This is a genomic window from Limnohabitans rimovensis (SeqCode), from assembly GCF_965234775.1.
Lineage (GTDB): Bacteria > Pseudomonadota > Gammaproteobacteria > Burkholderiales > Burkholderiaceae_C > Limnohabitans > Limnohabitans rimovensis.
The window spans coordinates 1-111,051 of the sequence record NZ_OZ248570.1 but is presented as its reverse complement, the minus strand read 5'-3'; the positions used below and the strand labels follow the sequence as shown (position 1 = coordinate 111,051).

At 58.5% G+C, this 111,051-nt stretch carries 116 protein-coding genes and 1 tRNA gene (1 of these 117 only partly in view); 81 read left to right on the top strand and 36 right to left on the bottom strand.

Features of this window, described 5'->3' with window-relative positions; all coding sequences use genetic code 11:
- From AC8GFZ_RS15455 to AC8GFZ_RS15440, 4 genes are all read left to right on the top strand, one after another.
- A protein-coding gene (locus AC8GFZ_RS15455) for an LLM class flavin-dependent oxidoreductase (RefSeq protein WP_506645805.1) crosses the window boundary here: on the top strand, positions 1-511 show its 3' end. Its footprint begins 656 nt before the window's first position; the window shows 511 of its 1,167 coding nt (coding positions 657-1,167); its start codon lies beyond the left edge, outside the window; its stop codon occupies positions 509-511.
- Positions 512-592: 81 nt separating this feature from the next.
- Positions 593-1,513 (top strand): DMT family transporter, encoded by a 921-nt coding sequence (locus tag AC8GFZ_RS15450; RefSeq protein ID WP_506645804.1) that lies wholly within the window; start codon positions 593-595, stop codon positions 1,511-1,513.
- On the top strand, positions 1,513-2,307 hold the full coding sequence (locus tag AC8GFZ_RS15445; protein ID WP_506645803.1) for an SDR family oxidoreductase: 795 nt from the start codon (positions 1,513-1,515) through the stop codon (positions 2,305-2,307). Before AC8GFZ_RS15450 ends, AC8GFZ_RS15445 begins: the two co-directional genes overlap by 1 nt.
- A gap of 20 nt (positions 2,308-2,327) precedes the next feature.
- Positions 2,328-2,846: a DUF1993 domain-containing protein gene (locus AC8GFZ_RS15440; protein ID WP_506645802.1), complete on the top strand. Its 519-nt coding sequence runs from the start codon at positions 2,328-2,330 to the stop codon at positions 2,844-2,846.
- A 46-nt stretch (positions 2,847-2,892) separates the two neighbouring features.
- Here the strand turns inward: AC8GFZ_RS15440 and AC8GFZ_RS15435 are convergent, their stop codons facing one another.
- Positions 2,893-3,831: a DMT family transporter gene (locus tag AC8GFZ_RS15435; protein WP_506645801.1), complete on the bottom strand. Its 939-nt coding sequence runs from the start codon at positions 3,829-3,831 to the stop codon at positions 2,893-2,895.
- Positions 3,832-3,957: 126 nt separating this feature from the next.
- Here AC8GFZ_RS15435 and AC8GFZ_RS15430 point away from each other — a divergent pair, with 126 nt between their 5' ends.
- Positions 3,958-4,941: a quinone oxidoreductase family protein gene (locus tag AC8GFZ_RS15430; protein WP_506645800.1), complete on the top strand. Its 984-nt coding sequence runs from the start codon at positions 3,958-3,960 to the stop codon at positions 4,939-4,941.
- Positions 4,941-5,858 (top strand): hypothetical protein, encoded by a 918-nt coding sequence (locus tag AC8GFZ_RS15425; protein ID WP_506645799.1) that lies wholly within the window; start codon positions 4,941-4,943, stop codon positions 5,856-5,858. Before AC8GFZ_RS15430 ends, AC8GFZ_RS15425 begins: the two co-directional genes overlap by 1 nt.
- A gap of 86 nt (positions 5,859-5,944) precedes the next feature.
- On the opposite strand, the gene dinB is transcribed toward AC8GFZ_RS15425, so the two are convergent.
- Positions 5,945-7,198, bottom strand: coding sequence for a DNA polymerase IV (gene dinB / locus AC8GFZ_RS15420; RefSeq protein ID WP_506645871.1), 1,254 nt, complete (start codon positions 7,196-7,198; stop codon positions 5,945-5,947).
- Positions 7,199-7,595: 397 nt separating this feature from the next.
- On the opposite strand from dinB, the gene AC8GFZ_RS15415 reads away from it, so the two are divergent.
- The 3 genes from AC8GFZ_RS15415 (at position 7,596) to AC8GFZ_RS15405 (ending at position 9,717) form a co-directional block, all read left to right on the top strand.
- On the top strand, positions 7,596-8,051 hold the full coding sequence (locus tag AC8GFZ_RS15415) for a GNAT family N-acetyltransferase (RefSeq protein WP_506645798.1): 456 nt from the start codon (positions 7,596-7,598) through the stop codon (positions 8,049-8,051).
- A 52-nt stretch (positions 8,052-8,103) separates the two neighbouring features.
- Positions 8,104-9,369 (top strand): glycerate kinase type-2 family protein, encoded by a 1,266-nt coding sequence (locus AC8GFZ_RS15410; RefSeq protein WP_506645797.1) that lies wholly within the window; start codon positions 8,104-8,106, stop codon positions 9,367-9,369.
- A 144-nt stretch (positions 9,370-9,513) separates the two neighbouring features.
- Complete coding sequence (locus AC8GFZ_RS15405; protein ID WP_506645870.1) at positions 9,514-9,717, top strand: 4-oxalocrotonate tautomerase; 204 nt, start codon at positions 9,514-9,516, stop codon at positions 9,715-9,717.
- A 71-nt stretch (positions 9,718-9,788) separates the two neighbouring features.
- Here AC8GFZ_RS15405 and AC8GFZ_RS15400 read toward each other — a convergent pair whose 3' ends face one another.
- The 5 genes from AC8GFZ_RS15400 to AC8GFZ_RS15380 form a co-directional block, all read right to left on the bottom strand.
- A complete protein-coding gene (locus AC8GFZ_RS15400) occupies positions 9,789-10,940 on the bottom strand; it encodes an alpha-hydroxy acid oxidase (protein ID WP_506645796.1) in 1,152 nt (383 codons plus the stop codon).
- A 19-nt stretch (positions 10,941-10,959) separates the two neighbouring features.
- The gene (locus AC8GFZ_RS15395) at positions 10,960-12,636 is read right to left on the bottom strand and encodes an AMP-binding protein (RefSeq protein ID WP_506645795.1); all 1,677 of its coding nucleotides are present in this window, start codon (positions 12,634-12,636) and stop codon (positions 10,960-10,962) included.
- Between the two features lie 159 nt (positions 12,637-12,795).
- The gene (gene argH, locus AC8GFZ_RS15390; RefSeq protein WP_506645794.1) at positions 12,796-14,247 is read right to left on the bottom strand and encodes an argininosuccinate lyase; all 1,452 of its coding nucleotides are present in this window, start codon (positions 14,245-14,247) and stop codon (positions 12,796-12,798) included.
- A gap of 9 nt (positions 14,248-14,256) precedes the next feature.
- A complete protein-coding gene (locus AC8GFZ_RS15385) occupies positions 14,257-14,670 on the bottom strand; it encodes a putative toxin-antitoxin system toxin component, PIN family (protein ID WP_506645793.1) in 414 nt (137 codons plus the stop codon).
- Positions 14,657-14,908, bottom strand: a complete 252-nt coding sequence (locus AC8GFZ_RS15380; protein WP_506645792.1) for a type II toxin-antitoxin system Phd/YefM family antitoxin — start codon at positions 14,906-14,908, stop codon at positions 14,657-14,659. The genes AC8GFZ_RS15385 and AC8GFZ_RS15380 overlap by 14 nt, the downstream gene beginning before the upstream one ends.
- 351 nt (positions 14,909-15,259) lie before the next feature.
- Here AC8GFZ_RS15380 and AC8GFZ_RS15375 point away from each other — a divergent pair, with 351 nt between their 5' ends.
- From AC8GFZ_RS15375 to AC8GFZ_RS15355, 5 genes are all read left to right on the top strand, one after another.
- On the top strand, positions 15,260-15,775 hold the full coding sequence (locus AC8GFZ_RS15375; protein WP_506645791.1) for a superoxide dismutase family protein: 516 nt from the start codon (positions 15,260-15,262) through the stop codon (positions 15,773-15,775).
- 149 nt (positions 15,776-15,924) lie between these two features.
- The gene (gene hemC, locus AC8GFZ_RS15370; protein WP_506645790.1) at positions 15,925-16,833 is read left to right on the top strand and encodes a hydroxymethylbilane synthase; all 909 of its coding nucleotides are present in this window, start codon (positions 15,925-15,927) and stop codon (positions 16,831-16,833) included.
- Positions 16,834-16,874: 41 nt separating this feature from the next.
- Positions 16,875-17,672, top strand: coding sequence for a uroporphyrinogen-III synthase (locus tag AC8GFZ_RS15365; protein WP_506645789.1), 798 nt, complete (start codon positions 16,875-16,877; stop codon positions 17,670-17,672).
- Between the two features lie 58 nt (positions 17,673-17,730).
- Positions 17,731-18,795: a uroporphyrinogen-III C-methyltransferase gene (locus tag AC8GFZ_RS15360; protein ID WP_506645788.1), complete on the top strand. Its 1,065-nt coding sequence runs from the start codon at positions 17,731-17,733 to the stop codon at positions 18,793-18,795.
- 1 nt (position 18,796) lies between these two features.
- Positions 18,797-20,110: a heme biosynthesis protein HemY gene (locus AC8GFZ_RS15355; RefSeq protein ID WP_506645787.1), complete on the top strand. Its 1,314-nt coding sequence runs from the start codon at positions 18,797-18,799 to the stop codon at positions 20,108-20,110.
- A gap of 46 nt (positions 20,111-20,156) precedes the next feature.
- On the opposite strand, the gene AC8GFZ_RS15350 is transcribed toward AC8GFZ_RS15355, so the two are convergent.
- Positions 20,157-22,952 (bottom strand): Rne/Rng family ribonuclease, encoded by a 2,796-nt coding sequence (locus AC8GFZ_RS15350; RefSeq protein ID WP_506645786.1) that lies wholly within the window; start codon positions 22,950-22,952, stop codon positions 20,157-20,159.
- Between the two features lie 519 nt (positions 22,953-23,471).
- Between AC8GFZ_RS15350 and AC8GFZ_RS15345 the strand changes: the two genes are divergently transcribed.
- The 4 genes from AC8GFZ_RS15345 to AC8GFZ_RS15330 are packed head-to-tail and all read left to right on the top strand — an operon-like array spanning position 23,472 to position 26,467.
- A complete protein-coding gene (locus tag AC8GFZ_RS15345; RefSeq protein WP_506645785.1) occupies positions 23,472-24,476 on the top strand; it encodes an RluA family pseudouridine synthase in 1,005 nt (334 codons plus the stop codon).
- Complete coding sequence (locus tag AC8GFZ_RS15340; protein ID WP_506645784.1) at positions 24,448-25,116, top strand: HAD family hydrolase; 669 nt, start codon at positions 24,448-24,450, stop codon at positions 25,114-25,116. Before AC8GFZ_RS15345 ends, AC8GFZ_RS15340 begins: the two co-directional genes overlap by 29 nt.
- The gene (locus AC8GFZ_RS15335; protein WP_506645783.1) at positions 25,109-25,474 is read left to right on the top strand and encodes a Rieske (2Fe-2S) protein; all 366 of its coding nucleotides are present in this window, start codon (positions 25,109-25,111) and stop codon (positions 25,472-25,474) included. Before AC8GFZ_RS15340 ends, AC8GFZ_RS15335 begins: the two co-directional genes overlap by 8 nt.
- A gap of 6 nt (positions 25,475-25,480) precedes the next feature.
- A complete protein-coding gene (locus tag AC8GFZ_RS15330) occupies positions 25,481-26,467 on the top strand; it encodes a S49 family peptidase (RefSeq protein WP_506645782.1) in 987 nt (328 codons plus the stop codon).
- A gap of 5 nt (positions 26,468-26,472) precedes the next feature.
- On the opposite strand, the gene AC8GFZ_RS15325 is transcribed toward AC8GFZ_RS15330, so the two are convergent.
- Together AC8GFZ_RS15325 and AC8GFZ_RS15320 are read right to left on the bottom strand one after the other, a co-directional pair.
- A complete protein-coding gene (locus AC8GFZ_RS15325) occupies positions 26,473-27,234 on the bottom strand; it encodes an SAM-dependent methyltransferase (RefSeq protein ID WP_506645781.1) in 762 nt (253 codons plus the stop codon).
- Positions 27,231-27,845, bottom strand: a complete 615-nt coding sequence (locus tag AC8GFZ_RS15320; RefSeq protein ID WP_506645780.1) for a Maf family protein — start codon at positions 27,843-27,845, stop codon at positions 27,231-27,233. The genes AC8GFZ_RS15325 and AC8GFZ_RS15320 overlap by 4 nt, the downstream gene beginning before the upstream one ends.
- Positions 27,846-27,870: 25 nt before the next feature.
- Here AC8GFZ_RS15320 and AC8GFZ_RS15315 point away from each other — a divergent pair, with 25 nt between their 5' ends.
- From AC8GFZ_RS15315 to nagZ, 18 genes are all read left to right on the top strand, one after another.
- The gene (locus AC8GFZ_RS15315; protein WP_506645779.1) at positions 27,871-28,410 is read left to right on the top strand and encodes a YceD family protein; all 540 of its coding nucleotides are present in this window, start codon (positions 27,871-27,873) and stop codon (positions 28,408-28,410) included.
- 122 nt (positions 28,411-28,532) lie between these two features.
- Positions 28,533-28,715, top strand: a complete 183-nt coding sequence (gene rpmF / locus AC8GFZ_RS15310) for a 50S ribosomal protein L32 (protein WP_506645778.1) — start codon at positions 28,533-28,535, stop codon at positions 28,713-28,715.
- A gap of 99 nt (positions 28,716-28,814) precedes the next feature.
- Complete coding sequence (gene plsX, locus AC8GFZ_RS15305) at positions 28,815-29,849, top strand: phosphate acyltransferase PlsX (protein WP_506645777.1); 1,035 nt, start codon at positions 28,815-28,817, stop codon at positions 29,847-29,849.
- Between the two features lie 9 nt (positions 29,850-29,858).
- Complete coding sequence (locus AC8GFZ_RS15300; protein WP_506645776.1) at positions 29,859-30,860, top strand: beta-ketoacyl-ACP synthase III; 1,002 nt, start codon at positions 29,859-29,861, stop codon at positions 30,858-30,860.
- 1 nt (position 30,861) lies between these two features.
- Positions 30,862-31,812, top strand: a complete 951-nt coding sequence (gene fabD, locus AC8GFZ_RS15295) for an ACP S-malonyltransferase (protein WP_506645775.1) — start codon at positions 30,862-30,864, stop codon at positions 31,810-31,812.
- 5 nt (positions 31,813-31,817) lie between these two features.
- Complete coding sequence (gene fabG, locus AC8GFZ_RS15290) at positions 31,818-32,567, top strand: 3-oxoacyl-ACP reductase FabG (RefSeq protein ID WP_506645774.1); 750 nt, start codon at positions 31,818-31,820, stop codon at positions 32,565-32,567.
- A gap of 81 nt (positions 32,568-32,648) precedes the next feature.
- On the top strand, positions 32,649-32,888 hold the full coding sequence (gene acpP, locus AC8GFZ_RS15285) for an acyl carrier protein (protein WP_506645773.1): 240 nt from the start codon (positions 32,649-32,651) through the stop codon (positions 32,886-32,888).
- Between the two features lie 18 nt (positions 32,889-32,906).
- Positions 32,907-34,151 carry a beta-ketoacyl-ACP synthase II gene (gene fabF / locus AC8GFZ_RS15280; RefSeq protein ID WP_506645772.1) on the top strand — a complete coding sequence of 415 codons (1,245 nt, stop codon included), beginning with the start codon at positions 32,907-32,909 and terminating at the stop codon, positions 34,149-34,151.
- Between the two features lie 15 nt (positions 34,152-34,166).
- Positions 34,167-34,631: a hypothetical protein gene (locus AC8GFZ_RS15275; RefSeq protein ID WP_506645771.1), complete on the top strand. Its 465-nt coding sequence runs from the start codon at positions 34,167-34,169 to the stop codon at positions 34,629-34,631.
- Positions 34,628-36,094 carry a DegQ family serine endoprotease gene (locus AC8GFZ_RS15270; RefSeq protein ID WP_506645770.1) on the top strand — a complete coding sequence of 489 codons (1,467 nt, stop codon included), beginning with the start codon at positions 34,628-34,630 and terminating at the stop codon, positions 36,092-36,094. Before AC8GFZ_RS15275 ends, AC8GFZ_RS15270 begins: the two co-directional genes overlap by 4 nt.
- A gap of 477 nt (positions 36,095-36,571) precedes the next feature.
- Positions 36,572-38,383, top strand: a complete 1,812-nt coding sequence (lepA, locus tag AC8GFZ_RS15265) for a translation elongation factor 4 (protein ID WP_506645769.1) — start codon at positions 36,572-36,574, stop codon at positions 38,381-38,383.
- Positions 38,383-39,378, top strand: a complete 996-nt coding sequence (gene lepB / locus AC8GFZ_RS15260) for a signal peptidase I (protein WP_506645768.1) — start codon at positions 38,383-38,385, stop codon at positions 39,376-39,378. The genes lepA and lepB overlap by 1 nt, the downstream gene beginning before the upstream one ends.
- A 2-nt stretch (positions 39,379-39,380) precedes the next feature.
- Positions 39,381-40,082, top strand: a complete 702-nt coding sequence (gene rnc / locus AC8GFZ_RS15255; protein WP_506645767.1) for a ribonuclease III — start codon at positions 39,381-39,383, stop codon at positions 40,080-40,082.
- Positions 40,079-41,092 carry a GTPase Era gene (era, locus tag AC8GFZ_RS15250; protein ID WP_506645766.1) on the top strand — a complete coding sequence of 338 codons (1,014 nt, stop codon included), beginning with the start codon at positions 40,079-40,081 and terminating at the stop codon, positions 41,090-41,092. Before rnc ends, era begins: the two co-directional genes overlap by 4 nt.
- Positions 41,079-41,855, top strand: coding sequence for a DNA repair protein RecO (recO, locus tag AC8GFZ_RS15245; protein WP_506645765.1), 777 nt, complete (start codon positions 41,079-41,081; stop codon positions 41,853-41,855). Before era ends, recO begins: the two co-directional genes overlap by 14 nt.
- 11 nt (positions 41,856-41,866) lie before the next feature.
- Positions 41,867-42,598 carry a pyridoxine 5'-phosphate synthase gene (locus tag AC8GFZ_RS15240; protein ID WP_506645764.1) on the top strand — a complete coding sequence of 244 codons (732 nt, stop codon included), beginning with the start codon at positions 41,867-41,869 and terminating at the stop codon, positions 42,596-42,598.
- Between the two features lie 11 nt (positions 42,599-42,609).
- The gene (acpS, locus tag AC8GFZ_RS15235) at positions 42,610-43,008 is read left to right on the top strand and encodes a holo-ACP synthase (protein ID WP_506645763.1); all 399 of its coding nucleotides are present in this window, start codon (positions 42,610-42,612) and stop codon (positions 43,006-43,008) included.
- Positions 43,009-43,011: 3 nt separating this feature from the next.
- Positions 43,012-44,115, top strand: coding sequence for a beta-N-acetylhexosaminidase (gene nagZ, locus AC8GFZ_RS15230; protein ID WP_506645762.1), 1,104 nt, complete (start codon positions 43,012-43,014; stop codon positions 44,113-44,115).
- A gap of 60 nt (positions 44,116-44,175) precedes the next feature.
- On the opposite strand, the gene AC8GFZ_RS15225 is transcribed toward nagZ, so the two are convergent.
- Complete coding sequence (locus AC8GFZ_RS15225; RefSeq protein WP_506645761.1) at positions 44,176-45,378, bottom strand: thiolase family protein; 1,203 nt, start codon at positions 45,376-45,378, stop codon at positions 44,176-44,178.
- Positions 45,379-45,551: 173 nt separating this feature from the next.
- On the opposite strand from AC8GFZ_RS15225, the gene AC8GFZ_RS15220 reads away from it, so the two are divergent.
- The 13 genes from AC8GFZ_RS15220 (at position 45,552) to AC8GFZ_RS15160 (ending at position 60,189) form a co-directional block, all read left to right on the top strand.
- Entirely contained in the window at positions 45,552-46,811 is a 1,260-nt protein-coding gene (locus AC8GFZ_RS15220) for a thiolase family protein (protein WP_506645760.1), read from the top strand.
- Positions 46,808-48,028: a cytochrome P450 gene (locus tag AC8GFZ_RS15215; protein WP_506645759.1), complete on the top strand. Its 1,221-nt coding sequence runs from the start codon at positions 46,808-46,810 to the stop codon at positions 48,026-48,028. The genes AC8GFZ_RS15220 and AC8GFZ_RS15215 overlap by 4 nt, the downstream gene beginning before the upstream one ends.
- A 42-nt stretch (positions 48,029-48,070) precedes the next feature.
- On the top strand, positions 48,071-49,063 hold the full coding sequence (locus AC8GFZ_RS15210) for a tripartite tricarboxylate transporter substrate binding protein (protein WP_506645758.1): 993 nt from the start codon (positions 48,071-48,073) through the stop codon (positions 49,061-49,063).
- Positions 49,064-49,078: 15 nt separating this feature from the next.
- The gene (locus AC8GFZ_RS15205; RefSeq protein WP_506645757.1) at positions 49,079-50,674 is read left to right on the top strand and encodes an AMP-binding protein; all 1,596 of its coding nucleotides are present in this window, start codon (positions 49,079-49,081) and stop codon (positions 50,672-50,674) included.
- 104 nt (positions 50,675-50,778) lie between these two features.
- A complete protein-coding gene (locus tag AC8GFZ_RS15200; RefSeq protein ID WP_506645756.1) occupies positions 50,779-51,582 on the top strand; it encodes an ABC transporter ATP-binding protein in 804 nt (267 codons plus the stop codon).
- The gene (locus AC8GFZ_RS15195; protein WP_506645755.1) at positions 51,582-52,460 is read left to right on the top strand and encodes a branched-chain amino acid ABC transporter permease; all 879 of its coding nucleotides are present in this window, start codon (positions 51,582-51,584) and stop codon (positions 52,458-52,460) included. Before AC8GFZ_RS15200 ends, AC8GFZ_RS15195 begins: the two co-directional genes overlap by 1 nt.
- A gap of 5 nt (positions 52,461-52,465) precedes the next feature.
- Positions 52,466-53,506, top strand: a complete 1,041-nt coding sequence (locus AC8GFZ_RS15190) for a branched-chain amino acid ABC transporter permease (RefSeq protein WP_506645754.1) — start codon at positions 52,466-52,468, stop codon at positions 53,504-53,506.
- 11 nt (positions 53,507-53,517) lie between these two features.
- Positions 53,518-54,723 carry an ABC transporter substrate-binding protein gene (locus AC8GFZ_RS15185; protein WP_506645753.1) on the top strand — a complete coding sequence of 402 codons (1,206 nt, stop codon included), beginning with the start codon at positions 53,518-53,520 and terminating at the stop codon, positions 54,721-54,723.
- A 5-nt stretch (positions 54,724-54,728) separates the two neighbouring features.
- Positions 54,729-55,553, top strand: a complete 825-nt coding sequence (locus AC8GFZ_RS15180; protein ID WP_506645752.1) for an ABC transporter ATP-binding protein — start codon at positions 54,729-54,731, stop codon at positions 55,551-55,553.
- Positions 55,550-57,376, top strand: coding sequence for an AMP-dependent synthetase/ligase (locus tag AC8GFZ_RS15175; RefSeq protein ID WP_506645751.1), 1,827 nt, complete (start codon positions 55,550-55,552; stop codon positions 57,374-57,376). Before AC8GFZ_RS15180 ends, AC8GFZ_RS15175 begins: the two co-directional genes overlap by 4 nt.
- A 26-nt stretch (positions 57,377-57,402) precedes the next feature.
- Positions 57,403-58,311, top strand: coding sequence for an SDR family NAD(P)-dependent oxidoreductase (locus tag AC8GFZ_RS15170; protein WP_506645750.1), 909 nt, complete (start codon positions 57,403-57,405; stop codon positions 58,309-58,311).
- Complete coding sequence (locus tag AC8GFZ_RS15165) at positions 58,308-58,973, top strand: TetR/AcrR family transcriptional regulator (RefSeq protein ID WP_506645749.1); 666 nt, start codon at positions 58,308-58,310, stop codon at positions 58,971-58,973. The genes AC8GFZ_RS15170 and AC8GFZ_RS15165 overlap by 4 nt, the downstream gene beginning before the upstream one ends.
- Positions 58,974-59,004: 31 nt before the next feature.
- The gene (locus AC8GFZ_RS15160) at positions 59,005-60,189 is read left to right on the top strand and encodes an acyl-CoA dehydrogenase family protein (protein ID WP_506645748.1); all 1,185 of its coding nucleotides are present in this window, start codon (positions 59,005-59,007) and stop codon (positions 60,187-60,189) included.
- A 22-nt stretch (positions 60,190-60,211) separates the two neighbouring features.
- Here AC8GFZ_RS15160 and lysS read toward each other — a convergent pair whose 3' ends face one another.
- Complete coding sequence (gene lysS, locus AC8GFZ_RS15155; protein ID WP_506645747.1) at positions 60,212-61,744, bottom strand: lysine--tRNA ligase; 1,533 nt, start codon at positions 61,742-61,744, stop codon at positions 60,212-60,214.
- A gap of 168 nt (positions 61,745-61,912) precedes the next feature.
- Here lysS and AC8GFZ_RS15150 point away from each other — a divergent pair, with 168 nt between their 5' ends.
- Positions 61,913-62,161, top strand: a complete 249-nt coding sequence (locus AC8GFZ_RS15150) for a DUF3297 family protein (RefSeq protein WP_506645746.1) — start codon at positions 61,913-61,915, stop codon at positions 62,159-62,161.
- A gap of 12 nt (positions 62,162-62,173) precedes the next feature.
- On the opposite strand, the gene AC8GFZ_RS15145 is transcribed toward AC8GFZ_RS15150, so the two are convergent.
- The 8 genes from AC8GFZ_RS15145 to asd all read right to left on the bottom strand — a co-directional run bounded on the left by AC8GFZ_RS15145 (position 62,174) and on the right by asd (position 70,266).
- Positions 62,174-62,800 carry a glutathione S-transferase family protein gene (locus AC8GFZ_RS15145; RefSeq protein ID WP_506645745.1) on the bottom strand — a complete coding sequence of 209 codons (627 nt, stop codon included), beginning with the start codon at positions 62,798-62,800 and terminating at the stop codon, positions 62,174-62,176.
- Positions 62,801-62,861: 61 nt separating this feature from the next.
- Positions 62,862-63,734, bottom strand: coding sequence for an acetyl-CoA carboxylase, carboxyltransferase subunit beta (gene accD, locus AC8GFZ_RS15140; protein ID WP_506645744.1), 873 nt, complete (start codon positions 63,732-63,734; stop codon positions 62,862-62,864).
- A gap of 68 nt (positions 63,735-63,802) precedes the next feature.
- Positions 63,803-64,615: a tryptophan synthase subunit alpha gene (gene trpA, locus AC8GFZ_RS15135; protein WP_506645743.1), complete on the bottom strand. Its 813-nt coding sequence runs from the start codon at positions 64,613-64,615 to the stop codon at positions 63,803-63,805.
- Positions 64,612-65,895 carry a tryptophan synthase subunit beta gene (gene trpB / locus AC8GFZ_RS15130; RefSeq protein WP_506645742.1) on the bottom strand — a complete coding sequence of 428 codons (1,284 nt, stop codon included), beginning with the start codon at positions 65,893-65,895 and terminating at the stop codon, positions 64,612-64,614. Before trpB ends, trpA begins: the two co-directional genes overlap by 4 nt.
- 51 nt (positions 65,896-65,946) lie before the next feature.
- Positions 65,947-66,639 (bottom strand): phosphoribosylanthranilate isomerase, encoded by a 693-nt coding sequence (locus AC8GFZ_RS15125; protein WP_506645741.1) that lies wholly within the window; start codon positions 66,637-66,639, stop codon positions 65,947-65,949.
- Positions 66,636-67,436 carry a tRNA pseudouridine(38-40) synthase TruA gene (gene truA, locus AC8GFZ_RS15120; RefSeq protein WP_506645740.1) on the bottom strand — a complete coding sequence of 267 codons (801 nt, stop codon included), beginning with the start codon at positions 67,434-67,436 and terminating at the stop codon, positions 66,636-66,638. The genes AC8GFZ_RS15125 and truA overlap by 4 nt, the downstream gene beginning before the upstream one ends.
- Positions 67,437-67,441: 5 nt before the next feature.
- A complete protein-coding gene (locus tag AC8GFZ_RS15115) occupies positions 67,442-69,061 on the bottom strand; it encodes a type IV pilus assembly protein FimV (protein ID WP_506645739.1) in 1,620 nt (539 codons plus the stop codon).
- A gap of 47 nt (positions 69,062-69,108) precedes the next feature.
- A complete protein-coding gene (asd, locus tag AC8GFZ_RS15110; RefSeq protein ID WP_506645869.1) occupies positions 69,109-70,266 on the bottom strand; it encodes an aspartate-semialdehyde dehydrogenase in 1,158 nt (385 codons plus the stop codon).
- A 376-nt stretch (positions 70,267-70,642) separates the two neighbouring features.
- Here asd and AC8GFZ_RS15105 point away from each other — a divergent pair, with 376 nt between their 5' ends.
- A complete protein-coding gene (locus AC8GFZ_RS15105; protein ID WP_506645738.1) occupies positions 70,643-71,023 on the top strand; it encodes a hypothetical protein in 381 nt (126 codons plus the stop codon).
- Positions 71,024-71,099: 76 nt separating this feature from the next.
- On the opposite strand, the gene AC8GFZ_RS15100 is transcribed toward AC8GFZ_RS15105, so the two are convergent.
- Positions 71,100-72,392, bottom strand: coding sequence for an MmgE/PrpD family protein (locus tag AC8GFZ_RS15100; RefSeq protein WP_506645737.1), 1,293 nt, complete (start codon positions 72,390-72,392; stop codon positions 71,100-71,102).
- A gap of 93 nt (positions 72,393-72,485) precedes the next feature.
- On the opposite strand from AC8GFZ_RS15100, the gene AC8GFZ_RS15095 reads away from it, so the two are divergent.
- Both AC8GFZ_RS15095 and AC8GFZ_RS15090 read left to right on the top strand, forming a co-directional pair.
- Positions 72,486-73,520: a Bug family tripartite tricarboxylate transporter substrate binding protein gene (locus tag AC8GFZ_RS15095; RefSeq protein ID WP_506645736.1), complete on the top strand. Its 1,035-nt coding sequence runs from the start codon at positions 72,486-72,488 to the stop codon at positions 73,518-73,520.
- 21 nt (positions 73,521-73,541) lie between these two features.
- Positions 73,542-74,330, top strand: coding sequence for a DODA-type extradiol aromatic ring-opening family dioxygenase (locus tag AC8GFZ_RS15090; RefSeq protein ID WP_506645735.1), 789 nt, complete (start codon positions 73,542-73,544; stop codon positions 74,328-74,330).
- 27 nt (positions 74,331-74,357) lie between these two features.
- Here AC8GFZ_RS15090 and leuB read toward each other — a convergent pair whose 3' ends face one another.
- From leuB to AC8GFZ_RS15070, 4 genes are all read right to left on the bottom strand, one after another.
- Complete coding sequence (gene leuB, locus AC8GFZ_RS15085; protein WP_506645734.1) at positions 74,358-75,428, bottom strand: 3-isopropylmalate dehydrogenase; 1,071 nt, start codon at positions 75,426-75,428, stop codon at positions 74,358-74,360.
- Entirely contained in the window at positions 75,425-76,084 is a 660-nt protein-coding gene (gene leuD, locus AC8GFZ_RS15080; protein ID WP_506645733.1) for a 3-isopropylmalate dehydratase small subunit, read from the bottom strand. The genes leuB and leuD overlap by 4 nt, the downstream gene beginning before the upstream one ends.
- 11 nt (positions 76,085-76,095) lie before the next feature.
- Positions 76,096-77,517: a 3-isopropylmalate dehydratase large subunit gene (leuC, locus tag AC8GFZ_RS15075; RefSeq protein ID WP_506645732.1), complete on the bottom strand. Its 1,422-nt coding sequence runs from the start codon at positions 77,515-77,517 to the stop codon at positions 76,096-76,098.
- 82 nt (positions 77,518-77,599) lie between these two features.
- Positions 77,600-77,989, bottom strand: a complete 390-nt coding sequence (locus AC8GFZ_RS15070; RefSeq protein ID WP_506645731.1) for a hypothetical protein — start codon at positions 77,987-77,989, stop codon at positions 77,600-77,602.
- A gap of 209 nt (positions 77,990-78,198) precedes the next feature.
- On the opposite strand from AC8GFZ_RS15070, the gene AC8GFZ_RS15065 reads away from it, so the two are divergent.
- From AC8GFZ_RS15065 to AC8GFZ_RS15005, 13 genes are all read left to right on the top strand, one after another.
- Positions 78,199-78,552, top strand: coding sequence for a Rieske (2Fe-2S) protein (locus tag AC8GFZ_RS15065; RefSeq protein WP_506645730.1), 354 nt, complete (start codon positions 78,199-78,201; stop codon positions 78,550-78,552).
- A complete protein-coding gene (locus tag AC8GFZ_RS15060) occupies positions 78,549-79,340 on the top strand; it encodes an ABC transporter ATP-binding protein (protein ID WP_506645729.1) in 792 nt (263 codons plus the stop codon). The genes AC8GFZ_RS15065 and AC8GFZ_RS15060 overlap by 4 nt, the downstream gene beginning before the upstream one ends.
- Positions 79,341-79,402: 62 nt before the next feature.
- Positions 79,403-80,392 carry an ABC transporter substrate-binding protein gene (locus tag AC8GFZ_RS15055; RefSeq protein WP_506645868.1) on the top strand — a complete coding sequence of 330 codons (990 nt, stop codon included), beginning with the start codon at positions 79,403-79,405 and terminating at the stop codon, positions 80,390-80,392.
- Positions 80,393-80,395: 3 nt separating this feature from the next.
- The gene (locus AC8GFZ_RS15050) at positions 80,396-81,172 is read left to right on the top strand and encodes an ABC transporter permease (RefSeq protein ID WP_506645728.1); all 777 of its coding nucleotides are present in this window, start codon (positions 80,396-80,398) and stop codon (positions 81,170-81,172) included.
- Positions 81,169-81,930, top strand: a complete 762-nt coding sequence (locus AC8GFZ_RS15045; RefSeq protein WP_506645727.1) for an SDR family oxidoreductase — start codon at positions 81,169-81,171, stop codon at positions 81,928-81,930. Before AC8GFZ_RS15050 ends, AC8GFZ_RS15045 begins: the two co-directional genes overlap by 4 nt.
- Positions 81,931-82,050: 120 nt before the next feature.
- Entirely contained in the window at positions 82,051-82,563 is a 513-nt protein-coding gene (locus tag AC8GFZ_RS15040) for a cupin domain-containing protein (protein WP_506645867.1), read from the top strand.
- Positions 82,564-82,575: 12 nt separating this feature from the next.
- Positions 82,576-83,409, top strand: a complete 834-nt coding sequence (locus tag AC8GFZ_RS15035) for an alpha/beta fold hydrolase (protein ID WP_506645726.1) — start codon at positions 82,576-82,578, stop codon at positions 83,407-83,409.
- A complete protein-coding gene (locus AC8GFZ_RS15030) occupies positions 83,406-84,251 on the top strand; it encodes an IclR family transcriptional regulator (RefSeq protein ID WP_506645725.1) in 846 nt (281 codons plus the stop codon). The genes AC8GFZ_RS15035 and AC8GFZ_RS15030 overlap by 4 nt, the downstream gene beginning before the upstream one ends.
- Positions 84,252-84,256: 5 nt before the next feature.
- Positions 84,257-85,945, top strand: coding sequence for a thiamine pyrophosphate-binding protein (locus tag AC8GFZ_RS15025; RefSeq protein ID WP_506645724.1), 1,689 nt, complete (start codon positions 84,257-84,259; stop codon positions 85,943-85,945).
- Positions 85,942-86,739 carry an aspartate dehydrogenase gene (locus tag AC8GFZ_RS15020; protein WP_506645723.1) on the top strand — a complete coding sequence of 266 codons (798 nt, stop codon included), beginning with the start codon at positions 85,942-85,944 and terminating at the stop codon, positions 86,737-86,739. The genes AC8GFZ_RS15025 and AC8GFZ_RS15020 overlap by 4 nt, the downstream gene beginning before the upstream one ends.
- A gap of 30 nt (positions 86,740-86,769) precedes the next feature.
- Entirely contained in the window at positions 86,770-87,762 is a 993-nt protein-coding gene (locus AC8GFZ_RS15015) for a VOC family protein (protein WP_506645722.1), read from the top strand.
- The gene (locus AC8GFZ_RS15010; RefSeq protein WP_506645721.1) at positions 87,759-87,989 is read left to right on the top strand and encodes a recombinase-like helix-turn-helix domain-containing protein; all 231 of its coding nucleotides are present in this window, start codon (positions 87,759-87,761) and stop codon (positions 87,987-87,989) included. The genes AC8GFZ_RS15015 and AC8GFZ_RS15010 overlap by 4 nt, the downstream gene beginning before the upstream one ends.
- Positions 87,986-89,041, top strand: coding sequence for a Rieske 2Fe-2S domain-containing protein (locus AC8GFZ_RS15005; RefSeq protein ID WP_506645720.1), 1,056 nt, complete (start codon positions 87,986-87,988; stop codon positions 89,039-89,041). Before AC8GFZ_RS15010 ends, AC8GFZ_RS15005 begins: the two co-directional genes overlap by 4 nt.
- A gap of 7 nt (positions 89,042-89,048) precedes the next feature.
- On the opposite strand, the gene AC8GFZ_RS15000 is transcribed toward AC8GFZ_RS15005, so the two are convergent.
- A complete protein-coding gene (locus tag AC8GFZ_RS15000; protein WP_506645719.1) occupies positions 89,049-89,765 on the bottom strand; it encodes a queuosine precursor transporter in 717 nt (238 codons plus the stop codon).
- Positions 89,766-89,969: 204 nt separating this feature from the next.
- Between AC8GFZ_RS15000 and AC8GFZ_RS14995 the strand changes: the two genes are divergently transcribed.
- Complete coding sequence (locus tag AC8GFZ_RS14995) at positions 89,970-90,389, top strand: SET domain-containing protein-lysine N-methyltransferase (protein ID WP_506645718.1); 420 nt, start codon at positions 89,970-89,972, stop codon at positions 90,387-90,389.
- 77 nt (positions 90,390-90,466) lie between these two features.
- On the opposite strand, the gene AC8GFZ_RS14990 is transcribed toward AC8GFZ_RS14995, so the two are convergent.
- A complete protein-coding gene (locus tag AC8GFZ_RS14990; RefSeq protein ID WP_506645717.1) occupies positions 90,467-91,351 on the bottom strand; it encodes a hypothetical protein in 885 nt (294 codons plus the stop codon).
- A complete protein-coding gene (locus tag AC8GFZ_RS14985; RefSeq protein ID WP_506645716.1) occupies positions 91,348-91,635 on the bottom strand; it encodes a hypothetical protein in 288 nt (95 codons plus the stop codon). The genes AC8GFZ_RS14990 and AC8GFZ_RS14985 overlap by 4 nt, the downstream gene beginning before the upstream one ends.
- Positions 91,636-92,194: 559 nt before the next feature.
- On the opposite strand from AC8GFZ_RS14985, the gene AC8GFZ_RS14980 reads away from it, so the two are divergent.
- A complete protein-coding gene (locus AC8GFZ_RS14980) occupies positions 92,195-93,487 on the top strand; it encodes an aromatic ring-hydroxylating oxygenase subunit alpha (protein WP_506645715.1) in 1,293 nt (430 codons plus the stop codon).
- Positions 93,484-93,957: an aromatic-ring-hydroxylating dioxygenase subunit beta gene (locus AC8GFZ_RS14975; RefSeq protein WP_506645714.1), complete on the top strand. Its 474-nt coding sequence runs from the start codon at positions 93,484-93,486 to the stop codon at positions 93,955-93,957. Before AC8GFZ_RS14980 ends, AC8GFZ_RS14975 begins: the two co-directional genes overlap by 4 nt.
- 19 nt (positions 93,958-93,976) lie before the next feature.
- On the opposite strand, the gene AC8GFZ_RS14970 is transcribed toward AC8GFZ_RS14975, so the two are convergent.
- Positions 93,977-94,459: a hypothetical protein gene (locus AC8GFZ_RS14970; protein WP_506645713.1), complete on the bottom strand. Its 483-nt coding sequence runs from the start codon at positions 94,457-94,459 to the stop codon at positions 93,977-93,979.
- On the opposite strand from AC8GFZ_RS14970, the gene AC8GFZ_RS14965 reads away from it, so the two are divergent.
- From AC8GFZ_RS14965 to AC8GFZ_RS14935, 7 genes are all read left to right on the top strand, one after another.
- A complete protein-coding gene (locus AC8GFZ_RS14965) occupies positions 94,380-94,622 on the top strand; it encodes a hypothetical protein (protein ID WP_506645872.1) in 243 nt (80 codons plus the stop codon). The genes AC8GFZ_RS14970 and AC8GFZ_RS14965 overlap by 80 nt on opposite strands.
- Positions 94,567-96,723, top strand: a complete 2,157-nt coding sequence (locus AC8GFZ_RS14960) for a sensor histidine kinase (RefSeq protein ID WP_506645866.1) — start codon at positions 94,567-94,569, stop codon at positions 96,721-96,723. The genes AC8GFZ_RS14965 and AC8GFZ_RS14960 overlap by 56 nt, the downstream gene beginning before the upstream one ends.
- Positions 96,720-97,436 carry a response regulator transcription factor gene (locus tag AC8GFZ_RS14955; RefSeq protein ID WP_506645712.1) on the top strand — a complete coding sequence of 239 codons (717 nt, stop codon included), beginning with the start codon at positions 96,720-96,722 and terminating at the stop codon, positions 97,434-97,436. The genes AC8GFZ_RS14960 and AC8GFZ_RS14955 overlap by 4 nt, the downstream gene beginning before the upstream one ends.
- Before the next feature lie 192 nt (positions 97,437-97,628).
- The gene (locus AC8GFZ_RS14950) at positions 97,629-98,816 is read left to right on the top strand and encodes an alpha/beta fold hydrolase (protein WP_506645711.1); all 1,188 of its coding nucleotides are present in this window, start codon (positions 97,629-97,631) and stop codon (positions 98,814-98,816) included.
- A gap of 91 nt (positions 98,817-98,907) precedes the next feature.
- Positions 98,908-99,852, top strand: coding sequence for a Bug family tripartite tricarboxylate transporter substrate binding protein (locus AC8GFZ_RS14945; protein WP_506645865.1), 945 nt, complete (start codon positions 98,908-98,910; stop codon positions 99,850-99,852).
- A gap of 41 nt (positions 99,853-99,893) precedes the next feature.
- Complete coding sequence (locus AC8GFZ_RS14940; protein WP_506645710.1) at positions 99,894-100,925, top strand: NAD(P)H-binding protein; 1,032 nt, start codon at positions 99,894-99,896, stop codon at positions 100,923-100,925.
- A 126-nt stretch (positions 100,926-101,051) separates the two neighbouring features.
- Positions 101,052-101,915 carry a cupredoxin domain-containing protein gene (locus AC8GFZ_RS14935; protein ID WP_506645709.1) on the top strand — a complete coding sequence of 288 codons (864 nt, stop codon included), beginning with the start codon at positions 101,052-101,054 and terminating at the stop codon, positions 101,913-101,915.
- Positions 101,916-101,954: 39 nt separating this feature from the next.
- Here the strand turns inward: AC8GFZ_RS14935 and AC8GFZ_RS14930 are convergent, their stop codons facing one another.
- The 4 genes from AC8GFZ_RS14930 to AC8GFZ_RS14915 form a co-directional block, all read right to left on the bottom strand.
- Positions 101,955-102,428, bottom strand: coding sequence for a hypothetical protein (locus AC8GFZ_RS14930; RefSeq protein WP_506645708.1), 474 nt, complete (start codon positions 102,426-102,428; stop codon positions 101,955-101,957).
- Entirely contained in the window at positions 102,425-103,555 is a 1,131-nt protein-coding gene (locus AC8GFZ_RS14925; protein ID WP_506645707.1) for an ADP-ribosylglycohydrolase family protein, read from the bottom strand. The genes AC8GFZ_RS14930 and AC8GFZ_RS14925 overlap by 4 nt, the downstream gene beginning before the upstream one ends.
- Positions 103,555-104,139, bottom strand: a complete 585-nt coding sequence (locus AC8GFZ_RS14920) for a restriction endonuclease (RefSeq protein ID WP_506645706.1) — start codon at positions 104,137-104,139, stop codon at positions 103,555-103,557. The genes AC8GFZ_RS14925 and AC8GFZ_RS14920 overlap by 1 nt, the downstream gene beginning before the upstream one ends.
- Before the next feature lie 116 nt (positions 104,140-104,255).
- Positions 104,256-104,831 carry a hypothetical protein gene (locus AC8GFZ_RS14915; RefSeq protein ID WP_506645705.1) on the bottom strand — a complete coding sequence of 192 codons (576 nt, stop codon included), beginning with the start codon at positions 104,829-104,831 and terminating at the stop codon, positions 104,256-104,258.
- Between the two features lie 377 nt (positions 104,832-105,208).
- On the opposite strand from AC8GFZ_RS14915, the gene AC8GFZ_RS14910 reads away from it, so the two are divergent.
- From AC8GFZ_RS14910 to AC8GFZ_RS14900, 3 genes are all read left to right on the top strand, one after another.
- Positions 105,209-106,672 carry a multicopper oxidase domain-containing protein gene (locus AC8GFZ_RS14910; protein ID WP_506645704.1) on the top strand — a complete coding sequence of 488 codons (1,464 nt, stop codon included), beginning with the start codon at positions 105,209-105,211 and terminating at the stop codon, positions 106,670-106,672.
- A gap of 2 nt (positions 106,673-106,674) precedes the next feature.
- Entirely contained in the window at positions 106,675-107,058 is a 384-nt protein-coding gene (locus AC8GFZ_RS14905) for a hypothetical protein (RefSeq protein ID WP_506645703.1), read from the top strand.
- Positions 107,059-107,240: 182 nt separating this feature from the next.
- Positions 107,241-107,489, top strand: a complete 249-nt coding sequence (locus AC8GFZ_RS14900; protein WP_506645702.1) for a hypothetical protein — start codon at positions 107,241-107,243, stop codon at positions 107,487-107,489.
- Positions 107,490-107,518: 29 nt separating this feature from the next.
- Here AC8GFZ_RS14900 and AC8GFZ_RS14895 read toward each other — a convergent pair whose 3' ends face one another.
- Both AC8GFZ_RS14895 and AC8GFZ_RS14890 read right to left on the bottom strand, forming a co-directional pair.
- Complete coding sequence (locus AC8GFZ_RS14895) at positions 107,519-108,214, bottom strand: DUF3047 domain-containing protein (protein WP_506645701.1); 696 nt, start codon at positions 108,212-108,214, stop codon at positions 107,519-107,521.
- Between the two features lie 209 nt (positions 108,215-108,423).
- Positions 108,424-108,500, bottom strand: a tRNA-Met gene (locus AC8GFZ_RS14890).
- Positions 108,501-108,738: 238 nt separating this feature from the next.
- On the opposite strand from AC8GFZ_RS14890, the gene AC8GFZ_RS14885 reads away from it, so the two are divergent.
- On the top strand, positions 108,739-109,236 hold the full coding sequence (locus tag AC8GFZ_RS14885) for a M23 family metallopeptidase (protein ID WP_506645700.1): 498 nt from the start codon (positions 108,739-108,741) through the stop codon (positions 109,234-109,236).
- A 240-nt stretch (positions 109,237-109,476) separates the two neighbouring features.
- Positions 109,477-109,845, top strand: a complete 369-nt coding sequence (locus AC8GFZ_RS14880) for a hypothetical protein (protein ID WP_506645699.1) — start codon at positions 109,477-109,479, stop codon at positions 109,843-109,845.
- Between the two features lie 180 nt (positions 109,846-110,025).
- Here the strand turns inward: AC8GFZ_RS14880 and AC8GFZ_RS14875 are convergent, their stop codons facing one another.
- Complete coding sequence (locus AC8GFZ_RS14875; RefSeq protein ID WP_506645698.1) at positions 110,026-110,955, bottom strand: hypothetical protein; 930 nt, start codon at positions 110,953-110,955, stop codon at positions 110,026-110,028.
- Positions 110,956-111,051 lie beyond the last annotated feature (96 nt).

Below are 111,051 nucleotides of genomic sequence, written 5' to 3'. Positions count from 1 at the left end.
TTTTTCTGCCCGCGAAGCGGTGGTGCGCAACCTCACCGCTTACCGTGATCAGTGCAGCCAATACGGCTACGAGGCCGACCCAGGCCAACTGGGCTGGGCCGCGCCGGTGTATGTGGCTGAGACCGAAGAGCAAGCGCAAAACGAAGCGCGTGTGGCGGTAGAGGCCTTGTTCAATGACTTTTTGACGTTGCCGCCCGAGATGCTGTTGCCACCCGGGTACACCTCGGCACAGTCTTTGAAGAAAATCATTGCCACCAAAAAAGCCATTGGCCGCGGTGGTTTTGGCCCGGGCAACGCGCCGCGTCAAACCCTGGAGCGCTTGATGGAGTTGGGCACGGCGCTGGTGGGCACGCCCAAAACGGTGTTGGCCCAAATTGAAAAGGTCCGCGAGCAAACCCAACTCGGAAACTTTGTTGCCATGCTGCAATTTGGCACCTTGAACAACGAGTTGACGCGGCGCAACCAAGCCCTGTTTGCTTCAGAAGTGATGCCCCATTTGCAAGCCCTGTGACGTGCGGGGATTGATGGCGCGGGGCGTGTGAAGCGACGCGGTTCAGCGCCGGTGCTGATTCACTTAGGATAGGCGCCTTTCATGAGCAGTCCGGCGCCCTCCCTCAACCCCTCTTTGGCCAGCGGCTTGTTGCTGGCGTTGATTGGCGCCATTGCCTTCAGCGGCAAGGCCATCATTGTCAAACTGGCTTATCGCCATGGGGTGGATGCGGTCACTCTGATCATGTACCGCATGGTGCTGGCGCTGCCGTTTTTCATCTTGTTGGTGTGGTGGTCCTCGCGCCAAGACCATGCCCGGGCCAACCCCATCACCCGCCGCGACGCCGGCTCTATCTTTGTGCTGGGTTTCATCGGTTATTACTTTTCCAGCTATCTCGATTTTTTGGGGCTGCAGTACATCAGCGCCAGCTTGGAGCGGCTGATTTTGTACCTCAACCCCACCATCGTTTTGTTGCTGGGTTGGGTGTTGTACCGACGGCGCATCAGCCGTTGGCGCGCTTTGGCCATGGCCATCAGCTACAGCGGCGTGGTGTTGGTGTTTGGCCATGAGCTCAGTTTGGGTGGACAAGATGCGATCTTGGGCAGCACCTTGGTGTTTGTCAGTGCCGTCACCTATGCGATTTACCTGGTCATGAGCGGCCAATTGGTGCAGCGCATTGGGGCCATGCGCTTGGTCGGCTTGGCTTCGAGCGTGGCCAGCGTGTGTTGCGCCCTGCAATTTTTATGGATGCGCCCCATGTCGGCCCTGTGGGTGCCCACCGAAGTTTTTTGGCTGTCCCTGGTCAATGCCACTTTGTGCACTGTGGTGCCTTTGGTCTTGATCATGATGGCCATTGAGCGCATTGGCGCGGCCTTGACGTCGCAAGCTGGCATGATTGGGCCCATGGCCACGATTGCCCTGGGCGTGTGGTTGTTGGATGAGCCGTTCAATGCCTGGACCGGCATGGGCACTTTGTTGGTGCTGGGCGGTGTGTATATGGTGAGCAAACTAGGAGATCGATGATGGATTTAGGAATCAAAGGCAAATGGGCTTTGGTGGGTGGCGCCAGCAAAGGCCTGGGTTTTGGTTGTGCGCAGGCCCTGGCCCAAGAGGGTGTGAACGTGGTCATGGTGGCGCGCGGCGCTGATGCCTTGCAAGAGGCCGCCAAGGCTTTGCGCAGCCACGGCACACAAATCTTGGTGGTGGCGCAAGACATCACCACCGAAGCCGGTCGCGAAGCGATTTGGGGCGTCGCCGGCGGGCCGGGCAAAAACTTTGACATCGTGGTCACCAACGCGGGTGGCCCACCACCGGGTGACTTTCGCGATTGGGACCGCGACGCGTGGATCAAGGCGGTGGACGCCAACATGCTCACCCCCATCGAGCTGATCCGCGCCACCGTGGACGGCATGGCTGCGCGTGGTTTTGGCCGGGTGGTCAACATCACCTCCAGCGCGGTCAAGTCACCCATCGACATCTTGGGCCTGTCCAATGGCGCCCGCAGTGGCTTGACCGGCTTTGTGGCGGGCACTTCGCGCAGCAGCCAGTTGGCCGGGCGCAATGTGACCATCAACAACTTGCTGCCCGGTGCGTTTGACACCGACCGCTTGCGCAGCAACCAAAAAACCATCGCCACCAAAGCCGGCAAGTCGGTCGAAGAGGTGAGCGAGGCGCGGCGCAAAACCATTCCGGCACAGCGCTTTGGCACGTCCCAAGAGTTTGGCGAAACCTGTGCCTTTTTGTGCAGCCAGCAAGCCAGTTACATCACCGGTCAAAATATTTTGATCGACGGTGGTGCCTACCCCGGCGCGTTTTGATTTTGATTCAGGAGAACCCCATGACCATTTCTTTGTCCCAAGCCTGCTTGCCCGTGTGCTCGGCCATGCTGGGCCATTTGAGCCATTTGCTCGACAAAGCCCGCGCCGATGCGCAGTCCCGGGGCTTTGATGTCAACGTGCACATCACCGAGCGCTTCGCGCCCGACATGCTGCCGTTCAAAAACCAAATTTTCATCGCTTGCGATGTGGTGAAAAACGGCGTCGCCCGCGTGGCTGGCATGGAAGCGCCCAAGTACGACGACAGCGAATCCACCATCGAAGAGTTGCAAGCGCGCATCCACAAAACCCTGGCCTGGTTGGCCACCGTGCCGGCCAGCGCCATCGATGGGCGTGAAGAACAGTCCTTCACCTTTCCGGTGGGCAAAACCGGCAGCCACACCATGCGTGGACAAGACTACGTGACCATGTGGATATTGCCCAATATGTACTTCCACATCACCACCGCCTACAACCTGCTGCGCTTGAATGGCGCGCCCGTGGGCAAGCGTGATTACTTGATGGGAGCCAACCAGCCTTGACGGGAACCGGGGGCCTCACAGCCCCCAGCACTCATGGGTGATTGGCTCAGGCCGTTTCTGTTTTGGGTTTTTGCGGTTGGGACGACACCACAATCCCGCCCACGATCAAGACAAAGGCCACCAGGTGGTACCACTGTGGCCACTCGCCCAGCACCAGGCTGGAGAGCAAGGCGGCAAACACCGGGGTGAGGTTGCCGAAAAATCCGGCGATGTTGGGGCCTACTCTTTGCACACCCAAGCCCCAGCAACGATAGGCCAGCACCGCCGGGCCAATGCCGATGTACAGCAAGGCGGCCACCACCGGCCAACTCCAATGGATATGGGCATCGGTCAGCGTCCATTCGGCGGCGCTGAACAAGCTCGACCAGACCAAACCCATCACCACCTGGGCCATCAAAAAGTTGGCCCAGTGGTTGCGAATTTCCGGCGGATCGCGGTCGGGCAAGCTGATTTGCCAGCTGTACCAAGCCCAGGCGGCGGTGGCGATCAGCACAAACACATCGCCCTCGACAAACTGCACCTGCGCCAGAAGTTGCCAATCACCCCGGCACATCACCAGCATCACGCCGATGATGGACATCACCGCACCGATCAGCTGATCGCGCCGCACCCGCTGGCCGTAAAACAAGGTGCCCATGGCCAGCATGAACACCGGCGTGCTCGACGCCACCAGGGTCACATTGATCGGGGTGGTGGTGCGCAGGGCCAGGTATTGAAAGGTGTTGTAACAAGCCACGCCCAGCAAGCCCAAGAACAAATAGCGCCGCCAGTGGGTCCACAGCGGGCTGTCCGGGTGCAGCATGCGGTGCGCCAGCGGCAGCAACAGCACCAGCGCCACCAGCCAGCGCAGCAGGTTGAGTGTCACCGGCGGGACTTCGTGATGGATCATGCGCCCAATCACCGAATTGGCTGACCACAGCAGGGGCGGCATGGTCAACAACAGGGCGGTGCCCAAGGTCAGGCGGGGTGAAGCGGGAGCGGTCATATCAATGGCACTCTAACCCATTGGTCGTTGAGTGGCTTGGAAGACCGATAATGCATGGGCGCTGCGAGTCCCACTGGCGGAGACAGGCAGCCCAAACATCACAACCACAAACATTGGAGCCCAAACATGACCAGAGCTGTCCGCATTGACCAAAACGGTGGTCCCGAAGTCCTCAAAATCGTTGATGTCACCGTGGGTGACCCTGGCCCGGGTGAAATCCGCATCCGCCACAAAGCGGTCGGCCTGAATTTCATCGACGTGTACCAACGCACCGGTCTGTACCCCTTGCCCATGCCCTTGAACCTGGGCATGGAAGCTTCTGGCGTGGTCGAGGCTGTGGGCCCTGGCGTCACCCACCTCCAAGTCGGGGACCGCGCGGCCTATGCCAGCCAGCCCCCGGGCAGCTATTGCGAAGTGCGGGTGATACCGGCCAAAGTGGTGTGCAAATTGCCCGATGCGATCGACTTTGACACCGGCGCGGCCATGATGCTCAAAGGCATGACCGCCCAGTTTTTGCTCAAGCGCACCCTGCCCCAAGGTGGTTTGCAGGCCGGTGACTTTGTGCTGTTCCATGCCGCCGCCGGTGGCGTGGGCCTGATCGCTTGCCAATGGGCCAAAGCCTTGGGCTATCAACTGATTGGCACAGCGGGCAGCGATGCCAAGTGCGCGCTGGCCAAGGCCAACGGTGCCGCCCATGTCATCAACTACGCCACGGAAGACTTTGCCGCCCGCGTGAAAGACATCACCGGTGGCAAAGGCGTCAAAGTGGTTTATGACTCGGTGGGCAAAGACACCTGGGAGAAATCGCTCGATTGCTTGTCCCCCTTTGGTTTGATGGCCAGCTTTGGCAATGCCTCTGGCCCCGTGCCACCCTTTGCCCCGGGCATCTTGGGCAACAAGGGCTCGCTGTTTGTGACCCGCCAAACCTTGTTCACCCACATCGCCACCCATGAAGGGGCGATGGCCATGTCCAAAGACCTGTTTGACATCGTCACCAGTGGCAAGGTCAAGATCAATATCGAACAGCGTTATCCCCTGGAGCAGGTGCAACAAGCCCACCGCGATTTGGAAGCGCGCAAAACCACCGGTTGCACGATTCTGACCCTGTGATGCGCGCCACCACCATGCTGCCCAAAACACCTTGGGCAGCCGCCTGGTGCGCGCTGTTTGTCTTGGCTGGTGGGGTTCAAGGCCCCGCCAGGGCCCAAGCAGTCGACACTGTTTTACTGGCCCAGGCCAGCCCGGCGACGGCTGCACCTCAACCACGCCAACCCGCCAGCCCCTTGCAGGCTGCGGCGTCGGCCAGCCGCAAGTGGTCGGTGTACTGGGGCTGGAACCGCTCCACTTACTCCAACAGCGACATCCACTTTTGGGGTGCCGACCATGACTTCACGCTCAGCAGCGTGAAGGCCAATGACATGCAAGCCGATGTCACCACCGAAAATATTTTCGGAACCTTTCTCAGCCCGGCCAACATGACCTTGCCACAAACCAATTTGCGCGTGGCCTACCAGGTCTCGCCAGATACCGCTTGGGCGATCAACCTTGATCACATGAAATACGTGGTCACGCCGGACCAAACAGTGGCTTTTTCTGGGCGCATCAACAATGACCCGCAAACCGGTGCCTCCCGCACGCTGTCGACCAATTACCTGAACTTTGAGCACACCGATGGCCTGAATGTGGTGACTGTGGAATACGAAAAACAATATCCCGTGACCCAATGGAAGGCGCCTTTTGCCTCGCGTTGGGTGGCTTTGGTGGGGGCAGGCATTGTCTATCCCAAGACCAATGTCACCTTGAACATGGTGGGTCGATCGCGCAACGACCAGTTTCACCTCGCCGGCTACAGCGCCGGTGGTGGGGTGGGCTGGGAGGCCGACTTTTTGGACAGCTGGTTTTTTCGCAGCATGTTCAAAATGGGCTACGTGACCTTGCCCGATGTGCTGACCAGCTCGCAAGGCGATAAGGCCTCGCACAACTTCACCTACAACGAATGGTTGATTGCGTTGGGCAAGCGGTTTTGAGTGGGCCATGGCTGTGCCTTGCCATCATTTTTTTCAGGTGAGGGCCGCAGCGCAGGCAAAGCTGCGCGGTTCATTCCCACAGGTCTTTAGATGGCCAATGGGGGTTCAGGTTCGGCTGTGACATCAGGCTGAGCAAACAAATCGGCCTGATCTATGTCGCTGGTGGCGGGTGATGAAACCTCGCTTGCAGCCAAGCCCTGTGCCTGCTCTTGGCGCAGCAATGAACCAACCCGCACACCCAGCAAACGCAACCTTTGTTTCAACGCCACCCGCTTGAGGCACAAACCGGCCTGGCGGCGGATTTCTTGGGCGTCGGCCGTGTGGTGGCCCAAGGTGACGTCGCGGGTCACGCTTTTGAAGTTGTCGTAGCGCAGCTTGATGCCAATGGTTTTGCCCACATAGCCTTTGCGCTGCAAGTCGGCCGCCACTTGCTCACACAAGCGGGTGAAGATGGCACCGAGTTCTGTGCGGTCGTGGGTGGCGTGCAAGTCGCGCTCAAAGGTTGTTTCGCGGCTCATGGACACCGGCTCGCTTTCGGTTTGCACCGGCCGCTCGTCTTGGCCGCGTGCGGCGGCATACAGCCAAGCGCCATAAACCTTGCCAAAGTGGCTTTGCAACCAGGGCAGATCATGCGTGGCCAATTCGCCAATGGTGCGAATGCCCTGGGCGAGCAGCTTGGCCTCGGCTTTGGGGCCAATGCCATTGATCTTGCGACACGGCAGGGGCCAGATGTGGGTGGCCAAATCTGACGGGTGCAAGATGGAAATGCCATTGGGCTTGTTCAACTCGCTGGCCATTTTGGCCAACAACTTGTTGGGTGCCACGCCGATCGAGCAGGTCAAACCCGTGGCTTGAAAAATGCTTTTTTGGATCAACCGCGCCAACGCCCGACCGCCATCGCGCTGGCCGCCCGGCACATCGGTGAAGTCGATGTATACCTCGTCCACGCCCCGGTCTTCCATCAGCGGCGCCATCTCGGTGATGATGGATTTGAACTGCCGCGAGTAATGCCGGTATTGCTCAAAATCCACCGGCAACAAAATCGCGTCCGGACACAGCTTGGCGGCTTTCATCACCCCCATGGCCGAGCCCAAGCCAAATTGGCGCGCTGCATAGGTGGCGGTGGTGATGACGCCGCGCCCCACATAGCCGCTGATGCGCGGAAAAAAATCAACGGGAATGTCGGCCAGGTCTTGTGCCGTCCAATCGCGCTCGGGCCGCTCGGTGCGCAGCCGCTCGATTAAGAGGTCTTCGCGCCGACGCCCCCCACCAATGACCACCGGCAGGCCTTTGAGCTGGGGGTAGCGCAGCAACTCCACCGACGCGTAAAACGCGTCCATGTCCAAATGCGCAATGCGCCGGGGCAGGGACTCTGGGGACAGGCTCACCCCAAGAGGATAGCCCAGTGGGGCATTTGACCAGGCTTCTGGAGCGCAGGTCTGATGAGAGCTCATCATCAAGCTTGACACCGCCTTGGCTCAAGAGATCCGGCGAGCCGCCGATCTATGAAAGTACAAGACAGGTGATTATTTTTAGATCACCCCCGACACCAGCCCGAGTCTTGAGGGCGCTCCACTTGTGGGGCCGGGGGTGATCGCCTTCTTTTGACCCACATCAGCGGGATGTGCATCGCTGGACGGTTAATACTAAGATATGCACATCATTCATCCTGTGTGACCGGCGACAGATGACCAAAACAGAGGTCATGGCTGTTACTCAATGTGTCACTGAGCCCATATGAACCGCATTCAAATTCGCCGCGCCCATATCGATGATCTGGGTTTGATCACGCCACTGTTTGATTTGTATCGACAGTTTTATGAACAAGCTTCAGACTTGGCCTCAGCGACCCGTTTTTTGCAACAACGCCTTCAGCACAATGAATCGGTGATTTTTCTGGCCTTCGATGGCGCAGATGCGGTCGGTTTTACCCAGCTTTACCCGGGGTTTTCTTCGGTGTCCATGGCCCGCACTTTTTTGTTGAATGATCTGTATGTGGTCGGCAGCCATCGGCGCCATGGGGTGGGGTCTTTGTTGCTGGAGGCTGCGGTGGCACATGCCAAAGCAGAGCAGGCTGTTCGCATTTCATTGACCACCAATGTGGCCAATGCCACGGCCCAGTCGGTTTATGAAGCGCAAGGTTGGGCGCGTGAAAAAGCTTTCTTCACCTACAACTTCCCTCTGACCGACTGAAACGACATTGACCCACCGCTATCATCAAGCCCCTTTTCAATTGGAGCGCCCAATGAGCGATGCGGTGGTGGACTTGTTGCGCCAGGCCTTTGACGCGGCCGTGGCCTCGGCCCAGCCGCAGGTGTGCGTGCCGCCCTTCATCCCGGTCAAACCCAAAGGCCGTTTGATCGTGGTGGGTGCAGGCAAGGCCAGCGCGGCAATGGCGCGTGCGGTGGAGTTGCATGCGCCTTGTCCCGTGAGTGGACTGGTCGTCACCCGCTATGGGCATGCGGTGGATTGCGAACACATCGAGATCGTGCAAGCCGCCCATCCCGTGCCCGACGAAGCCGGGATGCAGGCCGCCAAACGCATGTTGCAGATGGTGCAAGGTTTGAGCGCCGATGATGTGGTTTTGTGCTTGATCTCGGGCGGCGGCTCGGCCTTGTTGCCGCTGCCCATGCCAGGCATCAGCTTGGCCGACAAACAAGCCATTGCCCGCGCCTTGCTGCGCTGTGGCGCCAACATTGGCGAGATCAACACCGTGCGCCGCCATTTGTCGGCCATCAAAGGTGGGCGCTTGGCAGCGGCCTGTGCCCCCGCGCAAGTGGTGAGCTTGTTGATATCGGATGTGCCCGGTGACAAACCCATTGACATCGCCTCGGGCCCCACGGTGGGTGACCCCAGCACCTGTGCCGATGCCTTGGCGATTGTTCAGCGCTATGGCATTGACATGCCACCCGCAGCCTTGGCGTGCTTGCAGTCGGGGCAAGGTGAGTCGGTCAAGCCCGATGACCCACGCTTGCAACGCAACACAGTCCACATCGTGTCGTCGCCGCAAATGGCACTGGAAGCGGCCGCGCGGTTGATGGAGCAAGCCGGCCTGCGCGCGCACATCCTGAGCGATGCCATCGAGGGCGAGGCCCGCGATGTGGGCCAAGTGATGGCCGCCATCGCGGTGCAAGTGGCCGAACGCGGCCAAGCTTTTCAAGCCCCCTGTGTGTTGCTCAGCGGTGGCGAGACCACGGTCACCGTCACCGGCGATGGGCGCGGCGGGCGCAATGTGGAGTTTTTGTTGTCCTTTGGCGTGGCCACGCAAGGCCACCCGCGCATCCATGCCTTGGCCGCTGACACCGATGGGGTGGATGGGCAAGAAGAAATCGCTGGTGCGTTCTGGACCCCCCAGACCATGGCGCGTGCCCACGCACTGGGCTTGAACCCCATGGCCGAGTTGGACCGCAATAATGGACACGGTTTTTTTGAGGCGCTGGGGCAGCAAGTGGGCGACGGCCCGACCCGCACCAATGTCAACGACTTTCGCGCCATCTACATCGCTGAATGACATGCACACAGACCCCGTGACAGAAGTCACTTTGCGCTGCGACTTGGCGGCGGCCTATCCATTGGCTGCACGCCGGGGTTGGGACGACACGGTGTGGACCCACATGTCGGTGGCCTTGGCGCAACCTATTTTTTCAACAGGAGAATTTCCATGCCCACCATCCGTGTCGAATTGTTTGAAGGCCGCACGCCCGAGCAAAAGCGCAACTTGGTTGCCGCTTTGACCGATGCAGCGGTCAAAACCCTGGGAGGTTCACCGGAGAGCGTGGACGTGTTGTTGTTTGACATCAAGCCGTCAGACTGGTCCACTGGCGGCGTGCTCTGGAGCGAGAAAAAACCCAGCAGTTGAAACCCCCGCCAGCACCGCGCGGCTGGCGATGGCGGCGAATGGCAGAGCTCCCCGAGTCTGGGCTTGGCGCTTCAGGTGGGGTAGGTGCCAGGCAACAAAATATCGCGGTTGACGTTTTCGATGTTGGTGTGGCCGCAAAAGGCCATGGTCACATCCAACTCTTTGTGGATGATTTGCAAGGCCTTGGTCACCCCGGCTTCGCCCATGGCGCCCAGGCCGTAGACCATGGCACGGCCAATCATGGTGCCGCGCGCGCCCAAGGCCCAGGCTTTCAGCACGTCTTGGCCGCTGCGAATGCCGCCGTCCATCCACACTTCGATGTCAGAGCCCACCGCGGCCACGATGCCGGGCAGGGCACGGATGCTGCTGGGCGCGCCGTCGAGTTGGCGTCCGCCGTGGTTGCTCACCACAATGGCATCGGCCCCACTTTGCACCGCCAAGCGCGCGTCTTCAGCGTCCATGATGCCTTTGAGGATGAGCTTGCCACCCCATTGTTTTTTCACCCATTCGATGTCGGGCCAGCTCAAGCGCGGGTCGAATTGCTCGTTGGTCCAAGCGGCCAGTGAACTCATGTCGCTGACGTTTTTGACGTGGCCAATCAGGTTGCCAAAGCTGCGCCGCGACGTGCCCGCCATGCCCATGCACCAGCGTGGCTTGGTGAGCAGGTTGAGGATGTTGCGCAAGGTGGGCCTGGGCGGAGCGCTCAAGCCATTTTTGATGTCTTTGTGGCGCTGGCCAATGACTTGCAAGTCCAGGGTGAGCACCAAGGCGCTGCACTGCGCCACTTTGCAGCGCTCGATCATGCGCGCCATGGCATCGCGGTCGCGCATCATGTAGAGCTGGAACCAAAACGGTGCTTGGGTGTGCTGGGCAATGTCTTCGATGGAGCAAATGCTCATGGTCGATAAGGTGAAAGGAATGCCAAACTTTTTGGCGGCCTGCGCGGCATGGATTTCACCATCGGCATGTTGCATGCCGGTCAGGCCCACCGGGGCGATGCTCACCGGCATGTGGGTGGGCACACCGACCATGGTGGTGGCGGTGCTGCGGTTTTCCATGTTGACCGCCACGCGCTGGCGCAGCTGGATGGCGTGGAAGTCGTTTTCATTGGCGCGGTAAGTGCCCTCGGTCCAGCTGCCGGAGTCGGCATAGTCGTAGAACATGCGCGGCACGCGTTTCTCAGCCAAAACACGCAGGTCTTCGATGTTGGTGATCACTGGCATGGGTACTCCTGTTGCGGGCTCAAGCCCAGATCACATCTTGGTTTTGGGCATACCAAGCATCGACTTGGGTCTTGACCATGTCCTCGATGCGGTTGCGTTTGATTTTCATGGTCGGGGTGAGGCAGCCGTTCTCGATGCCCCAGGGGGCATTGGCAATCACAATGCATTGCAACTGCTCATAGTTGGCCACTTGTTGGTTGATTTGTTTGAGCAACATCCCCAACTCGGCACTGACTTGCTCGCGCGAGCCGGTTTGCTGCAATTCGAGGCGCAGCTGTTCGGCCAACACCACCAGGGCATAGGGCTGTGACTGGGCGCTGCCCGACACCATGGACAACTCGATCATCGGGTGGGCATTGAGGCGGTTTTCAATGGGTGCGGGGGCCACATATTTGCCTTTGGAGGTTTTGAACAACTCCTTGACCCGCCCGGTGATTTTGAGTTGCCCATCGGAGCGGCGCTCGCCCAGGTCACCGGTGCGAAAGTAGCCATCGGCGGTGAAAGATTCAGCGTCCAGATCGGGCCGTTTGTAGTAGCCGACCATTTGGCCGGGTGACTTGATGAGGATTTCGCCTTCAGGGCTGAGCCTGACTTCGACCCCAGGGTAGGGGATGCCCACATAGCCCGGCTCATTGAACTGCTCGGTGCCGGTGTGCGAATAGGCAAAGTCCTCGGTCATGGCATAGCCTTCGACCAGGCGCAAGCCCAGTTGACGGTACCAGCGCACCAATTCGGCGGGCAAGGGGGCTGATCCGCTGCCGGCCAAGGTGGCTTGGTCCAGGCCCAATCCAGCCAGCACCTTGCGGCGCACGATGTTGCCCAGGATGGGAATGCCCAATAAAAAGCCCAGCTTCTTGGGCGGCATCTTGGCGTAAACGCCTTGCTGGAACTTGAGCCACAAGCGCGGCACCGAAATGAAGATGGTGGGCCGGGCCCGCTGCAAGTCCATCACAAAAGTGTCGAGCGCTTCGGCAAAAAACACCTGGATCTGACCGCTGTACAAAGCCACGCTTTCGACAAATGCGCGCTCGAACACATGGGCCAGGGGCAAGTAAGACAGCATGCGGTGTGCTTTGCCCGCACCCTGGTCTTTTTCGAGGAAATCAAAGATGCCTTGGGCCACATCAGCAATGCGGCCAAAGTTGTGCATCACCCCTTTGGGTTGACCGGTGGAACCAGAGGTGTACATCAGCATGGCCAAATCGTTGGCCGAACGATGGGGTTCGCCGGTCATGGGGCTGGTTTTTGCCACGATGTCGTCCCAGCGCTGGAAAGGTGTAGCGGGCGCCAATGGCATGGCAATGCATGGCACCCCTTCAGGCACACCAGGGGCTTGATCGGGCCAAGTGTCGAGTTTGCCGACAAACAACAGACTGGACTCGCTGTGCTCGAGCACAAACCGAATGGTGTCGGCGTTTTCAGTGGGGAAAATGGCCACCGTGGTGTAACCGGCCATCCAAATGGCCAGCTCGGCCATGAAAAAGTGGGCACAGTTTTTCGACAAGATGCCCACTTTGGCCCCAGGCGGCAAGCCCTGACTTTGCAAATGCGTGGCCATGCGCCGCGCTTGGTCCATGGTTTGCGCCCAGGTGTAGGTGGCCACCTGCCCCCCACCGGTGGGTTGGGTCAAAAAAACCTGCTGGGCCAGGTTTTTTTCATGGCGATAAACGTGATCGAGCAAAGTGGATTTGGACATGGTGTTCGAAGTTCAAAGGGGTGAGGAGATGCCAGCGTTGTGTGGCCAATTCACCTGGCACACAGGTGGGCAAACAATCCGATTCATTCTAAAACCAAGGCATTCAATCCAGTCCCAGGGTTGCCCCTGATGGCCGCTGCCCCAGGAGCCCGCTTGGATTCAAGCCAAACGCTGTTGATGCCGCGCAATTTGCGCCTGCACTTGCGCGGGTGCCGTGCCGCCCACGGTGTTGCGGGCGTTCAAAGAGCCGTGCAAGCTCAACACCTCGTAAACATCTTTCTCGATGGAGGCGTGAAAGCCTTGCAGCACATTCAGCGGTAGCTCAGACAGGTCGCAGTTGTGGCTGGTAGCGGCCTTGACCGCATGGGCCACGGTTTCGTGGGCATCGCGAAAGGGCAGGCCTTTTTTCACCAAATAGTCGGCGAGGTCGGTGGCGGTGGCGTGACCTTTTTTGGCGGCGGCTTCCATGTGGGCGGCGTTGACGCTCAGGCCGCCTTCTTTGGTGCCTGAAGCGTTGGTTTGACCGCCAATCATCTCGGCAAAGATGCGCAAGGTGTCTTTCAAGGTGTCCACCGTGTCAAACAGCGGCTCTTTGTCTTCTTGGTTGTCTTTGTTGTAGGCCAGTGGCTGGCCTTTCATCAAGGTGATCAAACCCATCAAATGGCCGACCACACGACCGGTTTTGCCCCGCGCCAACTCGGGCACATCGGGGTTTTTCTTCTGCGGCATGATGGAAGAACCCGTGGTGAAGCGGTCGGCCAGTTGAATGAACGCAAAGTTTTGGCTCATCCAAATGATGAGTTCTTCCGACAAGCGGCTGATGTGCACCATGCACAGCGTGGCGGCGGCGGTGAACTCGATGGCGAAGTCGCGGTCGCTCACCGCGTCCAAGCTGTTTTGGCACAACTGCGCCTCGCCTTGGGCGTTGACCATGCCCAGGCTGGTGGCGACACGGGCACGGTCCAAGGGGTAAGTGGTGCCGGCCAGGGCCGCCGAACCGAGGGGCAGGCGATTGACGCGGTTTCGAATTTCACCCATGCGCTCTTCGTCGCGGGAGAGCATTTCCACATAAGCCAACAAATGGTGCGCGAAGCTGATGGGTTGCGCCACTTGCAAATGGGTGAAGCCGGGCATCACGGTCTGTGTGTGCTGCGCGGCGACGTCCACCAAGGCGCGTTGCAGGTTGTTGAGCAGTTCGCGGATGGCGTCAATCTCATCGCGCAACCACAGGCGCACATCGGTGGCCACCTGGTCGTTGCGGCTGCGGCCAGTGTGCAGCCGCTTGCCGGCGTCGCCCACCAGTTGGGTGAGCCGCGCTTCGATGTTGAGATGCACGTCCTCCAGCTCCAGCTTCCACTCAAACTGGCCGCTTTCAATGTCTGTCGTGATTTGCTGGAGGCCGCGTTGGATGTCGGCCAGGTCTTGCGCGTTGATGATGCCTTGCGCTTGCAGCATCTCGGCATGGGCCAAGCTGCCTTGGATGTCCGCTCGCCACAGGCGCTGGTCGAAAAACACGCTGGCGGTATAGCGCTGCACCAACTCGCTCATGGGTTCGGAGAACAAGGCGGACCAAGCCTGAGATTTGCGGTCTAGCGAGTTGGAAGAAGTCATGCGGGCATTTTAGGTGTGGGACGTTAAGGCCAGGGCGGGTGTCAACACCTGAAAGCCCTGGGGCATGGGTGCTTCCAACAAGTCTTTGTCGCCGCTCACCAAAAAAGTCAATCCTGCTTTGACGGCGGTGGCAATGAACACATCGTCACTCGGGTCACGGCTGTAGGGCAACACCTTGTCGGGTTCGACCCATCGGGCACTGGCGCTGAAGTCGTGCAACAAGCCCTCGCGCATGTCCAATGAAAGGTAAACATCGAACTTGGGCCGATAGATGCGACTGCGCAACTCTTCAAAGGTGGCGGTTGAAAAAACCAAGCACCCGTTGTTCAGGATGTGCCGAACCAAGGCGTGGGGCGCGCCTTTGCTGGATAGGGCCGCGCTGATCAGGACATTGGTGTCGAGCACCCAATCAGTCACGTTCACTCAGTAATTCATCCAGCTTGTTCTCGGTGAGGCCAGCGGCTTCGGCCAATTGGGCTGACTGCGTTAAGCGGTGCTGCAAACGATCGGCATAAAAAAGGCGCATGGCTTCATAGTCTTTGGCAGACACCATGACACCCACCACGCGGTCGTGCCTCATCACTTGTACCGGCTCACGTTGAGCGGTGTCCAAGAATTGGCCGAATTGGGTTTTGGCTTGGTTGGCGGTGAAGCTTTGCATGGGTTTAGTTTAGCGCGAATCGAACGAATTGCGCGAAATTGAAGCTGGTCCTCAGATGATTTCATTGAAATAAATGAATTGAAATTCATTTTATGAGGGGCATCGAGGATGGCTGTATGTCCTCGCGGTAAACCCCGAACACAGACACCTTGACAGTGCCTTGGTCAAACCTACAGAACAAATATTGCCAAACCCGTCGCAATGACGTTGGCGATTGCGTTGTATTTGGATAGAGCCATCGGTGAGCCAAGAATGCAGCATTCCATGATGTGAAGACTTATTTGTAAAAAAACGTTACAGTGACTTTCCTCGTGCCCAAATGCATCAACTTCTTCACCCGGGAGATTGAATATGTACAAAACATGGACTTGTTTGGCGGTTTCTGGACTGGTGGCGTGCGCTGCCCCCACGCCGGGGCCTGTGGCCGTGGCCCGATTGATGCCGACCCTGGGCAACACCACCACGGGTGAGGTGCGCTTCACCACCTTGGGCGCCAAGGTGTTGGTCGAGGCCCGTGTCAGCGGCTTGAAGCCCGGTGCCGAGCATGGGTTTCATGTGCACGAAAAGGGCGACTGCAGCAGTGGTGACGGTATGAGCACGGGCGGGCATTTCAACCCTTTGGGCCATGCCCATGGCGCGCACGGGCATGGGGTTCACCATGCGGGCGATTTGCCGTCGCTGGTCGCGGATGCCCAAGGCCATGCCAGTTTGCGTTTTGAGTCCGCCACCATCTCGGTGGGCACCGGAGCGACGGATGTGGTGGGGCGGGGTCTGATCGTGCACCGCGACCCAGATGATTTCAAAACCCAACCCACCGGCAATGCCGGTCCGCGTTGGGCCTGCGCTGTCATCCAACGATCCCCTTGAGGCTTTTGCTGACCGATGGGTTTGCGTGTGCCCCAGACCCCTGGGGTCAGTCCGCAGTCACTGTCGCCTGTTGCATGTCCATGGCGAAGCCCCAAAGTGGGCCGTGCTAGCATCTATTCGATACAAGCACCGAACCCAAAGGGAACGTTTTGAGCGCACTTGAATTGACCATCGCCACCCGTGAAAGCCGATTGGCCATGTGGCAAGCCGAACATGTCCAAGCCTTGCTCCAGCAACTGGGGCACAGCGTCAAGCTGTTGGGCATGACCACCCAGGGAGACCAAATTTTGGACCGCTCACTCAGCAAAGTGGGTGGCAAGGGTTTGTTTGTCAAAGAGTTGGAGGTCGCTTTGGAAGAGGGGCGCGCTGACTTGGCTGTGCATTCGCTCAAAGACGTGCCCATGGACATGCCCGAAGGCTTTGCCCTGGCCTGCGTGATGGAGCGCGAGGACCCGCGCGATGCTTGGGTCTCGACGCAGTTTGCCCGCTTGGAAGACTTGCCCGCCGGCGCGGTGGTGGGCACTTCGAGTTTGCGCCGCACCGTGTTGTTGCGTGCGCTGCGCCCCGATTTGCGCATTGAGCCACTGCGGGGCAATTTGGACACCCGCTTGCGCAAGCTCGATGAAGGCCAATATGCCGGCATAGTGTTGGCCGCCTCTGGCCTCAAGCGATTGGGCTTGCAAGCACGCATTCGGCACATCTTTGAGACCGAGCAAATGCTGCCCGCTGCAGGGCAGGGGGCCTTGGGCATTGAAACCCGCTCGAACCGCAGCGATGTGCAACAGGCCTTGGCCTCTTTGTCGCACCACACCTCTTGGCTGGCGGTGGCCGCTGAGCGTGCAGTCAGCCGTGCCATGGGCGGCAGTTGCTCCATGCCTTTGGCGGCGCACGCTACGGTGCAAGGTGAACAGTTGCATTTGCGTGCGGCCTGGGGGGACCCAGAGGGTGACGCCCATTTGGTCACGGCCCAGGTGTTTGGCGTCGTGGGCTCTTTGGAGCAAGCCGAGGCCTTGGGGCTGGAAGTGGCCCAGGCTCTGCGCGCTGGTGGTGCTCGGTGACGGCGCACACACCGCAGCGACGCCCCACTTGAAAGCGGTTGTTGAAACTGGTCTTGACCCGACCTGAGGCCGAGGCCCCGGCCTGGTTTCAAGTCTTGGTTGAGGCGGGGCATCAAGTGCAATGCCTGCCTTTGTTGGCCTTTGGCCCAGCACCGAATCCCCAAGCCCTGGACGATGCGTGGCAGGCGGCCCACAGCTATCACGCGGCCATGTTTGTCAGCAGCCAAGCGGTGCGTTCTTTCTTTGCTGCGAGACCGAAGCACTTGGTTTGGCCCTCGCGCTGTTGGGCCACGGGGCCGGGAACCCGCGCGGCCTTGCTCCAAGCGGGTGTGCAGCCCAGACAGATCGACATGCCGGATGCGAATGCGGTGCAACTGGATTCCGAGGCTTTGTGGGCAGTGGTTTCCCACCAGGTCAAGGCCCCATATTCAGGGCCCAACTTGTCGGTTTTGCTGGTGCGCGGCAGCGACGCACTGGCGACCCATGACGCAGCGGGACATGGCCGCGATTGGCTGGCCCAGCAACTGCAATCTGCCGGCGCACAGGTGGCGTTTGTGGTGGCCTATCAGCGCCGGGCACCCCTCTGGTCTGACAGCGACAGAGACCACGCCGCACAAGCGGCCAGCGATGGTGCGGTGTGGTTGTTCAGCAGCTCTCAGGCTTTGCAGCAATTGCAGCGATTGATGCCCGATCAACACTGGTCCCAAGCGCGGGCTTTGGCCACGCATCCACGCATTGCCGCTGCTTTGAGCATCCAAGGTTGGGGGCAGGTGGCCACATGCAAAGGCGATTTGGTGTCTGTGCGCGAAGCCCTGGCAAAGCACGCCGATTGGCGTTGAGCTGTGCGTCTGCCCAGCGGGGACAGGGCGTGTGTGCAAAGGTCAATAGAATCTCCTCATGAATTCTGAGCCAGCGACTGCTGTACCCCAAGCTGATCCCATGCCTGCCACTGCGCCTGTGTTGGAACCTGTGGCCAGGGTCTCTAAGGCATGGCTGTGGGTCTTGATCGGGGTCTGTTTGTGCGCCTTGGCCATGTCTGCCCTGTTGTGGTGGAAACTGCAAGATATCCAAGAAACTTTGGCGCGGCAAAGTGCCGACAGCGGCTCGGTGTCGGTGGAAGCGCGGGCCAGTGCCAAACAAGCCCAGGAGTTGTCGCGCGACACCGCAGCCCGCTTGGCCTTGAATGAAACCCGTTGGAGTGAAGTGGCGCTGCAGCGCAGCCAGCTCGAAGAGTTGATGCAGAGCCTGTCGCGTTCGCGCGATGAAAATTTGGTGGTTGATATTGAGTCAGCCTTGCGCCTGGCCTTGCAACAAGCCCAACTCACCGGCAGTGTGCAGCCCTTGGTGGGCGCGCTCAAGTCGGCTCAGCAGCGTTTGTCGCGTGTGGCGCAACCGCGCTTGTCACCGGTGTTGCGCGCCTTGACCCGTGATCTGGAACGGGTTCAATCGATTTCTGTCACAGATACCCCTGCCTTGTTGATGAAGTTCGACGAGTTGGTGCGCATGGTGGACGAATTGCCCTTGGCCAATGCGGTGGGCGTGGCCAAGGCGGCACCTGCGCCAGCACCCGCCAGCACTTGGGCGCGTGCCATCAGCGCCAGTTGGTGGGAGCAGTGGCTCAAGGAAGTGGGCACCCAGGTGGCTGATTTGGTTCGCATCAGCCGCATCGACCAACCCGAAGCCACGTTGCTGTCACCCGACCAAGGTTTTTTTGTGCGCGAAAACCTCAAGCTGCGCTTGCTCAATGCGCGCTTGGGTTTGCTGGCCCGCCAGTTTGAAGCCTCGCGCAACGATGTGCTGTCTGTGCGGCGCGATGTGCAGCGGTATTTTGAAGCCAGTGGGCGCAAATCCCAAGCGGCTTTGGCCATGTTGCAAGAGGTCGAGACCCAGCTCAAGCAAGTCGAGTTGCCCCGCTTGGACGACAGCTTGACCGCCTTGGCCACCGCATCGGCGGGGCGTTGAGATGAAGACCGCCATTGGCTTGGTGGCCTTGTTGGCGGTGGCCGTGGGCTCGGCTTTGGTGGTGGGCAGCAACCAAGCGAGTGTGACCTTTTTTTGGTCACCGTACCGCATGGATGTTTCGCTCAATTTGTTTTTATTGGTGTCGGCGCTGGTCTTTGTGGTCTTGCATTTGGCTTGGCGTGCCGTGGGCGGTTTGTTTGAATTGCCCCGGGAGGCCCGCCGCTGGCGCATGCGCCAACAAGAACGCGCCATGCACGGCTCATTGCTGATGGCCCAAACCCAATTGATGGCGGGGCGCTATATCCGCGCGCGCACCCTGGCCCTGGCGGCCATTGAACATGAACGGATATTGGGTCGTTTGCAAAGCGCAGAAGACCCCGGCCCTGCCCATGCCACAGAGGTTCGCCATGTGGCCCATTTGTTGGTGGCCGAATGCGCCCATGCCTTGCAAGACCGGACGGTGCGCGATCAGCATGCCCAATTGGCCTTGCAGGTGGCCGCCCACCTGCCCAAGGGCGCGGCCAGTGTCGCAGCGGCCCAAGACGCGGTGCATTTGAATGCGGCCCGGTGGTCTTTGGTGGACCGCGAGCCGACCAACGCCATGCTGTGGCTGGCCAAGTTGCCTTTGGGCAGTGTGCGTCGCACGGTGGCCTTGCGCTTGAAGCTCAAGGCGGCACGCTTGTCCCAAGACCACCGTTCTGCCTTGGAGACCGCGCGGTTGTTGGCCAAACACGGTGCTTTTGCGGCCGAGCCCGCACGCAGTTTGGTGCGCGGTTTGTTGCAGTCGGTGTTGAGCGATTGCCATGACCAAGGGCAGTTGGTCAAGGTCTGGCAAGGCTTGGATGCCAGCGAGCAAACCATGCCCGAGGTGGCGGTGCACGCCGCTCAGCGTTTATTGGCGGTGCAAGGTGAGCCCAGCTTGGCATTGGTGTGGGTGCAGCCCGTGTGGCGCGATTGGGTGCAAAGTGCCCAGCCTTGGTCGGTGGTGTTGAGCGCGGCCTTGGTCGAAGTGATCGAGCAGGCCTTGCAAAGACAAGCGCCCAGCGCTCAGTGGCTGACCTGGGTTGAGCAAGCGCGCCTGTCTATGCCGCGCCACCGTGAGTTGCAATACCTGGCGGGCATGGTTTGCATGCAACATGCTTTGTGGGGCAAAGCCCACCAGATGCTGGCCCCGTTGGCGGCCCAATTGGTGTCGCCCGACTTGCAGCGCAAGGCATATTCAGCCTTGGCTGCGCTGGCCGAACAGCGCGGCGATTCTGCTGTGGCGCTGACCATGTGGAAGCACAGCGCTCAGGTGGGCCAACAGCCACCGTGACTGCAGCGCAATAAAAAAAGGCACCCCGAAGGGTGCCTTTTTTGCATCAGGCTTGACCTGATGGCGGGTCGAAGGGCATGCTCATTTGGCGCAAGTCCTTGCGTGTCTCCACCAAGATCAACGGACCTTCGTCGAACACCACGGTGGGTGGGCGTTCACGAGGCACATGGATGGGGCGTGGTTCTGCGGCAATGGCTGCTTGCACTTGGGCCACGCGTTCTGCATTGGAATTCACCCACTCCAAACCGCTTTGGTGTGCCAAGGCATTCAGGTCTTGCAAGGGCAAGTCATAGCTGCCAATTTTGGGCATGGCTTGGCGCGATGCCGCAGGGCTTGGTGTTGCGCTCGAGGGGGCGGTTGGATGCACCATCGTGGGTGATGGGTTGACCGCGTCATCCGTTGGCCGGTCGTTGCGCTCGCGGCGCTCACGGCCGTAGCGGTCGCGTGAGCGGCGATCGCGGCGATCATCGCCTTGGGGCGATGGGTTCTGTGCGTCGTTGTCACCGACATGAGAGCCCATGGCCGTGGACTCACCTTGTAAGGCGCTGCCGTGCGGGGCCAACCGTGAGGGTTCATGGATCGCGCCCGCATCCTGCGCTTGCACGCTGGGGTTGTTGTCACCGTTGTCGTTGCCCTCGTTGGAGCGCGGACGGCGCTCACCGCGTTCGCGTCGGCCTTCGCCGCGTTCGCGCCGGCCATCGCGCTCACCGCGCGCTGGGCGTTCGGTTGCGGCAGGTGCGGGCTCCACAGCGCCATTCGTGGCCGCTGTGTTTTGCGCGGTGGTGTCCAAGGCGTTGGCTGTGTTGTCGCGCTCTGGGCGGGCGGGACGATCGCCACGCGGGCCACGGCGCTCGCCGCGTTCGTTGCTGCGCTCGCCAGGACGGGCCTCACGGGGAGGGCGCTCGGCACGGGCGGGGCGGTCGCCACGCTCTTCACGCTCACCGCGTTCTCCACGGTCCGCTCGATCACCGCCGCGATCGTTGCGGTCACCGCGGCGTCCGCCACGGCGACCATCGCCGCTTCGACCTTCGCGGATTGGTTCTTTCTTGTCGCCGGCGCTGCCAGGGGTGGATGCCGGTTGGCCAGTGGCAGGGGCCGCCGGTGTGCCGCCGCCAAACAGGCCTTTGATCCAACCAAAAAAGCCTTTTTCTGCGGGGGCTTGCGCGGCAGGCACCGGGGGCGGCTTGACCGCTGCGCTGGGTGGTGGGGCCACAGGCTTGGGCGCTGCCACGGGGGCGGGCGCATCGGGCAGCACGCCTTTGATGACGGGCGTTTGTTTGTTGGTGGGCTCTTGCGAGCGGCGGGTGACAGCGGTGGGATCTTCGATGTCCTCGGCCATTTTGTAGCTGGCCTGGATGTTGTCCAAACGCGGATCGTCGTGCTTCAAGCGCTCGAGCCGGTAGTTGGGGGTTTCCAGGGTTTTATTGGGCACCAGCAACACATTCAAGCGTTGTTTGATTTCGATTTTGGCGATCTCGGTGCGCTTTTCGTTCAACAAGAAAGAGGCCACTTCCACCGGCACTTGGGCGTGCACGGCGGCGGTGTTGTCCTTGAGGGACTCTTCTTGGATGATGCGCAAAATTTGCAGCGCCGAGCTTTCGGTGTCGCGCACATGGCCAGAGCCACCGCAACGCGGACAGGGGATGGAAGCGCCTTCGCTCAAAGCGGGGCGCAAGCGCTGGCGGCTCATTTCCATCAGGCCAAATTTGCTGATGGTGCCAAACTGCACGCGGGCACGGTCTTGGCGCAGGGCGTCGCGCAAGCGGTTTTCCACTTCGCGTCGGTTGCGCGACTCTTCCATGTCGATGAAGTCGATGACGATCAGGCCGCCCAAGTCGCGCAAGCGCATTTGGCGCGCCACTTCGTCGGCCGCTTCCAAGTTGGTGCGGGTGGCGGTTTCTTCGATGTCGCCACCTTTGATGGCGCGTGCCGAGTTGACGTCCACCGACACCAAGGCTTCGGTGTGGTCAATCACGATCGCGCCGCCCGAGGGCAGGTTGACGGTGCGGGCGTAGGCCGACTCGATTTGGTGCTCAATCTGAAAGCGGCTGAACAAGGGGGCGTCATCGCGGTAGCGCTTCACGCGGGCCGCGTATTCGGGCATGACGTGGCTGATGAACTGTTGGGCTTGTTCGTAAATGTCATCGGTGTCGATCAAGATGTCGCCGATGTCGTTGTTGAAGTAATCGCGGATGGCGCGAATCACCAAGCTGGACTCTTGGTAAATCAAGAATGCGCCTTTGCCGCCTTGGGCTGCGCCGTCAATGGCGGTCCACAACTTGAGCAGGTAATTCAAGTCCCATTGCAGCTCGGCCGCCGCGCGGCCAATGCCGGCAGTCCGGGCGATGATGGACATGCCGTTGGGGTATTGGAGTTGGTCCAGCGCTTCTTTGAGTTCGGCGCGGTCGTCACCCTCGATGCGCCGGCTCACACCGCCGCCGCGTGGGTTGTTGGGCATCAGCACCACATAGCGTCCGGCCAGGCTGACAAAGGTGGTCAAGGCCGCACCTTTGTTGCCGCGCTCTTCCTTCTCGACCTGGACCAGCATGGTCTGGCCTTCTTTGATCACGTCTTGGATGCGCGCCTGGCTGGGGGCCACACCCGGTGCAAAGTACTGTTTAGAGATTTCTTTGAAGGGCAAAAAGCCGTGGCGGTCTTCACCGTAATCGACGAAGCAGGCCTCTAGCGAGGGCTCAACCCGGGTCACCACCGCGGCATAAATATTGCCTTTGCGCTGTTCGCGCCCTTCGATTTCAATTTCGTAGTCCAGCAGCTTTTGGCCGTCTACGATGGCCAACCGGCGCTCTTCGGCTTGGGTGGCGTTGATCAACATGCGTTTCATGGCGTTCTCAATTCATTCAAAACATCACAGGCCCAAAGGGGCCAACGATGCCGAAGCCAACGCCTGAAAACGAAAGGAATGGCCGCTCTGTGCCCAGCTGACGGTGTTAACCGCCGGGTGGACTGTGAGAGGGCTCGGGGATGGGGGCGGGTTGCGCAGACCACAGCTTGCTAAGGCCGTTGGTTGGCAACCGATCACGCAAGGCTGTGGGGGCGGCGGTCGCGAACAAGCCCTGCATCAAGGATTGGAGTCCTTGGTTGCAGGCCTGCATCAGCGCCAACATCATCACCATCACCATTGCAAGATTTCTCGCTGTTATCCGAAGAAGCGGCCAATGCCGCTTCAGCTGGGGTATTCCGTTAGGGTTTTCAGTTCGTCGGCTTTACTTCGGGGTGCCTGTGCCATCCAGTTTCCATGGTTACTGGGTCTGTGGCAGGGGCCCCTTGGGGCATCGACCTCACCGCGGCTCTCGGACATGCTCTAATCTCACTGAAATCAAGCACTTGGAACAAACCGCTGGTGAACAACATTATAGGCACAGCCGACGCATCGGTATCGCCACAGGTCCAAACCCTGCGGGTCGATGAGGAATCGGCGGGTCAAAGGCTGGACAACTTTTTGATCCGCCACCTCAAAGGTGTGCCCAAAACCCACGTCTATCGCATCATCCGCTCGGGTGAAGTGCGGGTCAACAAAGGGCGCGCTGCGCCGGACACCCGCTTGGCCGCCGAAGACATGGTGCGCTTGCCCCCGGTCCGGGTATCCGCTCGGGTCTTGGAAAAAGCCCTGGCCACCGTGCCCGAGCGTGATTTTGACGTGATGCTCGAGGATGCCCACCTCATCGCGGTCAACAAACCCGCTGGCTTGGCGGTGCACGGCGGCAGTGGGGTGAGCTTTGGCGTGATTGAGCAAATTCGCCAGTCCATGCCCCATGCCAGTGAATTTGAGTTGGTTCACCGACTGGACCGGGAGACATCTGGCATTTTGTTGGTGGCCAAAAAGCGCAGTGCCTTGAAGCACTTGCAAACCCAATTTCGCGAACGCTCGACCGACAAAACCTATTTGGCCTTGGTGCGTGGGATTTGGCCGCAACGGCAAAAGGTGATTGACCTGCCTTTGCAAAAGTTTTTGCTGACCAACGGGGACGGCAGCGAAGGTGAACGCCGGGTGCGAGTCGTCGCGCCCAATGACCCGCAGGGTATGCGTGCCATCACCTTGGTCAGAGTGGCCCGCTTGTTGGGGGATTACACCTTGTTGGAGGTGACCATCAAAACGGGGCGCACCCACCAAATTCGCGTGCATTTGGCCAGCTTGGGCCACCCGATCTTGGGCGACGACAAGTACGGTGATTACGATTTGAACAAGGCCTTGCAAAAAACGGGGCTGCGGCGCATGTTTTTGCATGCCTGGAAGTTACAGTTCAGGCACCCGGCCAGCGGGGAACTGGTGGCCCTGAATGCGCCCTTGCCCCCCGAACTCCAAAGTTTCATTGACCATGTCGCTCCCCCGACCCCGCCAGTATGACCTGATCGCCTTTGACTGGGATGGCACCCTGTACGACTCGACGGCCTTGATCGTGCGCTGCATTCAAGAGGCGGTGCGCGATGTGGGCGGCACAGTGCCCGACGCGCAGGCGGCCGCTTACGTCATTGGCATGGCTTTGATGCCCGCCCTGGCCAAAGCCGCGCCGGATGTGCCGGTAGAAAAATACCCTTTGCTCAATGAAAGGTACCGCCACCATTACCTGGCCCGCCACGATGAATTGAGTTTGTTCGAGGGCGTGGTCCCGATGCTGCACAGTTTGCGTGAGCGTCACCACTGGGTGACTGTGGCCACCGGCAAAAGCCGCCAAGGCCTCAACCAGGCCTTGCAGGCGGTGGAAATCAAGGGCTTGTTTGATGGCTCGCGCACGGCCGACGAAACCGCCGGCAAGCCTGACCCCCTGATGCTGCACGAGTTGATGCGCGAATTTGGCGTGGCCCCTGAGCGCACCTTGATGATTGGCGACACCACCCATGACTTGGCCATGGCCCAGCATGCGGGTTGTGCCAGCCTGGGCGTGAGCTATGGCGCCCACGACCCCTCTGGGTTTGCCCATCACCAGCCATTGGCGGTGCTGCATTCGGTGGCTGAACTCCACGACTGGTTGATGCAGCATGCGTGAGTGGGTTGCCTTGTGCCAAAGCCGAGATGTGGCCGACGGCCAGTTGGCTGTGCCCTTTGATGTGGTTTACAACGGCCAATCGTGTCGGGCCTTTGCGGTTCGCTTTGAAGGGCAGGTGCAGGCCTACCTCAACCGCTGCAGCCATGTCGCGATGGAAATGGACTTTCAACCCAATCGCTTCTATGACGCCTCAGGGAAATGGTTGGTCTGTGCCACCCATGGGGCCACTTATTCACCCGCCACAGGGGAATGTTCTGGCGGGCCATGCCGAGGCAACTTGGTGAAAATTGCCACCCTGGAAAAGGACGGCGTGGTTCACTGGCATACTGAACACAATTTACAGCCTTTGATCTTTTGAGACCCCATGACTGACCTTCCCCAAGACAACCCCGCTCCCACCCAACCGCCGGCGACTGCGACCAACACCGTTTGGGAGCGTGCGGTGATGGAAAGCGTTGCCCTGGGCTACTTGAAAGAGCAGCGACGCGCCCGGCAGTGGCGCAATGCGTTGCGTTTGGCCTGGTTGGTTTTTTTGGTGGTGCTGTCTTGGGTGGTTTTGCACCGCGGTGCCAGCAGCACCAGCACCTCCACAGCGCACACAGCGGTGATCGAAATCAAAGGCGAGATCGATGCCGATGGCCTGGCCGGCTCCAGCGCCGTGGTCACCTCTTTGCGCTCGGCCTTTGAGGACGAGGGCTCGCAGGCGGTGGTGTTGTTGATCAACTCCCCCGGGGGCAGTCCGGTGCAGGCGGGCATCATCAATGATGAGATTTTGCGCTTGAAGAAAAAACACAACAAACCCGTTTATGCGGTGGTGGAAGAGTCATGTGCATCGGCGGCTTATTACATTGCGGTGGCGGCCGATCAAATTTATGTCGACAAGGCCAGCATCGTGGGCAGCATTGGCGTGCTGATGGATGGCTTTGGCTTCACCGGCTTGATGGACAAGCTGGGCATTGAGCGGCGCTTGATGACGGCGGGTGAAAACAAAGGCTTTTTAGACCCCTTCAGTGCCCAGACCAAAACCCAACGCGCCCATGCGCAAGCGATGCTGGACCAAATCCATCAGCAGTTCATTGGGGTGGTGCGCAAAGGCCGAGGCGATCGCCTGAAAGAGACCCCAGAACTATTCAGCGGTTTGTTTTGGAACGGTCAGCGGGCGGTTGAGTTGGGTTTGGCCGATGGCTTGGGCAGCTTGGACTATGTGGCCCGAGACATCGTCAAAGCCGAAGACTTGGTGGATTACACCCAACGCGATAACGTGGCCGAGCGCTTGGTCAAGCGTTTTGGCGCATCGGTGGGTGAGGGCATGGGGCGGGTGATGCGCTCGAGCTTGCCCAGCGTGCGCTAAGTCTTTCAAACCCCGATCGCAAAAACCGTCGGCACGTCTTTGGGTGGGGCACGGTTTTTTTGACGCCATGTCTGCACGGCATGGCATTCAACAGCGGCATTGGACAAGGTCAAGCCACTGGCCATGCAAACCCGCGTTTGAGCCTTCAGGTGGGTCATCAGGGCTTGCCAAATGGCGGGGTTGCGATAAGGCGTTTCAATGAAGATTTGGCTTTGACCGCTGCTGAGGGCGGTGTTTTCCAGTTGGCGCAAGCGCGCCTGGCGCTCACTGGCGTCTTGGGGCAAATAGCCGACAAAAGCGAAATTCTGACCATTGAGCCCACTCGCAGCCAAGGCCAGCAGCAAGGACACAGGGCCCACCAGGGGCACCACCGCCACCCCCAGATCATGCGCGGCACGCACCAGCGAACTGCCCGGGTCGGCAATGGCGGGCATCCCGGCTTCACTGAGCAAACCCATGTCGTGACCGGCCAGCGCTGGTGCGAGCAGGCTGCGCGCGTCAAACTCGCCACGGTGATCGCCCTTTTTATGCACCGCATGGGGCAGCTCTTGGATGTCAAGTTGCTGCAGGGGGTGGGTCAGAGGCACCAGTGCGTCAATGCGTTTGAGATAGGCGCGGGCGCTTTTGGAGTTTTCGCACACCCAATGGCCCAGTTGGGCGGCGGCCACCAGGGTGCCTTGGGGCAAAACGTCTTGCAAAGGGGTGGTGGATGCACAGCCAAAATCCAGCGGCGCGGGCACCAGCAGCAAGCGGCCTTTGGTGCTCATGCGGGCACCCGAATGCCCAGCTCGCGCAGCAATGCGCAGGTGCGCATCAAGGGCAGGCCAATCAAACTGGTGGGGTCATCGCTGTCAATGCGCTCTAGCAAGGCGATGCCCAAGCCCTCGCTTTTGGCGCTACCGGCGCAGTCGTAAGCCGGCTCGGCGCGCAAATAAGCACCGATATCGGTTTCGGTGAGGGTGCGAAACTGCACCTGTACGCTGGCCAAGGCGGCTTTGGCAAATTGACGATCCAAACAGACCACGGCCACCGCCGTTTGGAACACCACCGCCTGCCCGCTTTGCCGGCGCAATTGGGCCACGGCATTGGCGTGGTTGCCGGGTTTGCCCAAGGGTTCGCCATGCAGGTCGGCCACTTGGTCGGAGCCAATCACCACGGTGCCAGGGTGTTGAGCGGCCACCGCCTGGGCTTTGGCCATGGCCAGGCGCATGGCCAGATCGGCCGGGCGTTCGCCGGGTTGGGGGGTTTCGTCCACGCCCGGTGCACACACCTCAAATGCCAGGCCCAAACGCTGCAACAGCTCGCGCCGATAGGTCGAGGTGGACGCCAAGATCAATGGCAAGGGGTGGTCTGGGTCGGTGGCGAAGAAAGGGTGCATGCACCGATTCTCTTACACTGGATATATGTCCCACCCCCAGCGCATCCAATCTCTAGACATCTGGGCCCTGGCCCGATCGGGTGGGCTGATCGAGGGCGAGCAAGAGGTGGCTGAGCTGGCGCGCTTGCAATCGGCGTGCGCCGGCCAGGTCCCACAACCGGTGCGCTGGCGTTTACAGGGCTTGCTCAAGCCGGGCGCCGATGGCCACGATCAGCCTTGGATGGTTTTGCAAATCGATGCCGAACTGCCGCTTACTTGTGTGCGTTGTTTGCAACCCGTCCACCACGTTTTTCGCATCGAACGGGCGTTTCGCTTTGTGGCCGATGAAGCCACGGCCATGGCTGAGGACGAGGACAGTGAAGAGGATTTGTTGCCACTGAGCCCCCCCTTGGACGGCTTGAGCCTCATCGAGGACGAGCTGCTGATGGACATGCCTATCTTGCCCAAACACGACAATTGCCAAAGTGAGTATTTGCAAACAAGTGATGTGGGTGAGCCCGAAGAGAAGGCCAAACCTTTTGCTGCCATGGCCCAGTGGCGCAAGCCTTCCCCCCAGGGTGATTGACCGGGCTGTCAGGGGCCAATGGATCAGTTACAATGCCCGATTGATTTGATCGCGCCAACCAGGGTCTTGTGCTTGCACGGTCCGCGTCGCGAAGTTCACCAACCCGATATCAGGAGCCGATCATGGCTGTCCAGCAAAACAAAAAGTCACCTTCCAAGCGCGGCATGCACCGTTCGCACAATGCCCTGAACGTTCCGGGTTTGGCGGTTGAACCCACCACCGGTGAAACCCACTTGCGCCACCACATCAGCCCCAACGGTTTCTACCGTGGACGCCAGGTGATCAAGGCCAAGACAGAAGCCTGATCTTTCTCAGCCACCAAAGCCCGTTGTTCGCCTCAAAGCGCACGGGCTTTTGTATTTGACCCCCCCTTGTTTTGATGGCCCCCAGCCTGCCTTGATGCCATGATCACCTTGGCTGTGGATTGCATGGGTGGAGACCACGGGCCAACGGTCACTCTGGAAGCCTGCCGCCATTTTTTGACCGGCCATCCTGACGCCCATCTTCTGCTGGTCGGCCTGCCCCAAGCCTTGCAGCATTTCCAGCACCCCCGCGCCACCTTGGTCGCAGCCTCCGAGGTGGTGACCATGGAAGACCCCCTCGAAGTCGCCTTGCGGCGCAAAAAAGATTCCTCCATGCGCGTGGCCATCGAGCAGGTCCGCGACGGCAAAGCAGATGCGGCAGTTTCTGCCGGCAATACCGGTGCCTTGATGGCGATCGCCCGTTATGTGCTCAAAACCATGGAGGGCATAGACCGCCCCGCCATCGCAGGGCAGTTCCCCAATGCCAAGGGAGGCGCCACCACCATGCTGGACATGGGTGCCAATGTCGACTGCAGTCCCCAGCACTTATTGCAATTTGCTTTGATGGGTACTGCCTTGGTGTCTGTTCTCAATGGCGACGAAAATCCCACAGTTGGCTTGCTCAACATCGGCGAAGAAGACATCAAAGGTGGTGAAAACATCAGAAAAACCGCTGAATTGTTGCGATCTGCGGCTAAAAGTGGCGATTTAAATTATTACGGCAATGTCGAAGGTGATGATATTTTCCACGGCACGGTTGACATCGTGGTCTGCGATGGCTTTGTGGGCAACGTCGCCCTGAAAGCCAGCGAAGGCTTGGCCAGCATGGTCGGCGGTTTTCTGAAAAAGAGTTTTTCTGTCAATATCTTCACGAAAATTGCTGGCTTAATTGCTTATCCTGCGCTAACTGGCTTTAAACATCTGGTGGACCACCGGCGTCACAATGGCGCGGCTTTGCTGGGTTTGCGCGGTTTGGTGTTCAAAAGCCATGGTTCCGCAGACGCTTTGGCTTTTGAAGTGGCCTTGAGCCGTGCGTATGATGCCGCCCATCACCAACTGCTGGCGCGTGTAGAGCGCCGTTTGGCCCATGCAGCCCCCTTGTTGGCTGCTGCCATGGCAGCCGAAACCATCGCTTGATGCTTTGACATGACTGTTTATTCCCGCATTACCGGCACCGGCAGCTACCTGCCCCCACTCCGCTTGAGCAATGCCGATTTGGTGGCCCAACTGGCTGCCGATGGGGTGGAAAGCTCGGACGAGTGGATCGTCGAGCGCACTGGTATTCGGGCGCGTCATTTTGTGGCCGATGGTGTGTACAGCAGCGATTTGGCCTTTGAGGCCTGCAAAAACGCTTTGCAAGCCGCTGGCAAACGCCCGCAAGACATCGACCTCGTCATCGTTGCCACCTCCACGCCGGACATGGTGTTCCCCTCGACCGCTTGCATCTTGCAGCACAAGTTGGCGCAGCTTGACGCCGACGCTGCAGGCATTGCCGGTGCCCCTGCCTTTGATGTGCAAGCGGTATGCGCTGGTTTCATTTATGCGTTGAGCGTGGCCGACGCCATGATCCGCGCGGGCAACGCCCGCCGGGCTTTGGTGGTCGGCTCGGAAGTGTTTTCCCGTTTGCTCGATTTCAAAGACCGCACCACCTGCGTGTTGTTTGGCGATGGCGCGGGTGCGGTGGTGCTCGAAGCCTCGGACACCCCTGGCATTTTGGCCACCGACATCCATGCCGATGGCAAGCATGTGGGCCTGTTGTGCGTGCCCGGGCATGTGCAAAACGGCCAAATTTTGGGTGACCCGGTGCTGAAAATGGACGGCCAAGGCGTGTTCAAACTGGCGGTGGGCGTGCTCGAGGCCACGGCCCGCACGGTGCTGGACAAAGCTGGCTTGACGGAAGCCGACCTCGACTGGTTGGTGCCGCACCAAGCCAATATCCGCATCATCCAAAGCACCGCTAAAAAACTCAAACTTCCCATGGAAAAAGTCATTTTGACCGTGGCTGACCACGGCAACACCTCGGCCGCTTCCATTCCGCTGGCGCTGGACGCCGGTGTGCGTTCAGGGCAGATGAAGCCCGGCCAGTTGGTCATGCTCGAAGGTGTGGGTGGCGGTTTCGCTTGGGGTTCGGTACTTTTGCGCTATTGATATGACGACATTTGCTTTTGTATTTCCGGGTCAAGGTTCGCAGTCGGTGGGCATGCTTGACGCTTGGGGCGACCACCCCGTGGTGCGTGACACCCTGGCCGAGGCCAGCGCCGCGCTGGGCCAAGACTTGGGCGCACTCATCCACGCCGGGCCCAAAGAAGATTTGGCCCTCACCACCAACACCCAACCGGTGATGCTGGTCGCCGCTGTCGCCGCTTACCGCGTTTGGCGAGCCGCTGGCGGGGCAGCCCCTGCGTTTGTGGCGGGACATTCGCTGGGCGAGTACTCGGCACTGGTGGCCAGCGGCGTGCTGACATTGGCGCAGGCCGTGCCCTTGGTGCGGTTGCGTGCCCAAGCCATGCAAGAGGCGGTGCCGGTGGGCACCGGTGCCATGGCCGCGGTCTTGGGTTTGCCCTCCGATCAAGTCAACGCCATTTGCCAAGAAGCGCAAGCCAGCTTTGGTGCGGGCAGTGCCGAGGTGGTGCAAGCTGCCAACTTCAACGACCCCGGTCAAACCGTGATTTCGGGCAGCAAAGCCGGTGTGGACAAAGCCTGTGAACTGCTCAAAGCCGCGGGTGCCAAGCGCACCTTGCCGCTGCCGGTGTCTGCGCCGTTTCACTGCGCTTTAATGAAGCCTGCCGCCGATCGTTTGCGCGTGGCTTTGGCCGATGTGCCTTTGCAAGCGCCCACGGTGCCGGTCATCAACAACATCGATGTGGCCAGCCCCAGCAGCGCCGACGACATCCGCGACGCCCTGTACCGCCAAGCCTTTGGGCCGGTGCGCTGGGTCGAAGTGATCCGCGCGATGCAGCAACGCGGCGTCACCCATGTGGTGGAATGCGGCCCCGGCAAGGTGCTGGCCGGCATGACCCCGCGCATCGACGCCAATTTGCAAGCCGCCCCTTTGTACGACCCCGCCACCTTGGCGCAGGTCCAAGCCCTTCTTTCTTGAACCCCATGACCACGCCCGACACCTCCCCTCATATCGCTTTGGTCACCGGTGCCTCACGCGGCATTGGCGCCTCGATCGCACTCACTTTGGCGCAACACGGTTTCCACGTCACCGGCACCGCCACCACGCCCGAGGGCGCGGCCCGCATCAGCGAGCAGTTGTCGGCGTTTGCGGGCTGTCAAGGCGCTTGCCTGCAAGTCAACGACGCCGAGCAGGTGCAGGCTTTGGTGGATGGCATGGTCAAAGCCTCGGGCGGTTTGCATGTGCTGGTCAACAACGCTGGCATCACCCGCGACACCCTGGCCATGCGCATGAAAGACGACGATTGGGATGCAGTCATCGACACCAACCTCAAGGCGGTGTTCCGCTTGAGCCGCGCCGTCATGAAACCCATGATGAAGCAGCGTTATGGCCGCATCATCAACATCACCAGCGTGGTGGGCGCTTCAGGCAACCCCGGCCAAGCCAACTACGCCGCCGCCAAAGCGGGTGTGGCCGGCATGACCCGCGCCTTGGCGCGTGAGCTGGGCAGCCGCCACATCACCGTCAACTGCGTGGCACCCGGCTTCATCGACACCGATATGACCGCCGGTCTGCCGCCCGAACAACAACAAGCTTTGCTGGCCCAAATTCCTTTGGGCCATCTGGGGAAACCCGAGGATGTGGCCCACGCTGTGGCTTTTTTGGCCAGTGCGCAAGCGGGCTACGTGACTGGTCAAGAACTGCATGTGAACGGCGGAATGTTCATGGCCTGACAAAGGGCAAACCCTAGGAAAACAACCGGTGTGTCCGCACGGCTAAAATCGCGGACTTCTTCACAACCCTTTGAGGGACATATGAGCGATATCGAAGCACGCGTCAAAAAAATCATTGCCGAACAACTTGGCGTGGAAGAGTCACAGGTCACCAGCGAAAAAGCCTTTGTGGCCGATCTGGGTGCCGACTCCCTGGACACCGTGGAGTTGGTGATGGCATTGGAAGACGAGTTCGGCATCGAAATCCCCGATGAGGACGCTGAGAAGATCACCACCGTCCAAAACGCCATCGACTACGCCTTGACCCACCAAAAAGCCTGATCGATTGGAGCGCATGGCATGAGCCGACGTCGCGTCGTCGTCACTGGTTTGGGTTGCGTGTCCCCTGTGGGCAACTCGCCCACACAGGCTTGGGATAACCTGTTGGCCGGGCGATCAGGCATTGGCTTGATCTCTAAATTTGATACCGAGGGCTTTGCTTGCAAGATCGCAGGCGAGGTTCGCGGACTGGACCTGGACAGCTACATCAGCCCCAAAGAAGCGCGGGGAATGGACAGCTTCATTCACTTTGGCATCGTGGCCGCTTTGCAGGCCGTGGCCGATGCGGGCTTGCCCACCGGCGACGCCTTGGGCGAAGAGGAAGCCACCCGCATTGGTTGCGTGATTGGTTCCGGCATTGGCGGTTTGCCGCTGATCGAAAACACCCATGCCGAGTTGGTGGCCCGGGGTGCTCGGCGCATCTCTCCATTTTTTGTGCCGGCTTCGATCATCAACATGATCTCTGGCCATGTGTCCATTCGTTGCGGCTTCAAAGGCCCCAATTTGGCCGTGGTCACGGCTTGCACCACGGGTCTGCACAGCATTGGCGAAGCAGGTCGCCTGATTGAGTATGGCGACGCCGACGTCATGATTGCCGGTGGCTCTGAAGCCACCGTTTCACCCTTGGGTGTGGGTGGCTTTGCCGCCATGCGCGCCCTGTCCACACGCAATGACGATCCCCAAACCGCCTCGCGCCCCTGGGACCGCGACCGCGATGGCTTTGTGCTGGGCGAGGGGGCTGGCGTCATGGTGTTGGAGTCTTACGAGCACGCCAAAGCGCGAGGCGCGCGGATTTACGCCGAGCTCACCGGGTTTGGCATGAGCGCCGATGCCGGCCACATGACTGCCCCCAACATGGACGGCCCTCGCCGCGCCATGCTCAATGCGATGCGCAATGCGGGTATCAACCCGGATCAAATCCAATACCTCAATGCCCATGGCACCTCCACGCCTTTGGGTGACATCAACGAAACCCAAGCGGTGAAGGCGGCTTTGGGTGAACATGCTTTAAAGGTCACCATCAGCTCCACCAAGTCCATGACCGGCCATTTGCTGGGTGGTGCCGGTGGCATTGAAAGCGTGTTCACGGTGCTGGCCTTGCACCACCAAAGAATTCCGCCCACGATCAACTTGCACAACCCCGACCCTGACTGCGATTTGGACTATTGCGCCAACACCGCGCGCGACCTGCCCATACACATTGCCATGAAAAACAATTTTGGGTTTGGTGGCACCAATGGCACGTTGATCTTTCAACGCATTTGACAGGGCACTGAGCCCATGCGAGCAGCCCCACCGGTGTCGTACCCGATGGGGCCTTGTTTTTTTCAGCAAGCCTTGTATGCCGCGATCACCGTGTTGGCTATTGCGGTCTGGTGTGCGTGGTGCTGGAGCCAAACCGCACCCTGGGCCCAGGGTGCCGTGGCCGTGCTGTTGGGGGCTTGGGTGGTGTGGGCGCAGCGAGATACCCGTGTGCTTCCTGCCTGGTTGGTGTGGGATGGGGCGGCTTGGCGCTGGGAGACGCTGCAAGGCCAGGTCTGTGAAGGCCGCCTGGCGGTTCAATGGGATTGGCAACAGGTCTTGCTTTTGCGATTTGATCCCCCATCTGCGCAGAGCTTGGCGGAATGGTCAGCGCCGCGTTGGATCTGGTTGGCCCGTGGCCCCGAAGCTGAAGTGTGGGAAGACCTGCGGCGTGCTGTTCACGGCCCGCAGACAAAATTGGAAAATTCTGGAGAAATGCCATGATTGATTTGAAGCGAATTTCAAAACCCACCGCTTGGCTGATCGGCTGTGTATTGGGCTGGGCGGTTCTGTCGGCTGCTCCCGTGCACGCCCAGGGCATGCGTGGCTTGCCCGACTTCACCGAGTTGGTTGAACAGGTGGGTCCGTCGGTGGTCAATATCCGCACCCTGGAGAAGGCCACCAACCGCCAGTCCCAAGGCGGCAATGCCGACGAAGAAATGCAGGAGTTGTTTCGGCGCTTTTTCGGGCAGCCTTTCCCTGGCCAGCCCAACACACCGCGCCAGCAGCGACCCAATCGCCCCCAGCAAGAAGAGGAGCAGCCACGCGGTGTGGGCTCGGGCTTCATCTTGACGGCCGATGGCTTCATCATGACCAATGCCCATGTGGTGGAGGGCGCCGACCAAGTGCTTGTGACCTTGCCCGACAAGCGCGAGTTCAAGGCCCGCATCGTCGGCGTGGACAAACGCAGCGATGTGGCCGTGGTCAAGGTCGAGGCCACGGGTTTGCCGGTGGTCAAAATCGGCGACGTCAACCGCCTCAAAGTAGGCGAATGGGTCATGGCCATCGGCTCCCCCTTTGGCTTGGACAACTCGGTGACGGCCGGCATCGTCAGCGCCAAGCAGCGTGACACCGGCGACTACCTGCCCTTTATCCAAACCGATGTGGCCATCAACCCCGGCAATTCGGGTGGTCCCCTGATCAATATGCGCGGTGAGGTGGTGGGCATCAACAGCCAAATTTATTCGCGCTCCGGTGGTTTCATGGGCATCTCATTTGCCATACCCATTGACGAGGCGATTCGGGTCAGCGAGCAATTGCGCACCTTGGGCCGCGTGCAGCGTGGGCGCATCGGGGTGCAAATCGACCAAGTCAGCAAAGACGTGGCCGAGTCCCTGGGGCTGGCCAAGGCCCAGGGCGCGCTGGTGCGCAGCGTTGAGGCCGGGTCGCCCGCCGACAAGGCTGGTGTGGAGGCGGGTGACATCATCACCCGCTTTGAAGGCAAGCCCATCGAAAAATCAGCCGACTTGCCGCGCATGGTGGGCAGTGTCAAACCCGGCAGCAAAGCCAGCTTGACTGTTTGGCGCCGTGGCAGCAGCAAAGAGTTGCAGGTGGTTGTGGGCGAGGTCGAGCCCGACAAAACGGTGCAAAAGGCGGTGGCCCCCGCCGAAAAGCCACCCGCTTCCAATGCGGCGCAGTTCTTGGGATTTTCTGTGAGCGAGCTTTCAGACGCCCAGCGCCAAGAGTTGAAGTTGCGGGGTGGGGTGCGGGTGGAAACGGTGGCTGAGCCTGCCACACGGGCTGGTTTGCGCGAGGGAGATATTGTGATGGCCGTGGCCAACACCGAGATCAGGAACGTCAAAGAGTTTGAGGCCGTGCTGGCCCGGTTGGACAAGACCAAGCCTGTCGCCATCTTGTTGCGCCGGGGTGAGTGGGCCCAATACACCTTGATTCGGCCCCTGAAATGAACAGCCCCGGGCGCCCCGAAAGACCCCAAACCCCACTCTGGGTTGGGGGTTATCCGGGCGTTTGGTGGCGCGCCAAGAATATTTTTTTCACATCAAATCGACAAAAATAAGAAATCAATTTGGATACTGTTGTCATATAGGTCAAAAAAAGACCCCTTGAACACCGATCAAAACCATCATTCCCAGCGTTTAAAATCCACCATGCGAGATGTTGACACTGAGTCCACAGTTCGCCCACAAGTTGTTCAGCTAAATTACCCAGAGATTGTTGATATGTTGTGCATAACTTCCGTGTTGCTGGCTTGCAACGGGCCTTCCAACGGCACCAAGGGCCTTTGCTTGGGGTCCAATTTCCATACAATGAAGTCCCAACTATCGCAGTTGCCATAGATTGTTGGTTCAGGGCGCGTCAGCACTTGACGCGCCCTTTTTTATGGTTTCGCGCCTTTTAATTCAGTCACTTAACAGCATCCATTGATGAAGAACATCAGAAATTTTTCGATCATCGCGCACATCGATCATGGCAAATCGACATTGGCCGATCGACTGATTCAACGCTGCGGTGGACTGAGCGATCGAGAAATGCAAGCGCAGGTGCTCGACTCGATGGACATCGAAAAAGAGCGTGGGATAACCATCAAGGCACAGACCGCTTCTTTGCAATACAAGGCCAATGATGGCCAGATCTACAACCTGAATTTGATCGATACCCCGGGCCACGTGGACTTCTCCTATGAAGTCTCGCGCTCCCTGTCGGCGTGTGAAGGCGCCTTGCTGGTGGTCGATGCCAGCCAAGGTGTTGAAGCGCAGACTGTGGCCAATTGCTACACCGCCACCGAGTTGGGGGTGGAGGTGCTGCCGGTGCTCAACAAAATGGATTTGCCCCAAGCCGATCCCGACAATGCCAAAGCGGAGATCGAGGACGTGATCGGCATCGACGCCACCGACGCCATCCCTTGCTCGGCCAAAACCGGCATGGGCGTGGATGAAATCCTAGAGGCCATCGTGGCCAAAATTCCCTCGCCCAAAGGCAACCCCAATGGGCCCTTGCGGGCCATGATCGTCGACAGCTGGTTTGACACCTACGTCGGCGTCGTGATGTTGGTGCGGGTGGTCGATGGCCGCTTGGCCAAGGGTGAGCGCATCAAGATGATGGCCACCGGCACCACCTACAACGCCGACAACCTAGGGGTTTTCACCCCCGCCAACCAGCCGCGCGAGTCCTTGGAGGCGGGCGAGGTGGGTTACATCATTGCGGGCATCAAAGAACTGCAGGCCGCCAAGGTCGGCGACACCATCACCCTGATCAAAGCCGGCACCGGTGGCGCAGCCTTCACAGCCACCGAGGCTTTGCCGGGCTTCAAAGAGATCAAGCCGCAGGTGTTTGCTGGCCTGTACCCGACCGAGGCCAATCAATACGACGCTTTGCGCGACAGCTTGGAAAAGCTCAAGCTCAATGACTCATCATTGCACTACGAGCCCGAGGTGTCGCAAGCGCTGGGCTTTGGGTTCCGCTGCGGCTTTTTGGGCTTGCTGCACATGGAGATCGTGCAAGAGCGTTTGGAGCGCGAGTTTGACCAGGATTTGATCACCACCGCGCCCAGCGTGGTTTACCAAGTGGTGCGCGCCGATGGCGAGGTGGTGTTGGTCGACAACCCCTCCAAAATGCCCGATCAGGGGAAGATGCTCGAAATCCGCGAGCCCATCGTCACCGTGCACCTCTACATGCCGCAAGACTATGTGGGCGCGGTCATGACCCTGGCCAACCAAAAGCGCGGTGTGCAACTCAACATGGCCTACCACGGCCGCCAAGTCATGCTCACCTACGAGCTGCCCTTGGGTGAAATCGTGCTCGACTTCTTTGACAAGCTGAAATCGGTGTCGCGCGGCTATGCGTCCATGGATTACGACTTCAAAGAGTACCGCGCCGCTGATGTGGTCAAGGTGGACATCTTGCTCAACGGTGAAAAAGTCGACGCCTTGTCCATCATCGTGCACCGCAGCCAGTCCCAATACCGAGGCCGCGCCGTGGTCGGCAAGATGCGCGAAATCATTTCGCGCCAGATGTTTGATGTGGCCATCCAAGCGGCCATCGGTGCCAACATCATTGCGCGCGAAACCGTCAAGGCCTTGCGCAAAAATGTGCTGGCAAAATGCTACGGTGGTGACATCAGTCGCAAACGTAAATTGTTGGAAAAACAAAAGGCAGGCAAGAAGCGCATGAAACAAATTGGATCGGTGGAAGTCCCACAAGAAGCGTTCTTGGCCATTTTGCAGGTGGAAGACTGATGGCCATCTTCACCGCATTTGTGCTGGCGGCCTTTGTCAGCTATGCCGGCGCTTGGTACATGGGCATGTATGACGGCAATTTCGCCCTGTTGCTGTTCACCGCCACGGTGGTTACGGGCCTTTATTGGCTTGCCGAGCGTTTTTACTTTTTGCCCCAGCGCCTGGCCCAGGCACAAGCCCTCGAAGACGAGGCGCTGGCGCGGCGCGAAGAATTGACCAAGCTGGGCATCCAAAAAACCGATGTCAACACCGCCCCCGCCCGCGAGCGTTTGCTGATGCAACCTTGGTGGTTGGACTGGACCGCTGGCCTGTTCCCGGTGATATTGGTGGTGTTTTTGTTGCGTTCCTTTTTGTTTGAGCCGTTCAAAATTCCCTCAGGATCGATGATCCCCACCTTGTGGGTGGGCGACCTGATCTTGGTCAACAAGTTTCATTACGGTGTTCGATTGCCGGTGATCAACACCAAAGTCACCGCTGGCGAGCCAGTGCGCCGCGGCGATGTGATGGTGTTTCGCTACCCACCCAAGCCGAGCTTGGACTACATCAAGCGGGTGGTTGGCGTGCCCGGCGACGAGGTGGCTTACTTGAACAAGCAGCTGACCATCAACGGCCAGCCGGTGCCCAAGGCCAGTTTGCCCGATTTTTTTGAGGAAGACAGCCTGAGCTACATCAAGCAGTTCCAAGAAAGCTTTCCGGTGGGTGCCAGCCCTTCGGAGATGACGCCCACCAAAAACATCCGCCTGCTCAACAATGCAGAGCGGCCAGCGTTTATTGCAGGCACGGAAGACTTTCCCTTTAAAAACCAATGCAGCTACAGCGTCGAAGGCGTGGTGTGCAAGGTACCGCCGGGCTACTTCTTCATGCTGGGTGACAACCGCGACAACTCGTTGGACTCGCGCTATTGGGGCTTTGTGCCCGAGGCCAACATTGTTGGCAAAGCCATCATGGTGTGGATGAATTTCAGCAGCCTCAAACGCATTGGGGCCATCGACTGAGCATGTCAGAACCGCCGGCCGCTCGAACAGACCTGGTGGCGCTGCAACAGCGCTTGCAGCACACGTTCAACACCCCCGCTTTGCTGCACCAGGCGCTGACCCACCGCAGCCATTCGGCCGAGCACAACGAGCGTTTGGAGTTTTTGGGCGACTCCGTGCTCAATTTGGCGGTGGCCCACCTGTTGTTTGAGCGCATGAGCCATGTGCCAGAGGGTGAACTCTCGCGCATGCGCTCTAACCTGGTTCGGCAAGAAAGCCTGCATGAGCAGGCCCTCAAGCTGGGCCTGCCCGGTTTGATCCAGTTGGGCGAGGGTGAACTGCGCTCGGGCGGAACCAAACGGCCTTCGATACTGGCCGACGCACTTGAAGGCCTGATTGGTGCCATTTATTTGGACGCCGGCTACGAGGCCGCGCAGGGTTTGGTGCAGCGTTTGTTTGCCAGTGTGGAGCTCCACCCGCAAATGCAAGCCGTGGCCAAAGACCCCAAGACCGAATTGCAAGAGTGGTTACAGGGGCGTAAGCTCAAACTGCCCATTTATCGGGTGGTGGGCACTTCGGGTGCGGCCCACCAGCAAATTTTTGATGTCGAATGTGAAATCCCTGAACTGGGGCGGCACGAAAGAGGCATTGGCAGTTCGCGCCGCGCAGCCGAGCAGGCCGCTGCGGCGGTGGTGTTGCAAACCTTCAAAGAAAGCCCCCCATGAACCAGCCCGACCCACCCAGCGCAGTGCCCGAGCATGCCCCGCCAGAGGTGCAGCCCAACGTGGCACAGGCCCCGGCGGCCGGTGGTGCACCCCTGGGTGCACCCGTGGGCTTGCCAGGTCAGCGCTGTGGTTTGGTGGCCATTGTGGGCAAGCCCAATGTGGGCAAGTCCACCTTGCTCAATGCCTTGGTCGGTCAAAAAATCAGCATCACATCGCGCAAAGCGCAAACCACGCGCCACCGCATCACCGGCATCCGCAGCGAAGGGCTGGCGCAGTTCATCTTTGTCGATACGCCGGGATTTCAAACCCGGCACAACAACGCCTTGAACCGGTCACTCAATAAAACGGTTTTGGGTGCGGTGGGCGATGTGGATCTGGTGTTGTTTGTGGTCGAGGCAGGTAGTTTTGCGCTGGCCGATGCCAAGGTGCTGGCCCTGCTGCGACCGGGCAGCCGGGTTTTGTTGATCGCCAATAAGTTGGACAAAGTGCACCGGCGCGGCGAATTGGCCCCGTGGCTCAAGTCCATGCAAGAGCGCTATCCGTTCACAGAATTTGTGCCCTTGAGCGCCAAAAACCCCAAGGATGTGGCGCACCTGATGGACATTTGCAGCCGCTATCTGCCTGAACAATCGTGGTGGTATGGCGCTGACGAGCTGACCGATCGCAGTGAAAAATTCCTGGCCAGCGAAATCGTGCGCGAAAAACTGTTTCGCTTGACCGGCGACGAGTTGCCCTACACCTCCACCGTGGTGATCGATAAATTCGAGGAAGAGCCGGCGCACAAAGGCGGGCGCATGGTGCGCATCAGCGCCACCATCGTGGTCGAGCGCGATGGGCACAAGGCCATGGTGATTGGGCAAGGCGGCGAGCGCCTCAAACGCATGGGCACCGAGGCGCGCACCGAGCTGGAGACCTTGTTGGATGCCAAGGTTTTCATCGAGTTGTGGGTCAAGGTGCGCTCTGGGTGGGCCGACGACGAGGCCCGGGTGCGCAGCTTTGGCTACGAGTAGGGCCAGCGCCGCGCGCACCAGCGACGAGCCCGCCTTTGTGCTGCACCGCTACGACTGGAGCGAGACCAGCTTGATTTTGGAGGCCTTCACCCGCCACCATGGGCGCGTGGCCTTGGTGGCCAAAGGGGCCAAGCGGCCCAGCTCAGGCTTTCGGCCGGTGCTGTTGCCCTTGCAGCGTTTGTCCATCGCTTATGGCGGCACAGGTGAGGTGCGCACCCTCAAATCGGCCGAATGGGTGGGTGGCCACCCCATGCCCAGTGGCGACGCCTTGCTCTCGGGTTATTACCTGAATGAATTGCTGATGCGCTTGCTGGCCCGCGACGACGCCCATCCACGCTTGTTTGATTTGTACACCCAAGTGGTGGAGGTCTTGGCCACCGCCCCAGCCACCACCACAGCAGCTGCGTTGCGGGCTTTTGAGTTGTTGCTGCTGCGCGATGTGGGCTTGTTGCCTGACTTGGCGCAGCAAACCCTCACGCTGGGGCCTTTGCAGCGGGAGGCGAGTTACAGCCTGGTGCCCGAGGGGGGCTTGCGCAGCGCTGGCGCGCCCGATGTGGCGGCCTTGCCCGGTGCCTTGTGGCTGGCCCTGGGCGAGGGCCTGGTGAGCGAATGGCCCCTGCCGACCTTGCTGCGCGAATGCGCCCAATGGCCCAGCCACCAACGCCAAGCCCTGCAGACCCAACTGCGCCAATTGCTGCACTACCATTGCGGTGTCCAGACCCTGCGCACGCGCCAAGTCATGCTCGATGTGCAAGCCTTTTAAAGCTTTTGACCATGAACACCGCGCTGTCCGTCAACCTCAACAAAGTCGCCTTGGTGCGCAACACCCGGCACCTGGGCATTCCCAACGTGGTGCGGGCCGCCGAGTTGTGTTTGCAAGCTGGGGCCCATGGCATCACCGTTCATCCGCGACCTGACGAGCGCCACATCCGCGCGGGCGATGTGGCTGATTTGGCGGCTTTGATGCGCGATTGGCCTGATCGCGAATTCAATATTGAGGGCAACCCTTTTCACAACCTCATGGGTTTTGTGCACAGCGCACGACCGCACCAGGTGACCTTTGTGCCCGACAGCGAGGGCCAGTTCACCAGCGACCATGGCTGGTCGTTCCCCGCCGATGCAGCGCGTTTGCGGCCCTTGATCCAAGCCGCCCAGGACCTGGGTGCACGGGTGAGCCTGTTCATGGATGCCGACCCCCAAGCCATGGCCGACGTCAAAGCCGTGGGGGCAGACCGCATCGAGTTGTACACCGAGCCCTATGCCCAAGCCCATGGCAGTGCCCCAGCTGCTGGGGTGCTGGCTCGCTTTGCCCAAGCCGCGCTGGCCGCCCAAGCGGTGGGTTTGGGCGTGAATGCCGGACACGACTTGAACCTGCACAACCTGCGCGACTTTGTGCAAAACGTCAAGGGCGTGCAAGAGGTCTCGATTGGACACGCGCTCATCGCAGATGCCTTGGAGCAGGGGTATGCCCACACGGTGGCCGCTTATTTGGCCTGCTTGCGCTGAAAGCCCGGTCCATGGTTTATGGCATTGGCACCGACATTTGCGATGTGCGCCGCATTCGCCAGTCCTTGGACCGCCACGGTGAACGCTTCGCCGCCAAAATTTTGTCGGACGCCGAAATGCAAACTTGGCGCACACGCTCTGCGCGCTGGCCAGAGCGCGGGGTGCGCTATGTCGCCACCCGTTTTTCGGCCAAAGAGGCCTTCAGCAAGGCCGTGGGCTTGGGCATGCGCATGCCCATGACCTGGCGTTTGTGTGAAATCGCCAAGCACCCCAGTGGCGAGCCCCACATCGTGCTGCATGGCGTTTTGAAAGACTGGTGCGCAGCGCGCCGCTTGGTGGCGCGGGTCAGCGTCAGCGATGAAACCGATTACGCGGTCAGTTTTGTGGTTATCGAACAAATGGAAGCCTGAGCCTTGAATACCCCCCACGCCCCGTTGATTTTGGACATCGCTGGCACCCAACTCAGTCCCACTGACCGACGCCGCTTGGTCCACCCCTTGACGGGCGGATTGATTTTGTTTGCCCGCAATTGGGTCAACCGTGCGCAACTCACGGCTTTGTGCCAGGACATCAAAGACGTCCGTCCAGATGCCTTGATTTGCGTCGACCACGAAGGGGGGCGTGTGCAGCGTTTCCGCACCGATGGATTTACCCATTTGCCACCCATGCGCCGGCTCGGTGAGCTGTGGATGCAAGCGGTGCCGCGCCAGGCCCCCGCAGCCACCGCCGCCTTGCAAGCGTGCCATGCGGCCACCGCTTGTGGCTTCGTGCTGGGTGCCGAGTTGCGCGCTTGTGGTGTTGACATGAGCTTCACACCCGTGCTCGACTTGGACCATGGTGAAAGCGGCGTGATTGGCGACCGGGCTTTTCACCGCGACCCCCAAATCGTTTCGGTGCTGGCGCACAACCTGATGCATGGCTTGTTGCAGTCGGGCATGGCCAATTGCGGCAAACATTTTCCCGGACATGGTTTTGTGCGCGCCGACTCGCACACCGAAGTACCGGTGGATGAGCGCAGCCTGAAAACCATCTTGGCTGATGATGCCAAGCCCTATGAATGGCTGCCCTTGGGTTTGACCAGCATCATGCCGGCCCATGTCATCTACCCATCGGTGGATGCGTTGCCGGCCGGTTTTTCATCGCGCTGGTTGCAAGACATTTTGCGTCGCCAGTTGGGATTTCAGGGCGCCATCTTCAGCGATGATTTATCAATGGAAGGGGCGCGCCACATCGGTGGGAAAACCGTCTCTTACACCGACGCTGCCCTGGTGGCGCTCAAGGCCGGGTGCGACATGGTCTTGCTGTGCAACCAAAGCACACCCAGCAGCGAGGGTGGCGGTCAAGCGGTGGACGATTTGCTGGATGGTTTGTGGTTGGCCCAACAACAAGGCCGTTGGCAAGCCAGTGCCGCCAGCGAAGGGCGACGGCTGCGTTTGTTGCCAAGCAGCCCCGCATTGGATTGGGCTGAACTGATGGTCGACCCGCACTACATGGCCGCGCTGGACGCACTGCCCTGACGGTGCCGTTGGCTGAGCCGGTTGTGCGTGCCAGCCGGTACCGGCCCCGCTCTGACTTTTTCAGACCAAGGCGTTTTCGATCAAGGTGGCCATGCCCATGCCCGAGCCCAGGCACATGCTGATGATGGCGTAGCGCCCACCGGTGTCGGCCAGGTGGTGCATGGCGGTCATGGTCATGCGCAGCCCTGTGGCGCCGGGCGGATGCCCCAGGCTGATGCCACCGCCATATAAGTTGGTGCGCTCGCGTGGGATGCCCAACTCTCGCTCGGCATGCAGGTTCACCACCGCAAAGGCCTCATTGATTTCAAAGTAGTCGATGTCAGCCACTTTGAGTTGGCGTTGCGCCAACAGGCGTTGGATGGCGGGCACCGGGCCACTGCCCATGATCTCTGCGGGTACCCCCACCACTGCCCAGTCCACCAAACGCGCTTGCACCGGGATGCCCAAGCGTTGGGCCGCCGCGAGGCTGGACACCACCAAAGCGGCTGCTCCATCGGTCACGCCGCTGGAGTTGCCCGCTGTCACACTGCCTTTGCCGTCTTTGCGAAAGGCCGGTTTGAGGGAGGCCAACTTTTCCAAGGTGACTTCAGGGCGCGGAAACTCATCTTCCGAAAACAAATGCTGGCTGCCCTTGGGTCCGGCCAGTTCTATGGGGGCGATTTGGCGCGCCAAAAACCCATTGCGCATCGCTGCACCGGCGCGCTGCTGGCTCATGTGGCCCCACTCGTCCATGGCTTGCCGGGTGTAACCAAAGCGTGCCACCATGTTCTCGGCCGTATCGCCCATCAACTCGCGGGTGAACGGGCAGCGGTAGATGTAATCCAAGCCATCGATGAATTCGAATGGACCGCGCTGCGCGCCCCAGCGCACCCGGTGGGCCAAATACGGCACCCGTGAATAGTTTTCGCCACCAGCGGCCAGGGCCACGTGGCTGTGTCCAGATGCAATTTGTTGGGCGGCGGTGACGATGGCTTGTGATCCAGTGCCACAAGCGCGGGTCACGCCCATGGCAGAGCTCTCAATCGGCATGCCGGCATCGATGGCAATTTTGCGGCTGGCAAACAAACCGTCGTGATCCACCGGTGCGGTGTTGCCGTACACCAGGTGGTCGACATCTTGGGCCGTGATACCAGCCCGCTTCAGACTTGCTTGTACCGCGTGCACAGCCAAAGTGGTCAGGGGCGTGTCGCGCAGCGACTTGCCAAAGTCGCCCAGCGGCGTGCGCGCACCGGAACTGAGGATGATGTCTTGGAATCCAGTCATGTCTTGTCTCCTTTTTTGGGGCTATCGGGTTTTCCTGAATGGTCAAGGCGACCAATTAGAAAAACAATCGTTTGGCATTCTAAGCACAAGCATCAGCGCAAGCACAAAGCCAATTTCGACATGAACTCTATCTTCTCCTGTTGTGTCCGCACAACCCCTGCCAGGCCACTGCCATGACCGATGTCTATGTGATTGGCACGGGTTGCACGCCGTTTGGCAAACACGCTGACCGCTCCTTTGCCGACTTGGCGCAATGGGCTTACACCGACGCGATGCAAGACGCGGGCTTGGCCATTTCTGATGCCCATCTGATTGAGCAAGCCTGGTTTGGCAACTGCGGCATGGGGCAGTGGGGGCAGGGCGGTATCCGTGGGCAGGTGTGTTTCACCCCCATGGTGCAAGTGGGCTTGTTCCCCGAGCGCGTGCCCATGGTCAATGTCGAGGGTGGTTGTGCCACCGCTTCGCTCGCCTTTCATGGGGCGTGGAAAGACATCTTGTCCGGCCAATGCCAAGTCAGTTTGGCCATGGGGGTTGAAAAACTCATCAGCCCTGACCGACCCGAGCGCGTCCCTGAAATTTTTGGCACTGCCATCGACCAACTCGAGCCCCAACGCTGGCAAGACTATTACCGGCGCGCCGGAGAAGCGGCTGGCAAACCCTTTGAAATGGCACCTGGGCGAACTGTCTTCATGGACACCTATGCCATGCAAGCGGCTTGGCACATGAAGACCCATGGCACCACGCAGCGGCAAATCGCGGTGGGCGCAGCCAAAAATCACCACCATGGCAGCCTCAACCCCAAAGCCCAATACCGCTTTGAACTCACCGTGGATGAGGTGCTGGCCGACCGCGAGATCAGCTGGCCTTTGACCCGCGCCATGTGCTCTCCACTGGGTGATGGTGCGGCCGCAGCCATTTTGTGCTCTGAAGCGGCGCTGGCCCACTTCTCACCCGCTGCGCGCGCACGCGCTGTCAAAGTGCGCACCAGTGAGCTGTCGGGTGGCAAATACCGTTCCTTGGAAGAGCCCGGCTTGTCGCGCATCGCTGCGGATAAAGCCTATGCGCGCACCGGCTTGAAGCCGCAAGACATCGACCTGATTGAGTTGCACGACGCCACCTCCTTTTGTGAAATCTACCAACTGGAAATGTTGCGCCAATGCCCGGACGGGCAAGGCGGGCGCTTGGTCGAGTCGGGTGAAACCGCCCTGGGTGGTCGCTTGCCGGTGAATGTCTCGGGGGGACTGGTCTCCAAAGGCCATCCGGTGGGGGCCACTGGTTTGTCCATGGTGCATGAGGTGTGCTTGCAACTGCGCGGCGAGGCGGGCCCACGCCAAATCAAAAGCGCGGCGGTGGGCTTGATCGAAAACGGCGGCGGTGTGATGGGCTTTGATGAAGCCGCATGCGCGGTCACCATCTTGGAAAAAAACACATGAGCACAGCGATCGATTGGCACCCCGAAGACCCGGCCACCTTGGCCAACCCCTATCCTATTTTTGAACGCATGCGCGATGAAGATCCCTGCCATTGGAGCCCGCGCTTACGCAGTTGGGTGCTCACCCGGTACGACGACATCAAAGCCGTTTGTTTGGACAAGGACCGGCTGTCTTCAGACCGTTTGCGCCCATTTTTCGAAAGCCTGCCCGGGCCAGAGGCTGAGCGCATTGGCAGCATCATGCGCTATTTATCGTTGTGGATGGTGTTCAAAGACCCGCCAGAGCACACACGCCTGCGGCGATTGACCAGCAAGGTGTTTCACGCCAAGTCCATGCAAGCCATGCGGCCCCAAGTGGAGGAAATTGCAGACTGGTTGCTCAACCGGTTTCGTGACAAGGAAGAGTTTGACTTCATCACCGAGTTTGCAGGCCCCTTGCCGTGCTTGGTGATCATGGCCTTGTTGGGCGTTGCCCGAGAAGATTTGGCCGAGGTCAAGCGCATGTCAGATGACATGGCCTTGTTCATTGGTTCGTCGCGCACATCGGCTGAAAAATACGACACCGCCGAAAAAGCCACCCAAGAAATGGCCGCTTTCTTCCGTCACCTGATTGCCCAGCGGCGCGCCCATCCCCAGGCCGACTTGATCACCGAATTGGTCGAGCTGCGCGATGGCGATGACCGCTTGAGCGAAGACGAATTGGTGGCCACCTGTATTTTGTTGTTGTTTGCCGGCCATGAAACCACCACCAACCACATCGCCAACGGCATGCTGTCTTTGATGCGCTTTCCCGACCAAATGCACAAACTCCGCCAAAACCCGGATTTGAGTGCGGCAGCAGTGGAAGAGTTGCTGCGCTACGACGGCCCATCAGGCGCCCAGGTGCGTTTGGTGGCTCAGCCTTATGAGTTGCATGGCAAAACCTTGCAGCCGGGTGAGCGCATGTTTGTGATGCTCAACTCGGCCAACCGCGACCCCAGGGCCTATACCCAGGCCGATCAACTCGACTTGGAGCGCGATGGCGTGGCCCACCTCACTTTTGGCTATGGCATGCACATTTGCTTGGGTTTCCCACTGGCCCGCACCGAGGGGCAAGTGGCCTTTCCCAAAGTGCTTGAGGCTTTTTCCCAAATAGAACCCGTGGGCGATCAAACCTGGATCAACTCTTTGGTGTTTCGGGGCATGCATGGCTTGCCGGTGCGGGTCAAGCGGGCGTGATGTGGCTGGTGATGGTTGAAAACTAAATACAGGAGACAAAGCATGAATGGAATCAATAAAGCGTGGAGCAGGCGTGAATGGATCGGTGCCGGTGTCGCTGGGCTGGGTGCCGCCGCTGGTTGGGGTGTGCAGGCGCAAACCAAATGGCCAGACAAACCCATTAAATTGGTCGTGGGTTTCCCACCAGGTGGCGCGACCGATGTGGTGGCTCGCATCGTCTCCCAACCGCTGGCTGATGCCCTCGGAACATCGGTGGTGATTGACAATCGCCCAGGTGCGGCCAGCAATGTGGCCATGGCCGAAGTGGCCAGGGCGCCCGCTGACGGTTACACCATTTTGGTGGCGCCCACCACCATTGAGTCGGCCAATCCATTTCTGTACAAAGCCAGTGCCAATCCGGCGACCGATTTGATGGCCGTAGCTGGTCTGTGCCGGTTTCAATTGCACATGGTGGTGAGAAATGGTTTCCCAGCCAAAGATGTGGCCGAGTTGGTGGCTTACGCCAAGAAAAACCCGGGCAAGATGACCTATTCATCCGCAGGGGCTGGCACCACACCCCACTTGATTGGTGAGTTGTTTTTGCAGCAAGCCGGTATTCAAGTGGTGCATGTGCCCTATAAAGGCTCTGCACCCGCATTGCAAGCCGTGCTAACGGGCGAGGTTGATTTTGTGATGGACCCGGGTATTTCCTTTCAGCATGTGCGCGCTGGCAAGGCCAACATGTTTGCCGTGGCCAGCCCGTCAAGGTCCAAGCAATTTCCCGACATTGGCACATTGGGTGAAAAAGGGGTGTCGGGCATTGATTACGACACCTGGGCCGGCACATGGGCCCCTGCGGGTACACCAGATGATGTGCGCGCCAGGCTGTCCAAGGCCCTTTCCCTGGTCATGGCATTGCCAGAGGTTCAGCAAAAAATGCAGGCCTTGAGCGGTGAGGCCATGTACATGGACAGCCCCCAGTACCGGCAAATGCTGAACAAGGAGACGGCGGCTTTTTCTGGTGTCATCAAGAACCGAAAAATCTTGGTGGAGTGATAGGCTGAGTCAACCATGACCGACTTGACGCTTCACGATGTGTTTAACCGCACGCGCCGTGCGGTGCCGGACAAACCATGCCTGGCCGAATCCGCCCTCAGCGGTGGCCAGGTGTGGTCGTATGCGCAAGTGGACCATGAAGTGAACGCCTTGGTGGCGCACTACGGGCAAAGGGGGTGGGGCCCAGGGCACCGCGTGGCATTGGGTGTGGGCAACCACCCCAGGCACTTCTTCCATTTTTTGGCGCTCAACCGGTTGGGCGTGTCGATCGTGCCCCTCAACCCCGATTACCGACTGGGGGAAATCCGTTATGCCTTGCAGCTGACCCAAGCAGATTTGGTCGTATGTCACCCGCAACGCCATCCTTTGTTACAGCAGGCTATCAACGAAGACGCCAGTATCCAAGACACGCCAGTGATTTCTCTGGACGCATTCGATGCACATTTGCCCAGCCCTCGCAAACCCGCCAGCGCCAACACCGACCCCTTGCGCGCCGAAGTGGCCATTTTGTTCACTTCGGGTACGTCTGGCAGACCCAAGGGCTGTGTGCTGACCAATGAATACATCCTCGGCGCTGCCGCTTGGTACCGGGACATGGGTGGGCTGTTGGCCTGGAAAACAGGGGCTGACAAACTGCTCAATCCATTGCCTGTGTTTCACATGAACTGCAGCATGGTGTCATTCCCCACCATGTGCATCACACAAAATTGCTTGGTCCTGCCGGATCGTTTTCATGCCAGCCAATGGTGGGAGGATTGCGTCAAGTCTGGGGCTACGGCCATCCATTATTTGGGCGTCATGCCCCCTGCATTGTTCAAACAACCAGTGTCTGACTGGGAGTCAAAGCATCACATTCGCTTTGGTTTGGGGGCAGGTTGCGACCCCACATTGCATGGCCCCTTTGAGCAACGCTTCGGGCTGCCTTTGATTGAAGTGTGGGGCATGACGGAAACCGGGCGCTTTTTGGGAAATCACCATGACCCGCGCCAAACCCACACCCGTGCGTTTGGTCGTGCCCAGGCACCCTTGCAAGTCAAAGTGGTCGACGATCAAGACGCATCTGTGGCCGTTGGCACCCCGGGTGAATTGCTGGTTCGCGCCGAAGGTGATCATCCGCGGCAAGGTTTTTTCAGTGGGTATTTGCAGGATTCGCAGGCCACTGAAAAATCTTGGCGAGGCGGGTGGTTTCACACCGGTGACGTGGTCAACCAAGACAGCACAGGCATGCTTTATTTTGTGGATCGAAAAAAAGACATGGTGCGCCGCTCAGGGGAGAACATTTCCTCGGCGGAGGTCGAAGCGGTATTGGCCATACACCCCATGGTGATGCGGGTGGCGATTGTGCCTGTCAAGGACGAATGGCGCGACGAAGAAGTCATGGCCGTGGTGATCCCCGTCCCAGGAACCCCTGTCACCCAGGCCACGGCGGCTGAACTGGTGACCTATTGCTTGCGAGAGTTGGCCTATTACAAAGCGCCGGGTTGGGTGGTGTTCCGCCAAGAGCTGCCCACCACGCCGACCAACAAAATTCAAAAGAACTTGATTTTCGAAGTCCATCAAAATCCTTTGGATGGGGCGTGGGATTGCCGTGGGATGAAAAAACGTGTTTGACCTGTCGATGTGCCACCTGTTCATGCCGTGTTGGGGTTTGTCATGTCACGCCAATGCCAGATATTGTTCAAAATGCAGATGAACGAAATGATCTATCAGAGCCCATGAACCCCTCACCCTTGTTGTCTGTTAAAGATGTGCACCTGCGCTTTGGCGGTATCAAGGCACTGGGTGGCGTATCGCTGCAAGCCAAAGCGGGCGAAATCACCGCTGTCATTGGTCCCAATGGTGCGGGTAAAACCAGTTTGTTCAACACCATTTCTGGCTTTTACAAACCCCAGCAAGGGCGCATCCAGTTGGAAGGGCGAGACATCACGCCCACCAAACCCAATGTGCGCGCTGCCATGGGCTTGGCCCGCACATTTCAAAACGTGGCCTTATTTCGCGGCATGACGGTGCTCGACAACATCAAGCTCGGTGGGCACAACCGCATGGCCGCCAACACCTTACAGGCCATGGCCTATTGGGGCCCAAGCCAGCGCGAAGAATTGGCATTGCGCGAGGAAATTGAGCGCGATGTGATCGACTTCTTGGAAATCGACCATGTGCGCCACCAAAGCGTGGCCTCTTTGTCGTATGGTTTGCAAAAGCGGGTGGAGTTGGCGCGTGCATTGGCCATGCGGCCCAAAATATTGATGCTCGACGAACCGGTGGCCGGCATGAACCGCGAAGAGACCGAGGACATGGCCCGCTTTATTTTGGATTTGCAAGAGGAGCGCGGCATGACCATATTGCTCATTGAGCACGACATGGGCATGGTGATGGACATCTCCAATCATGTGGCCGTGCTGAATTTTGGCCAACTCATTGCCAGTGGCACGCCCCAACATGTGCGCAGCCACCCCGATGTGATCGAGGCTTATTTGGGTGTGCGCGAATCGCAGACTGCACCAGGGCAGGGGGCATGATGGACTGGATCACCTTTGCCGAATTTTCGCTCATTGGCCTGTTCTCCGGCGGCTTGTTGGCGTTGGTTGCGCTGGGCTTTGTGCTCATTTACAAAGGCACGCGTGCCATCAACTTTGCCACCGGCGAGTTCATGATGCTGGGCGCTTATTTGGTGTACACCGGGCACAGTTGGTTGAAGATGCCCTTGTGGTTGTCGGTGGTGTTTGGCTTGGCGGGCATCTCCTTGGTGGCCATCGTGGTCGAGCGCTTTGTGCTTCGCCCCTTGGCGGGGCAGCCGGTGGTGTCGGTGCTGATGGTCACCATCGGTTTGGGTGCTTTTTTGCATGGCATGGTGGACGCGATTTGGGGTGGTCAAAACCTGGAAATGCCGCAAATGCTGCCGCGCAAGCCTTTGATATGGGGCGACATCATGTTGCCCGGCGCGGTGTTTTGGAGCTTTTGGGTGGCGCTGGCGGTGATTGCTGGCTTGTCTTTGTACTTTCGCTATTCACGCACGGGCATCGCCATGCGCGCGGCGGCCAGCGACCCGATCACCGCTTATGCCTTGGGCATCGATGTGCGCCGCACGCAGCAACTGACCTGGGTGTTTGCGGGTTGTGTGGGCGCGGTGGCGGGCACCATCGTGGCTTCCATCAGCAGTTTGTCGCCCGCGCTGAGTGGCACGGCATTGGGTGTGTTAGCGGTGGTGATTTTGGGTGGGCTCGACAGCGTGGCCGGTGCCATCATCGCGGGCTTGTTGGTCGGTTGGCTCGAGAGCATTGCGGTGGGCTATTTCGGTGGCAAGGCGCGCGATCTGGTGCCTTATGTGGTGGTCTTGGCCATCTTGATGGTTCGCCCATATGGTTTGCTGGGCACCCGCGACATTGAAAGGCTCTGAATTCCATGCGCATCGGTGATTTCAGAGCCAGCTATGCCCACGATGAGTCCTTGCTCATCACCCGGGTGCAGCGCAGTTGGCTGATTGGGTTTGTCGGCCTGCTGCTGATCTTTCCCTGGGTGGGGGGCAGTTACTTCACCTATTTGGCCTGCTTGACCGGTGTCCATGTGATTGCGGCCATGGGCTTGAACATTGTCACGGGCTTTGCCGGTCAAATTTCCTTGGGCCATGCCGCCTTCATGGGGGTGGGGTGCTACACGGTTGCATTTTTGGACAAGTGGGGCGTGCCTTTTTACTTCACCATACCGCTGGCCGGTATGGTCAGTGCGCTGATTGGCGTGCTGGTGGGCATCCCATCCTTGCGCATCAAGGGCTTGTATTTGGCGGTGGCCACCTTGGCGGCCCAGTTCATTTTGATGTTTGTGTTCAGGGAATGGGATTCGGTCACCGGCGGGGTGCGGGGTGTCAATATTGCCCCAGCCCAGTTGTGGGGATGGGTGATCAACACCGACCGCGATATTTATTACGTGATCATGGCCTGCGCCGGTGTGATGTTGCTGGGTGCGCGCAACCTGCTCAGGACGCATGTGGGTCGCTCTTTCATCGCCATCCGCGACAAAGACATTTCGGCCGAGGTGCTGGGCATCGATTTGTTTCGCGGCAAACTCATGGCCTTTGCCTTGGGTTCTTTTTATGCGGGTGTGGCTGGGGGACTGATGGGGTATTTTTACCGCGCCATCACGCCCGAGCATTTCACCTTCACCTTGTCGATTTTTTACCTGGCCGCCATCATTGTGGGTGGCTTGGGCACGGTGCTGGGCACCATCTTGGGCGCGGCCTTCATGACTTTGGTGCCAGAGGTGCTGCGTGGCATCGTCACCTTGTTGACCATTTGGGCACCCAATGCCATGGAGCTGCTCTCGCCCATGCGTGAGATGGTGTTTGGCGCATTGATCATCGCTTTTTTGATTTTCGAACCGCACGGCCTGGTCGAAATGTGGCGGCGCATACGCCGCTTCTTCCATTTGTGGCCTTTTAAAACTTGAAGGAGACTGACATGAATTCTCGTCGCCATGCGCTCAAAAGCGTTGCTGCTGCCACAGGCTTGAGTGCCCTGGGCTTGCCCCTGACCACCTGGGCCCAGTCGGGTGAATTGGTGGTGGCTGCGGCCCCACCCATCACTGGTGTGTTTGCCTTTGCAGGTGTGGGTCTGAACATGGGTGTTAACGATTACTGCGAGTGGCGCAACGAAGCCAGGGGCGGCATCATGGGGCGCAAATTGCGCTACATCAGCGAAGACTCGGGTTACAAAATGGACCAGGCCATGGCGGTGTTCAAAAAACTGATGGCCGCGCACAAGCCGCCCGTGTTTTACGGTGACTCCACGGCTTGGGCCAAAGCCGCCTCGGTGGAGGTGAGCCAACTGGGCACCACGCTCACCTGCAGCCCCTCTTTCGCCTCCGATTTGGCCGACCCCGATAAAGTGCCTTATTACTTCATGGCCGGTCCGACCTATGCGTCCATGTGCGCCATTTTGTTGGAGTACATCAACAGCCAGGCCAAAGGCGGCACCAAACCCACCGTGGCACTGGTTTACAGCGACACAGAATTTGGCCGTGACCCGATTGAAGCCACCAAGGAGCGGGCCAAGAAAATGGGCCTCAACGTGGTGTCAGAAATTGTCACCAAGCCTGGCAGCGTGGACGTGTCGGCTGAAGTGGCCAAGCTGCGCCGCGCCCGCCCCGACTATGTGATCTTCCATGGGTATGTGCTGGCGCCCATCCCAGAGTTCATCCGCCAAATGCGCGAGGCCGGCATGACCGGTACCCAGTTCATGGGAACCATCTGGAGCATGGACAAATCCACTGCCGAAGCCATGGGCGCGGTGGGCGATGGGTGGATGGGTGTGATGCCTTACCGCTACAGCCACGACACCAAAGACGCTCCGGCCATGGTGACCATGAACCAGTTTGCCCAAAAACGCCGCCCCGATATCAAATACGTCAGCACCTTCTACACCCATGGTTGGTTGGTGGGCACCATCTTTGCCGAAGTGATGGAGCGGGTGCTGAAGGCCAACAAGCCGCTCACTGGCCCCAACATGAAAGCGGCGTTGGAAACCATGACCGATTGGGATTCGGGCGGCATCAGCGGCTTGCCGGTCAACCTCAAGGGACACCAAATTGCCACCGGGCGCATTTACCGTTTCGACGCCAATGCCAAACTGTTTGAGCCCGCCAGTGGGTGGATCAGAACCGCTTGATGGCCATGGCTGAAGAGGTCGTCGACGCCGCACTGCGCATCGAAAACATCGAGGTGGTTTACCACCACACCATCCAGGTGTTGCGCGGCTTGTCCTTGCATGTGCCCAAGGGTGCCATGGTGGCGCTGTTGGGCTCGAATGGGGCTGGCAAAACGACCACGCTCAAAGCGGTGTCGGGTTTGCTGCCCCTGGAAAAGGGCGAGGTGCGCAGTGGCGAAATTTGGGCGGCCAACACATCTTTGAATGGCATGGCGCCGCACTTGATCGCGCGCAGTGGTATTGCCCATGTGCGCGAAGGCCGCCATGTGTTTGAAGACCTCACTGTGGAAGAAAACCTGATCGCCGCCACCTTGGCCCTCAAAGGCCGGGTGGGGGCGGCCAAGCCCGACTTTGATCGTTTGTTTGAGTACTTTCCACGTTTGGCCGAACGGCGCCAACAACGGGCTGGGTATTTGTCGGGTGGCGAGCAGCAAATGTTGGCCATCTCCCGGGCTTTGGTGGGGCAGCCCAATTTGATCTTGCTCGATGAGCCCTCATTGGGACTCGCACCCAAAGTGGTCGAGGAAATTTTTGCCATCATTGCCCGCATCAACCGTGAGCAAGGCGTGGCCATGTTGTTGGTGGAGCAAAACGCCTTTGCCGCCTTTGGCATTTGCAGCGACGCCTACATCATGGAAAACGGAAAAGTGGTGGTCAGTGGTCCGGTCGATCGATTGCGCAACGATGCCGACGTGCAACGCTTTTATTTGGGCTATTCGGAAGGGGCGTCAGAGGTGGCCAGTTTTCGCGACGTTAAACACTACAAGCGGCGCAAGCGGTGGTTGTCATGAGCGAATTCACCCACCTCACCTTGCCGCAAAAATTACAGCATTGGGCGCAGCAGCGCCCCCATGATGTGGCCTTGCGCCAAAAAGATTTTGGCATTTGGGGCCCCATCACCTGGCAAGATTACGAGCGCCATGCGCGTGAGTTCGGTTTGGGCTTGATGGCCTTGGGTTTGGCAGCGCAGTCGCGTATCGCCATCATCAGCGAAAACCGCTGTGAATGGGTTTACACCCAGTTGGGTTGCGGCATGGTGGGCATGATCACGGTGGGCATCTACCCCACCAGCCCGGCCGCCGAAGTGGCTTACCTGCTGCAAGCGGCCGATGTGGGCGCCGTGGTGTGCGAAGACCAAGAGCAACTCGACAAGGTGCTCGAAGCCATGCCCGAGCTGGCCGCAGCGCCCCTCATGGTCGTCATCGACCCCAAGGGTTTGCGCCATTACAGCGATACGGCATGGAAAAGCTTCGAATCGGTCTGTCAGTTGGGGCGGGATGCACCGGCCTCCATGAAGCAAACCCAGGTGAGCACTTTGGGGCAGCAAGTGCCCGATGACATTGCCCTGATGATCTTCACCTCAGGCTCTACTGGGCGGCCCAAAGCCGCCATGATTTCCTACGGCAACATCACCGCCATGGCCTTGGGGGCGCAGCATTACTACCAATGCGATGCCAACGATGCGATGTTGTCTTACTTGCCCTTGTGCCATGTGGCTGAGCAAATATTCACCATTTCTTTGCCCATGCAGTCGGGTGCGGTGGTTAACTTTGCCGAATCCATCCGCACCGTGCAAAGTGATTTGCGGGAAATTGCCCCCACTATTTTTCTGGGTGTGCCCCGCATTTGGGAAAAAATGCATGCTTCGATCGTGTTGAAAATGCGCGAGGCCAGTGCATCTCAGCGCTGGCTGTTTGACCACGCGTTTGCAGCGGTGGAGGGTTTTGCGGATCGGCCGCGCCGCACCTGGACTGGGGTACAAAAAGCGTATTACGCCTTTTGGTATGCCTTGGTGTTTCGCGCCTTGTGCAATTTTTTGGGCTTGCGCGAATGCCGCCGGGCGATGTCTGGGGCCGCACCGGTGTCGCCTGACTTGCTGCGGTTTTTCCGCATCGTCGGGGTGCAAATCACCGAGGGCTATGGCATGACCGAAACCGCGGGCATTGCCACCTTGCAGCGCGACAGCGCGTCACCCCTGGGCACGGTGGGTGACCCCATTCCTGGCTTGGAGGCCCGATTGGCCGAGGATGGCGAGTTATTGCTGCGCGGTCCGACTGTGTTCAAGGGCTACTTTCGCAACCCCGAGGCGACCGCCCAAGCCATTGATGCGGATGGCTGGTTGCACACCGGTGATATCGCCCAATGGGTGCCCACGCCGGACTTGCCGCAGGGCCAAGAAATCAAAATAGTCGACCGCAAAAAAGACATCATGATCACGGCAGGGGGCAAAAACATCTCGCCCAGCGAAATCGAAAACATGCTCAAGTTTTCGGGCTTCATCAAAGAGGCCATCATCGTCGCCGACAAGCGCCACTTTGTCAGTGCCTTGATTCAGGTGGACGGTGAGACTGTGGGCAAATGGGCCGAAGAGAAAGCCATCACTTACACCAACTTCAAAAGCTTGGCCGAACATGCGGCGGTGCGCGATTTGGTTTCCCAAGAGGTGGAGGCGGTCAATCGGCGCATGCCCCAGGTGCAACATGTGCGCAAGTTTCACTTGTTGACCAAAGAGCTCGACCACGATGATGGCGAAGTCACCGCGACCATGAAAATTCGCCGTGAAAGCATTGCATCCAAATACAGTGGCGAAGTGGAAGCCATGTACCGTGGCTGATGGCGTCCCATGAAGGAATAAACCCTATGGCAGAAAGCATTCGATTTGACCAACGCGTGGCCATCGTCACCGGTGCCGGGGGTGGTTTGGGCCGAGCACATGCTTTGGCCTTGGCCCAGCGCGGGGCGATGGTGGTGGTCAATGATTTGGGTGGCAGTGTCCAAGGCCAAGGCGGCGACCAGGCCGCCGCACAAATCGTGGTGGACGAGATCACCGCAGCCGGTGGCAAAGCCCTGGCCAATTTTGACAACATCGCCACGCCACAAGGTGCGCAAGCCTTGGTCGATGCGGCCATGAGCGCCTTTGGCCGCGTGGATGTGCTGATCAACAACGCGGGCATCTTGCGCGACAAATCCTTGGTCAAGATGGACCCCGCCGATTTTGAGGCGGTGATCCGGGTGCACCTGATCGGCTCGGCATTGTGCAGCCGCGCGGTGTGGCCCGTGTTTCAAGAACGACAATACGGCCGCATTGTCATGACCACCTCGGCCGCAGGCCTGTATGGCAATTTCGGCCAAAGCAATTACGCCGCCGCCAAGATGGGTTTGGTCGGCCTGATGAACACCCTCAAGGATGAGGGTGCTCGCTATGGCATTTTGGTCAACACGATTGCGCCGGTGGCCCTCACCCGCATGACCGAAGGCTTGGGTCTGGCGCAATGGATGCAACAAGCCGAGCCCGACAAAGTCAGTGCAGCGGTGCTCTACATGGCCAGTGAGGCTTGTCAGCACAGTGGACAAATTGTGGCCGCAGGTGCTGGATATTTTGCCGGTGTTCAAGTGGTGGAGTCCATGGGTGTGCGTGCACCTGAGGGGCAGGCAACGCCAGAATTTGTGGCCGAGCAATGGTCAAAAATCCATGACATGTCGCAGGCTCGACCGTTTGCCAATGCCACACAGGCCTTGGTGGATACCTTTGGCCCGGGGTCCGCATGAGTGTGACTTTGGCGGGGTCAGCACCCGCAAAACGTTTGTCATCCAGCAACCCGCCTTTGCGCCGCAGCCCCAAGCCGCGTGCACACAACCGCCACCAAGATTTGTTGCTCGCTGCCGCCCAGGTGTTTCGCGACAAGGGCTATGCACAGGCCAGCATGCGCGATATCGCCCAAGCCTCGGGGATGATCGCTGGATCTATTTATTACCACTACGCGGCCAAAAGCGATTTGCTGCTGGCGGTCTACACCGAGGGTGTGCGCTTGGTCAGCCAGGCCATCGACGACATATTGGCTAGCTCTGCCTCTCCGGTGGTGCAACTGGAGCGGGCAGTGCTGAACCACTTGGAGATGATGCTGGGCACCCTGCCAGGGGCTTCGCCGTTTGCCAGTGTGTTCATTCAAGTGCAGCCGCACGACTTCCCCCAAGAAGGCCGCCAAGCCTTGATCGATTTGCGCCACGGCTATGAAGACAAATTCAAAGTGCTGGTGGCCCGCTTGCCCCTGCGGCGTGGCACCGATAAGAGTTTGTTGCGCCTGCAATTGATCGGTGCCCTCAACCATGTGCCCATTTGGTACAAGCCCGATGGACGCAAATCTTTGAATGCCATTGCCAAAGCCATGACCGCCCATGTGCGTTGGGCGTTGGAAGAAGGTGCCACATGAGCAAATTGATCAACACACATGGAGCCAGCGCATGAGTTTGTCTTGGGATTGGGACGACGGTGATGACGACGAGTTGGCCGCTTTGCGCGACATGGTCCGGCGCTTCATTGACAAAGAAATTGCCCCACACCATGCGCGTTGGGAGCGTGAGGGACAGGTCTCGCGCGAACTTTGGCGCCATGCGGGTGAATTGGGTTTGCTGTGCATGGGCTTGCCGACAGAGCTGGGTGGTTCCAGCGCCCACTTTGGCCACAGTGCCGTCTTGGTGCAAGAGTTGGCGCGCAGCGGCTTCAGCGGCCCTTTGTTCCATTTGCACTCAGACATTGTGGCCCCCTATCTGCACCATTACGGCACGCCCGAGCAGCAGCAAACTTGGTTGCCGCGCATGGCCCGTGGTGAGGTGATATCGGCCATTGGCATGACCGAGCCGGGCACGGGCAGCGATTTGGCCAACATCAGCACCCGTGCCACCCCGCACGATGGCGGCTATTTGATCAAAGGTCAAAAAATATTCATCTCCAACGGGCAGTTGGCGGACCTGGTGGTGGTGGCGGCCAAAACCCAACCCGATCTGGGCGCGCGTGGGGTGAGCTTGTTTTTGGTTGACACCACACGCAAAGGCTTTGCACGTGGGCGCAATCTGGAAAAAATGGGCATGCATGCCCAAGACACATCAGAACTCTTTTTTGACGATGTGTGGGTGCCCGCCAACTGCCTGTTGGGTCAAGAGGGCAAGGGCTTTGCGTATTTGATGAACGAGTTGCCCCAAGAGCGTTTGCTCGTGGCCATCACCGCTGTGGGAGCCATGGAGTCTGGTCTGCGTTGGACCTGTGCGCATGTGCAAGAGCGCAAAGCTTTTGGTGCGCCGCTGGCAGAAAAGCAAGTGGTGCGACATGCCTTGGCCCAGGCCTATGGCGATGTGCAAGTGGCCCGCAGTTTTTTAAAGGATTGCTTGCAACGCCATTTGCGCGGCGAACTCGATACCGCTACTGCGTCGGTGGCCAAGTTTTGGACCACCGAGATGCAGTTTTCAGTGCTGGACCGCTGTGTGCAGTTGTTTGGCGGCTATGGCTACATGGCCGAGTACCCGATTGCCCGAGCCTGGGCCGACGCGCGGGTGCAGCGCATCTATGGGGGCACCACCGAAATCATGAAAGAAATCGTGGCGCGTCAGATTTTGGATGCACCCAGCCCGCGCAAAAAACCAAGCCCTTGAGTCGCCTGGGGTCAGGCTGGGTTCAATGTTCGCGGCGCAAGGCTGGGAACAAGATCACATCGCGGATGCTGGGGCTGTCGGTGAGCAACATCATCAGCCGATCGATGCCAATGCCACAACCGCCGGTGGGCGGCATGCCGTACTCCAGGGCGCGCACAAAGTCGTGGTCATAAAACATGGCCTCGTCGTCGCCACTGTCTTTGGCCGCCACCTGCGCGTGAAAACGCGCCGCTTGGTCTTCGGCATCGTTCAACTCGCTGAAGCCATTGCCAAATTCGCGCCCGGTGATGTAGAGCTCAAAGCGCTCGGTCACCTCGGGGTGGCTGTCGCTGGCACGGGCCAAGGGTGAAATTTCCACCGGGTGTTCACATATGAAGGTGGGTTCCCACAGCTTGTCTTCCACGGTTTCTTCAAAGTACAGCACCTGCAAACCCGCCAAGCTGCGTTGGGACAAGTGGTGCTTTTCTTCATTCAAGCCCAACTTTTTCAAAGCTTGGCGCAGCCACTCGGCGTTGTCCACGTGGTCGCCCGCTTCGGTGTGCTTCTGAATAGCTTCGCGGATGGTCAGTCGGGCAAAGGATTTGGACAGGTCAACCGGTTTGCCGTCGTAGGTCAAGAGCAAGGTGCCCACGGCTTTTTCGGCGGCATCGCGCACCAAACTTTCTGTGAACTGCATCAGGTCTTGGTAATTCCAGTAGGCCGCATAAAACTCCATCATGGTGAATTCGGGGTTGTGCCGCACCGAAATGCCTTCATTGCGAAAGTTGCGGTTGATCTCAAACACCCGCTCAAAACCGCCGACCACCAAGCGCTTCAAGTACAGCTCGGGGGCAATGCGCAAGAACATCTCTTGGTCCAAGGCATTGTGGTGGGTGCGAAACGGCTTGGCATTGGCCCCACCCGGGATGGGGTGCAGCATGGGTGTTTCGACTTCCAAAAAACCATGGCCGACCATGAACTCGCGAATACCGCTGACCGCTTTGCTGCGCGCCACAAAGCGTTTGCGCGCGCTTTCATCGGTCATCAGGTCGACGTAGCGTTGGCGGTATTTGATTTCTTGGTCGTGCACACCGTGGAACTTGTCGGGCATGGGGCGCAGGCTTTTGGTCAGCAAGCGAACCTGGGTCACATGGATCGACAACTCGCCGGTGCGGGTTTTGAACAAGCGCCCTTCGGCGCCGATGATGTCACCCAAGTCCCAGTGCTTGAAGTCGTTGTAGATGTCTTCGCCAATTTCGTCGCGCGCCAAATACAGTTGGATGCGCCCGGTGCTGTCTTGCACCGTGGCAAAGCTGGCTTTGCCCATCACCCGCTTGAGCATCATCCGCCCTGCCACCCGGGCCAGCTGGCCCTCTTGGGTCAGCACTTCCGGGGGTTTGTCGCCATGGCTGTCATGCAAGGTGGCCGCATGGTGGGCCGGTTTGAAGTCGTTGGGAAAGGCCACGGCACCACCGGCGGCCTGGCGCTCGCGCAGCACCTTGAGTTTGTCACGGCGTTCCGCGATGAGTTGGTTCTCGTCTTGTGGGGCATCAGCGGCGGGGGTGGTGTCAGACATGGGGCAGTGGTGATGGGGGCCGCACGGCATGCTGCGTCCCAGGGTTGAAAAACCGGCGCGGCTGCGCCAAACGATGGATTTTAGGTGGCTCGACCTGTGGGTGCGGTGAGGCGCCGTGTCGATGCGCAAATCCAGGACAATGGCTGCCTATCCATGGAACCCAACGACATGAGCACTGCCACCGAGCGTCCCCCTTTGCCCGACCACCTCAGCATCGATGACCGCAGCCCACACTATGCGGCCGACGTACTGGCCCATGCGATTGGCATTCGCTTCAATGACAAAGAGCGACACGATGTGGAGGAGTACTGCATCAGCGAAGGCTGGGTCAAGGTGCCAGCCGGCAAAACGTTGGACCGCAAGGGCAAGCCTTTGTTGCTGAAACTCAAAGGGCGGGTCGAGGCTTTTTACCGCTGAGCTTTGCGGCGCTCACTTGAGCGCAACCGCAAAGCCGCGTTGCACCGCTGGGCGGGCCATCAATTGGTCAAACCAGCGCTTGACGTGCGGGAATTGCGCCAAATCGACTTGGTGGCGGGGATGGCGCCAGACCCATCCCAAGATGGCAAAGTCGGCAATCGACAAATCGCCCGCGAAAAATGCGTGATCGGCCAAACGCTTGTCCATCACACCATAAAGCCTCAGGGTTTCGGTCATGTAGCGCTGCAAGCCATAGCGCTTGTCGTCTTCATGGGTCAAACCGGCAAAGTGGTGCACTTGCCCAGGCATGGGGCCAAAGCCACCCATTTGGAACATCAGCCACTCCAAGACAGACACGCGGGCCGCGCCTTTGGCGGGTAAAAAGAGCCCGGTTTTTTCGGCCAAATACATCAAGATGGCGCCAGACTCAAACACGCTGATGGGCTGGCCATCGGGGCCCTGGTTATCGATGATGGCCGGAATTTTGTTGTTCGGGCTGATGCGCAAAAAATCTGGTTTGAACTGGTCGTCTTGGGTGATGTTGACCACTTGGACTTGATAGGGCAGTCCCATCTCCTCCAAAGCCACAGAAATTTTTCGGCCATTGGGGGTGTCAAAGGCAAAGAGTTGAATGCTCATGGTGGGTCAAAGTGGAATGGCCGCACAGGCGGCGTTGGACGAAGAAAGTCGGGGTCGAGAATCAGGCCACCGCATCGGCGGGTTGGCGCAGCAGCATGGCCAAGGTGTTGGCCACGGTTTTGCGCAAATCGCGCCGGTCGCTGATGAGGTCGATGGCACCTTTTTGCAGCAAAAATTCGGCGCGCTGAAACCCTTCGGGCAGAGTTACGCGGACTGTGCTCTCGATCACGCGGGGACCGGCAAAGCCGATCAATGCCTTGGGCTCGGCCATCACCACATCGCCCAGGAAAGCAAAACCCGCTGACACGCCACCCATGGTGGGGTCGGTCAGCACACTGATGTAAGGCAATCCCTTTTTGGCCAACCGCGTCAAGGCGGCATTGGTTTTGGCCATTTGCATGAGCGAGAGCAAGCCTTCTTGCATGCGCGCACCACCCGTGGCGGTAAAGCAAACGAAGGGCACTTTTTGCTCAATGGCGGTGTGCACCCCGCGCACAAAGCGCTCGCCGACCACCGAGCCCATGGAGCCGCCCATGAAGTCAAATTCAAAGCAAGCCACCACCAAGTTGATGTTGTGCACCGAGCCACCCATCACCACCAAGGCGTCGGTTTCGCCGGTATTTTCCAAGGCCTCTTTCAAACGCTCGGGGTATTTGCGGCTGTCTTTGAATTTCAGCGCGTCTACCGGCAAGACCTCTTGGCCAATTTCATATCGACCTTCGGCATCCAAAAAAGCATCCAAACGCGCCCGGGCGGTGATGCGGTGGTGGTGGCCACAGCTGGGGCACACATTTTGGTTTTGTTCCAAATCGTTTTTGTACAAAACGGTTTCGCAACTGGGGCATTTGACCCACAAACCTTCAGGCACGGTGCGCCGATCGGCGGGGTCGGTTTGCTGGATTTTCGGGGGCAGCAGTTTTTCAAGCCAACTCATGTAGATCTCCTGGGCGCAAAGGCCATGTGCGGATTATGCAGGGGCATGGTGGTGCGCAACCGAGCCCCTCAGGGGGTGTCCATGGCCTGGCGTATCTCGGCCATGAAGCTGCGGGCCTCTTCAGCGGCTTGTCCACTGGGGGCGGCCTCCACCAATTGAATCAGCTTGCTGCCAATCACCACCGCATCGGCCACTTGGCCAATGGTTTTGGCGGTGGCGGCGTCGCGGATGCCAAAGCCCACACCCACGGGGATGTGCACATGCTGGCGAATGCGCGGCAGCATGGCTTCGACCTCGTCGGTGTTCAAAGCACCCGAACCCGTCACGCCTTTGAGCGAGACGTAATACACATAGCCGCTGGCCACGGCCGCCACTTGCTGCATGCGTTTGTCGGTGCTGGTGGGGGCGAGCAAAAAAATCAAATCCATCTCGTGCGCCCGCAAGCTGGCCGCGAAGTCCACGCATTCTTCGGGCGGGTAGTCGACGATGAGCACACCGTCCACACCGGCTTTGGCGGCATCGCTCACAAAGCTGTTCACGCCATGTTTCAGGTTGTAGTTCTCCACCGGATTGGCGTAGCCCATCAACACAATGGGGGTGGTGCTGTCGGTGGCTCGAAATTCACGCACCATGGCCAGCACCTCGCCCATGCCCACACCGTGGCGCAGTGCGGCTTCACCGGCTTTTTGAATCACAGGGCCGTCGGCCATGGGGTCGCTGAAGGGCACGCCCAGTTCGATGATGTCAGCACCGCCTTGCACCAGTGCGTGCATCAGGCCCAAGGTGTGCGAAGGCTCGGGAAAACCGGCCATCAGGTAAGGAATCAAGGCTTTGCGACCAGCGCCTTTAAGCGAGGCCATGACGGTGGCAATGCGGCTCATGCTTTGCTCCCGTTCAATGCCGCCAGTGAAATGGCTTGCTCGCCTTTGACGGTTTGGCCTTGGCAGCTGGGGCGGCAGAAGAAGTCGGCGTTGGACAAATCGGCCACGGTGCCAATGTCTTTGTCGCCGCGCCCCGACAGGTTCACCAAAATGGATTGCTTCGGCGTCATGGTTTTGGCGAGCTTCATGGCGTGGGCCACGGCGTGGCTGGATTCCAGCGCGGGGATGATGCCCTCGGTGCGGCACAGGTAGTGAAACGCGTCCAGCGCTTCTTGGTCGGTGATGCCCACGTATTCGGCGCGGCCAATGTCTTTCAAAAATGCATGTTCGGGGCCGACGCCCGGGTAGTCCAGACCCGCGCTCACCGAATGGGTTTCGGTGATTTGCCCATTGGCGTCTTGCAACACATAGGTGCGGTTGCCGTGCAACACACCAGGTACACCGCGTTGCAGCGAAGCCGAGTGGCGACCCGACTCCATGCCTTCACCGGCGGCTTCGATACCGATCAATCGGGTTTTCTCGAACGGGATGTAGGGGTAAAAAATGCCCATGGCGTTGGAGCCACCGCCCACACAGGCCAGCACCGCATCGGGCTGCAAGCCGTGGTGCATGCTGGGCATTTGGGCAATGCATTCCTCGCCAATCACGCTTTGAAAATCGCGCACCATCATCGGGTAAGGGTGGGGTCCGGCCACGGTGCCGATGATGTAGAAGGTGTTGTCCACATTGGCGACCCAGTCACGCAAGGCTTCGTTCAAAGCGTCTTTCAGGGTTTTGCTGCCCGACTCCACGGGCACCACCGTGGCACCGAGCAACTTCATGCGGTAGACGTTGGGGCTTTGGCGCTTCACATCCTCGCTGCCCATGTAGACCACGCATTCCAAGCCATAGCGGGCACAAATGGTGGCGGTGGCCACGCCGTGCTGACCCGCGCCGGTTTCGGCAATGATGCGCGGCTTGCCCATGCGCTTGGCCAGCATGGCTTGGCCGATGGTGTTGTTGATCTTGTGCGCACCGGTGTGGTTCAGGTCTTCGCGCTTCAAGTAAATCTGTGCACCACCCATTTCACGGCTGATGCGAGCGGCGTGGTAAATAGGCGAGGGGCGGCCCACAAAATGCGCCAACTCGGATTTGAATTCGGCGATGAAAGCGGGGTCGTGTTGGTATTGGGCGTAAGCGTCTTTCAGCTCTTCGATGGCGTGGGTCAGGGTTTCGCTGACAAAACTGCCGCCGTAGATGCCAAAGTGGCCGCTGGCGTCGGGTTGTTGGTAGGTGGACATGGTTCGCCTGTTGCAAGGGCCCACAAGGGCCAAAGGTCGGAAGGGGATATTTCAGTCGCCGTGAGCGGCGCGGAGGTCGGCGGCCCGCACAGCCGCCACAAAAGTTTGCATCAAGTGGGCATCCTTGATGCCAGGCGCAGATTCGATGCCTGAGCTCACATCCACGGCGAGCGACAGACCCCGATGGCGCACATCACGAATGCCGTCGGCCACGTTTGCAGGTGTGAGTCCACCAGACAAAACGAGGTGAGCATTGACGTTTGTTGGAAGCCGTGACCAATGGAATGCCTTGCCGCCACCGCCATAACCGTCGACATGGGCGTCGAGCAGCACAGCGTTGGCCTGTGAATAATCTTGGGTGTATTTTACGAGGTCAAACGGGGGTGACGCTTCTCCCAGGGGAATGCGTGCGGCACGCAGCCAGCGCCGACCCAGCCGTTGACCCCAATGGGCACATTCGGTGGGAGTTTCATCGCCGTGGAACTGCAGCCATGCGCCAGGCACTTGGGCAGCGGCGGTTTCAATCTCGCTGGCTTGGGCGTTCACAAACAGCAACACAGGGGTGACAAAGGCGGGCAAGCGGCGGGCCAATTGCGCAGCGCGCTGCGCGTCCACATACCGCTTGCTGGGTGGGTACAGCACCAGGCCAATCGCATCCGCACCAGCGGCCACCGCTGCATCCACATCGGATTCGCGGGTGAAGCCGCACATCTTGATGCGGGTGGTGTACACAGAGGGGGTCATGATGGCAACCAATCATACGCAGGCGTGCGCGTGGGCAAGCCCCATTCCGGCGCGTATTGCGGGCCTAAAAAATACAAGCCATCTGGAGAGAAGGTGGGTGCCGCAACATCCCGGTTGCGGGCATGCAGCACCTCTTGCATCCACGATACGGGTTGAAGGCCTTGGCCCACTTGCAACAAACAACCCATGATGTTGCGAATCATGTGGTGCAAAAAAGCATTGGCTTCAAATTCAAAGCGCCAGTAGGCTTGGCCGTTATCCCCGCCACAGGCCGAAATATCGATCTTGCGCAGGGTTTTGACCGGTGTGGGCGACTGGCATGCAGAGGCCCGAAACGAGCTGAAATCGTGTTCGCCCAGCAGCAGCTTGGCGGCTGTTTGCATGGGCTCGGCTTGCAGGGGGCGAAACACCCAACCCACCCGACCGCTCTCTAAGCTGGGGCGCACAGGGGATGACAACACCACATAGGCGTAGCGCCGGCCCACCGCACTGCCACGGGCATGAAAGCTGGGCGGTACCTCTTGGGCCCATTGCACCGCAATGTCGGCGGGTAAAAAAGCATTGGTGCCGCGCACCCAAGAGGACATGTCGCGTGTCAGATCGGTGTCGAGGTGAACCACTTGCATCAGACCATGCACCCCTGAGTCGGTGCGGCCTGCGCACAAGGTGTGCACCGGTTGTTGGCAAAAGTCGCTGAGCGCGGCCTCCAACTTGTCTTGCACCGTCAGCCCAGAGCGTTGGCTTTGCCAACCTTCGTAAGCCTGGCCCAAGTAGCTCAGGCCCAGCGCCACGCGCATGCGGCTCAGGCTTTTCGCTGGCTCAACCAGCGTTGGGCCTTGAGTTGAATCTCGCCCGTGGCCTCGCGCACCACCTCATCTGCCAGGGCGCGGGCGGTGTTTTGTTGCCCCATGTCCCACAACTCCTCGGCCAAGTTGAGGCGAACCTCATAGTCGGAGGGCGGTGGGGCGTCGCTCAAGTCAGGCGCGACGGCATCCAACGGCGGTGCCACTTCGCGACCTTGGGCCGACACCGACTTGGGTTGGGCATCCAACTCCAGGTCAAAGTTGAAGGGGTTTTGGGGGCTGGATTCGACTGGGCTGGCTCTGGAACGGTCATCGAAAGTTGGGTTTTCTGGCGTGGCGCGCTGGCGACTGCGTCCCCAGGCCAACAAAGCCAGCAGTGCCACCAAGGCACCCGCAGCATAAGGGGTCCAGGGGTGCTCAATGAGTTCGTCAACCACGCTGCCAGAGGCTTTGGCGGGTGGGGCGTTCACGGCTACAGCCACAGCCGGGGCAGCGATGCCACTGGCCGCCTGCGCCAGTGCATTCAGATCGGTCACAGTTTGGCTGGCAGCTTCAGTTTCTTTGGCGGTTTGCTCCACTTGTTTTTGGGCGGCGACTTTGTCGGCTTCTTGGGCGGCGCTGGAGTCGGCCTTGCCCAAGGTGAGCTTGTCTTGGCTGGGCTTCGTGCTGCCATCTTTGACCTGGGCTTGTACCCGTCCTTCAGCGCTTCGGCCGGCCTTGGGCAATTCGGTGCTGGGTGCAGCAGCAGCCAAATTGGCGCGGTATTTGGCAAAGTCAGCGGCCTGCGCTTTGATGGTTTGGCGCGCTTCTGTGGTGGGGGTTTGTTGGGCTTCTTGTGCGCTGGGCAGTTTCAGCACAGCACCGGCTTTGAGGCGGTTGACATTGTTGTCAACGAATGCATCGGGGTTGGCGCGCAGCAAGGCCAATAGCATTTGGTCGAGGGAGACGTTGCTTTCTTTGTGCAGTGCCGCCAATTCGCCCGCTGTGTCGCCGCGGACCACGGTGAGGCTTTGACCTCGTTCTGTTTTGGCAGTTTTGGTGGCGGGGGTCGCGGGGGGTGGGGGCTCAGCAGCCTTTTCAGCCACGGCAGGTGCTGGTGCAGAAGGGGCGGGAACAGTTGGTGCTGTGGGTGTTGCTGGCGCAGGCTCTGGCTGTGCCACGGCGGGCGGGCTGATCACCGGCAAGCTCGGCGCAGGTGCTGGGGCCGCGGCAGTTGCTGCAGGACTCGCACCCGATTGGGTCGGGATGTTGCCCATGAAAACCCGCCGACCTGTGGCCCAGCGGAACTCGATGAGCATGTCCAAGGAAGATGATGTGAGCGGTTGCTCGCTGCTGAACTCAATTACGGCAGTCCCATCGGGCTTGCGCCTGAATTGTGTTTTGATCAAGGCCAATTCGGGTGAAGGGGTCACACGCGCCACGCTGTACAAATCGGGCGATGCCAAAAAAGCCTGCAAATCATTTCCTTCGACCGGGCTGATGTCTTTGACTTCCAACTCGGCCAGCAAGCGTTCACCGGGCTTGGAGAGCAAGCTGATATTGCCCAGGCTGAGGGCCCCGACAGAGCCCATCCAAAAGCTCGACAGCACCCAAAATGCAGCTGTTCGAAGGTTTTTCATGGCAGTATCCAGGACATATTGAACATTCGCAGATGTTACCTTCTTCCTTAACTGCGCAGCAAAATTCTCAACATCCGCCGCAGAGGCTCTGCCGCCCCCCACAACAGTTGGTCGCCAATGGTGAAAGCGCCGACATACTCTGGGCCAAACGCCATTTTGCGGATGCGGCCCACGGGAATCGTCATGGTGCCAGTCACTGCCACGGGGGTGAGGTGTTGCAAAGTGGCCTCACGGTTGTTGGGAACCACCTTCACCCATTCGTTGTCAGCAGCGATCATGGCCTCGATGTCGGCGATCGGAACATTCTTTTTGAGTTTGAAGGTGAGTGCTTGGCTGTGGCAGCGCATCGCACCAATGCGTACGCAAAAGCCATCAACGGGGACTGCGGGTTGCGCAAAGCCCGGTCCTTGACCCAAAATTTTGTTGGCCTCGGCCATGCCTTTCCATTCTTCCCGGCTGGTGCCCCAGAACTCGTCGCCTTCAGTTTTGCCCAGACCCAAATCTTTGTCGATCCATGGGATGAGCGAGCCACCTAAGGGTGCGCCAAAGTTCTCAGTCTCGGCAGCGGTGAGGGCACGCTGCTTAGCGATGACTTTGCGGTCAATTTCCAAAATGGCGCTTTTGGGGTCGTTCAACAGGTCTTTGACCTCGGCGTGGAGGGTGCCAAACTGGGTCAGCAGTTCGCGCATGTGCGCGGCCCCACCACCGGAGGCGGCTTGGTAGGTTTGGGTGCTCATCCACTCCACCAAACCGGCTTTGTACAAAGCGCCCACGCCCATCAACATGCAGCTCACCGTGCAGTTGCCGCCGACCCAATTGAGGCCACCTTTGGCCAAGGCGTTTTCGATCACGGGCAGGTTCACCGGGTCGAGGATGATGATGGCGTCGTCTTTCATGCGCAGGGTGGAGGCCGCGTCAATCCAGTGGCCCTTCCATCCGGCGTTGCGCAGCGTGGGAAACACCTCCGAGGTGTAGTCGCCGCCTTGGCAAGTGATGATGATGTCGCAAGCTTTGAGGGCGTCGATGTTGTGGCCATCGAGCAGCTTGGTTTCGTTTTTCGCCATGGCAGGCGCTGCGCCTCCGGCGTTGGAGGTGGAGAAAAACACGGGCTCGATCAGGTCGAAGTCTTTTTCAGCTTGCATGCGGTCCATCAGGACCGAGCCGACCATGCCTCGCCAGCCGACCAGGCCGACGCGATTTCCGATTTTTTTCATGTGTTTGCCCTTTCAATCCATGTGTTTTTGATCCCCGGCTCGTCTGGCCGGGAAGGGCGCGACGAACCAAGGCGGTTAGCCTTTGGTTGTTTTCAAAGTGATCGTGCGGGTGCGTCCCTGAACCGACGGGGTCCGTGGAGCGTGGGGTGTAGCACTTTGTTTGCAGATCATGCAGGTGATTCTAGCGGCCCTGTCCAACGCTGGCTGACAAGGCCGCGACCATGGGGCTGCCCACGGCCAGCGGTATGTTTGGTTCTATCATGGCAAGAGACACAAGGCCATGGGCCACCATCACGTTTCAGCATCCATCCGCAGCGCCAGGGAGGCGATGAACCATGCACGCACATGACCCTTCAGGAGCGACCCCATGAGGCGATTTCGCGGCCTGTGGCTGGCATGTTTGGCGGTGTTGCTTTCGGGCTGCGCCACGACGGCCAAATATGAACAAATGCTCAGCGCTTGGGTGGGCGCGTCTGAGTTGGACCTTTACCGGACCTGGGGACCGCCAAACAACCAATATGAAGCCGCTGGCAGCAAATTTGTCAGCTTCATGCGTCAGGGGCAGATGTGGGTTCCGGGCACTGCACCTTCTTACCAAACCATCTTCACGGGGAACAGCGCCTTCACCCAAGCCGTGGGAGGCTCCCCTGCTTACAACATCTCCCTGACCTGCCAAACCACGTTTGAAATACGCCAAGAGAAAGTGGTGGGGTCGCGTTGGCAGGGCAACAACTGCACTGCCCAATGATGCGGGCTTGGTGGTGCTTTTGATCAGGCGCGGGAGGTGTCTTAGGCGCTCTGCCCCCAAGCCTGTGTGCAGTCACTCAGGGAAAGATGGCGGCTTGGGCTGGGGCATGAAGCACATGGTCGGCCAAGCTTAGGCTGCGTGCAGGGCTCAAACTGCCCTCGCAGTTGATGATGAATTTTTGCTTCAAGGCTGCTTCGCTCCAGGGCATGTCAGCGTCGCCCATCACCGCGTGGCAGGTGTTCTCCAGCACCCGACCATCCACCAACGACAGTTGCAACTTGGCGCGTCGCCATTGCTTTTGGGTCCATTCATGGTGCACGTGTATGGTCACTTTTTTCTCCAGCTGGCGCACCCCCTCATCCTCAAATTCGGGGCTGGTGTAGACGGTTGAATTCAGGTGCCCCCAGCGGAGCATGGCGGCCACGCCAAAAGACAGCGAAAACTGCGCTTGCAATGGGGTTTGGGGTTGGCGCACACCGCAATACGTCAAGGCTTCTTGGTAAACCCATAAATCGATGTGGTCCAACAAATCCAAGTCAAACTGTGTGCGCAGGCCCAACGCAGCATGCGCGCCGTAGTGGACATGGCGCACTGCCGCATAGGGCTTGAAGTAGGCGGACAAAATTTCAAAATCGTCCGCTCCTTGCCATCCCTCAGGCGCGGATTTTTGATAGACCACTTGCAAATGGTTTTCGATGGCATTGGCGGGTGCGCTGATGCCAGCGGCTGCGGCTTGTGCTGACATTTGCCCCAGCATGGCGGCGTGGCCCAAATAGGTGTTGCGCGCTGTGTCGCCGGTTTGGATCGGTCGGTACAACGAGGTGGGTAATTGGCAGGCCGCGATGTGGATGGCGGTCAGGGTCTGCTGGGCATTGAGCTGTAAGGCGCTGGCTGCCGCTGCCGCGCTGCCCAAGGACGGCCAATTGCCGTCCACATGCATGCCCGGTGCAATGCGCAGCAAGGCACCCATGCGCGCACCCACTTCGTAGCCCAGCACGAAAGCGTTCAGCAACTGCCCCCAATTCAATTGATGCACCCAGGGCCAAATCGCCGCCAAGGCTGCCACGCCAGGGCGGCCGTGGGCACGGGCATGGCCTTCACAGGCTTCGTCCCAACAAGCGGCCATGGCAAAGGCCATGGCGGCACCTGCGCTGGGCCCGGTGGGGGTGGGGTCTGCGGTGGCAAAGGGATCGGTGCGCAGGTGCTGTCCTTCTAGCCACGCCCGCACGGTGGGAGATCGACCACCGGCGATGGCGCAACCCAAGGTGTCAAGCACCAGCCAACGGGCCTGTGTGTCGACCTGTTGGGGCCATGCATGACCAGCTTGGGTGAGTCGCTCGATCAGTTGCTGTAAATGGTGTTCTATCAAGGTGTGCCCCGCAATGCGTCATGCAAAAGCCTGCATCCTAAGCGCTTGCAGTTTGTCTGGGGTCTAAGAGAGTGCTTTCATTTTGGGGTGAAAATGACCCAAGTCGATGCGCGTTTGCGCGCGCCATGTTGTGTGATCCATGAAAGAAGCAAGATGTATCTGAACAGTTCAATCTGGGGTTGGATTTTCAAAGGGTGGGCCTGCTTGGCCTTGTGCACAGCCTTGAGCCTATCGGCGCAAGGTTTTCCCACCAAAGCGATCACCATCGTCGTGCCCTATGCCCCTGGAGCCACCGACCGCGAGGCCCGAAAAATCGCCGAGCTGGCCGCCAAGCACTTGGGCCAATCGGTGGTGGTTGAAAACCGCGATGGTGCGGGGGGCACCATTGGCGCAACCTACGTCGCCCGAGCCAACCCAGACGGCTACACCTTGTTGTATTCGGCACCTGCGGTTCTCACCGTGGCCCCTTTGGTGGGCAAGCCCGCATATGTTTATGAAGATTTGATGCCCTTGGCCCGTGCCAGCATCACCCCCCATTATTTGGCGGCCCGCATCGATGCGCCCTTTCGCAATGCGCGCGAGATGGTGGCGTATGCCAAGTCCAACCCCGGCAAGCTGACCTTTGGCAGCCCCGGCAATGGCACGGCGGTGCATTTGGCCGGAGAAGCTTTGGCCGATGCAGCAGGCTTCCAATTCACCCATGTGCCGCACCGCGGCTTGGCACCGGCTTTGACCGCGGTGATGGGTGGCTTTGTGGATGTGGTGATTGGTGCGCCGGGCGTGATCAACGCCCAGGTGGAGGCCGGCAAGCTGCGGGCCATCGCGCAGTTTGGTGCCACCCGGGCGGCTGCTTTGGGCACCGTACCCACCTTGAGGGAACAAGGCATTGACCTCGCTTTGCGTGCTGACTTTGGTTTTTTTGCACCCAAAGGTCTGCCCGCCGATGTGGTTGTGCGCTTGAATGACGCCTTGCAAAAAGCCATTGAATCGGAAGAGTTCAAAAGTTTTGTTGCCGTGTCCCTGGTTGCACCAGCCTTTCTCAATGCCAACGATTACCGACACGTGGTGGACGCGGAACGAGCGATTTATGCCCGGGTGGTCCCCAAGTTGGCCTTGGACAACCGATGATTTCTTCAGGGGGAATTTGACATGTCCCGCATGCCGGCCTTGTACATTCCCCATGGGGGTGGCCCTTCGTTTTTCATGACCGGTGAGCGCAAGCAACTGTTTCAGCAGACCGAAGATTTTTTGCGCGATATCGACCAGCACCTGCCGGCCAAGCCCAGCGCCATTTTGATCATCACGGCGCACTGGGAAGCCCGCGTGCCCTCCTTCACCAGTGGCTCAAACCCAGCGTTGATTTACGACTACTACGGTTTTCCGCCTGAAACCTATGCCTTGCAATACCCAGCCCCAGGCCAACCTGCATTGGCCGCACAGGCGGCCCACTTGCTCGAGGCAGCCGGGTTCCCCTCGTTCATCGACCCTGAGCACGGCTGGGACCATGGGGTGTTCATCCCGCTCAAAGTGATGTACCCGCAAGCCGACATCCCGGTGGTGGCCATGTCTTTGCAAGCCAATCTGGACCCTGTGATGCACTGTCAGTTGGGGCGCGCGCTCAGCAGTTTGCGCGATGAAGGCGTTTTGATTTTGGGCTCGGGCATGAGCTATCACAACCTGCGCGATTTCGCCGGTCAAGCCCCGGCCTCGTATGCTTTTCATGACTGGTTGGACCAAGCATTGAGCGGTGATTGGCAGACCCGGACCGACCAGTTGAGTCGCTGGCGCGCGGCCCCGGGCGGTGTGGCGTCACACCCCAGGGAAGAACATTTGTTGCCCCTGATGATCGCCAGCGGTGCTGGGTTCGATCCGCCCGGTCGCGCCATTTGGCGCGGTGAAATTGGCCCAACCTGCGCGGGTGCCTGGGCGTTTGATTGAAGGCTCGGCGTCTGCTTCTATGCCTGCTCAACCCAATGCCTTGACCACCGCATCGCCCATTTGCGCGGTGCCCACCTTGGTGGTGCCTTCGCTGTAGATGTCGCCGGTGCGCAGGCCTTGGGCCAAAACTTTTTTCACCGCGTTTTCAATGCGCACCGCAGCGGCTTCTTGGTTCAGGCTGAAGCGCAGCATCATGGCCGCACTCAAGATGGTGGCCAAGGGGTTGGCCACGCCTTTGCCGGCGATGTCGGGTGCGCTGCCATGGCTGGGCTCGTACAAGCCTTGGTTGCTGGCGTTGAGTGACGCCGAGGGCAACATGCCAATGGAGCCAGTCAGCATGGAGGCTTCGTCGGAGAGGATGTCGCCAAACATGTTGCCGGTCACCACCACGTCAAAGCGCTTGGGCTCTTTCACCAACTGCATGGCCGCGTTGTCCACGTACATGTGGTCCAGCGCCACATCTGGGTAGTCTTTGTGCACCTCGGTGACGATGTCTTTCCAGAACTGGAAGGTCTCGAGCACATTGGCCTTGTCCACGCTGGTCACGCGCTTGCTGCGCTTGCGGGCGGCTTCAAACGCCACACGCGCAATGCGCTCCACCTCGGGGCGGGTATAGCGCATGGTGTCAAAGGCTTCTTCGGCACCAGCGAAAGCACCATCGGGCGAGACGCGGCGACCCCGTGGTTGGCCAAAGTAAATATCACCGGTCAGCTCGCGGATGATGAGGATGTCCAAACCTGCAATCAATTCTGGCTTCAAGCTGGAGGCACCGACCAATTCGGGGTAACAAATGGCAGGGCGAAAGTTGGCAAACAGCCCCAGGTTTTTGCGCAAACCCAAGATGGCTTGCTCGGGGCGCAAGGGACGGTCCAAGGTGTCGTATTTCCAGTCGCCCACCGCGCCAAACAAAATCGCATCGGCTTCTTTGGCTAGCTTCAGGGTACTGTCGGGCAGCGGGTGGCCGTGGGCGTCGTAGGCACAACCACCCACCAATGCCGTTTCCATTTCCAGGGGCAAGCCCAAAACTTTGAGCACTTTGACCGCTTCAGCGACGATCTCGGTGCCAATGCCGTCACCAGGCAGAACTGCAATTTTCATCGGAAGCTCTCCGGCAAGGTTTGCGCCAACCAAGGTTTGGCGGTCAGGCGTGCGGCCTCAAAGTCACGAATTTTGTCGGCGTGGCGCAGGGTCAGGCCAATGTCGTCCAAGCCATTCATCAGGCAATAGCGGCGAAAGGGTTGCACCTCAAACGGGATTTCTTCACCTTGGGGGCGCACCACCACTTGGCGGTCCAAGTCAACTGTCAGCTGATAACCCGGGAAGCCAAAGCACTCGTCAAACAACTGGCTGACGATGGTCTCTGGGAGCACGATGGGCAGCAAGCCGTTTTTAAAGCTGTTGTTGAAAAAGATGTCGGCATAGCTGGGCGCGATGATGGCGCGAAAGCCGTATTGCTCCAAGGCCCACGGCGCATGCTCGCGCGAAGAGCCGCAGCCAAAGTTTTTGCGTGCCAGCAAAACGGACGCGCCTTGGTAGCGGGCTTGGTTCAAGATGAAGTCGGGGTTGATCTTGCGCTGCACATGCTCTTGCCCGGGCTCGCCTTTGTCGAGGTAGCGCCATTCGTCAAACAGGTTGGGGCCGAAGCCGGTTTTTTTGATCGACTTCAGAAACTGTTTGGGAATGATCGCGTCGGTATCGACGTTTTCGCGGTCCATGGGGGCGACCAGGCCTTTGTGCACATTGAATTTATTCATGGTCTTGGCTTTCAAACAAATTGGCGCACGTCAACAAAATGGCCGTGAATGGCTGCGGCGGCGGCCATGGCTGGACTGACCAAGTGGGTGCGCCCACCGGTGCCTTGGCGGCCTTCGAAGTTGCGGTTGCTGGTGGAGGCGCAGCGCTCGCCGGGCTCCAGGCGGTCGGCGTTCATGCCCAGACACATGGAACAGCCGGGTTCGCGCCACTCAAAACCCGCGGCCTTGAAGATTTCGTCCAGCCCTTCTTTTTCGGCCTGCGCTTTGACCAAGCCAGAACCGGGCACCACCATGGCCAGCTTGACGTTGCGCGCCACTTTTTGGCCCAAACGTTTGACCACCGCAGCCGCCTCGCGCATGTCTTCAATGCGGCTGTTGGTGCAAGAGCCAATGAAGATTTTGTCCACCGTGATGTCGGCGATGGGCTTGCCGGGTTGCAGCCCCATATAGGTCAAGGCACGCTCAATGGCGAGCCGCTTGTTGGCGTCTTTTTCCTTGTCGGGGTCGGGCACGCGGTCCAGCACCGATAGCACCATCTCGGGCGATGTGCCCCAGGTGACTTGCGGCGCAATCTCGGCAGCATTCAGTTGCACCACGGCATCAAAGTGGGCGTCTGGGTCAGATTGCAAGGTTTTCCAGTAGGCCACCGCATGGTCCCATTCGAGGCCCTTGGGTGACAAGGGGCGGCCGCGCAGGTATTCGATGGTTTTGTCGTCCACCGCCACCAAGCCAGCGCGAGCGCCGGCCTCGATGGCCATGTTGCACAAGGTCATGCGCCCTTCTATGCTGAGCGCGCGCACGGCAGAGCCGGCAAATTCAATGGTGAAGCCAGTGCCACCAGCGGTGCCGATCTTGCCGATGATGGCCAGCACCATGTCTTTGCCCGTGAGCCCTTTGGGCAAGGTGCCATCCACGTGGATGCGCATGTTCTTGGCTTTTTTGGTCAGCAGGGTTTGGGTGGCCAGCACATGTTCCACCTCCGAGGTGCCAATGCCGTGGGCCAATGCGCCAAACGCGCCGTGGGTGGAGGTGTGTGAGTCGCCACACACCACCGTCATGCCGGGCAGGGTGGCACCGTTCTCTGGGCCAATCACGTGAACGATGCCTTGGCGCTTGGACAGAAAGGGGAAGTAGGCGGCGGCGCCGTACTCGGCCATGTTGCTGTCGAGTGTGGTGATTTGCTCTTTGCTCACCGGGTCGGTCAAGCCGTCATACCCCAGCTCCCAACCGGTGGTGGGGGTGTTGTGGTCGGCGGTGGCGATGACCGAACTCACACGCCACACCTTGCGCTTGGCCACCCGCAAACCCTCATAGGCCTGGGCGCTGGTCACCTCGTGCACCAAATGGCGGTCGATGTACAGCACGGCGGTGCCATCTTCCTCTGAAGTGACGAGGTGTTCGTCCCAAATCTTGTCGTAGAGCGTGCGTCCCATGGGGTGGTCCTGGTTGGTTGGCCAAAGAGGGCGGATTTTAGGCCCAGTGTTGGTGGGTCAAAACCCGAGGTGTCGCCTGCATTCAAGCGGTGTCAACAATGACCTCAGGGTCCAAGCGGCGGGCGCGGTGATCAATGTAATAACCGCCAAACTCGGTGTAGCGCAACACATGTTGGCCACACAGTTGGCAAGCGTGCAGCACACACCGGTTGGCGGGAAAGTGGGCGATCGAAACAGGGGCCAGCGGGTCGCCATAACGGGTGCCGTGGGGATGGTGTTCTTCAAAAGTGGGTTCGGCCACATTGGGGTCACGCAGGCTGGCCACAGCGGGCAGTTCGGCCTGCGGCCATTGGGATTCGGTGATGGGGGACCAGCCCTGGCAATGTTTCAAAGCGCAGGAGCAGTCTTGGCTGGGGTTTTGGGCCCAGGCGCGCAAAACGGCGGGGCTTTGGATGAGGGGCAAATCGGACATGCGGGTCAGGGCCAGGTTCGGGTCGGGTGGTGGCGACCATCTGCCCCCACTTGACTCAGACTAACACGCGAAGGCGCGGCGCGATCCCCGGTTGCGGCAGCCGGTGCAAAGGGTTTCCCCTGGGGAAAAAACGCCCATGGCCCTTTCATCCAGGTGCGGAAACGGCCATAATGGTTCTATCGTAAACCGTTGTTTTATATTTGAAACAAATGAGCCCTTCAAGTTCCACCATTCCCAACGACCCTGCGGCTGTCTGGCACGACGTGGCCCCGCGTGCGGACTTGGACCCCGACTTTCCCACGGGGGTCCAGGTGCAAGGCCAAAAAATTGGTTTGTTTTTGCTCCAAGGTGAGGTCCACGCTTTAGAAGATGTGTGCCCGCATGCCTATGCTTTGTTGTCCCAAGGCTTTGTCGAAGATGGCGTGGTCGAGTGTCCTTTGCATGCCGCGCGCTTTGAAATCAACGGCGGCAAATGTTTGAATGAAATCGGGCAGCGCGATTTGCGCTGCTTTCCGGTCAAGGTCGAGGCCGACCGCGTTTGGGTTCAGGTGCCCCAGGCATGAGCGCTGTCCCCGCCATCGCTTTTGAAGGGGTTGACAAAACCTTCCCGGCCAGCCGTTTGCACCCTGAGGTGAAAGCGGCGCGCTCGGTGAGCTTTGCCATCCAGGCCGGTGAGGTGGTGTCCATCATTGGCCCTTCAGGCTGTGGCAAAAGCACCTTGTTGAACATGGGCTCGGGTTTGGCACCACCCACGGCGGGTGTGGTCAAGGTCTTGGGTGTGCCGGTACAGGGCCCCAGCACCCAAGTGGCCTTCATGCTGCAAAAAGACCTGTTGTTGCCGTGGCGCACCATTTCCCAAAACGTCGAGTTTGGCTTGGAGTTGCGTGGCGTGGCCCCAGCGCAAAGGCGAGACAAATCCGAGCAGTTGCTGCAGCAGTTCAGGCTCCATGGATTTGGCAACAACTACCCGCACCAGCTGTCTGGCGGCATGCGCCAGCGCGCTGCACTGGCACGCACCCTGGCGGTGGACCCGACCGTTTTGCTCATGGACGAACCGTTTTCAGCGCTGGATGCGCAAACCAAAATGATCTTGCAGCAAGACTTGGCCCGCAGCGTTCATGCGCAGGGCAAAACCGTTTTGTTCATCACCCACGACTTGGCCGAAGCCGTGGCCTTGTCGGATCGAATTTTGGTGATGAGCGAGCGCCCGGGCACCATCGTCGAACAAATCACGGTGAATTTGCCTGATCGCGACAAACCTATGCAGCGGCGCAAACACCCTCAGTTGGGGGACCACGTGGCCCAGTTGATGGCCTTGCTCAAGCTGGATGGCGACACAGATATCCATTGAACCCTTTCCGTTGACCGAATCTTTTTTCCATGCCTTTGAACCATTGATAGGAGCAACCCATGATGCGACGCACCCTGATTGCCTTGGCCACCGCCTTGGCCACTTTGTCCCCCTTGAGCAGCCAAGCCCAAGCACCGTCAGCCAATCCCCAGGAGATCACTTATTTGCTGCCTGCCCCGGCCATCTTGCCCGCGTTTGGGCCGTGGATGCTGGCGCAAGCCAAGGGCTATTACGCGCAAGAAGGCCTGAACGTGAAGTTCGTCGCAGGGCGCGGTGGCGTGGACGTGGCCAAACAGATTGGCGCTGGCAATGCGGTGATTGGCGGGGCCATTGGCGACACCCCCATCATTGCGCGCGGTCAGGGCATTCCGGTCAAAGCCGTGGCCGTTTTGGGCGCTGGTTCGCTGATGCAATTGGTCAGCCACAAGGACGCACGCATTGAGTCGCCCCGCGAACTCAAGGGCCAGGTGGTCACCACCACCGGTTACACCGACACCACGTATTACGCTTTGCTGGGGATGTTGAGCAAGTCGGGTCTGACCAAAAACGATTTGGACATCCAATCGGCAGGCCCCGCCGGTGTGTGGCAACAGTTCACCGCCAAAAAGGCCGTGGCCATGGCGGCCGTGCCGGATTGGACGGCAACGGCCATGGCGGCCGGTGCCAAGGTCGACATCTTGCCTGCCGATGTGTACTTCAAAAGCATGGCTCAAGCCATTTTGGCCAGCGACGAGACGATTGCCAAAAACCCAGAGCTCATCCAAAAACTGGTGCGTGCCACATTGAAAGGCATGCGCGACATCATGAAAGACCCCAAGGCCGCTGCGACTGCCTATGTCGCTCACGTGCCCGCGCACAAAGGCAAAGAAGACTTGATTTTGCAAACCTTCGAGCTCTACAACAAATACGTCTACGCCAATCAAAAGGTGTTGGGGCAAATGGACGAAGCGCGTTTGATGGACTTGCAAAAGTTCTATGTCAGCAACGCCATCGTGCCCAAAGAAGTGGCGGCCAAAGACTTGTACACCAACCAGTTCGTCGGCTTGAAGTAAATCATGGGTTCGGGCATCAAAACCACCGCTTGGAGCGCCCTGGTCGCGCTCTTGTTCCTGGCCGCCTGGCAGTGGCTGCCAGGGTGGTGGGGCGTGCCCGAATTTATTTTGCCCAATGCCAGCAAAACCTGGGATGAATTGTTTCGCATTTATGGGGCAGAGCGTTTGCTCTGGCACAGCGGCATCACCGCGCTGGAAGTGGTGATCGGTTTTGTTTTGGGTGCAGCCTTGGGGGCGGCCATGGGCTACGCCCTGGGCTTGTCACCGCAAATCGAAGCCATCTTGTCGCCCTATTTGCTGGCCCTGCAAATCGCCCCCAAAGTGGCCTTTGCCCCGTTGTTTGTGATGTGGTTGGGCTACACCATCTACCCCAAAATTTTGGTGGCGATATTGATCGTCTTTTTCCCCGTCTTGATCAATGTGCTGACCGCCATGCGCAATCTGGATGCGGACATGATCAACCTGGCGCGGTCGTTTTCAGCCACCCGCTTGCAGGTTTTCTTCAAAGTGCAATGCCCAGCCACATTGCCCTCCCTGTTCTCGGGTTTGCGCATTGCCAGCACCTTGGCCGTGATCGGTGTGGTGGTCGGTGAGTTGGTCGGCGGCAACATGGGTTTGGGGTATTTGCTGGTCTTTTTTGAAGGGCAGGGAAATACCGCCGGCGTGTTTGTGGTGATCGGGGCTTTGACCTTGATCGGCATCTTGGCCTATTACGCGGTGGTCATCGCTGAAAACCGGGTCTTGCATTACCTGCCCAGCGCGGATAGAAAACCCACATGAGCGCGGCCAACCTTTGCGCAGATATGAAAGGCCGCCGGGTGCTGGTCACCGGCGGTGCCCGAGGCTTGGGGGCGGCATTTGCCAGCGCCTTGATTCAAACCGGTGCGCGGGTGGTGATCACCGACATATTGGACGACGCAGGGCGGGTATTGGCCCAGCAGTTGGGGCCTGATGCCCATTACCTGTCGATGGACATGGCCAAGCCAGAGGCGGTGCGCCAAGGGGTTGACCAAGCCGCGCAGTGGCTGGGTGGCATGGATGGTTTAGTCAACAACGCCGCCATCACCAACAGTGGCGGCAAAGACATGCAAGACATTGCCATCGACACCTGGGATCAGGTGATGGCGGTGAATGTGCGCGGTCCATGGTTGGCCACGGTGGCTGCGCATCCCCACCTCACAGCCAGCACCACCGGGCGGGTGGTCAACATCGCCTCGGACACGGCCTTGTGGGGTGCGCCCCGCTTGATGGCTTATGTGGCCAGCAAAGGCGCGGTGATGGCCATGACCCGTTCTATGGCCCGTGAGTTGGGGCCCGATGGAATCACGGTCAATGCCATCGCGCCAGGTTTGACGCTGGTGGAAGCCACCGCGTACATCCCTGAGGCGCGCCATGATTTGTACCTCAAAGGCCGTGCCTTGCAACGGCCCCAAGTGCCCGAAGACCTGACCGCTGCGCTGCTGTTTTTGCTCAGCCCCGGCAGCGGCTTCATCACCGGCCAGTTGCTGCCTGTCAATGGCGGCTTTGTCATGAATTGATTGTTGAATCAGGAGAACCCCACCATGTCACAAAACCACGCTGCTGCCAATCAACCCATGTTCAATGAACGAGGCTTGCTCAATGCCAACATCCCTGCCGAAGCTGACATCCAGGCCAGCATGCTGCGCCAACCGGGCCAGTCATTTGAGCAATGGATGGCGTCGCGCGTCGCGCGTTTCGAAACCCGCCGCTATGACTGGGACGCGTTGAAGTTTCAAGCCGATTACGACCCCAAATACCGCCGCGCCCAAATGCGCTACGTGGGCACCGGTGCGACCGGCGTGTCCAGCGACAACAACACCGTGCCATGTGGCCACTTCACTTTTTCGACCATGATCATTCCGGCGGGGCACGAGGGCCCTTCGCACATCCACTATGACGTGGAGGAAATCTTCTTCTTGTTGCGCGGCACCATGAAGGTGATTTGCGAAAAAGACGGCGAGCGCTGGGAGTCGGTTCTGCGTGAACGCGACCTGATCTCGGTCCCACCCGGTGTGTACCGCGAAGAAATAAACGTGGGCGAAGAGGATGCCCTCATGTGCGTGATGCTGGGCTCACCCAAGCCCATCACACCGGTGTACCCACCCGAGTCACCCTTGGCGGCGATCAAGCGCAACCTGACCAAGGCGTGATGGACTTAACCCATGTCTTTGTCTGAGCGCATCCAAGACTTTCCGCTGCAACGCATCTCAACCCCTCTGGGCCAGGTGGCTTACCGCAGTGCGGGCACCGAAGGCCAGCCTTTGTGGGTTTTGTTGCATGGCATTGGCTCCGCGTCGGGCAGTTGGTTGGCCCAATTGCAAGCCGCTCAGCGCCTGGGTGTGCGCATCTTGGCGTGGGACGCGCCGGGCTATGGCCAAAGCACGCCCCTGCAACCCGACCAACCCAAGGCCAGCGATTACGCAGCGCGTTTGTGGGCCTGGTTGGATGCGCTCGGCAGCGGCCCCGTGCACTTGGTCGGCCACTCGCTGGGTTGTTTGATGGCCAGTGCCGCTGCCCAAGCCCAACCCGAGCGGGTCAAGCATGTGTGGTTGTTGGCCCCTGCGGCGGGCTATGGTTTGGCAGATCCCCAAGTGCGAGCACGCAAGTTGCAAGATCGCTTGGAAAAACTCCAAACCCTGGGCCCTGCGGGCATGGCCGCGCAGCGTGCCAGTGCCATGCTGTCGCCTGCGGCCAGCGCAGAACAGCTGGCTTGGGTAGAACACACCATGGCGCAGGTCATTCCCGCCGGTTACACACAAGCCAGCCAGATGTTGGCGGGTGACGATTTGGCCACCTATTTGCGCGGCCTGTCGTGTCCGGTGGATGTCGCTTGCGGACAGGCCGATCGCATCACCCCTGCCCAAGGCTGTGCCGAGTTGGCCGCTGGCTTGGGATTGCCCTTTCATTTGTTGGGCGAAGTGGGCCATGCTTGTCCGCTGGAGGCCGCCGAGCGCGTCAATGATTTGATGTTCACCACGTCGAGCGAGTTGGCATGAGCGAGTCTGATCGTTACATCGTGCCCGCCTTGCAAAGAGGCCTGCAATTGATGCAGCAGTTCACCCGGGACGAACCCGCACACACCAGTGCGGCGCTGGCGCGCAAACTGGACATGCCGCGGGCATCGGTTTTTCGCATGCTCTATACCTTGGAGCAAATGGGGTTTGTCGAGCGCGCCGCCGATGGGGTCACCTACCGGCTGGGTTTGGGGGTGTTGCGCTTGGGCTTTGAAACCATTGCCTCGATGGAGATGGCCGAGCAGGCGCGCCCCGTGATCGCCGCCTTGTGCGAGCGCACAGGATATTCATCGCATTTGGTCTTGCGCGAAGGCACCGAGGTGGTGTTTGTGGTCAAGTCACCCGGGCGCAATGCTTTGTTTCACTCCATCCAAGTGGGTGCCCGCTTGCCTGCACATGCAACGGTGCTGGGCCGCGTTTTGATGGGGCACTTGGGTTCGCCTGAGTTGAAAGCGCTTTATCCCCAAGAGCCCTTGCCCGAATACACGGCACAAACGCCGACCACCCGCAGCCAATTGCTCAAGATGATTGAGCGTGACAAGGCCCAGGGCTACGGCACCAGTCAAGGTGGTTTCGAGTCGGGCATCTCCACCGTCGTGGCCCCGGTCACCAATGAATTCAATCAAGTGGTCGCCGCAGTGAGCGTGACCATTCCCAGCCAACGCATTGAGCCCCAAGATTTACCGGGCGTGGTGCAAGAAGTGCAACACGCTGCGGCCCAACTGAGCCAGCGCGTCAGCCACATCGACCCCACGTTTCAAGCCCACGCCCGGGCCCATCCTGCTGCGCCCCCGTCGCGCAGCATCAACCGCATTGCCGCATGAACCCGATGAACCGCCCACCTGTAGATACCGCCCAACGCATCACCGTGGGAGAGCTGGCGGTTCGCTTCATGGAAGCCAGTGGGGTGAAAACCGCCTACGGCGTGATCTCCATCCACAACATGCCCATCCTGGACGCCATGCACCAACGTGGGCAGGTGCGTTTTGTGTCCGCCCGTGGCGAAGCGGGTGCGTGCAACATGGCCGATGCCGCAGCGCGTGTCAGTGTCACCTGGGGCGTTTGCATCACCAGCACAGGCACGGGCGCAGGCAATGCCGCAGGGGCCTTGGTGGAGGCCTTGACCGCAGGCACGCCCATGCTGCACTTGACCGGTCAAATTGAATCTCAATATGTGGACCGAGATTGGGGCTACATCCATGAAGCGCCGGCGCAATTGGCCATGCTCTCGGCGGTGAGCAAAGTGGCGTTTCGCATCCGCGATGCCCAAAGCGCTTTGAGCATTCTGCGTGAGGCGCACCGCTTGGCCCACACCCCACCGTGTGGACCGGTCAGCATTGAAATCCCCATCGATGTGCAAGCCCAGTTGTTGGACCTGCCCGCCGATGTGTCGCCTTTGCCTTTGGCGCCGCTGACCCCCAGCGCTGCACAACTCGATGCGCTGGCGGCACAGTTGCAATCGGCACAACGCCCCTTGCTGTGGCTGGGTGGGGGTGCCCGCCATGCGGGTGCGGCGGTGCAACGTTTGATCGACATGGGTTGGGCCGTGGTCACATCGGTGCAAGGCCGTGGCGTTGTGTCCGAGCAGCACCCCATGAGCTTGGGTGCTTTCAATGTGCAAAAGCCGGTCGAGGCTTTGTATCAAACCGTTGATGCCATGCTGGTGGTGGGTTCGCGTTTGCGCAGCAACGAAACCCTGAACTACAAATTGCAATTGCCCCATCAGCGTTACCGCATCGATGCCAACTCCTTGGCCGATCAACGCGCCTACAGCAGCGAACTTTTTTTGCATGCCGATGCCAGCTTGGCCCTTCACGCCTTGGCCGATCGTTTGCAAGGCCGCATGCGCACCGATGCCAACTGGCCGCAGGCTGTGGCCCAAGCGCGCCAAGCGGCCGAGGCTGTGGTCGACGCCAGCCTGGGCCCTTATGTGGCCCTCAAAGACAGCTTGAACCGTGTGCAAAAGCAAACTGCACAAGGCCTGTGGTGGGTGCGTGACATCACCTTGTCCAACAGCATGTGGGGCAATCGCAGCCTGTGGTTGGACCACCCGCGTGCGGGCGTCCATGCCTTGGGCGGGGGCATTGGCCAAGGCTTGGCCATGGGCATCGGTGCCTCGCTTTCGGCTCAGGCGCACCAGTTGGGGCGCAAAACCGTGGCCCTGGTGGGCGATGGTGGCTTGATGCTCAACCCCGGCGAGTTGGCTTGTGCCCAACAAGAAAACGCGCAGATTGTGGTGCTGGTGATGAACGATCAGCGTTATGGCGTGATCCAAAACATCCAAGATGCGATGTATGGTGGCCGGCGCTGCTATGTCGATTTGTGCACGCCTGATTTCTCGCTGCTGTGCGCCAGCTTGAAGATCCCGCACTTTTTACTGTCTCAGCCGCAAGACTGTGATGTGGTGTTGAATCAAGCCATGGCCCACGAAGGGCCGGTGATGGTCGAGGTGGACATGAACCGTTGGGGGCCGTTTGCCACCAAATTTGCTGGCCCGCCCCGCAAGGAAACCGCATGAGCCAACCCACGGGTTTGACCTTGATCGGTTTGGGCGCGATTGGTCGTGCCATCGTGCAGCGCACCCGCGATTGGCCTGAGTTTTCGCTGCGCCATGTGGTGGTCACACCGCGGTCTGTCGAAGCGGCGCGCCAGTGGTTGGGGCCATCGGTGCAGGTGGTGACCGAGGTGCCATCCGATGCGCAATGGGTGCTCGAGTGCGCTGGCCACAGCGCCATTGAGCAACATGTGTTGTCCGCCTTGCAACGGGGCGTTGAATGTGCGTTGTTGTCCATCGGTGCCTTGGCCACACCCGGCTTGGCCCAGCAGGTTGAAGACGCGGCGCGCCTGGGGCGAACCCAGGTGCATGTGCTCAGCGGGGCCATTGGCGGCATCGACGCCATTGCCGCTGCGCGCTGGGGCGGCCTCAGTGAAGTGACCTACACCGGGCGCAAACCGCCGCAAGGTTGGCGCGGCAGTGCCGCCGAGTCGGTGGTGTCACTTGACAACTTGCGCGAAGCCACGGTGTTGATCGAAGGCAGTGCCGCCGAAGTGGCCATGAAGTACCCGAAAAATGCCAATGTCGCCGCCACCATTGCTTTGGCGGGTTTGGGGCTGCAAGCCACCCGCGCGCGCTTGATCGCTGACCCGAACGTCACAGAAAACATTCATGAAATCGATGTGCGCGGGGCCTTTGGCCACATGCAGCTGACCATGCGCGGCCAACCCTTGCCCGACAACCCCAAAACCTCCATGCTGACGGTGTTGTCTGCCCTGCGCTACTTGCACCATCGCGGCGCGGCCATGACGGTATAGCCAACAGAACCCTGATGGACAAGGAATGACATGATCGAAGGCATTGACCGCATCACCTACGGCATCGAAGACACGCCCGAACAGTGGGCGCGGGTGCGTCGCTTTTACGGCGACTGGGGCTTGCACGAGTTGTCAGCCGGGACGTCGGGCTCAATCTGGGAAACCATGAATGGTGCCCAGGTGTCTGTGCGCGCCGTCAACGACCCCAGCCTGGGTCCCGCCATCGAGACTGGTAACACTTTGCGTGAAGTGCAGTGGGGGGTGACTGACGCCGCCACCTTGACGCGATTGCACCAGCAACTCAAGGACACAACTGGCTTTCAAAGCCAGGGCATGGACGCCGCTGGGGTCAGCCCAGATGCACAGGTGTCGTGTCTGGACCCGCACGGTTTGCGCCAAGTCTTTGCATTGAGCATCAAGCGAGCGGTGGATGTGCGCGGTGCAGCGGCCAATGCCTATGGGGACATCCGTCGCGTTGATCAGGCCTCGCCGGTCTACGAGCGGGCCACGCCGGTGGACATTGGCCATGTGGTGTTGTTCACCGACCGCTTGCAAGCCGCCGAAGATTTTTACCAGGCTTTGGGCTTTGTGACCTCGGACCGCTACCCGGGGCGGGGTGTGTTCATGCGCTGTGCGCCCCAAGCGGGGCACCATGATGTGTTTTTGTTGCAGGTGCCTGGCAAAGCAATGGGGCTCAACCATGTGGCCTTCACCGTGCGCGATATCCACGAGGTGTTTGGCGGTGGTCTGCACATGGGGCGCTGTGGCTGGAAAACCCAGCTTGGCCCGGGGCGGCATCCGGTCTCATCGGCTTATTTTTGGTATTTTGAAAACCCTTGTGGCGGCTTGATCGAATACAACGCCGACGAAGACCACCTCACACCGGCCTGGCAACCCAGGGAGTTCACGCCCGGCCCCACCGTGTTTGCAGAATGGGCCATCGATGGGGGCATTGATGGCCACACCCGCCGCCAGCCGCAAAGTGCAGCCGGCGGCGGATTTTTGACGGAGAAAAAAGCATGATCCCGATCCAACCTACACGATTTCTGCAACCCAATCAAGCCCAGCAGCGCCCACCCACACCTTTTGAAGATTTGTTGGGCGACGCGCTGGAGCGGGCGTTTTTGGCGGGCATCACCGAGTTGGCGCCTTTGGTGGCTTACCTGAATCAAAGTGGCCCGCTGGGCCCCAATGGTCAACCGTGGACCGAGCAAACGTTTGAAGTTGAAATTCACAAACTGGGGGCATGAGCATGGCCGATACAACAACACATGATGTGCAGCAACTTTTGGAACGCGGTCTGGAAGACCTGTGGTACCCCTTGTGCCCGTCGCATTTTTTGAAAGATACCCCCCTGTCCTTGCGCCGCTTAGGGCATAAGCTGGCCTTGTGGCGCGACCATGCGGGACAGGTGCATGCCTTGGAAGACCATTGCCCGCACCGGGGTGCGCCTTTGTCGATGGGCGTGGTCTTGGGCGACCGCCTGGCATGCCCTTATCACGGCATCGAGGTGCGCTGCGATGGCATGGTGACCAAGGTGCCCGCCAGCCCAGGTTGCACGCTCGAGGGTTCGCGCGCGGCACGCGCTTTTCACGTCCAAGAAGCCCACGGAGCAATCTGGTTGTACAACAGCGTGACCCATGTGGATCAGCCGCCACCCTTGAAAGTGCCCGATGAACTCACCAGCGCAGACCATTCGCATTTTCTTTGCTACAACGAGTGGCAGTGCGATTACCGTTATGCCTTAGAGAACGTCATGGACCCGATGCATGGCAGCTTTTTGCACAAGCAATCCCATTCCATGGCCGAAGGCGACATCAGCGCCAAGTTTCAATTGCGGCGCACCGAGCATGGCTTTGTGTTTGAAAAAGAAGGCCAGCGCGATGTCAACTTTGATTGGACCGAATGGGGCGACACCGGCGCGCACTGGATGCGCTTGGAAATACCCTATCCAAAAACGGGTGGTCCCGGTGGCAATTTCATCATTGTGGGTTTTGTCACACCGATCAACCCGCGTTTGGCCGCCGTCTTTTTTTGGCGATGCCGCAGGGTCAGTGGTTGGCAGCGCAGCGCTTGGCGGTTTTTGTACCGCAACCGTTTAGAGGCGCGCCATTGGCGTGTGCTGGAGCAAGACCGGGTCATGTTGGAACAAATGGAGCCCGATGCCCGCGATCGTGAGCATTTGTATGAACACGATGTGGGTTTGTCGCGGCTGCGGCGTTACTTGGAGAGCATGGCGGTCAAGCAGCTGCAAGCCAAACAATCAGCGAAACAGTCAGCCGCCGCAAGCCCTGGTGCCTGAAGCCGCCTCACACCTTGACCCGAAAGGGTGAGAAATCGGTGTCGCGGTCGTAGTGGTCTTCGTTTTCTTTGCGCTTGAGCCAGCCCACCACTTGATAGGTCAGGGGGGTGGCCAGCACTTCCCAACCGGTTTTAAGGAAATACTGCGCGATGGCCACGGCCACCACCTGCTCGGTGGGCCAAATGCCGTAAAAAGCAATCACATAAAAAAGGGATGAGTCGAACAACTCGCCCACGGCGGTAGAGCCAATGGTGCGGGCCCAGAGGTGGCGCCCTTGGGTCCAGATCTTCATCTTGGCCATCACAAAACTGTTGACCATGCTGCCCACCCAAAAGGCCACGATGGAGCCCGCCACGATGCGCCAGGTATTGCCAAACACCATGTTCAAACCCTGCTGCAATTGCTCGTTGTAGCTGCCCGGTGCGGTCGGTAAATTCAGCACCACCCCCGACATGAAGGCTGCGAACAACAAGGCGCCAAAGCCACACCACACGGCACGGCGGTCATGGGCGTAGCCATATACCTCGGTGAGGATGTCGCCAAACAAATAAGCGATGGGGAAAAACAGCACACCCGCGCCAAACACCACGGTGCCCAACCACGGCAGTTCAACTTGAGCCGCTTTGCCCGGCCCAATCAGGTTGGAGCACAGCAGCACGCAAACAAAGGCCACCACGATGAAGTCGTAGTACTTGTAAGTGCGGGGTGGTTGGGTATGGGCCATGGTCGGTTGCATTGAAAAAGACTGGCTGGGATTATGGTTCAGTTCATCTCGCCCAATGTTTTTGATGGGCGAACAGCTCGCACCAAAAGCGGGCGTTTTCCATGCGTGAGATCTGATGTGCGCAGGATCGACCGATCAAAATCATCTTGAACGGGGCGCTTGATTGGTGCCAGAATGCCTACCCCTCTCACCGGAAGCCCTTGCATGTCAGCCTTGAAAAAAAAGCTCTTTAAACATTTGGAACAAGCGGTTTATTGCCGCTTGGGTATTTCACCGGTGCATGGGATCGGTGTATTTGCCATACGGGCCATTCCCAAGGGAACGCATCCGTTGCAAACCATGTCGCTGCCCAAGGAGGTCAAGTTCACCCGCAAAGAAATCGCCGAGCTGCCCAAAAGCGTGCGCCAGCAAATCAATATCTTTTGTTATCACCACAAAGATGAGGTGCGGGTTTCAACCATGGGGCTCAACACCATGGACATGGCTTTCTATCTCAATCACTCAAAAAGCCCCAATTTGCGCATGAAAAAGAGCGGTGTTTTCGAGGCCTTGCGCCGCATCAAAACGGGTGAAGAATTGATGATGGACTACGACCACAGCTTTGGCGAAAAGCACGTTTTTTAAATGCCGCACCCATGAAGCAGGGCTATTGGCCAGCCTTCAGGGGTCTGAGACCTGCAACTGTTTGAGCTTGCCCCCCGTCAGGCCATGGCCTTGGCTTTTTTGATCGACGGGGTTGATCGGTAAATTTGGTTCCACACCTGTGGTGTGAAGTCAGTGTGCAGTGGCGATGTGGTGTCCAGCGCCAAGGGATGATCGGGGTCGGTCAGGGCCAGCGCGTAAATGGGCTCGTGGTCAGTGACAAACAAGGATTTGTATCCGTAGTCACCCACGGGGCCCAAGTTGTAATAACGCAAGCCATTTTTGGCGGCCCAGCGGCTGGCGAGCAAACAAGCAAACATCCCAGGGGAACGGTTTTTGAAAGCCCGGTTCCATTGACAAAAACTGCCATACAACTGGTCGTACTCGGGCAGCATAATGGATACATCAGTCAACACCAGTTCACCCAAAGGGTCGTGGACCTTGATGATCAAAACATCGAGTTTGCGGATGTAGTCCACAAAGCCCTCGATTTCCAAGTCATCGATGTAGCAATTGGCGAAGTGTTCACCGCCCATTTCAAACATGTCGTCAACGGTGATGTTGGCGCCTGGGATCACCTCTTCAGAGATGTCGAATGTTTTGTACTGCTTGTCGTACTCGCTGAATTTTCTGGCTCTGCGGGGCTCTTCCCAGAAGTCTTTAGAGAAGGTATCGACCAAGCCATATTGGTCGTTGATGGGGACGCCATACGGTCCTTCAGGGGGCAGCGCATACACAATGAAGGGTTTGGGTGCGTTGGCCAGCATCTCTTCGGTCACATCGATGTAGGGACACAGAGCATCCCAACGGGAGGTGTAGTAAGTGATGTCGTTGTGCTCGCTCAAGATGCAGAGGTTGTCAGGGGTCCAGCTTTGGTATCCAATGTGCTGAACATCATCGGCTTGGTTGGCCGATTCAATGACTCTCAAGGGCGAAACAATCATTTGCGAGATTCCTTGGGCAGGGGGGGGTGCGGTAACTTTTTCAAGTCGAAGTAATCCACATCGATGGTGAAATTTTGCTGCAAAAAAGCGGGGTCTTTTTTTTCCAACTTGAAGATGGCGTTTTGGACCATGGAGAAGTGGGCCTGGGCGTCACTGTCGGGCTGCTTGAGTTGTTTGACGTAGGTGGGCATCAGCGGGCAGTCGGTGTCGTACAAGAACTGTCTGCGCACAGGGTCGAAAGAAAGCGGGTAGAGACTGCAAGCAAATGGTTTGTCATCGCCCATGGTGCAGCCTAGATCGCCCAAATGTTCGCAACTTCTTTCAATGCAAACACTGCCCAATTTCTTTTTTTCAACCCGGGTCAGGCTGACCTCCAGCGGGGGGTGCCCATCGTCAATGGTGCAACAGCGTTGGCATTCGGCACAGTGGTCAAACAGCACAGTTGACCTCAGGCAAACATTTGATTGGCAGCAAAAGCGCGAATGCAGAGACTCTTGAGCAATGACGCTGGCGGCCATTGTGTTGCCTTATCTGATGTGGCCTGCCAGGGCCATATTGTTTGCGCATTGCTTTTGTTGTTGTTGATGCAGGTCGGGTTTTGAGCCCCAACTCTGCAAATAGTTCTTGCAGCGTATTGTCGCCTAAATTGCGAATCTTGCAAGATGGGTTGAGCACCAGCGCCTAGAACATTTTCAAGCGCAGCAAGGCGTTGGCATGGATGTGTGCATGGCCCTGTTTTTGCGCCTGCATCCAGGCAGTGTCACGGCCACTCAAATGCACGAACATGCGTGTTATAAACGAAAGAGATTGCGCACGATGGCGTGAAAAACCCAGGAGTTCCCCATGGACAAAGGTATGGCCCAAGACCCGACTGCTTGGCCCACGTCAGACTTTTCTCGCGTGCCCTACGCCGTGTTCACGGACGCGGACATTTACCAATTGGAAAACGAGCGCATCTTTCGCGGACCCGTGTGGAACTATTTGTGCCATGAGGTCGAGTTGCCAGAGGTTGGCAGCTTTGTCACCAATTGGATTGGCGACACTCAGGTGGTGGTGACCCGCTCTGAAGACCACAGCTTTCACGCCTTTGAAAATTCATGTGCGCACCGAGGGGCTCAATTGGTCACCACTGTGCGGGGCCGTGCTCAAAGCTTGACCTGTCCTTATCACCTGTGGAGTTACTCCCTCAAAGGCGAACTCACGGGTGTGCCTTTGCTCAAGGGCATGAAGGGCAAGGGCGGCATGCCCGCATCTTTTCAAAAATCTGACCATGGCCTGAATGTGCTGCAAGTCCAATCTCATGGGGGTTTGATTTTTGGCAGCTTTCACGCCACACCCCCTGATTTAAAAACTTTTTTAGGCCCCCATTCGCTGTCCCAAATTGAACGTTTATTGGTTCAGCGCAAGCCCAAAGTGTTGGGCTATTTGCGTCAGCGGATACCTGGCAATTGGAAGCTTTACAACGAAAATGTTCGCGACCCCTACCATGGCTCTTTGCTGCACCAGTTCCAAGTGTCGTTTGGTTTGCAACAACCCACGATGCAAGGCGGGATCAAAGTCGATGCCGATTTGAAAAACACCTGGAACCATTCCATACTCAGTGCCACCGACAAAGACAACCAGGCCTTGGTGGCCCAGGCCTATGAAGGCACCGGTAAATTCAACCCCGACATGAAGATGGCCGACCCCGCCTTGATCCATGTGCCCTTGGATTTGGGGGACGGTTACAAAACCACCATCTTGTCTATTTTTCCGACCTTGATCATTGCCCAGGTGGACAACACCTACGCCATCCGCCACCTGCGGCCCAAAGGCCCGGATGAGGTGGAGTTGCACATCACGTATTTGGGCTTTGAATCAGACACACCCGAGCAAACCCACGACAAAATGCTGACTGCCAACTTCATTGGTCCTTCGGGCTACATCTCTTTGGAAGATGGCGAGGCATTGCGCTTGGTGCAACAAGGCATTCGCCATCGCCGACCGGGTGGGCATGAGGTGTTGGAAATGGGTGGGGTGGGGCCGGTTCAAGACACCGACTATTTGTCGCAAGAAATATCCATTCGCGGTTTTTGGAGCTTTTACCACCGCATCATGGGATTGGGTGGGGCCCAGGCTGAGGGGAAATCTTCATGAGTGCGCACCTGGAGTCCATTCGTTCCTTTTTCAATATTTATGCTGAGTTGCTGGATGCGGAGCAATTCGAAGCCTGGACGGACCTGTTCGAGCCCGAAGATTGCGCTTACCGTGTGTTGTCGCGGGAAAATCAAGACTTGGGGCTGCCTTTGCCCATCATGGGTTGTTACAGCCACGGCATGGTTCGTGACCGTGTGGCGATGTTGGCCAAGGGTGTGTTGACCTACCGCAGAGACCGCTTGTTGCGCCAAGTGACCAATGTGCAGTGCCAGCCTTTGTCCGAATCAATGGTTCAAGCGCGTGCCAATTTGGTGGTCTACCAGTCCAGCGAAGAGGGGGTGAGTCGCTTGTACATGGTGGCGCGCTACCGTGCCGTTTTGCGACCATCCGGCGAAAACTGGCGCATCAAATCCATGGACGTGGTGGTCGATTCTTTTGGCATCGACACCATGTTGGCCGTGCCCCTTTGACTCGGCCAGCGCTCAGGCATTACGTCAAGTCATAGCAAGTGGTTTTGGGGTGCCATTTGCCATCGGGCGTGATGCAGTGCTGGTGGTACTTTTCGCGCTCAAAATCGGACAAAAAATAAGACCGATAGACCGCTTGGTTTTTCAGCACCAGGCTGACGTTGCGCGCCAATTGGCAGCGGTGCTTCATGGCGCATTCGCTCAACTCAGTGGCGTTGGCATAAAAGTGGACCACAAAGCGACCTTCATTGGGCTTGAGTTGTCGGTCAATTTGAACCAGGCAAACCGCTGAAGTCAGGTTTTTGAGACCTGATTCGTTGGCCAAAAAATTCATCTCGGCCAGCAGCAAAGTTTCAAACCAGTCGCCGACCAGCCCTTTGCAGTCGTAAAAATCCCGTTTGACTTGGCGAAATACCGGCGCCGTCATGGGCCAATTGTCGGCGCTCAACAGCAACATGGGACTTTCACCCGATTGCGCCACGGGCGGCGTGTTCGCAGGGGCCACGGCTGCTTCATCCGACCATGGCCAGGTGAATGGCTTTTCGCTACAACCCGATAAACACAGCAACATCAGCAGGCCCAAGCCCAGGCGGCCGCACCAGCGCAGCGCCAATGCGCTCGGCCTGCCGGCCCTGGATGGGGGCTTTAAGCCGGTGTGGATTCGCTGATAAAGCATGTTCTAGCGCGGTGGGGGGTCACGCGCTTAATGTAGACCATGGCCAAGGCATGCGAAAAGGCAAATCCCAATACCCACCCAGGACTCACAATGTCTCTCAAGTACCCGATCAATGCGCACTGTTGTCAGGGCAGGTCAATCATTGTGCGGAAAACAATGCCATCATCAGGGGCTATATGCGGCGCGTTATTTTTATTTGCTGGTTGCTTTTAGGGTTTGTTTGGCCGTGTGCCCAAGCTGGCGGGAATGAGCCTGAGCTGGCCTATTTTCACGATGAAACGGCGGGCCTGGACATTCAGGAGGCTCAGCACAAATCCTTCAAGCCTTTTGACAAGTCTTTGCGCTTGGGCTTTTTGCGGGGAGACACCTGGATTCGGGTCACCCAACAACCGGATCAGTCAGACCACAACGTGGTGGATGGCGAACTCCCGTTGGTTGTTCGGGTGGGCCCACATTATTTAGACCATGTATGGATGTATCAGCAGCTAGACGGGCGGTGGGTGGCTGAGCAACAAGGGGACCTGAAGAGCAAAAAAACAGATATCTGTAGAGATGACCTTTTCTGCTTTACCCCACCCCTGGATTCCAACCAAGCCTTCACTGTGTATTTCAAAATCAACACCGATGGATTTCGCTGGATTCAATTGGATGTCCTGGGTCAAAAAGACCTGCAAAAAAATGTGATCGATCGCATCGTGCGCATCAGCGTGGCGTTGTCATTGTCTGTGTCTTTGCTGCTATTGGGTGTTTTGTTTTTAACGGTTGACTCGTCCCGGTTGATGCAAGCCTATGTCGTTTTTCAATTGGCTTCCGTGGCGTTTACTTTTTCAAATACCGGGGTGCTGGCGAGAGTATTTGCTGACGTGGACCCTGATATTTTGAACAAATGGGGGCAAACCTTCCAGCTGCTGCGCGTGTGCACGATGGTCATCTTGGGCTGGTCGGCGCTGATGCAATTCAAGAACTCACCCTTGTACGAAGGACTTGTCCGAGCCTTGGTGTTGGCTGGCGCGGCTTCCTTGGGCATGCTTTGGTGGTGGAACGCGCAATACGCTTTGCAATTAAGCTTCTTGATTTTTTCGATCAATCCACTTGTCCAGCTATTTGGGGTGGTCAAAGTGCAGGGTCTTGAACCCAGCATTCAAAAAATACTGGTCATTGGCTATGCGTTCTTTGCCTTGATCTTGATTTATGGGTCGATGGTGGCATTTGGGTGGGCGCCTAGTTTCGCGTCAGATGCCACCTTGGCAACAGTTTCAGATTGGCGACTCAATGGTGGCCTGGTGAGCATGCTGGTTTTTTGGGTTGTGATACGCCAGCACCAATCCAGCAAGTTAATGCAGTTAGAGGAAGTTCAATCCTTGCGCTTGGTGCGTTTGCAGGCGGATAACCAAACGCAGCAACTCAAAGAGCGCCAATCTTTGATCGATATGTTGACCCATGAACTGAAGAACCCACTGAGCACCATTCGGTTTTCACTGGAATCGATCAAAAGAAGCCGAGCGCAAGGCGACTCATCTGACGCTCCCGTGCAGCACATTGCCCAATCGGTAGACCGAATGGATGCATTGATCGAACACGTTGCCGAGTCCAACCAGGTCGAGCATGGGCAAGTGGTTGTGCTCGAAGATTTAAATCTGACGCAGATCGTTTTAGAAACGATCATGGACTATTCCCGGCCAGATAAATTCAACTTTATCCATTCCGCCGATACAAGCCTTCACGCCGATCGGCAATTGGTGTCGATCGTGGTTGAAAATTTATTGGGCAATGCCTACAAATATGCCTCCGATGGCCAAGTGAACGTGAGCTTGTCACGTGAGCCCAACGCAACAAGCTCTTTGGGTGCAGTGGTGGTTTTGACGGTCAGCAACCCAGTGGCCGTAGAAAACCTGCCTGACCCAGAACAAATGTTCAACCGCTACTACCGGCACCCCAATGTCATGGGCATTTCGGGCATGGGCATTGGTTTGAGTTTGGTCAAGTCAGCTGTCGAACGCATGGGTGGCGAGGTTGATGTGGAAATTTTGGGGCTACAAGTGACGTTTTCCGTTCGCCTGCCTGTCCCGTTGAAAAGGAACATTGAGCCATGAGCATTGCAGATAGGTTAACGGTTGCTTTGGTCGAAGATGACCGCTTGCTCAGGGAGGAAATTGAGAGCCATTTGACCGCCCACGGCTTTGTGGTGTTTGCCGCCAACAGCGCATCGGCATTGGATGATATTTTGGCCCGCCAGGCGATCGATTTGTACATATTGGACTTGAACCTGCCGGGTGAAGGCGGGCTGAGTTTGTGCAAACGGCTGCGCCAATCCATACCGGGCGCGGGCATTGTGATTTTGACGGCGCGGGTGTCCCTCAACGACCGCTTGGCTGGCTATGAAACCGGCGGGGCCGATATTTATTTGACCAAACCCGTGGCCCCTGTGGAGTTGGTTTTGGTGTTGCGCAGCTTGGGCCGGCGCATCAAAAAGGTCAGTGGCGGGCAGGAGTGGTCGCTGAATTTGCGCGATAGAACCCTGAGCTCGCCCTATGCGTCGGAAAAATTGCGTTTGACCAGCCGCGAAAAAACTTTATTGGTGGCACTCATGCAAGCCCATAACAACACACTGGAGTCGGGTGTGATGTGTGATTTGTATGGCAGCGATGAAACCGATGATTTGATGAGCAAGCATGCGCTGGAGGAGTTGGTGGCCAGGTTGCGCAAAAAGCTCAAAACAGCCATGCCTACCCCATCCGAGACGCCCATCAAATCGGTTTGGGGTGTGGGTTACCAGCTGTGCATTCAGATTGAGTTTGGCCATTGAGCAGCGCCCGCGTGGCCGCTGCGCCCGGCCACTTGTTCACCCGCGCTGCCAGCGTGGGGACAAAACAAATGTGACTGACCGTGTGCCAAGGGCCTTGTTGGCACGGTAAAACCCCATGGTCTCTCGCGCAGGGATGCGCTATAAAGCTTGCTGATCTGCCCCTGCGTGGCAGATTTCTTCTTGGGGATAGACATGGCTGTTTTTTTGCGTTGCATGGTCACCAGCTTGTTCGGCTTATGGCTGGGCTGCGCCCATTCACAAATTGCACCTGGGCGCACCTGGCCTGAGCTGAAACAAGCGGTTCAAGAGCGGGTTAACGCCCAGCGCTACCCGATGACGGGGTTCGACGCCAAAGAAGTTGCCGAAATTTTGGGGCGTATCCAATCGTTGGACCGCAACGAATGGGCCTTGTCTTGGATTCAAAACGGCGACCGCCATGCAAAAACCGCTGCCGCTGTGGCGCCAACCCAACCGCACAAAGCAGCCGAGGCGTATTTATCGGCTTGGCGCTATTACGGTTTTGGCGCCTGGCCCACCCAAAACTCACCAGAGAAAAAACGTGCCCATGCTTTGGGTGCCCAAGCGTTTCGTGCCTATGCCCAATTGGCTGATCCGCCCATCGAGGTTTTGCGCATCCCATTTGAGGGCAAAGAGATCGTGGCTTATTTGCAAAGGCCCAAAGGGGTTGCCAAACCACCGGTGGTGTTGTCGGTGGGGGGCTTGGACAGTTACAAGGAGTTTGTGGTTGAACAATATGGCCCCGATTATTTGAAAGCTGGCTTGGCTTATGTTGCCCTGGACATGCCTGGCACGGGGGAGGCCCCCATCAAAATTGATGTGGGCGCAGAGCGCATGTACAGCACTGTGATCGACGCAATACAAAAGCGCACCGACATCAACCCTGCGCTGATTGGTTTTCAAGGGGTTTCTTGGGGTGGCCATTGGGCTGCGCGCATGGCCCATGCAGAGCCTCAGCGGCTGAAGGCAGTGGTCAATTGGGCAGGCCCCGTACATGGCTACTTTCAGCGCGAGTGGCAACTCAAGGCCCTGGGCACGCGTGAATATTTGTTTGATTTGTTCCCTGCCCGGGCCGCGGTGTATGGCGTTGAAAGCTTGGAAGATTTTTTGAGCTACGGCCCGCGCATGTCGCTCAAAGACATTGGCGCTTTGGGCAAGGCCTCGGCCCCGCAGTTGTTGGTCAATGGTGAGCGCGATACGCAAGTGCCGATCGACGATTTGTACGTGGTCTTGAAAACCGGTATCCCCAAAGAGGCCTGGGTCAACCCAGAGGGCGGCCACATCGGGCGCGGCAAGGACTGGTCGGATGGCCGCATTTTTTCTGAAATCGTGGTGCCTTGGTTTCAACGCAAATTGCGTTGAGCCGCTGACCGCCTGGAACCCCTGAGCTTAAACATTGGAGACAACCATGAATCACTTACAACGCCTTGTTCGTTCTGCTGCAGTGTTGTGGATGGCCTTTGGTGGCCCTGTCCTCTTGGGCAGTGGTCTGGCCGTGGCCCAAGCGGTTTACCCCAACAAACCTTTGCGCTTGGTGGTGACCTTTCCCACCGGTGGTGCGCCCGATATCTTGGCGCGTTTGTTCAGCGAAAAAGCGCAACTGGGACAAAGCGTGGTGGTGGACAACAAGCCGGGCGCGGGCGGCAACATCGGTGCGGATTTTGTGGCCAAGTCTGCGGGGGACGGATACACCTTGGTCATGGGGACGGTGGGGACGCATTCCATCAATGGCGCCCTCTACGAAAAAATGCCTTATGACATGCAAAAGCATTTCACACCGATTGCCTTGGTCGCCTCGGCCCCCAATTTATTGGTGGTCAACAACGACTTGCCGGTGAAGTCTGTGGCCGAGTTGGTGAGTTACATGAAGGCCAACCCCAACAAGCTGTCTTTCGGCTCGCCAGGCATTGGCACCTCGGTGCATGTGTCGGGCGAATTGTTCAAGTCCATGACTGGCACCAGCATGACGCATGCCCCCTACAAGGGGCGTCAATTTGCCATTCCTGACCTGGTGGGCGGCAGCATCCAGCTGATGTTTGACAACATGCCATCGGCCTTGCCCATGGCCAAAGAGGGCAAGATCCGCGCACTGGCCGTTACCACCGCCAAGCGCTCATCGGCAGCACCCGATATCCCGACCGTGGCCGAAACCGTTCCTGGCTTTGAGGCCACCACCTGGTTTGCTTTGTTTGCACCGGCCAACACCCCCAAGCCCATCATCGACCGCTTGAACGCCGAGGTCCAACGCGTGTATCGCTTGCCCGACGTGCAAGAGCGGATGCAAAAACTGGGGCTTGAAGCCGTGCTCTCCAGCCCCGAAGAGTTGGCCCGTTACCAGCAACTTGAAATTGTGAAATGGGCCAAAGTGGTCAAAGAGTCTGGGGCCAAGGCCGAATAAACCACAGCAGGGCCATTGCCTTTGCTTGGCTTGAGTTTGTCATGGGCAACAACCAAAACGACATTGCAGTTGAGCCCTTTCGGGTACCCAAGCGGGTGTTGGTGCTGGGCGCAACCGGCACCGTGGGCCGTGCCACGGTGGCTGCATTGGTGGCCCAAGGCCATCAGGTGGTGTGTCTTGTCAGAAATCGATCGGGTGTGAATGGCGCCTGGGCCCCAAAAGACACCCCCCAAAAGTTACCGGGTGCCGAGCTGCGTTTTGTCGATGCGCTCACCCCCCAAGCGCTGGCGGAAGTGGGGTTTCGGGGCGAACATTTTGACGCGCTGGTGTCTTGTTTGGCCTCTCGCACGGGCTCGCCCCGCGATGCATGGGCAATTGACCACCAAGCCCATGTGCATGCGCTGAGCGCAGCCCAAGCCGCAGGCGTGGGGCACATGGTGTTGCTGTCGGCCATTTGTGTGCAAAAGCCCTTGCTGGCTTTTCAACACGCGAAGCTGGCCTTTGAAAAATGCCTGATTGAATCTGGCATCAATTACTCCATCGTCCGACCCACGGCGTTTTTCAAATCTTTGTCGGGACAAATCGAGCGCTTGCGCCGAGGTAAACCGTTTTTGCTGTTTGCAGATGGCCAGTTGACCGCCTGCAAACCCATCAGCGACGCTGACCTGGGCCAGTACCTGGCCGATTGCCTGACGCTGACAGAGCGGCACCGGCGCATTTTGCCCATCGGCGGCCCAGGGCCTGCCATCACCCCGTTGCAGCAAGGCCAATACCTGTTTGAGTTGATGGGCCAGGCACCACGCTTCAAGCGCGTGCCTGTGGGCTTGCTTGACGCCATCATCGCCACCTTGTCTGTGTTGGGCAAGCTGTCATCCAACTTGGCCGACAAGGCCGAGCTGGCCCGCATTGGGCGCTATTACGCCACCGAATCTATGCTGGTGTGGGACGATAAAACCGGTCGCTACGATGCCGACGCCACACCATCGACCGGCAGTGACACCCTGTGGCAACACTATCAAGCATTGGTCAGCGGCGGGCCAGCCACGGAGCTGGGCGATCACGCTGTTTTTTGAGGGCTTGTGCCAGCCTGGGCAGGGCGTTTGGATACGCCCATTGCGACCGTGGTGTTTAGCCACCACTGGTTTTGAGCCTCGGGTGAAGCAAGATACAGTGAAGACATCCAATCCCTTGAGAGCCCCATGAATTTCCAAACCCAGCACCTCGCCACCTTGGCCAAATACGCAGGCATCAGCTTCATTGCGGGTGCGGTCAACCACGGCATGTTCAGTGAACAACGGTCTTTGTTGACGGCGGCCATCGGTGTGATTTTTTATCTGATCGGCGCAGCGATGGAGCTCAAAGCCACCCATGACGGCAGCAAAAGTTGGGCGGATTTGCTGGGCTTTGGCATCGTTGCATCGATCGGTCTGGGCTTTTTCACCGGCGGCTTGCAGCATTTCCCGGATTCGCCCGAGCGCAGTTTGTGGGTGGTTCCACTGGGCTTCTTTTTGAGTTTGCTGGCTTTGTACTTCAGCCAAGAGTGGCGCAGCCGCATGGGGTTCAAACCCATGGCCATTTACACCGGCACCACGGGTGTCTTGGTGATCGCTGGCGCGGTGTTTGCGGCCTCCTACTGGGCTGACAACGCGGGCGACGGCCATGACCATGCCCACGGCCACGACAACCAGCCAGTGGCCGCAGCGGCCGGTATCACTGCCGTGCGCAATGTGGTCATTGAGGTGAACGACACCATGCGTTTCGACCCGGGCACCTGGCAAGCGCAACAAGGCGAGGTGTTGCGCTTGATTGTTATCAACACCGGCAAAGTCAAGCACGAGTTGGTGGTGGGCCAAGCTCAAGAACTGGCCGAGCATGCCAAAGCGATGCGCCAGTCCAAAGGGGGGCACCACCACCACGACAACGCTGTTTCTGTGGAACCTGGCCAATCGGCTATTTTGATGTTCACCTTTGACAAGGCGGGTGAATGGGGCATGGCTTGTTTTGAGCCCGGCCACTATGAGGCGGGCATGAAGGGCTCCGTGCAGGTCAAGCCCCACACGTGAATCGGGCGGGTGGGGCCCGCAAGCGCACCCCCCGAGGGCTTAGAACTGGAGTCGGATGCCGCTGTCTTGCACTTCAATGCTGTCCAAGCGTTTGCCGATCATGTCGGGGACATGGTAAACGGATGTGCCATCCAACAGGGTCAGCAGGGTGGCGTTGAGGGTGTTGGCAATCGCGGCAGACAGCTCTTTGCCATCGGCCGTGGTCAATTTCAAGATGTTGACTTTGGATATTTCAATATCCCCTTTGTCCTTGTTCCACACGGGTTGGGTGTCGATGCAAAAGTCCCCGTTGGCTTTGGGCAGTTTGCTGGCCCAGGTGCCACACAACTCTACTTTTTGACGCGCCTTGCTCAAAGCCATCGTGGGCTTGTCCAGGGTGATGGTGGCTTTCTCTTTGGGGAACTTTTTGGCCACGGCGATGTCAATCAAGCCCTTTGGCACATTGAGGGAAATGGCTTGAGCGCTGCCAACGCAAAGCAGCCATGCCAGTGCGAAACAAATGCTTTTGCTCATGTGGATGTTCTGGGTTGTGGGGGCGACAAAAAGGTGTCTATGAACTGCTCAATCTCTGGCCCCACTTCAGAGCCAGCCAGCAAACCTTCGCGCCATCGAGCGGGAATGGCCTCATAGCCCAGCCAAGCGCCCATCAAAGCCCCCAGCACAGCACCACGGTGGCAGTTGTCGCCACCTGCGTTGGTGTTGGCGATCAGTGCGCCTTCAAAGTCTTGGTGGTAGCGCGCGGCCAAATACATCACGCTGGGAAATGAGTCTTCGATGTAACAAGCGGGGCTGTACATCCCACCCACCACTGAAGCGACGCTGGCTTGGCTGCCTGGGGCCTTGCCCAACAAGGCGCTCAAACCTTTGCCCAGTGGCGAGGCTTGGCCTTGCAACCAAGCGACCATGTCTGTCGGTGGCGAAAAAACCAAACCAGCCAATAATTTGGCATAAGCCGTGGCAAACACCTCCAGGGGTTGCGACAAATGGGTCAAGCGCATTTGCGTCAAAGCCGCGGCCACGGCCTTCTCAACCCCATGCTGAGCGGCCATGCCCAAGATGACCGGGGCCAAGCCGACCAAGCCACCGACGGACGCGGTGTCGTGCCCTTCAGCGCCGGCACAACGGTTGGGCGGGATGCCCTTTGCCCAGTTGGCAAAAAAATCGCGGTGGTAAGACTCGGCGTAGGTGTCGTTGTGGCTGTCGGGGGTGGTCATGAAGGCCACATACTCAGACAGAAAGTGTTCTGTGTCGTGGCCTAGCCTTTGCGTCATGGAGCGCAACACCAACCTGGCGCACAAGGCGTTCAAGGTGTTCTCGCCCGCTTGCATGCCTTGGTGGTAATGGCGGTTGGGCGGCCCCCAATGGTGCTTTTTGCCCTTGAGAATGACTTCGCCCACCACTTCACCCGACTGTGCGCCGCGACCGGCGCGCGCCGTGCTGGACAAAGACATGATGGAGCTGGGGTGGTGCGCTTTGGGCGCTTGGAAGTCGCGCAGTTCGCCAAAGTCGCGCTGCAAATCGGACAAGCGGTAGTACCAATGCACCGGCATGGCCAGCGCATCGCCCACCAGCATGCCCCACAAAGCACCACGGATACGGTCGGCAGGGGTCAAAGCTTTGGGTTCTGTATGGGGTGTCATCATTTGGGCGGGTTCGTGGTTGATAAGAGCTGGGGTGCGACCCAGGTCCACAGGCTCTGTCCTGTCAGCCAGGTCACCCGGTGTTGGTTGGCGAAGCTTTTCAAGGGCATGGGCATGGCTTGCAAACTCACGCAGATCAGGTGCGTTGCATCGTGGGCCTCGCGCTCAGCCAACAAGGCTTGCAGTGTGTCCATGCCCCAAGCCGCCGCCTTCCAGCGTTTGGCGCACACCAGCGTGGTTTGCCCCTGGCGCGTTAACTTGAAGTCGGCCAAGCCCTGTGGCAAAGCGGTCACTGTGTAGCCCTGGTGCACAAAAGCCTGGCTGAGCAGAGGTGAAAACTCGCGCCAATGCATGGCGGCCATGGCGCTTTGCACTGCATCTGCTTGGGCGGGGCTGAGCAGGCTACGTTGGCGCCAAGCCGCCATGGCACCGATCACCGCAAAAGGCAAGCTGCACAAAGCGCCCAGCACCTTGTAATCGGTGGGTAAAAGGGCTGAGGAGGCCAGTGAAATGGCGGCCACCAGCAGAAAGCTCATCCACCAAGGCGATCGCAACAAGATCGCGAACAAGGAGCGATCGGACATTTTCCATTTCATCGGGTCAGCACCTGCCATGTAGGGAGATGCATTATGGGCGCAGGCATCAACGACCGGTGAGGACAGGGCTGGGCAGCCCCACACTTGCAGCGGCTTTGGTTGCGTCAGTTGGTCTTGGGTGCCGCCGTGACGCTGGTCGGGTCACTGGGTACTCTGATGGGGGCGTTATTGACCAAGCTATTTTGCGTGCCCACCGTGCTGCCGGGTGCGGCAATGTTGCCGTAGTTCAGGGCACCAATGGGTGGGGCACTGACGGGCGCGGCTTGCACCACAGGCGCGCGGGCCACCCCTGAGCTGACGACCTCCGTGGTGGATTTGCGCTCTTTGGCCAGTGACTCATACAAGCCCGCAATTTGCGACGGGTTGTTTTTGGCGATGGTCTCAAAGCTGGCGTCGATGATCATGTTGATGTCGTGCGTGTGGGCTGTGCCCAACCAGTCTGGGCTGTTGGATTTGATCGCGGCAATTTGCTCTTTGTTGCAACTGCCAATGAATTTGCGCAGCCAATCTTCGGCCAATTTGGCCCTTTGGGCGGCATCGTTGGTGCGCAGGCTCATGCCCTTGAAATGCGCCACCAAACAACCGGCAGGCTTGTCGTCTTGCGCCCAAGTCGATGTGCAGGCCAAGGCCAAAACGACGATGGGGGGGAACAAGTGTTTCATTTGCAGGGCTTTCGTCATGGGTGCTGGGGCGGTTGGTTCATCACGTTGGGGTAAAAAATCGAGTTCTCGCCATCAAATCGGCAGCCCGGCTTGAAACTTGAGATCAAAACCAGGTGCCCGGCTTCAAAGTTGGGCGCATCCAGGGGACGCCATCATGCCCTAGGCTCGCCATGGGGCAACGTCAGGGACTATTGTGCGCCATGAAACTGATCGTTCTTGAGGTCTTCAAAGTTGTATTTATGTAGACAAGGCCAACAAGGTGTGAAGCCCCATGCCCGTTTGATTGACCTGCATCAATCATGGGCGAATCAAATGCGCATGTTTGTACTTTAGCCAACCAAACACATTTTGATCTCCATACCATGGGTTCACCTCACTCTAAGGACAACCTCGGTATGAATATCCAACATTTAAAAAGAACGCTCATGGCGATGGCATTGTTGATGATGGTGGCTTGCAAGCCGACGCCCACCGTGGTCAGCGACCCCTATGCAGCGTCTGCCATTGAACTGAAATCGCCACCGGCCCAAGTGAGTGCCGTGCGACACACCGGCCCCTATGCCGCAGGTAACTCTTTGAGCTACAGCGCAGAGTTGAGTCCACTGGACCCGGCGCCTATCAAGCGGGTGCAGTTGGACACCACACACAAGGTCATTGAGATTGCCCCGGGTGTTCACTTCAGTGCTTGGACATTCGGCGATCAAGTCCCAGGGCCAGCCATTCGGGCCAGGGTGGGGGATAAGATTCAATTCAGCATGACCAACCGCAGCGATGAAACGCTGCCCAACATGGCCATGGTGGTCGCACCGATGATGCACTCAATGGATTTTCATGCGGCCATGGTGTCACCCCAGGATAAATACCGGTCCATCGCGCCAGGACAAACCATTGAATTCGAGTTCACCCTGAACTACCCAGGTATCTTCATGTACCACTGCGGTACGCCAATGATTTTGGAGCACATTGCTTCAGGCATGTACGGGGCTGTGATCGTGGAACCTAAAGAGGGCTACCCCACGAAAGTCGATCACGAATATCTGATCATCCAAAGTGAGTTTTATGCCAAACCAGACCCGGCTGGTAAAAAAGTGGCAGGTGCACCGCTGTATGTGTTGGACGCAGAGCGCCTCAAGTCTTCGCAACCAACCCACACCGTCTTTAACGGCGTGCACAACGGCATGGTCAAAAAGCCATTGCCTGCCAAGCCCGGAGAGCGGGTTCGCCTGTTTGTGCTCAATGTGGGGCCGAGCAAAACATCAAGCTTTCACGTGGTCGGCACCATCTTTGACCGAGTTTGGTTTGAAGGCAATCCCGATAATCAAATGCGTGGAATGCAAACCGTGTTGCTGGGTTCGAGCAACAGCGCTATTGTTGAGATGCTGATCCCTGAAGCGGGCTCTTACATCATGGTGGACCACCACTTTGCCAATGCCTCGCAAGGCGCCATTGGTTTGATCTCTACGGTGCAGCAACCCAAACCCGTGGACTTGGAACATCACAATATGGAGGCCAGTGGTTCCCCTAAAGATTCTTTTGCCGCTATGGGAAAAATGGCATTTGAAACAAAATGTTTTGCTTGTCACTCCATTGGCCAAGGCAATAAATTGGGCCCTGACTTGGCTGGGGTGACACAAAGGCGCACAGACCGCTGGTTGACCCAATGGATGACAGCGCCTGAAAAAATGTTGATCAGCGATCCAGTGGCCAAAGCCATGCTGAAGGAATACAACAACATTGCCATGCCCAATCAAGGCTTGAGTGCCAACGAAATTGCGCAATATTTGGCGTACTTCCATTGGATTGATGGCGATGCAAAAGCAAACACACAAGCACCACCCACCAGTGCCAAGGGTCATTGATCATGGCCGCAAAAAAATGGATGGCTCTGTTGTCACTGCTGATGCCGATGCTGGCCATGGCATGTGGCCATTGCGAGGATGACTTGGTTGCGTCCGTTTATGACCATGGCTTGGTGCTGCGCAGCCAGAGCTTGAAGCAACGCATCATGTACATGGCCTGGGATGGCCCTGTCGCCAGGGATGACGCCACAGCGCGTCGCTTGTTGCAGGAGGCTTCCCGGGCAACGGGCGTCACCCCTGGAAGCGTTCGCGTTTCAATCCAACCTGCGGCCTTGTCTGTGGCGTTCAATCCGGCAAAAAACAATCGGACCCAGATCGAAGCCAGTCTGCAAACCAGGTTGACCAAAATGCATGTGATGGTTTTGCCGCTTCCAGAGCGGCCCTGACCGCGGGAAGAGCCGACTAGGATGAAATGCGTCAGCGATGGGCAAACGCATAAACCCCACGTGTAACAGGCTATATACGTTTTCATATGTCAAATTAAATTGACATCGGTTTAATATGTGCGCCTGAGCTCAGGCAAACCCCCATTCAGGCGGCCCTGATGGTTCTCACCCGGGAGATTGCCTTGAACATGTACATCGTTGTGTTCCTCTTGTTTGGCGCTGGATTTGGTCTCTTGACATTCTCTTATCGCCACATTTTCAGCGAGGGGCCCCAAAAGGTCGAGACACCGCCGAATGGTCCGACGCTGACCGCCCGAGTCTTTTGGGCCATGGTCTGCACCTTTTTGTGGCCCATCATGATCCTCACCGGTCTCAACTCAGCTTGGATCCTGGCCAAGCGCAAACGGCAGGCGGTTGTTGCAGACCAATGAACTGGGGCTTGAGATGAGTCGGTGGTTGATCACCACACCTCTATCGGCCCGTACAAGGCGCGGGCCCGGCCTTGGGTGTTGTCGCTGTCGGTCATGATGGCGATACCGATCAAACGCCCCGGCGGGCGACCAAACGCCCGCTCGTAATCGGCCCGGAAGTCGCGCTCGATCAAGTGTCGTGTTTGCCGGTCTCCTGGGCCGGCCACCACCACCTTGCGGATGCGGTCGATGCGGGGGTTGTGCACCACGCTGCCCACCTCTCTTTGGGGGCACCACACATACATCAGCGTGGCGTATGGCATGGGCTCACCGGTCATCAAATGGCTGAGCTCGCTGAGGGCGGATTCACGTGCTGAAAACTCGCTGCGATCGCCGTCAAAAGCCAGAATGACCCGCGCTGGAGAGTCTTCCTTGTCTTGCCGGGCCACATCGGCGTTCATCAAAGGCTGTTCGATGACCAGCGGAAAACGTATGCGGGAATACGGCCCAAGGTTTGGATCGATCTTTTGCCTGAGCATGCTGGCCGAGCTTTGCGCATCGGCGCGAAGCCAAACCTGACCTTCATGTTTCACCAGGGCGTAGCGGGTGGCGACCTTTCCCGGAAAGCGCACTTCGCGCCACTGAGCTTGGTCGGCACTTTGCCAAACGTGGCCAGCTTGCACCACATTGGGCTCATGTTTGACAACGCTTGGTGTTTGATGGGCGCAACCCACCAAGCTGGCCATGACCAGTGCACCACCGCAACAGATCAGCACTTGGCGCAGGTGAGTTGACGGTGCAAACTTGTGCAATAGGAGTAGGCGCAATGTCATTGGCCTAATGTACGAAAAAACCAGCATTGACCCATCACAAAAAACCCGCACCTCGTGAGAGCATGCGGGCTGTGGGCGGAACATTGTGAGTTTCCGTAAACATCTGATTTCGTTGGGTATTTTGGTGGCGCTTCACGGATTCGAACCGCGGACCTGTGGATTATGATTCCATCGCTCTAACCGACTGAGCTAAAGCGCCGAGCCGCAAATTATAGCGAGAGTTTGCTGGGGCTCGTCACTGGCCAAGACATATTGGGTGCGACCGTTTGGCGTCAGCGTGATTGGCATTGATGGGGTGTATCAGAAGCGCAGCTCCAACCTTTTTTCAGGCTCGCACCGTGCCTAACAGCTCAAGCGGGAATGCGAGGATTACTTGGGAGGCAATCTCGGGACTTTGTGATAAGTTCTCAAAATTGAAATCGCTAAAAGCCTGCTTCATGAAAAACATCTTCACTGCCCCCATTTTCTTAACTCTTTGCGCTTGCTCAACTATTGTTGAAGGACCGCCTATCAAAGGAATGAAATTTCGAGACTTGTATCCAGCCTCATTTGGAGGTGGAATCCATGCTGGTTTGGATCTGGATGTGCCTTTGGGGACAAAAGTTAAAGCAATAGCTGACGGCACCGTAACTTTTGTGAATTCTGAGCCACCTTATGTGTTTATCAAGCACCCTGATGGCATTAGTGCCATGTATTACCACGTCGATGGCATCTTGGTGAAGTCAAATCAAAGCGTAAAAAAAGGTGAGGTCATTGCCGCCACAGCCATGACAGGTAAAGGTGGGCCAAATACATCAGCTCCAGTTCCATATCCCCATTTACATTTGGAGCTTACAAAGGAAAGTGTCAACATAGATCCAGAATCCATTGGTATGAGCTGTGAGGGTCAAACTTGGACTTGGCCTGTGGGTTGTGAAAAAAAGCCGGTTAATTAGATCGATGGGTTGATCAGGCCAGTTTGTGATCAGCCCCTGGTGATGAAGTGTCGGGTTGAACCGACAGGTGGATGGAGGGGGTAGATGAATTCGAGGTCCACAGCGTCCAGCAACGGGTGGGTCGAATGTCAGGTCACGCTGATTGGGGGGTGGCCAATCCTGTTAGATTATTGATGGCCGATGTATAAATGTGTAGAATTTCAACTGTTAAATGTAAAAAATAAGAACATTTAAACAATCATGAAATCACTGCCCATGACATCCAACACATCAAAATCAGGCTATCTTTTCTACTTGAATTTGATCAAGTTACGGGATGAACGGCAATCGCATGCGGCATTTGAGCTGGACGCAGCCGCGATGAGACTTTTAGAGTTGATCGCTTTAGATCACTTGAATTTGCGTCCTTCAAGTGAGAGTGGGTTGACCGAAATCCAACCCATAGGCTCAGTGGCTACTGTTCGTGAAAACATTCACCTGCTAGTGGACCTGGGACTGATAGAGCAGTTCTTTATTGGCGAAAACAAGGGCACCAAGTACCTGCGGCCTACAAAGTTGGCAATCGACTATTTGGGTGGTGTTGGGCAGTCAATGATGAAGGCTGTGTAGGAACCTTTAGCTGGTTCGGAGACATCTCCTGCGATGGTTTATTGCCATCAAACTGCTTCAGAAAGAGGACCTAGGCCGCTCTATGTAGCCGAGGATTGCGCAAAGCGATCTGCTCAAACAGCCTCTCGAGCGTCAAGAAAATTTACGCTGGCAGGGGCAGGTCACATTAGGAAACCTTCTCTAGCTTTTAAATTTGAAGCCATTTATCCAAGCTGAGATTCCTTTAATGCTTCTGTGCCTCAGATCGATCATATTGGCGTGATGCTGTGCCCAGCCAACCCAGTGACTCAGACCCTCAACTTGCTGATCGGATTCTTTGGCCTTTTCCTGAACCGTGTTGATCAGTGAGCGAATCAGATCAGCCTTGTTCATATCATTCAAAGCCAAGTCCATGATCTGAACTCTGTGAGCTATTAGCTCTTCATGGGCTTTGCGCTTTATTTCAGCAGACCGGCGTTCTCTTTCGACCTTTTGTTTGATGGCGGTTTTGCGTCTTTCAACGCGACTCTCATAAATGGAAAAAACAGAGTCTCTGTAATCTTCCTCGCGCTTGATGGCCAAATTAATGATGACATTTTTTACACATGAAGAACTAAGCTCTTCAAACTCATAATACTTTGAGCCAGGTTTGATGTATTCATGATCTGAAGTCCAAGAAAAACAAAAAGTCATTCTCTTTTTTTCTTTGAACTGAAGTCTTCTAACAACCGAGGGCTCTTTTTTCAGGATGAATACATGAAACTCTTTCTGTTGACCAAAAACAGTTACATGAAAACTGAAATTTTTCTTGCCTGCCACTTGGACCTTGAGCCCCAGAAATTCAAAGCACTGAATGAAGTAATTGAGCAGTTGAAGCTTTAGCTTGCCTGCCTCGCCTTCATACTGAGGCAGTGAAAAAAACAGATCTCGCTTTCGCATGGCAACCAACGCCCGATCAGCTTCATAGACCTTGCTTGCGATTGGATGAAGATCTACACATTGCGAACAATCTGGAAGCTCCGGGAAGTTTGATTCAACAAACCGCCTGTAATCGTTGAGTGTGTCAGGGAATTCCTCAGGCGGGCTTGGTACTGGAATACTTAGTCCGCCCTGAACAATTGAATTTCTCAAACTACAACGCCATAGTTTGTCCGCTGAGATGGCGAAATGGCTTGCAGCACCGTCTGCAAATTAAGCCCAAACTTGGCACAAAGAAGCCGCAGCTTC

Coding starts and splice junctions, on each gene's coding strand:
- trpA (WP_506645743.1), bottom strand. CDS start 64,615: ATGAGCCGCATTGCCACCGTCATGGCCTCGCTTAAAGGCGCTGGTCGC.
- AC8GFZ_RS15435 (WP_506645801.1), bottom strand. CDS start 3,831: ATGACCGCTCCCGCTTCACCCCGCCTGACCTTGGGCACCGCCCTGTTG.
- AC8GFZ_RS15270 (WP_506645770.1), top strand. CDS start 34,628: ATGATTGATTTGAAGCGAATTTCAAAACCCACCGCTTGGCTGATCGGC.
- AC8GFZ_RS14925 (WP_506645707.1), bottom strand. CDS start 103,555: ATGACACCCCATACAGAACCCAAAGCTTTGACCCCTGCCGACCGTATC.
- AC8GFZ_RS15025 (WP_506645724.1), top strand. CDS start 84,257: ATGAACCGCCCACCTGTAGATACCGCCCAACGCATCACCGTGGGAGAG.
- AC8GFZ_RS15115 (WP_506645739.1), bottom strand. CDS start 69,061: ATGAAAAACCTTCGAACAGCTGCATTTTGGGTGCTGTCGAGCTTTTGG.
- AC8GFZ_RS14905 (WP_506645703.1), top strand. CDS start 106,675: ATGGCCGCAAAAAAATGGATGGCTCTGTTGTCACTGCTGATGCCGATG.
- AC8GFZ_RS15325 (WP_506645781.1), bottom strand. CDS start 27,234: ATGAGCACCAAAGGCCGCTTGCTGCTGGTGCCCGCGCCGCTGGATTTT.
- AC8GFZ_RS14945 (WP_506645865.1), top strand. CDS start 98,908: ATGGCCTTTGGTGGCCCTGTCCTCTTGGGCAGTGGTCTGGCCGTGGCC.
- AC8GFZ_RS14985 (WP_506645716.1), bottom strand. CDS start 91,635: ATGGGCGATGACAAACCATTTGCTTGCAGTCTCTACCCGCTTTCTTTC.
- AC8GFZ_RS14955 (WP_506645712.1), top strand. CDS start 96,720: ATGAGCATTGCAGATAGGTTAACGGTTGCTTTGGTCGAAGATGACCGC.
- AC8GFZ_RS15045 (WP_506645727.1), top strand. CDS start 81,169: ATGAGCGCGGCCAACCTTTGCGCAGATATGAAAGGCCGCCGGGTGCTG.
- AC8GFZ_RS15090 (WP_506645735.1), top strand. CDS start 73,542: ATGTCCCGCATGCCGGCCTTGTACATTCCCCATGGGGGTGGCCCTTCG.
- AC8GFZ_RS15400 (WP_506645796.1), bottom strand. CDS start 10,940: ATGCCAGTGATCACCAACATCGAAGACCTGCGTGTTTTGGCTGAGAAA.
- AC8GFZ_RS15415 (WP_506645798.1), top strand. CDS start 7,596: ATGAACCGCATTCAAATTCGCCGCGCCCATATCGATGATCTGGGTTTG.
- AC8GFZ_RS15445 (WP_506645803.1), top strand. CDS start 1,513: ATGGATTTAGGAATCAAAGGCAAATGGGCTTTGGTGGGTGGCGCCAGC.
- rpmF (WP_506645778.1), top strand. CDS start 28,533: ATGGCTGTCCAGCAAAACAAAAAGTCACCTTCCAAGCGCGGCATGCAC.
- AC8GFZ_RS15300 (WP_506645776.1), top strand. CDS start 29,859: ATGACTGTTTATTCCCGCATTACCGGCACCGGCAGCTACCTGCCCCCA.
- era (WP_506645766.1), top strand. CDS start 40,079: ATGAACCAGCCCGACCCACCCAGCGCAGTGCCCGAGCATGCCCCGCCA.
- AC8GFZ_RS15035 (WP_506645726.1), top strand. CDS start 82,576: ATGTCTTTGTCTGAGCGCATCCAAGACTTTCCGCTGCAACGCATCTCA.
- AC8GFZ_RS15150 (WP_506645746.1), top strand. CDS start 61,913: ATGAGCACTGCCACCGAGCGTCCCCCTTTGCCCGACCACCTCAGCATC.
- leuD (WP_506645733.1), bottom strand. CDS start 76,084: ATGAATAAATTCAATGTGCACAAAGGCCTGGTCGCCCCCATGGACCGC.
- acpS (WP_506645763.1), top strand. CDS start 42,610: ATGGTTTATGGCATTGGCACCGACATTTGCGATGTGCGCCGCATTCGC.
- AC8GFZ_RS15355 (WP_506645787.1), top strand. CDS start 18,797: ATGAAGACCGCCATTGGCTTGGTGGCCTTGTTGGCGGTGGCCGTGGGC.
- fabG (WP_506645774.1), top strand. CDS start 31,818: ATGACCACGCCCGACACCTCCCCTCATATCGCTTTGGTCACCGGTGCC.
- AC8GFZ_RS15175 (WP_506645751.1), top strand. CDS start 55,550: ATGAGCGAATTCACCCACCTCACCTTGCCGCAAAAATTACAGCATTGG.
- AC8GFZ_RS15315 (WP_506645779.1), top strand. CDS start 27,871: ATGTCCCACCCCCAGCGCATCCAATCTCTAGACATCTGGGCCCTGGCC.
- lepB (WP_506645768.1), top strand. CDS start 38,383: ATGGCCATCTTCACCGCATTTGTGCTGGCGGCCTTTGTCAGCTATGCC.
- AC8GFZ_RS14950 (WP_506645711.1), top strand. CDS start 97,629: ATGGCTGTTTTTTTGCGTTGCATGGTCACCAGCTTGTTCGGCTTATGG.
- AC8GFZ_RS15380 (WP_506645792.1), bottom strand. CDS start 14,908: ATGCAAAGCTTCACCGCCAACCAAGCCAAAACCCAATTCGGCCAATTC.
- AC8GFZ_RS15450 (WP_506645804.1), top strand. CDS start 593: ATGAGCAGTCCGGCGCCCTCCCTCAACCCCTCTTTGGCCAGCGGCTTG.
- truA (WP_506645740.1), bottom strand. CDS start 67,436: ATGCGCGTGGCGCTGGGCCTGAGCTACTTGGGCCAGGCTTACGAAGGT.
- plsX (WP_506645777.1), top strand. CDS start 28,815: ATGATCACCTTGGCTGTGGATTGCATGGGTGGAGACCACGGGCCAACG.
- AC8GFZ_RS15000 (WP_506645719.1), bottom strand. CDS start 89,765: ATGGCCCATACCCAACCACCCCGCACTTACAAGTACTACGACTTCATC.
- acpP (WP_506645773.1), top strand. CDS start 32,649: ATGAGCGATATCGAAGCACGCGTCAAAAAAATCATTGCCGAACAACTT.
- AC8GFZ_RS15050 (WP_506645728.1), top strand. CDS start 80,396: ATGGGTTCGGGCATCAAAACCACCGCTTGGAGCGCCCTGGTCGCGCTC.
- AC8GFZ_RS14965 (WP_506645872.1), top strand. CDS start 94,380: ATGGGCCAATTGTCGGCGCTCAACAGCAACATGGGACTTTCACCCGAT.
- AC8GFZ_RS15275 (WP_506645771.1), top strand. CDS start 34,167: ATGCGAGCAGCCCCACCGGTGTCGTACCCGATGGGGCCTTGTTTTTTT.
- AC8GFZ_RS15030 (WP_506645725.1), top strand. CDS start 83,406: ATGAGCGAGTCTGATCGTTACATCGTGCCCGCCTTGCAAAGAGGCCTG.
- argH (WP_506645794.1), bottom strand. CDS start 14,247: ATGACTTCTTCCAACTCGCTAGACCGCAAATCTCAGGCTTGGTCCGCC.
- AC8GFZ_RS15095 (WP_506645736.1), top strand. CDS start 72,486: ATGACCCAAGTCGATGCGCGTTTGCGCGCGCCATGTTGTGTGATCCAT.
- AC8GFZ_RS15020 (WP_506645723.1), top strand. CDS start 85,942: ATGAGCCAACCCACGGGTTTGACCTTGATCGGTTTGGGCGCGATTGGT.
- AC8GFZ_RS15320 (WP_506645780.1), bottom strand. CDS start 27,845: ATGCACCCTTTCTTCGCCACCGACCCAGACCACCCCTTGCCATTGATC.
- AC8GFZ_RS14960 (WP_506645866.1), top strand. CDS start 94,567: ATGCGCTCGGCCTGCCGGCCCTGGATGGGGGCTTTAAGCCGGTGTGGA.
- fabF (WP_506645772.1), top strand. CDS start 32,907: ATGAGCCGACGTCGCGTCGTCGTCACTGGTTTGGGTTGCGTGTCCCCT.
- AC8GFZ_RS15105 (WP_506645738.1), top strand. CDS start 70,643: ATGAGGCGATTTCGCGGCCTGTGGCTGGCATGTTTGGCGGTGTTGCTT.
- AC8GFZ_RS14915 (WP_506645705.1), bottom strand. CDS start 104,831: ATGACGAAAGCCCTGCAAATGAAACACTTGTTCCCCCCCATCGTCGTT.
- leuC (WP_506645732.1), bottom strand. CDS start 77,517: ATGGGACGCACGCTCTACGACAAGATTTGGGACGAACACCTCGTCACT.
- AC8GFZ_RS15195 (WP_506645755.1), top strand. CDS start 51,582: ATGGACTGGATCACCTTTGCCGAATTTTCGCTCATTGGCCTGTTCTCC.
- AC8GFZ_RS14885 (WP_506645700.1), top strand. CDS start 108,739: ATGAAAAACATCTTCACTGCCCCCATTTTCTTAACTCTTTGCGCTTGC.
- AC8GFZ_RS15330 (WP_506645782.1), top strand. CDS start 25,481: ATGACTGACCTTCCCCAAGACAACCCCGCTCCCACCCAACCGCCGGCG.
- AC8GFZ_RS14980 (WP_506645715.1), top strand. CDS start 92,195: ATGGACAAAGGTATGGCCCAAGACCCGACTGCTTGGCCCACGTCAGAC.
- AC8GFZ_RS15215 (WP_506645759.1), top strand. CDS start 46,808: ATGAGCACAGCGATCGATTGGCACCCCGAAGACCCGGCCACCTTGGCC.
- AC8GFZ_RS15125 (WP_506645741.1), bottom strand. CDS start 66,639: ATGACCCCCTCTGTGTACACCACCCGCATCAAGATGTGCGGCTTCACC.
- AC8GFZ_RS15040 (WP_506645867.1), top strand. CDS start 82,051: ATGCTGCGCCAACCGGGCCAGTCATTTGAGCAATGGATGGCGTCGCGC.
- lepA (WP_506645769.1), top strand. CDS start 36,572: ATGAAGAACATCAGAAATTTTTCGATCATCGCGCACATCGATCATGGC.
- AC8GFZ_RS14990 (WP_506645717.1), bottom strand. CDS start 91,351: ATGATTGTTTCGCCCTTGAGAGTCATTGAATCGGCCAACCAAGCCGAT.
- AC8GFZ_RS15160 (WP_506645748.1), top strand. CDS start 59,005: ATGAGTTTGTCTTGGGATTGGGACGACGGTGATGACGACGAGTTGGCC.
- accD (WP_506645744.1), bottom strand. CDS start 63,734: ATGAGTTGGCTTGAAAAACTGCTGCCCCCGAAAATCCAGCAAACCGAC.
- AC8GFZ_RS15335 (WP_506645783.1), top strand. CDS start 25,109: ATGCGTGAGTGGGTTGCCTTGTGCCAAAGCCGAGATGTGGCCGACGGC.
- AC8GFZ_RS15350 (WP_506645786.1), bottom strand. CDS start 22,952: ATGAAACGCATGTTGATCAACGCCACCCAAGCCGAAGAGCGCCGGTTG.
- lysS (WP_506645747.1), bottom strand. CDS start 61,744: ATGTCTGACACCACCCCCGCCGCTGATGCCCCACAAGACGAGAACCAA.
- AC8GFZ_RS15440 (WP_506645802.1), top strand. CDS start 2,328: ATGACCATTTCTTTGTCCCAAGCCTGCTTGCCCGTGTGCTCGGCCATG.
- AC8GFZ_RS15200 (WP_506645756.1), top strand. CDS start 50,779: ATGAACCCCTCACCCTTGTTGTCTGTTAAAGATGTGCACCTGCGCTTT.
- leuB (WP_506645734.1), bottom strand. CDS start 75,428: ATGAAAATTGCAGTTCTGCCTGGTGACGGCATTGGCACCGAGATCGTC.
- AC8GFZ_RS15180 (WP_506645752.1), top strand. CDS start 54,729: ATGGCTGAAGAGGTCGTCGACGCCGCACTGCGCATCGAAAACATCGAG.
- AC8GFZ_RS15015 (WP_506645722.1), top strand. CDS start 86,770: ATGATCGAAGGCATTGACCGCATCACCTACGGCATCGAAGACACGCCC.
- AC8GFZ_RS15005 (WP_506645720.1), top strand. CDS start 87,986: ATGAGCATGGCCGATACAACAACACATGATGTGCAGCAACTTTTGGAA.
- AC8GFZ_RS15165 (WP_506645749.1), top strand. CDS start 58,308: ATGAGTGTGACTTTGGCGGGGTCAGCACCCGCAAAACGTTTGTCATCC.
- trpB (WP_506645742.1), bottom strand. CDS start 65,895: ATGTCCACCTACCAACAACCCGACGCCAGCGGCCACTTTGGCATCTAC.
- AC8GFZ_RS15185 (WP_506645753.1), top strand. CDS start 53,518: ATGAATTCTCGTCGCCATGCGCTCAAAAGCGTTGCTGCTGCCACAGGC.
- AC8GFZ_RS15395 (WP_506645795.1), bottom strand. CDS start 12,636: ATGTCCAAATCCACTTTGCTCGATCACGTTTATCGCCATGAAAAAAAC.
- AC8GFZ_RS15060 (WP_506645729.1), top strand. CDS start 78,549: ATGAGCGCTGTCCCCGCCATCGCTTTTGAAGGGGTTGACAAAACCTTC.
- AC8GFZ_RS15360 (WP_506645788.1), top strand. CDS start 17,731: ATGAATTCTGAGCCAGCGACTGCTGTACCCCAAGCTGATCCCATGCCT.
- AC8GFZ_RS15070 (WP_506645731.1), bottom strand. CDS start 77,989: ATGTCCGATTTGCCCCTCATCCAAAGCCCCGCCGTTTTGCGCGCCTGG.
- AC8GFZ_RS14910 (WP_506645704.1), top strand. CDS start 105,209: ATGAATATCCAACATTTAAAAAGAACGCTCATGGCGATGGCATTGTTG.
- AC8GFZ_RS14895 (WP_506645701.1), bottom strand. CDS start 108,214: ATGGCCAGCTTGGTGGGTTGCGCCCATCAAACACCAAGCGTTGTCAAA.
- rnc (WP_506645767.1), top strand. CDS start 39,381: ATGTCAGAACCGCCGGCCGCTCGAACAGACCTGGTGGCGCTGCAACAG.
- AC8GFZ_RS14935 (WP_506645709.1), top strand. CDS start 101,052: ATGAATTTCCAAACCCAGCACCTCGCCACCTTGGCCAAATACGCAGGC.
- AC8GFZ_RS15410 (WP_506645797.1), top strand. CDS start 8,104: ATGAGCGATGCGGTGGTGGACTTGTTGCGCCAGGCCTTTGACGCGGCC.
- AC8GFZ_RS15430 (WP_506645800.1), top strand. CDS start 3,958: ATGACCAGAGCTGTCCGCATTGACCAAAACGGTGGTCCCGAAGTCCTC.
- AC8GFZ_RS14930 (WP_506645708.1), bottom strand. CDS start 102,428: ATGAGCAAAAGCATTTGTTTCGCACTGGCATGGCTGCTTTGCGTTGGC.
- AC8GFZ_RS15240 (WP_506645764.1), top strand. CDS start 41,867: ATGAACACCGCGCTGTCCGTCAACCTCAACAAAGTCGCCTTGGTGCGC.
- AC8GFZ_RS15425 (WP_506645799.1), top strand. CDS start 4,941: ATGCGCGCCACCACCATGCTGCCCAAAACACCTTGGGCAGCCGCCTGG.
- AC8GFZ_RS15055 (WP_506645868.1), top strand. CDS start 79,403: ATGCGACGCACCCTGATTGCCTTGGCCACCGCCTTGGCCACTTTGTCC.
- AC8GFZ_RS15225 (WP_506645761.1), bottom strand. CDS start 45,378: ATGACTGGATTCCAAGACATCATCCTCAGTTCCGGTGCGCGCACGCCG.
- AC8GFZ_RS14880 (WP_506645699.1), top strand. CDS start 109,477: ATGAAATCACTGCCCATGACATCCAACACATCAAAATCAGGCTATCTT.
- AC8GFZ_RS15210 (WP_506645758.1), top strand. CDS start 48,071: ATGAATGGAATCAATAAAGCGTGGAGCAGGCGTGAATGGATCGGTGCC.
- AC8GFZ_RS14995 (WP_506645718.1), top strand. CDS start 89,970: ATGTCAGCCTTGAAAAAAAAGCTCTTTAAACATTTGGAACAAGCGGTT.
- AC8GFZ_RS14920 (WP_506645706.1), bottom strand. CDS start 104,139: ATGTCCGATCGCTCCTTGTTCGCGATCTTGTTGCGATCGCCTTGGTGG.
- AC8GFZ_RS14975 (WP_506645714.1), top strand. CDS start 93,484: ATGAGTGCGCACCTGGAGTCCATTCGTTCCTTTTTCAATATTTATGCT.
- AC8GFZ_RS15065 (WP_506645730.1), top strand. CDS start 78,199: ATGAGCCCTTCAAGTTCCACCATTCCCAACGACCCTGCGGCTGTCTGG.
- AC8GFZ_RS15340 (WP_506645784.1), top strand. CDS start 24,448: ATGTCGCTCCCCCGACCCCGCCAGTATGACCTGATCGCCTTTGACTGG.
- AC8GFZ_RS15220 (WP_506645760.1), top strand. CDS start 45,552: ATGACCGATGTCTATGTGATTGGCACGGGTTGCACGCCGTTTGGCAAA.
- fabD (WP_506645775.1), top strand. CDS start 30,862: ATGACGACATTTGCTTTTGTATTTCCGGGTCAAGGTTCGCAGTCGGTG.
- dinB (WP_506645871.1), bottom strand. CDS start 7,198: ATGGACGCGTTTTACGCGTCGGTGGAGTTGCTGCGCTACCCCCAGCTC.
- AC8GFZ_RS15010 (WP_506645721.1), top strand. CDS start 87,759: ATGATCCCGATCCAACCTACACGATTTCTGCAACCCAATCAAGCCCAG.
- AC8GFZ_RS15190 (WP_506645754.1), top strand. CDS start 52,466: ATGCGCATCGGTGATTTCAGAGCCAGCTATGCCCACGATGAGTCCTTG.
- AC8GFZ_RS15145 (WP_506645745.1), bottom strand. CDS start 62,800: ATGAGCATTCAACTCTTTGCCTTTGACACCCCCAATGGCCGAAAAATT.
- AC8GFZ_RS14940 (WP_506645710.1), top strand. CDS start 99,894: ATGGGCAACAACCAAAACGACATTGCAGTTGAGCCCTTTCGGGTACCC.
- AC8GFZ_RS15375 (WP_506645791.1), top strand. CDS start 15,260: ATGTACAAAACATGGACTTGTTTGGCGGTTTCTGGACTGGTGGCGTGC.
- AC8GFZ_RS15170 (WP_506645750.1), top strand. CDS start 57,403: ATGGCAGAAAGCATTCGATTTGACCAACGCGTGGCCATCGTCACCGGT.
- AC8GFZ_RS15205 (WP_506645757.1), top strand. CDS start 49,079: ATGACCGACTTGACGCTTCACGATGTGTTTAACCGCACGCGCCGTGCG.